The organism is Sphingobium limneticum, from assembly GCF_008710165.1.
Lineage (GTDB): Bacteria > Pseudomonadota > Alphaproteobacteria > Sphingomonadales > Sphingomonadaceae > Sphingobium > Sphingobium limneticum.
This window is the reverse complement of the sequence record NZ_VYQA01000003.1, coordinates 1-115,343: the sequence shown is the minus strand read 5'-3', so window position 1 is coordinate 115,343 and position 115,343 is coordinate 1. Positions and strand designations below refer to the sequence as shown.

Genomic DNA, 115,343 nt, shown 5'->3' with positions numbered 1-115,343 from the left:
CATTTCGGCAGCCATGGACCGGGCCATGGCTCGGGCGGCGGGATCGGTCGGCCAGAACAGGTCGCCATCCGTCTTTTCATTCAGATATTCGACGATGGCCAGGCTGTCCCATACCACCACATCGTCGCCATCCCACAGGATCGGCACCTTGCCGGAGGAGGGGGCGAACTCGTCGCCCTCCCGCCGTTTCTCCCACGCCTCATCATAGAGGGGGACGACCACTTCCTCGAAAGGGAGGGCGGAGAGTTTGCAGGCCAGCCAACCGCGCAGGGACCAGCTCGAATAGGCCTTGTTGCCAATGAACAGCTTCATCATGCGTCCTTCTTAGACGGGGGACCGGCGACAAGTCGAGAAGGAAGGCTGTCGCGGGATGGTCATTGGCGGCGGGGGGCACTATCCTGCGGGTGACAGTCACTCGCTTGGAATCGGATCGATTAATTTCATGGGCATGCATGTTCTTCTGGCCGAGGATGACAGGCAGTTGCAGCGGCAGCTGGCCGAGCAATTGACGCAGTTCGGGCATCAGGTGGAAACCGCCGACGACGGGCTGGGTGCATTGGCGATCATCGGCCAGAAGGCGTTCGATATCGTCATCCTGGACTGGATGATGCCGGGCGTGGACGGGATCACCGTGCTGCGCCAGTTGCGCGAAGGGGGCATGAACGTGCCCGTATTGATGCTGACCGCGCTGGGGCAGGTGTTCGACAAGGTCGAAGGGTTCGATGCGGGGGCGGACGATTATGTCGTGAAGCCCGTCGATCCGCTGGAATTGAACGCGCGGGTCAATGCGCTGGTCCGCGCCCGCCGCACGACCGACCAGCCATCCGACACGGTGAGCGCCGGGGATATCACCATCAGCCCGTCGCGCCTGCGCGCTTGGCGGAACGGACGGCCGCTCAACCTGTCGCAGACCGAATTCAAGCTGTTGCTGGAGCTGGCGCGCAATGCGGGGACGATCGTCACCCGGCCGATGCTGATCGAGCGGATCTGGGGGCTGGACTTCATGCCGACGACCAATCTGGTCGATGCCCATATCCGCCATCTGCGCGTGAAGCTGACCGAGCATGGCGACGATCCGATCAGTACGCAGCGCGGCATGGGCTATCTGCTGCGCGCATGAGGTGGCGGCCGCAATCGTTGCGCGGGCTGACCATCGCTTTTCTGGCGCTGTTCCTGACCGTGACGATGGCGGCGGGACTGGGTACCTTCTTTGCGACGCTGTCCATGGTCACGGCGCTGGTGGACGAGCGGGTCGAGGCGGAAAGCCATGCCATCGCCCCGGTGGGCGCGGCGTTCGACCAGGCGGAATGGCAGGCGCGGATCGCCGATATGGCGCGCGAGCGCGACACGGCCGACCTTGGCATGTTGCTGACCGACGCGCAGGGGCGGAGGATTGCGGGAAATGTGCGCTTCACCCGGCCGTTGCCGCTGGGCTTTTCCGCGCTGGACCGGCGCGACCGGATCGAGGGGCTGAGCGCCGGCCGGGTGCTGGTGCGCGACCTGGGGCAGGGGGTGCGGCTGGCGGTGTTCGCCGAGACCGAACCGATCGATGATTATTTCGCGATGCGGCGGCGCATTTATATTGCGGGTTTCGGGGCGATCGTGGTGGTCGTGCTGGCCGGGCTGCTGCTGTTCCGGCGGTTGATCGGCGAACGGATCGAGCAGATGCGCCTGACTGCCGAATCGATCATCGACGGCGATATCGCCGCCGCGTGCCGCTGGTCGGGGATGGCGGTGAGTTCGATCGGCAGGCCGGCGCGCTCAATCGCATGCTGGATCGCATGGGCCAGCTGATGGCCGAAGTGCGCAACGTGTCGAACGATATCTCGCATGAGATGCGCACGCCGCTGGCGCGGTTGCGCGGCGAACTGGCGTTGCTGGAGCAGCGGGAGGTGGCGCAGCCGGTGCGCGATGCGCTGCAATTGGCGATCGGGCAGGCGGACGAGCTGCTGGCGATGTTCGGGGCGATGCTGCGCATTGCCGAAATCGAAAGCGGTGCGCGCCGGGCCGGGTTCCGGCCGATCGCGCTTGACCAGCTGGTCGAGGAGATGGTCGAGATGGTCCGGCCGGCGGCAGCGGAGAGGGACCAGCGCATCGCCATCATTCTGAACGAGCCGGCGCGGTTGGAAGGCGATCGGCAATTGCTGTCGCAGATGCTGGTCAACCTGCTGGAAAATGCGGTGCGCCATACGCCCATGGGGGCGGATGTGCGGGTGTCGCTGGAGCAGGCGAGTTCGGGGATCAGGCTGGCGATCGCGGATAATGGTCCGGGCATAGCGCCGGATCAGCGGGCGCTGGTGATGCGGCGGTTCGGCCGGACCGACGCCAGCCGGCATAGCAAGGGCCATGGGCTGGGCCTGCCGCTGGCCGATGCGATCGTGCGGCTGCATCGCGGCGCCCTGACGTTGGAAGATGCAGGACCGGGCCTGCGTATCGTCATGACCTTTTCCACATAAAAAACCGGCGTGGCGGTTGGCCGCCACGCCGGTTCAGAGCACATTATACCAACAAGCAATGATGGAAACCTATGGCTCAGCGTTCCCCGGCGCAGGCCGGGGTCCAGTTCAGAGCGTGGACTGGACCCCGGCCTACGCCGGGGAACGCTCCACATGAGTCAGTCTCATGGCTTCTTGATATTACTGGTCCCGAAGGATTAGAATTTGAAGCTGGCTTCCACGCCGTAGGTGCGCGGCGCGTTGAAGTTGCCATAGTCGCCCAGCACATTGGCGATGCTGCCGCTGGTCACGCTGCTGGTCGGTGCGGCCGGCAGGCTGTTCGACGGGTCGCGGCGGAACACATATTGTTCGTTGAACAGGTTGCGGCCCCACAGGCTGAGCGTCAGGTTACGACCGTTGCCCGTGCCGATATCGGCCAGCGAAACGCGACCGTTGAAGATCAGCGAGCTGTCATTCTTCGTGACGAACTGGTCGAAGGCCTGGGTGGCCTGCGAATAATTGCCGTCGAAGTGGAATTTCAGCTTCGTGTCGCCGCCGCCGACCGGCACGGCATAGTCGATCGACCCGCTCGCGGCGTTGCGCGGCGTGAACACGATGTAGAAATTCTGATAGACGCTGGTCGAACCACCGGCTGCGGCGGTCGCAGTGATCAGCACCGGCGGGATCTTCGTATAGGTGTAGGCGTAGGAGGCGTTCAGCGTCAGACCTTCGATCGGGTTCACCGTCAGGTCCGCCTCGATCCCGCGGATCTTGGTGGTGCCGGGCGCGTTGATCGTGACCAGGTTGTTGAAGCTGCTGGCGCCGACGAACTGGATGGAGCTGATGTCCACCTGGCTGTCCTTGCGGTCCATGATGTAGCCGGCTAGGTTGAAGCGGGCGCGGTTGTTCCAGAAGTCCGACTTCAGGCCGACTTCGTAGGACTTCACGTCTTCAGGATCGAAGGCCTGATAGTTGGACGTGCGCGAGCTGGCGCCACCGGCGCGATAGCCGGTCGCATATTTCGCATAGACGTGCAGGTCGTTGCTGACGTCATAGGCGACGGTCGCCATCGGGTTGAAGCGGTTCCAGCTGGCATCGAGCGGCTGGTAGCCGACGCTGGCGGCAGGCGGGTTGGTGTCGTAATTCACATTGCGCGAATAATGCAGCACGCCCTTCTTCTTGTCGTGCGTGTAGCGGCCGCCGACGGTGATGTGCAGCGCGTCGGTGGCGTTCCAGGTCAGCTGACCATAGCCGGCATAGCTTTTCGACCAGACTTCCGAAGCGCGATCGATCGAGCAGCCATTGACCGCCGAGCCGACGAAGGCCGGGGTGGAGGCGGTGCAGAAGGGGATGGTGACATAATTATAGCCGGTGATGGCGCCCGCTGCGTTGCGGATGGCGACCGCGCCCATCGAGCTGGGGGTGGCGGCGTCATCGCTGACATGTTCGTTGAAGTAGAACAGGCCCGCGACATAATCGATATTGCCGAAGGTGCCGACGGCCTGAAGTTCCTGGCTGAACTGGCGCTGGCGCAGGTCGGCCAGGCTGTAGCGGCTGAAGGCGCAGGGTGCGGCAGCGGTGCAGCCGGCAGCGGTGCTGCCAAGGGCCGGGCTGACCAGCGGCGGACGATGGGCGCCACCGCTATTGTCCCACTGGGTGGCGTCCACGCCGCGCCATGCGGTGATGGAGCGCAGTTCGATCTGCGGCGACACTTCCCACTTCAGCATGTTGGTGAAGCCGTGGGTCTTGTCGACGCTGACCTGCTGCGGCACGCCGATGTCGGCGGTCTTCATGCGGGTGTCGCCGTTTACGACCACGCCGGGCATCAGCGGCTTGACCGGGCCGCCGGTCAGGTTGGTGTAGGCGGTGCCGGGCAGGGTGCAGGCGGCATGCGATGCCTGGGTGCCGTTGGCGCAGCCATTGGGGTTGTAGTTCAGCAGCTGGCTGTAGAAGGGCGTATTTTCGTCCTTCGCGACATCATAGGAGAAGTCGTTGGTGATGCTGCTGGTCGGCTGCCAGCGAACCGCGGCGCGCAGGCCCTTTCGGTTATAATAGTTGAAGCCGGCCTGACCCGCCATCGGGTTCTTGGTGGTGGCGTCCTGATGCTGGATCACGCCGTCCAGCTTGACCGAGAAGCCGGCGATCGAAGGCAGGTTGATATGGGCATTGGCGTTGCGGCCGCCATAATTGCCCGCGCCCGCTTCCACGCGGCCGCCCCATTCGCCGGTTGGCGCCTTGCTGACGATGCTGAGCGCGCCGCCTTCGGTATTGCGGCCGAACAGGGTGCCCTGCGGACCCTTGAGCACTTCGACGCGCTCGACGTCGAATAGCGCGGCGTTGAGGCCATGCTGGCGGCCCATGTAAACGCCGTCGACATAGATGCCGACGCCCTGTTCGCGGGCGGGCTGGTTGGCGTCGAGCGGGACGATGCCACGAATACCGATGGTCAGCGCGGACTGGCGCGCTTCGAAGGTCGCGATGCGCAGCGAGGGTACGGCGCCATCGGCCAGATCGTAAAGGCTGGAGACGTGGCGATCCTTGAGCGCCTCCGTGCTCATCACCGCCATGGAGATCGGCGTTTCCTGAAGATTGGTTTCACGCTTGGTCGCGGTGACGACGATTTCGCCAAGGCCGGCGTCGCCCGGCGTGTCGGCAGCGGCGGTCGCATCGGGCGTGGCGGTCTGGGCGAAGAGGGTCGGCGCGCTCAGGCAAGCAAGTGCGGCCCCGGCGAGCAGTGTCGCCCGAGTGAATCGGTTTAACATGATGAAAACAAACCCCTTTTCAACGTTTATTCGTTCGTCGAAAGGGCTGATATGGCGCTATCAAGACAGTTGGATGCAAGATTGAAGACAAGCACGGCGCCGGATCTTCATCTTCGCATCATTTAAGGCGCATGTGCCTGATTTTCAGGATGTTTATAGGCGCCCAACGAGCCAAAAATAATTTTGTCGTGGCAGCATGCCGGAAGCCGATGGGGCAAGGCAAGGGATAAATCCCGTCAGGCCGACAATCGCCCGCGCGAGTCCATCGGCCGGCATGCCCGGCTGCCATGGTCGATGATGCAAATGAGAGTCGCAGCCACGCGAACAGATTGTCGGAATGTCGTTAAAAGTGGCTCAGCTAACAACATTGAAAAGTCAAGATATTTCCGTTTGAGCCATTTTCGCTCTTTCCAGCATAAGTGGCTCAACTGTGATTTTCTGGACAGGTAAAGTGGCTCAGCTGGAGGCGAACAGCGTTTGCCGGAGCGCCCCGCTTTGCCTTTGGCATCGCTATTAATCTCAGGACTTCTTGGCGTCTTGGGTTTCGCCCAGGAGCTGCCCGATAACATCCAGAACTTCCCTGTTCCAGAGGCCCGGCATGGTCTCGGTCAAATGCTGATCCTCCAGCCAGTAATACGCGTCGGCGGGCATCATGCCTAAAACGAGAGCGAGCTCCGGCAGCGTGACGAACTTCCGGGCGCGCTCTTCGACGTCGGCGACGCGGTAGAACTTCGGGTTCACGCCCCTGCTTGGCAGACCATTCAGGACCCGGCCGGCACCGGCCGCGACATTGAGCAGACTCATCGCATCATTCTGAATGATTTCGGGGGAGAAGGCGATTTTGAATCGGTCGCGATCGAAATGGAGGCGCTTCACCACCTTGATATCCCATGCGGAGATCAGGATGCTATCGGCGACGCGCCGGTTCTTGCTGACCTCGAAACCCATCTCACCGCCGAGCAGCATCTTTATGACGGGCCCCCACGGCTTAGGGCGGCCACTCACATGCTTCATGGCATGTATCAAGGTGACGGGGTCTTCGATTGTCTCTGCGGTAGCGACACGCTCTGCCACCAGCTCTTCGAACTTCGTGTAAAAGTCCTCGACGTCCTCTGGATAGAAATGAGGGCCGCTGTTCGGGATGGCAGGAGCGTTTGCGGGGATGATGCCGAGCGCTGCGAACTGCTCTACACCATGGAGTGATATGCCGAGTTCGTGTGCCAGCGACGATGGCGAAACCCGCTTGGACCACATATCGCTGAAGTGGACGAGCTCGACACGATCGAAAGCCGGAAGCTCGCGTGGACCGTGAGCCCGTCGGTGCTGCGTGAAGTGACCCTCATCCCACGCCCACATCAGAACCTCGGTCGATAGGCGTGCGATCTCTGTAGCAGGCCGGATGCCGACGGGCTTCAGAGAATTCGCGAGCTTGAGCGCCTCCCGCCGGGAAAGCGCTCCCTTGGCTGCCTTTTTCCGACGAAGCCCTGCCTGACGCTCAGCATTCATCCTGTCTGCGGAGGCTGTGGCATCGCTGATTTCCAGCCATGCCTTCCGGATCCTGTTCCGTTGGCCTTCAGACACGGCGAGGTCGGTGATCTCGCCGAACCCTTCAGGCCAATTGATCAAGGCCGTGCACGCTCGCCACAGTCCGTGCAGCCTCTCCCGTGGAGCATCGATCGGGCGCGTCTTCGCTTCGGGGTCTATCGTATCCGCGAGGCGCCTGACAGCGTAGAAGATCTTGCTGCGGTCGGCATCGCGGATCGCTTCTGGGAGGGCTTTCGCTGCCGCTTCCCTATTTGAGGCAATGGGATCGACGAGGGCCGTCAGCACGCCCAATGCTGGACGCATGTCATCCGGGACGGGGTATGACTCGAGACTCGCGAGCGGATCGCCGCACTTGTCGCACTCGTGGAGGTGGGACGCGGTGCGGGTCCAGCGCTGGATGACGCCTTCTCCCTCACACCAGCATTTATCCTGGAGCATGTCCCAATGTTCGAGGCAAAACGGAATGGCGCGCAGTTCCCAGGTCGCGCGGTGGAAGGCATAGGCTCGATCGTCGTGGCCAGACCGCTTGGCTGCGTCAGCGCGGAACGCGGCTGGCGAGAAACTGCGGATCCGGTTCTCGAGGCCCTGCTGATGGACATCGAGACCGAAGAAAGAACGGTGGTCGCGCCCGAGGTCGTCATATCGGCGGAAGAGCACATCGTGATCCGCAATCCGCATTGCATGCGCAAGCTGGGCGGTTTCGACGTCGTCGCCCTCCGCGACCAGAACCTGGTTGCGATGATGCAGCCCCAAATGCTGGAGGAGGCCCCAGCTGTTGGGCAGGTCATTGATCGCGCAGGAGCGGTAGGTAAGGCTGCGCAGCGACTCGGTGGGGTTCACACGAATGCCGGTGCGCAGCCGACGCCAGTCTTTGCGTGTGCGTGGCGGGGACGGGACGCGCGAGCGAGTTGCAGCTAGTTCGCCGGCGACTTCCCTGAGCAAGGTGCCGAACGACGTCGTCAGCGGCGCCGCGATGGTCTCGTCCCCGCTCATATTACAGATCCTTCAGCGCGTTCGTCTTGGCGAACTTGAGCTCGAGCGACCAAGAGTCGACGGCCTGGACGACGTCGTCGACCGTCATGACATCGCGCTCGTCACGCGCGATGTTGCGCACGGCCGTCAGCATGACGCGCATGAGCTGGCCGATGATGCCCTCCGTCGCCTCGCCGAGGGCGTCCGCGATATCCTCGTTGTCGAGGCCCACGGGCTGCGCGAGGATGCCGTCTGACACGAGGCGGGCATCGAGTCCCTTCAGCAGACCGGTCCAGATTTCGAAGTCGTCGTCGCTGTCCATGTCCAACGGGGACAGACGGCACGGGGCGAACATCCGGCCGGAGAGTTCGCGGTCGGCGGCGATCATCGGGACGGCCTTCTCGGTGCCGAGCAGCACGATTGGCACCCGGCCAGTATCGAGCATGATCTTCAGCTCGGCTGTGACCTCCTTGCTGAAGCCCGTCTTCTGACCGCTGTGCTGCGTCTCGTCGATGATGAGCAGCTGGACACCTGCCTCGTCCAGAGCCCGCATGGCGCGGCGGCGGAGCGAGTGCTCGTTACCCGCGGTGGCGAAGCCGTCCTGGACCTCGCCCATGATGGCGACCATCAGATCGCGCGCCGTGCCGCTGGTCCCCATGCGGGCGTGGCAAACCGGCATGGTGCCTGCTGGTGCATCGAGGTTGGACATGAGCTTGAATTGCTCGGCGAGCGTCGACTTGCCGGTTCCGGTGCGCTCGAAGATGTTGATGGCGAGCTGCTGCTCGCCGCGCATCTCCATCCCCAGGAGCCGCAACTCCTCCAGTTCGTTCATCCCCTGGATCTGGCGGGGATAGGGAAGCCGGATCCGCATGAGCTTCGTCATGGCGCGGGCGACGAACGGCGAGCGGCGCCCGGCCTTGCTGTTGCGGAAGCGAAGGAACGCGTCCTTCATCTGCGGCGACAGCTTCATTTCCTCTGCGGGCTGCTCCTCGGCGATCACCAAGTCCGAGCCGTTGAAGCCATCTTCCTCACCGAGCGCAGTCACGATGCCGTCGGCAGTCATGTCGTCATCGGGCGTTTCGATGCTCGAGGTATCGACGGTATCTTCCTGAACGGAGGATGCCGGCGAGGCATCCGCCAGCGAGACAGGCGAGATTTCCTGACTGTCGGAGGCGGCGTCGATCGCCGGGTCCGGCATGGCCTCGACCGGCACGGACGCGCCGGTGCGCGGCTGGCCGGCATCACGGCGGTCAGCGGTGCGCTTCGGCCGTTCGCGACGTGGCAGGCGGGGCGTGGGCAGACCGGGCTCGACCTTGGCGGTGTCGTCAGTCTGGATGGCGGCGGTGTTTGCATTGGTATTACGGGTCAAATGTCATCTCCCCATTTCATGGAACGGGGGCCGGACGACCCCCGTTGGTCGGGCCGTTCGGCCGACTGGTGGTGCGTCCCGGCATCGCGCGGGGCGGCATTTGTTCTGCCGAGGCGTTTGTCGCGACGGCTGATATAGGTGGGCAACTGTGGCAGTTCGGGCGCCTGGCCGTCCCCGCCATCGGGGGCAGCCTGATCCTGAGAAGCCTGCTGTGACTTGACCTTCGGCGGGCGCCCACGCCGGCCGACTGTCTCTACGGCAGGCATTTCGGGCGGAACCGCGACAGGAGGCTCCTCGGTCTGGGTTAGTTTCGCCACCTTCTTCGTCGGCTTGGGCTTCTGGCGCGGCGTCGGAATGTGGGCGTCCAACCGCTTGCCCACGGCAGAGCCGTGCTCGACAAAAGTGCTCGGCTCAGGGCCGACTTCGACCGGCTCAGGCGGATCCTCGTCCCTGACCACGACATACTTGGCGAAGTGCTTCTTAACCGCCGGGTCATTAACGGCCTTGCCTATGGCCTGCCGCTCGCGCGCCGCCGACTTTTCGTTGACGTCGGCCCACTGCTCGAAGAGCCGGGCGCGAACGTAGGACTGCTGCTCCGGCGTGCAATATTCCAGCGCCTCCTGCTTGGCGAGTTCCAGACAGCGCTCGTGCAGCCACAGCGGCATGCCATGGACGGAGGGATCCGTGCAGTGGAAATGTTCCCACTGCGGAGGCTCGTGGTAGGGATTCCAGACCTTTACGAGACCGATGTCTTCGCGACTGTATTTGCCCTTCACGCGATGGCTGTGCTTCTTCCGGTCGTCCGTGTTGGGCCTACGGTCGAAGCCGATGTCGTCCTTTGCGCGCCGAACGCCGTCGTTGAACTCCCTGATGATGCGGGTCATGTCGACGGCACCCGGCGTGTAGTGACGGCTGAACCTGTCGATGCCGGAGCTGGTCATCTCCATTTCGAAATCGACGTCGCCGATGGAGTCGGCGAACCGTTCTTCATCCACCAGCTTGTCGAGATCGCGGCCCTGCAGTTTCTGAGCCCAAACAAGCCCGGGCGGGCGACTATCGTGCGCCTTGTGTCGCGTGACATTGCAGGTCATGACGGCCTGATCGATCATCCGCATGCCGCGTTGGAACGACATGGGGATCAACTCGCGTTCATCCGTGTCGACACCGCCGGTCATGGCGTTGAACTTGTAGCGGCGCATGCGCGCAATGTCGTAATTGGCGTCCGGATCCTGCTTGACAGCCATATCGAGGACGGTGCCGATGACCCTCTCCATGGGGGATTTGTCACGTGGCATGTCGCTACCTGCGAAGAAGGTGCCCATGTAGGCATCCGACAGCACGTCCTCGACAGAGCGGCCGTGATTCGCCGTGGAGTTGTCGAAACCAATGACGCCAGGCTTGAGGCGAAACCACACGCAGTCAGGGTCGATTTCGAGGATATCCTCTGTCACGATTGCATGCTTGGGGCGGTTGGCATGCAGGACTGTGTTGAGCACCGACGAGGACGATGCGGCGCCGATATTTAGGTGCCAGCCGACGATGACGCGTGACAGCGCTTCGATCATCAGGGTGAGCGTGCACTGCCCGATGTTGATGCCGGTCTCTTCATCGAAGAAGTAGATGCGGGGGATGGGTGTATCGTCCATCCAGCAGAAGGCGCCGAGGTGGGTTGCGAGTTCACTCTCGCCGCCACCGCCGAACAGCTGATAGGCAGCATGCGGGCTGGTCTTGGCCTTGTAGCCGGTGGACTTGAGCGCGCGGCACATGCGCCAGAAGCGCTTGTAGCTGATCGCCTTGTAGGGTTTGGCCGGCACCGGATATTCGGCTGGACGCTCGCAGGGGTCATCCTCGCCACTCGGATCGACGCAGAAGTTGCGGTTGAGCGGCTTGCCGTTGTTGATCTTGTAGATGTCCGCAACGTAGCGGTCATAGTTCTTCTGGATGTCACCGCGGACGTGCGTCGCACGGATCGCCCAGTACATCACGATCTCGATTGGATGCGGGATCGTCCATGTGCGCGGCATCCGGCCGGTCATGTCGACGCAGTCCCAGACCTTGCGGGCACCCTTCGTGCCCCGTTCGCGCAGCCAGCGGCGGAACGTGGTTGGGGCGACCTCGCGAGCGCCCTCCATCGCGGCGATCTCAGGGATCGCCAAGGCGGCCTTCATGAAAAGGTTGATGCTGTTATCGGACTTCGTGAAGCTGCTGTTGTCGAACAGGCGCAGCAATGCGACCTTGAAAGGGGCCTCCTCATCCTCCGCCTTCGCCTGCGATATGTCCTTCTTCTGTTGGCGGGCGAACCGCCGGGCGGCTGTGCCGAGAGCGGCCTCGACGAATTGCAGATTGCCTTCGGCCCAGATCAGCCCGACCTCGCTGGTGGTCGGCTTCCGCATCTGGCCGTCCGCTGTCTCGATCATAAAGTCGCCGCCCTTGCGGTCCGATGGCGGACGAAAGGTGACGACATCGTCGGGATCGACGCGTTCGAATATGTATGGGACGCGGAACAGCTTCACCTCGTCGCCTGGCTCGATATCGAGATTCCAAGACATGACGGGCTTGGGCTTCTCCTCGCCCCCGCTCAAACGCGGATCTCCGACTGGCCGGTGAAGGGCTTGAGCGGTGTCAGCACTGTGCCGGACTTGAACTTGACGTCCAGATCGGTCGACAGCGTGCCGCGAGCGAGCATGCGTTCGATGGCGGCGTCGCCGCGCAGCGGGTCGGTGGGAGCGAGGCGGTCGCGCAGATCGCCCCATTCGACGGCGGCGCCATTGCCGACCAAGCGCTTCGCGATGCGCTCCTCACCCGGGGTGAGCAACATCGAGCGGCGGCAGTAGAGACCCCACACGTTCATCTGACGGGCGCGGGGACCCTTGATGTCACGCAGATAGAGGACGCGGAACTTCCATCCCACGCTGCGGCAGATCTCGGCGATCACCGCGAGGAGTTCGCGATACTCCACGTCGCTGAGATCCTTTGAAGTCCGCTTGCACTCGATGACTTCGACGGTCCCGTCGCGGAACATGCGGATGGCATCGAGGCGATAGCGCTTCCGCTTCCCCCCGACCATGACCTCGAACTCGCCCGGATGGCATTCATAGTCGGCGACTTCGCTCCACACTTCGTTGTGAAGGGCAAGGAAGGCCTCGCCCTTGCCTTCCCCTAACTGGGTCGTGTTGGTCTTCGTCGAAGGGAAGCGGAAGCGCAGGTGCTTGCCGCCTCGGCCGATGATCGGGCGCTGATGGCCGCCGTGACGGAACACGGTGTAGCGGGCGACCACGTCGCCTTCCCCGATCGGCAGCCACTGCTCGGTGATGCGACGGAGGCGCCGACGGTTCGGACGGACGGACGGGTCGGTGAGGTTCGGCAGCGTATTGACCGCGGGCAGGATGCTGCAGCGCGACCATGGGTCAGCGCTGCCGCGATATCGGTGGTTGGGGTGTAGCACCATTTAGCGTGCCTCCCTGACCGATTGCGGGAAGGCACGGTGAATGTTCGCCAGGCGGGACGCCTGGATCTCGCATTCCATGCTGCGAACCAGGCGGAGGAATGTGCTGTAGCACGGAGTCCGAAGGATCGTCCCCATGGTCGGCATAGGGCCGTTGTTCGCGCAGGGTGCCGTATTGATGTTATGCAGCTCGCGGAGCACGAGGTCGTGTCCACGGCGCACGGAGCGGAGCGTGCCCTGAGTATAGAGCAGCGCGTAGTGATGCATGACCGAGTGGACGATCGCGTTGTTCTGGTTGAGTGCGAAAGGGATGCTTTGCTTGGAGGAGGTGTGACGGCGAACGGGGTTCTTGCGGCGATAGGTCATGTTCCCGGCCTCCCTCAGTTCGAACCGCGGCGCTGACGGCGCACGCTCATGAGGTTGGCGAGATTGTTGGCACCCGGTCCGGCGAGCTTCCGCCAACGGACGATTGTGGACGGATGAGGAGGAGCGCCGAGGTCGCTGTATACGCGAGGCGTCCAGAGGCGCTCGATCGCAGCGGCGATAGCGCTCGCCGTGTTGGGGATGCTGTAGTAATCCATCAGCTTGCAGATGGCGCGGCGGCGCAAAGCCTCCCGCTGCTTGGCCTTGTCCTTGAGGACGACGGTCAGCTCGACGGTGTCGAGGTGGCGATCACCGATGCGATGCATGCGCACGCGCTGCCACGTCGAACGGCGCATTTCAGCTTCGGGGCTTTCGGACAGGTTCTTGAGTTCGCTCATACATACTCCCATATCACCGATTACGAGATTGTTCGGTAGTAATTACGGATATATGCTGTATGAGTTACGATACAATGACCAGTATGGATTTATGTTGTATTAATTATGGGCGCCTAATATGCCCTCGATATGACCAGTCCCGAAGATGATTCCGGCGATCGCGCCGCCGCCGCGCAGGCGATGGAAGCCGATGAAGCCAAGCTCGATCCAGATGGGGAACTGCGGCCTGCGCTTGGTCGCGCGCCGAATGCGGACGAACTCACCCTATGGGCCGGCATGGCGTCCGATCGTCGGGAGGCGGCGTTACAGCGGATTGCGGTTCTAAGGCGCTGGACTGAAGAGCCGGGCGAACTCACAGCTGCTGAAGCCGCTGAGCAAGCCGACGTCGCCGTCAGTCGATTCTATGAAATCGCGTCCGCGTGGCGGGCGGATCCGACGCTCGCGTCGCTCGGCACTTATGTGAAGAAGCCGGGGCGCAAAGGGCCGCGCTTGAGCGGGGAGGCGGTCAATCGCATCCAGGCGCTGCTGCCACGCATCGTCGGTGCCAATTCTAAAATGAAGGTGGGAGCCATCGCCGGGCTGATTCAGGTCGATCCGTCACTTGAGGGAATGAAGCTCCCCCACCTCAACACGCTCCGCACGATGATCGAGCGTGAGAAGCGTCGCCTCCGTGCCGAGGAGCTGGTCGGGTTGCGGCCAGGTCTCGACGCCGTGGCATGCAACCTTGTCCGGCCTGACGGCCGGCACCACGTCGTCTTCGCGGTCGTGGACAGGACGGCACGGTTCATCCTCGGTTTCAGCGTGGGCGATGTGCGCGACAGCAGGGGTGCATATCGCCGGGCCGCGGCCGACGCTCTTGACCGGATCAACCGGAACGAGATTCCTGGAATGCCATGGGCCGACAAGTCCGAGCGCGTCGACGTCATCATCGGTGACGACGAACCGGCGTGGCAGGAAGCGCGATCGGACTTCCGTTCCGCTGAGAAGGGCATTCCCTTCGAACTGATCATCGGTCCACGGCGCTACGGTCGTTACCTACGCATCGTCGCCGGGACGACGATCGGCGATCTCAGGATCTGGCCAGCCCGGACGGACACGGATGAGATCGCGGATGGCAGCCTGACCCACACGGATGCGGAGGCCACTACGGCGATCGAGGTCGAGGTCGCGAAGCACAATGCCGAGGTGATGGCGCAGAGCGTGGCGGACGGTGCCGATAGACCAGCCCCGATCACAATGCGAATCCTGAAGTTCATCGCCCGGCAGGAGTGAATCCGCTGTCGGCACCGACCGATGCGAACCCCGGAAGCGCTGGACGCGCGGCATTGTGGGCTTCGATGGCCGACCAGATCGCGCGGTGCACATCGTCCTTGCTGAGGGTCGAGCTGTTCCTCGACCGCACGAGCGCGGTTGTGGGACGCGCCTTCGACTCCTGGTAGACCAGTCCCAGACCGTCCAGCTGGGCGCCGAGCACCCGGCGGAGCGTCGGATTGGCTGCGTCGGTGGCGCCGATCACCGCCCGCTCCATCGAATCGAGGTGGGGCGCACGAATGGGCAGACCAACCCCGGTCCCTGGAAAGGCTGCCTCCAGACGTTCGGCGAGGCGCGCGACCGAAGGCGGATCGTCCGGCCCGTCGCCGATATCGGCGGCGACAATCGTCCCCTGTGGCAGAGCCACCGCGACGAGTACATGCGGCATGTATATGTCGCCGCCGTGGACGGCGGGCAGCTTCACAGCGCACTCGTCGATGAGGATCTCGGGGGCGAATTCGGTCGTCGCGTTCGCCGCCGCCCGCATCTTGTCCAGCAGGTTGGTGATCGTCGAATTCGAAGGCTTGGTGACGCCGGCGGCGATGCAGCGACGTTCCACCTCCTTCAGCACGTCCACGCGGCGCGACGACGGCCCGATGTCAGCGATCGCCTGCTGCATGATCTCCACTGACATGGGGTCGATCCGGCGGGCGGTGGGTAGGCTGTTGCTCGCGCGCGCGCCCGGTAAGGCGGATGCCGACCGGTTCTCGCGCCAGATGCGCGCGATGGCCATGAAGGTCGACAGCGCCACACCCATGCGCTTGGCGTATTCCTTGCGGACTGCTTCCGCGGGGCGCCACAGCTTCACATACTCGTCAAGGATGGCGACGCGGCGTCGGATCTCAGGCCAGCGGGCCGGATCGACGCCGGTCAGGTCAATCTCATTTTCCATAGGTCACTCCATTTCGAAGTCCATTCCGGTGGAGAGGCAGTTGGGCGGCGCGAGCGTGCGCGGACGCCACGGGCGCGATCGCGTGTGTATCTGTGCGGATTCCCGAGGCTGCTTGTTGCTGTCGATCCGCTGGCGAATTGCCTTACGAGCGGTCGTGACTCGCGCGCGTGCGCGAGCACGCGATCATGCGCGCGCTTCTAAGAAGTATCATGCAAGCTCCTTGCGCGAGCTGGTCGCATCTGGCGACTCCGCGCTGAAAGCGGCACGTGTAAGGGTGCAGGCGGCCAAGGCTGCGCTAGCAAGCAGCGCCAAGGTGGTCGACGAATGGCGCGCCGAAGGAGATTTGGAGCTATCCCGAAACTTGTCGAGGCGGCAACCGCGACCCTTATAACCAGTCAGATTTCGCTCTCGTCAAACGTGCCGTGCGAAGTCATAGAAGAATGAATTGAGCAGGAGTTGAAATTCCCATGGATGCCGACGACCACAAGGTGGAATCCGTCCTCAAGGAGGACCGTCGGTTCATCGTTCCTTTGTATCAGCGGAAGTATCAATGGGCGGAACACCGTCTTCTACCGTTCTGGGAGGACGTGCAGGCCAAGGCAGCGGAGGTTCTTGCCGGTGAGAGCCGGTTCGAGCACTACATGGGCGCCCTTATCATCGCGCCCGTCGACATCGGTTCGCAGATCAGCAAGACGCCGGTGGTGCAGGTGGTCGACGGGCAGCAGCGCCTGACCACGTTTCAGCTTTTCCTTGTAGCCCTTCGAGAAGTCGCCCGGCGGCACGAGTTTGCCGACTTCATCGACCATGTGAATGGGTATCTCTTCAATAACACGAAGAGCAAGGACACCGATCCGCTTACTCGCTTCAAGCTGACCCCGACTCCTTCAGATCGGGCGCTCTTTCATGACCTGATGGACCTGGACTACGGGGCCGTCGTCTCGAAATATAGGATGCTGTTCTGGGGGACGACCGTTCCGAAGAATACCCAGTTTCCAGCGTTCCGTGCATACTTCCTCTTCACGAAATGGATTGAGGAGTTCCTGCTGAATGGTCCGAGCGACGCCGCTCCGCCCGAAGAGGATGAGAACGCCGAAGTGCAAGTCGGAGACGATCAGGATGATGCTGAACTCGCGTCGGACCGCCTCGAGGCTTTGCTGAACGCCGTTCTGGACCGGCTGAAGCTCGTCGTCATCAGTTTGGGCGAGAACGACGATGCGCAAGTGATCTTCGAGACGCTCAACTCGAAGGGCGAGCCGCTGCTGGCGATGGATCTGGTGCGCAACAACATTTTTCACCGTGCGGAGAAGCAGGGTGCGCAAGTTGAGGACCTTTACCGGAAGCTGTGGGATCCGCTCGATGACGCGTGGTGGCGTGAGCCGGCTCCCAACGCTAGGCCCACTAGGCCTCGGATCGACCACTTCCTCGCCCACACGCTTGCGGCGGAGACGGGCGGCAAGATCTCGATGCGCGAGCTCTACGCGGAATATCGTACCTTCGCGGTCCCCAAGGGGCGGCCGCGTTTCGACGACGTCGAAGACGAACTGAGACTTCTGGAACACTACGCACCGCTCTACGAGACGCTTGAGGGGCGTAGGTCGGAGGATACTGATCTCCTCTGGTTCGGACGCAAGATGGCCGCTTGGCAGACGACGACGGTCTATCCTGTCGCCATGCAGTTGGGTGCTGACGGGGTGACGAAGCAGACCCGCGAAGTGGTTACCCGGCTGCTCTATTCGTATATCGTAAGACGCGCTCTCTGCGATCTCACGACGAAGAATCTCAACAACGTCTTCCAGGGGCTGGCGACCCGCTTCCATGAGGAGGGTGCCACGCTTGAGACCTTCAGGCGTTTTTTCGAGGGGCGCGATGGTGCAAGCATCCGGTTTCCCGGGGATCGCGAGCTTCGGTCGGGAATCGTGTCGAAGAATGCCTATTCGATCTCGCCGCAGCCCAGGCTTGTCGATATTTTATGGGAACTAGAGAAAGCATCTCGATCAAACTTTGCGGAGAAGCCCGAACGACCGGCGGGGCTGTGGGTCGAGCATGTTCTCCCGCAGACGTGGACCGAGGAATGGCCTTTCCCGGAAGATGGATATTTTGCTCCCTATAGCGGCTTCCCCGAAGCGATCGCCCGGGAAGCTGCGGCCAACTCGCTGGGGAACCTCACGCTGATCACCGGCGGCTTGAACATATCCGCCGGCAATCGCAGCTTCACCGAAAAGCGCGCGAAATTCGCCGAGCACACAGGTCTGTTCCTGAACAAGTGGTTCGTTGGCCGCACAGATTGGGCGGAGGCACAGATCGAGGAGCGTAGCGAGCACCTTGCATCGCTTGCCGTTGAGATCTGGCCAGCCCTCGACGCAGTCTGACGAGTCAAGGTAATCAGCCTTCTTTTGTGCGGAATTCGGGGACTGGCTAAGGCTGTCGAATTGTAAGCATCCGGTGAGAACCGCGGATCAGGCGGCTTTGCGTTGATCGTCTTTTGCGCGCCAGTTCCAGGGCAGCAGTTCGTGGAGACGGTTCTGTGGGATGTCTGCGATCTGCGTGAGAACATCGGCGAGCCAGGCCTGGGGATCGATGTCGTTGAGCTTCGCCGTGCCAATGAGGCTCAGCATGAAGGCGGTGCGCTGGCCACCACGATCTGAACCAGCGAAGAGCCACGATTTTCTTCCAAGGGCTATGCCTCTGAGCGCGCGTTCCGCCGCGTTGTTCGAGAGGCAGATGCGGCCGTCATCGAGGAACGCGGTGAAGGCGGGCCATGCCTTGAGCATGTAATCCATGGCCTCGGCCACATCGCTGTTCTTCGATAGCTTTGACCGGTTGTCGCGCATCCATTCTTCCAGATCGGCAACCAGCGGTGCGCTGAGTTCCTGCCGAAGGGCGAGGCGCTCCTGTGCCGGCTTGCCGTTGATAGCGCGCTCAATGTCGAAGATCACATCGATGCGGCGGACCGCCTCCACTGCCAACGGCGAGATGACGGCCTTTTTGCGGCGCTTCTTGAGTTGCGCAGCGACATCGGCCAGCTCGAAGAAATAGCGGCGCGCGTGACTCCAGCAAAGGGCGCGGGTCAGCGGCGCCGGCAGGCGGTCGCCATGGAACAGGGCATTATAGCCGGCATAGGCATCAGCCTGAAGAATGCCTCTCCAACCGCGCAGATGGCCCACAGGATGCTCGCCCCGCCGGTCGCGGGAATAATGGAAGATCGCTGCGAGCGGTGCCGGTCCGCCAAAAGGTCGATCATCCCGAACATAGGTCCAGATCCGGCCCGTATCGGTCTTGGTCTTGGCCAGCACTGGCACTGTCGTATCATCGCCATGCAGCCGCTCTGCGGCCAGGACATGCGCCTCGATCAACAAATAGAGCGGCATCAGCGCAGCGGTGCAGGTGCCGACCTGATCGGCCAGGGTCGAAAGGCTCAGTTCCACGCCCTCACGGGCATAGCGATCGCGCTGGCGGTTGAGCGGTTGATGCGCGCCGAACTTCTCGAACAACAGCATCGCCAGGAAGCTGGGGCCAAATAGCCCGCGGGGCGTCACATGGAACGGCGCTGGCGGTTGGGTGATCTTCTCACAATCCCGGCAGGAGAACTTCTCCCGCACAGTCTGGATCACCTTCCACTGGCGCGGCACGACCTCAAGTGTCTCGGTGATATCCTCACCCAGCTTGCACAGCCGATCCGAGCCGCAGCAGGGGCAGGCCTCGGGCGCAGCGATGACAACGCGCTCGCGTGGCAGATGTTCGGGCAAGGGCTTGCGCGCGGGCCGCTTGCGCTCGAACGGCGCGACATTGGTCTTCGCTGCCGCCAACGCGGCCAACGCCTCGTCTTCGCTGGCAGCGGTCTCGCACTCCTCGAACGTCAGCTCCATCTGGTCGAGCAGATGGCGCGTGCGTTCGGATCGCTGACCAAAAAGGGTGCGGCGCATCTTCTCGTTTTGCAGTTGGAGAAGGGCGTTGCGGGCTTCCAGGTCCGCGTTGATCGCCTTTATGCGGGCGACTTCAGCGGCGACAGCCTGGGCTGCGGCAAGCTGCGCGCGAAGGCTCTGGATCTCTGCTTGCGCCGCGTCACCCATGCCCAAAGGCATAGCAGAAAAGCACCGGAATCTCTAGCTTTTTAGCCTCCCGACATCGATTATCCGGCTAGTGTCGGCCGCCAGGTTGCTTGCGGATTACGCCAGTCGATCGCCTCCAGCATGCAAGCCAACTGGGAGGCAGAGATGGCAATTACCCCGTTTACAGCCGATGGCCAGATATACTTCCCGCGCTCCAGGCGCTTGGCATAGAGCGACATGCCAATGCCATCATGCCACAGGATCTTGCACAGGTCGCCACGGCGCCCTCGGAAGACATAAAGATCACCGGCATGGGGATCCCGCCTGAAGCTCTGCTGTATCTGCAGGGCCAGGGATCGCATGCCCTTCCTCATATCGGTATGCCCGGTCGCGATCCATATCCGGACGCCGGAGGGAACTGGGATCACGGCTTGACCGACCGCAGCACTGCCGACACCAACCCAGGTGATGCGCCAGCGGGGATGCGTACGATCGCCCGCTCGAACTCCACGATGATCGCCGATCCGATCACCGGCACTGGATCGGGCTGCACCTGCACCTCGGCAAAGCCCTGCGCTGCCTGACCCATCTGTCGCCGCCATCTGTAGATCTGGTTCGGTCGTAGATCAGCACGGCGGGCAATCTCCGCCACGTTCGCCCCGGGCGCCGAAACAGCCGCGACCAACTCACGCTTCTGCTGGTCGGTCCATACCCGCCGCCGCTCCGGGCCTGAAATTACCGTGATCTGACTCATCGCACCGTCCCTAGTACCGGTGCAAACACCAGCGCTTGCACCGGTGCCATCTCGAAATATCAGCCGATCACCGCAAGGCGGCCCTCACCGGAGCGATACGTCGAATTTCTGTCGGATCGATCTTCAAGCGGTTGTGGTTCGCGCGCACACGCGATCACACGTGCGTTTCCAAGAAGTGTGCTGACGTCTCATCGACCGCGTCATTGGGCGCCGTGGCCGCGGAGCGGGTAGGCGGTGAAGTGACGCTACGCTGGCTTACAAGGTCGGCCGCGCGGAGTGGCCCATGACGCCGTGAGCGCGCGTTCGACGTCGCTACGAGCGAAGACAGCGCTCACTTCTTCCCACCGCTGCTCATCGCGACCCAACAAATCAGCGCTATATCGCTGCTCAAATGGATCGAAGCGCTTCCTGGGCACGGTGTATTCGCGCAACCGACGTTCGAGGTTCTCCAGGTCGTCGATCCAATCGGCATCGATCGTCTCCGGCATCGTTCCAAAGATGTCGCTCGACACCCGCAGGCGGTCTGACAAGACCTTGTAGACCTGTTCGTCGATCGTGCCAGCGTAAGTCAGGTTCGCCATGTCGACCCGTTCCCTCGTCTGACCGAACCTTTTGATACGGCCGATGCGCTGTTCGAGCCGGGATGGATTCCAAGGCAGATCGACGTTGATCAGCGTTCCCAAAGTCTGCAAATTCAGCCCTTCGCATGCTGCGTCAGTCGCAACGACCAGCTTCACCTCTCGGTGAGCAACTAGCTTCTTTATCTGCGCACGTTCCACGGATGTAGCCACACCGCCCACAAGCAAGCGTGACTTTCCAGACCCGGCGTAGAGCGCGATTACCTGTTCAGGATATGTGGAGCTCAGTGCGCCTGCTATCCATGCTGCGGTATCGTAATACTGGCTGAAAATGATCGATCCCATTTCGCGCCATGAACTTTTGGCAGAGCGATGATCGTCGAGGTAATACCGGACTGCCTTCAGCTTCGGATCGTCTCCACCGTCAAGAGCGTCGATGATCGTTCGGAGGTGGGTGCGTTCATCCTGTCTGGCGTCGAAAACATTCTGGTCGAGTTCTTCCTGAACCTCGTCGTCCAACTCCCCGTCGCCCAGCAGAGCGCGGGCGGTGGCAATCGCTGACGCTTGGCTCGAGCAGAGTCGCTGGAGGAGCAGCGTGCGCATGAACCCTGCGGGCTTATCTCGTTTGGCATATGCCTTCGTGAAAGCACCGACCGCCTTATATGCCGTATCAAATGCGTCTGAAGTATAAAGGCTCAACCCATCGAACAGATGGGTGGGCGGAGGTGAATCCGGATTGGGATGAACGTCGACCGGCAGGACGGGTATGAGGTTCAGTCGTTCCAGATCCCGTCGTTTCCTCAGGACGACGTGCCGAAGGAGTGGATTGTCGCGTTGAAAGTATCCGATACCGCCAGGGGTGGCCGTCAGTTCGATCTCGGCCTTAGCTTCAATGACGGGATTGCCCATATCGGAGGCGAACTTCATCGTCGTCCACTCATTGGGCTTCAGGTTCAATGTGTCCCTAATATCAGCCAGAAGATCATCATCGCCGACCGGAGGCAACGGGTTGGTCAATAACTGCCAACCTTCCCGGAGATCTGCGACCTTCTTCTCGCCCTTGAGGTAGGGCAGCACATTGCTCGGATTGTTCCATGGGGAGAATGCTGTTCCCAGCACAAAGCCGGCGTCTTGATTGAGCGCCTGCAGAAGGTCCCAGAGATCGTCTTCGCTCGTCTGGATAGGGGTCGCCGTCGACAGAAGAAGGTGACGCGAGCGGGTTGCTACCTTGCCGATGAACTTCAGAAGATTGTTCGGGATGCGAGATGATGACCCGATTGGCTCAGATCCGCGAGCCTTATGCGCCTCGTCTAGGATGACCATACCAAATTTCTGACGGAGCAGGTGCTCTGCTTCGCTGCCAGATCGAGGCTCCCCATGTCGGTCCATTCCATGAACGATAAGGCCAGTGGAGACGATCCCGATTGCATATGGGCACCGGCAGACGTCTTGGGCGCCAGCCCCTTTGATGGAACGGCCGGCGGGATCAATCCAACATTTTCGTGTGCTGTGCCAACGCGCGACGGGTATGGCGAGACGGTCAAGAAGCTCAATCTGCCACTGCTCGGTCAGCGTCGACGGCACAAGTATTAGAACCGGCCCGTCGTTGAGAAGCACAGACAAGAGTGCCGAAGCCGCAAGTGACAATGTCTTGCCTACGCCTACTTCGTCCGCCAGCAACACTCTGGCTTTGCCGTAGGTCGCGCGGTGTGAGAGAAACTGCGTGACGAACGCACGCTGCCAGGGTTGAAGGGATTCTCCATCCCGATATATCGGGGTCTCGATCAAGGCTGCGGGAGCGACCGCAGCCGGTGTATCGGCGAACTCGATCAGTTCGACTTCGCGGCGACCGGCCAGCCTACCAACTTCACGGATGATAGCCTCCGGTAAGGGCTTCCCGACCTGCCAGAGTTCATCAAATTCTGCTTGGACCCAGGCAACACCTTCTGGAGAGCTGTCCTCCCACACCAATTCATAGTTATGGGCCCAGGCTGCCTTGGTTTCGTTGATTGATCCCATGAACGCGACGGAACCGGCGGACCCCGTAACGACGCCAGCCTTGCCATGGAGGAACGGGGCGATGGTGCGTGGCACGACACGGACTTCAACTTTCCCGGAGCTGAGCAGTTGGTGCAGCTTGGCATAGCGCCCCCGGTGCAGTGCCGCGTCAACGATTATGTCGTCCTCCACGAACCTTTGAAACAGCTTCGCGTCCCGCACTTTCTGCGCTGCCTCGACATCTTCAAGGTCGAGGTCGGCATTCGCGACGATGCGAATTTTTCCGATGCTTTCGATTTCCTCGCCCACGAGTTCGAAGATCGACGACCTGAAATAGCCTGCGATCCGGTCATAGGTTGCGGCGCCTCTAAGGCGATCCGCCAGATAGGCGTGGGACAGCCGACCATGTCGCGACGAAAAGCGGGACAGCCCGCCACTTTCGGCGAATTTCGTTACGCTGGAAGTGGTGGGCTTCTGATCCATGATTACAGTCGTTCGTTTCGCAGGAGGTTAGACAAGACTGCGGCATTGCGCCCTTCTTCCTGATCGCGACCGCGTTGTCTGGACACATATTCCGCGATCTCGACGATGTCCTGCCGTCGCTTGAAATATTCGGGGACGATATCTCGAAGCTGGAGCAGCACCACCTCGGGTTCAAGTTCGCGCTGCAACGCTTCGATCGCGAATAGAACAGCGCGAACGAGACCGGTTCCGAATTCCGGAATGTCGAAACCAGTCCGTGATCCGAAGTCTATGGCGTTTTTCAGTCGCGCCTCATTCGGCCGACTGCTTGCCATGAACGCCCCGTGATCGCCAACGCGAAATGCGCGAGCGAAATTCTGGTAGTTGTCCAGTTTCGTAAGTCCGTTGGATTCGAGGCTCAACATCTTGAGGTAGAACCGTTCAGGACCGGAAAGCTGCTGCCACAGCCGGGCAGTAAGTCCATCCGGAACCATGTGTTCATTTGCCACGGACACGGCATAATCGATCATGCGATCGACGAAGCCAACCTCATTCTTGCGGCGTGGACGCAGGGCTTCGGCTGTCATGTCCTTACCGTCGATGCTTGTGTAGCCGGTCAGGACGCGAAGTGCCGCAGCGTAGCCAGCCATCTGAAGATCGGCGTCCTCGAACAGGTTTTCGATGCGTCCAGCCCCCTTGAGAGACTGGTTCAAGCCGAACAGCGTGTCGATCTGATGTGCGACTTCCGCGCGGACGTCCTGAACGATCTCGTCTTCGTAACCGGATACGTTGCCGTTCCGCTTGCGGAGCACCAGAATCACCGTTCCCTGCACGAGGCCGACGCCGCGCTTACCAGGAGCGTTGCTTCCGGTCTCCGTGGCGATATACCACGCGGCGCTCACCTGAAGGCCGGCGCCCCAGAAGATGAGGGCGAGGTCAGCCCACACCGATCCGGACTGGTGTGTGAACATGACGATCTGCATGCCATTGTCGGGCATCAGTTTTGTCAGATTGCCATAGGTCTCCACCATCTTCCGACGGAAATCCTCACCTTCGCCTTGGATCGCGAGTGGGCGACGGGAATCCCACGTCCACGTATCAAACGGCGCCGGGGGATTTTTGCGAAGCCAGGAAATGAAGAACTCGGTAAGTTCATGGTAGACGACCGCGTCGCCGTATGGCGGATCCGTGACCCAGATGTCCCGCGGTTCACTGACCCGATTGCCAGGAACGGTTTCGACACGACGCGGCCCGTTGAGTTGCTGGGACCGCGCAGGGCCGGCGACAAGCGAACGAAAGCCGATGCTCCCACGGACCGCGAAATTGAAGAGCGTGTTCAACGCCTGATTGTCGAACGTTCCAACCACGCCGCCCAAACCGCCGCCTTGGCTAGGCTTCCACCTGTTCAGTCGGGAATTATTGTCGAGGGCTCGCGGCATGAAGAAATAGAGCCGAGCTGCATCATCGCTTGCTCTGATCGCGGCATGGAGCTTCGATAGAACGAGAATTTGGCGAGGGTTGAACAAGTGAAGCCAATCAGACCATCCTCGCGTGCGGATCGGATCATCGGTTTTGAGCCCAGGCTCGATCGGCATGTCAGGAACCAGTCCGTCAGCACGCCAACCTGCCAAGTTGGCTTCCACCGTGGACTGCACGAGGTCTTCGCGTTCCATATCCTCGGCGCACGGGGCGGCATAATAGACCGTCTGCCGCGCAGCTTCCAAGGTATCTCGCGTCGCCCACTGGATGCAGTAAAGGCGTTCCCCAAAAATGTCGTCGGCGCGTGGGACAATTTCGTCAGAGTTCCATCGCCTGAGCAGATTGCCCTTGATGTCGCCATCACGCCGGTCACCGCGGCTGCGGGAGATTGAGAACCGATGAGTCTCGCCATCTAGCTGGTAGGTGACATAGTCACCGTCGACCGTTCCCGTCTCTGCCGCCTTCATTTCCGCATCAGTGGCGTTCGTGACGATTTCGATGTCCATTCGGCGATCGCTGTGGTTCGCAACAAGGCGTCCCACGGTTCGCATCTTCGGGCTGATGGTCCAATTCGGCGCCAGAGGAATGAGATAGCCTGTTTCCGGACAGCGAATCTCGACGCAATAGAGGAGCGCCTTAATGCGATCGCCTCTGCTATTGGTCTCGTAACGAACCATCTCCGTCTCGACCTGGCGTGCGATACCCGCCAGCCGTTGAACGACCTTTTCCAGTTCATCAGGAGCCGAACCGGCCAGCTCAAATGAAGACCATGTCAGCAACGCGGCGATCGGATTCTGATCCGAAGCAAAGCTGTCACACCCTGTCCGAAGTGCTTCGTAGGGAATCTGGCCAGACCCAGAGAAGGCGTCGCCAATCTTCGGGAGTCGACCGAAGCGCATGACACCCAGTTGCTCGACGAGCTGAGGAATCGATTGTGCAGACGTGCCAAGGTGGCTGTTCACCATCTGCCACGTCACCTCGTCACCGGCGTAGCCTGCGGCTTCAAGATACTCCGGGCGGTCGGTATCGTCGACCTTCTGTTCATAGGGAACGTGCGCAAGAATGGTTTCCGCGACATCGCGCCAGCCGTCTTCCCGCAGCGACGTTGCCCACACTAGGTTGCGCCCGATTTCGTCGATCGCCTCCATGTCCAACGAGGAGATAGGTTCGACGATCATGGGCCTGCCCACGCGACGCTCGAAATATTGCGCCAGCACGTCGGGCGTGAACACGCCATGCGTGATTGCGAGACGAGCGTATTCACTTGCTGACCGTCCGCCGCCCCGAAGAACGAAGCCGTGGTCATCCATCATCATGAGGCGTTCGAAGACGGCGAGATCAGCCTGCGCGTCTTCGGTCGCCGGCAGAAGGGCGCCCAGGATGCATGCACGATTGAGGATTAGGGGTTTCCGGCCCTTCCAGTATCCGCCAAGGCCGGTCAACGTCTGGCTGGATACCGACTTTCGTTCCGCCTCCGACTCTTTCGAGATCTTCTGGGCAGGCCATACGCGCTCGATGAAGGATGGCGTGGCCACCATCGAGAACGGCACGATAGTGCTTTCGGTGGGATTCGTGAGCGTGGTCATAATATTCATAGCCTGTCCAGCAGCGTCGACCGGCTCGAGTCCGGCAACGTGGATCCTTCAGTAAGTCCGTATTGGATGGCCTTTCGCCATCCGCGGTCGTAGTCGGCAGCCTTCCCGGAATTGTGCGCGGCCATCGCATACAGCCACCACCGTTCTTCGGGGCGGAGACCGGTCCAAGCGTTGATCGCTGCGGGGATTTTGTCCTCGTCGCACCGCTCGATCGCCCATAGGAGGACGCACATTTCACGGCCCAGAAGACGATGGACGCGATTCCTTCCGGCTTCCCATCGGCCCGGCTTGAACTTACGGCTCTTCAGCCGTTCGTTGAAAGCATTGCGTAAAGGCGTTGCCACTTGCCGCCAGCGACGAGCGTCGATGCGACAACGAATGACCTGATCGACATGAACATTCTCATCGCTGTCGAACTTAGGCCCTGAGATGCCATAGTCTTCTGTGACCGTGATCAGTTCACGCGCCGAAGCGCTGATGTCCACGATGAAGTGCTGCGGATCGATCTCATTTTCCGGGATGCCGAATCCAGCCTTGGGTCTGCTTGCCATAAACTTTTCCTTTGAAGCTCATCCCACAAGGGATCGCCGCCTCAACCCTGTTCTATTTCCGTGGTCGCGAGCGTCTCGCCGACCGCTGCCATCAGATCGTCCAGATCTGCGGCACGATCGACATCGGCGCTTTTCCACGAGACGGTGACGTCGGCGTTCTCGTCGCCAAGTTCCGTGCGCGCATATTTTGCCAGACGCTCGATCGCTTCGGCGGTGACCTCGACCTCGGCGCCGAAATTCGTGGTGACATTGCGGCCACCGGAACCGACAGTGACTAGGACGCCGCGGAAACGAGCCCTCGCTTCCTTGGCTTTCGAGATCGCGGCATAGACGAGATCTGTAGTCGAGACCTGGACTAGCTTCTTGGCACGGGCCGGACGGTCGCGGTCGATCTTGGCACCGTCGCCTTCGCGACGAGGAATCTTGAATTCCTTCGTCGTGCTGATGCCGGCGTTCTCGGCATAGGCGTAGATGACGACATCCTTGTCACCGTCCAGGCGGATCGGACCGCCATAGACCTTGCCTTCCCGTGCAAGGGTCGCATCAGTGTTCCAACGGATCTGGCCATCTGGAACTACTGACAGCGCCACCTCATACCCTGTTCCCATCGGTCGGGGATCGTGGGTGAGGTTCAACTTGTTCGTCCATGCGAAGACGTCACCAGTTTCATGGTCTCCTTGCGGATCAACGGCGAGGAAATACAGGCGCATTTCGCTGGTTTCGAGTTTGAAGCCTTCAAGCCGTTCGGACTGGGTGGAAACGTCCGGAGAGGTCGACCAATAGATCCGACCCTTACCGGCGTTCTTCGCGACGAGGTTCAGTGTCGCCGTACCAGTCAACTCGTCATAGGCGCCTTCGGTGAGGCCGACGCTTGTCTTCTCCTTCGGAAACGGGCCTTTCTCAAGGCCGCCGGCGCCGTTGTCCTTCCACCGGTGGTAGGAGATCGCGAGGCGCTTGAGCTCCTCCAATCCAGTGCGTGGCAGCCAGATCCACCGAACGTTGCTGATCGCGCGGTCCTGGATATCACCCCAAGTGGTGGTGCGGCTATTCGCGGGCCAGAGCATGTCTTCAGCCCGAGCGGCGAGGGAGTCGAAATTTTCTTCGACATTGAGGATGAGCTTCTTGCTGCCTGTGGCAGTGAGGGCGGCTTCGACGGCGGCTTCACCGTCGTATCCAGCAGCACCGTCGCGGCGGAAGTTATCCAGTTTCAGGGTTGCGCCCAGCAACCGCTCGCCGGTCGAGTCCCGTCCAGGATACCAGATCTTGTTGAGGGTGGACGCGATCGTCTGATAAACATCCAGCTCCGCATCGCTGGCGCGATTCTCAAGGTCGGGTCGATTTGGGCTGCCGGCGCCTTCCTGATCCAACACCTTCGCGATCGCATATGAGATGCGGAGCTTCTCCTCGACCGATGCAAGATCGAGACCTTCGCCACTCACGATGGCAAAGTTGTTCTTGTCGTTAGTTGATTCGAACAGCTTGGCAGCCTTTTCAGGCGGAATTTTCGCGTCGGGTGACAGGACGATAAGGGCACGGTCGCCCCGTGTATTCACTTCCTCTACCATCGGCAGCGCAAGCACGCGCGTGTATGCCGTGCGCTTGCGTGTCGAGAAGATTTCCTCAAGACGGCTCGCTAGGTTTTGCTCGATTTTATGCGGCGGGGCGTTCCTGGCGAGATTTTCAATCTTCTTCGTCAGGTTTTCATTCTTGGAAAAATACCAGGCGCCGTTGTCCCGCTTGTGGAGATACCAACATTTCGAAGTGAGAGCTTCGACTGCCGCAACGAAATCATTCTCTTCGCGCAGAGGGGCAACGAGGAAGGAAAGCAGATCCGCAGGCTGCAGACCTTTCACGGCGTCGGAGGATTCCGCCAATGAGGACATCAGCAGCAATCGCGCCGTCTGACTGGCCGCGTCGTTGCCAGCATCGGCGTCGATCAGCTGCGCATGGGCGTCGCTTGATCCAGAATCGACGATATCTACGGTGATGGCGGCGTCGAGATCATAGATATTGTTGATCATGTCGCGGATGCCGCGATCACCGAGATCGATGTGCTGTGGACCGATCAGGTAGACGTCGTTCGTTTTTCTCTTCTGAACGGACTGGATCATCAGCGCGGCGATCATCATCAAGCCGCGCGTCTGCCGGAATCCCTCATTTTCCTTGAACGTCGCAACGACGGTTTTGAGGCTGGGGTGGAACGGGTATGTCGCTGCGACTTCGTCGGCGATCTTCTCGGCGGCACGCTCCACGGTTTTAGATTTCACCGCATCGGCGAGCACGCGTCCATACGCCTCGGCTACGCTCTCGACGACCACAGGCGCCGGCTCACGCGCCATCAGACGCTTCCGCAGGATGTGATAAATCTCATCGCTGCCGAGTTCGACCGGAGTGATCGGCTTCGCCTGTCGGCGCGCTTCGTTCGTGATCTGGGAGACGATGCGCGAAAGATCACCGCTCGACTTATACTGACCCACCAGCGTCGAAAGAACTATGCACAGTTTCGGCAGCTTGATAGCTGCCGACAACAGGTTGGAAAGCGCGGCGGAGGTGACGTCGCCAAGATTGCCCGACCCGACGGTGATTGTAACTGCCTTGTCCAGGTAAGGGGGAAGTTCGTCGATCAGGATCAGAACCGAGGCGTCACCGATTAGATTGATCCAATCGCTTTCATTCGGTGCGCGCGCACCATTGCTCCAGAAGCGAGAGAATTCGTCCCCCTTGCCGAGTTGCTGAGCGATCGTTCCCCAGAGGAAATGATCGTGATCGATGTTGCGGCCGGAGACCACCACCACTTTCGACTTTTCCGGCGTGAAGCCGTCAGTGATCCTGACGCCAGCTGCACCCGCTGCCTTGGGGTTCGCGGCCATATACCCAAGAGCCAGCATGGAGTGCGTCTTGCCGCCACCCATTGCCTGACGTAGTTCGAAGGCGGCTTGGTCGTTTCCACCCGAAAGGCGTTGCAGACCCTGACGGAGAAGCTGGGCCATGCCGTCGGTAATGTAAGTCTTGTCGAAGAAAGCCTCGGCTTCAGATTCGCTGTGGTTCACCAGGTCGCTGATGTCTTCGACGTGCTTGGAGAGAGCGTAGTTGACTGCGTCCTGCTTGAATTCGCAGGCGTCGTTGATGGTCTGCAGCATCAGGAGTTCCTGTCCGACTTGTTTTCTAAGGTGGAGATCAGGTGGGCGACGCTCTGTCCGCGCTTGCGCAGGATAGGGAGCAGCCTTGCTTCAAGGTCTTGAGGGCATCCGTGTCCGGTTGCCCAGTTTCTTATCGTGCGATCTGATACGTTCAGATCACGCGAAAGTGGAGTTTGCCACTGACGCCCGTAGAGCGCTTCACCAGCTATCCTGAGAATGTCAGCATTTTCCCCCATTTTCCGGGTTGTAGGAAGACACCCTCATTTCGGCAAGTGAACTATAAAAAGATTGAAATTACATACGTTCGTGTTGCGCTACGGCCATTTTTCACTCCGCGGGCGCGCGTCATCGAAAATCCCGCGTCCTAACCTTGATGCCCGCAGCCGGCTGGCCGGGTATGATCCCTGATCCCAGCCGCAGGTCCGGATCGAACATGTCGCGGGGCCTGTGGCCCATCGCCCGGTTGGCGGGATCACGAGGATCCGGCGCCATGGGGCTGCGCACGATGTCTGCGCGCGCCACCTGATATACGTCGGCGACCTCGCCGCGCCGGCCGACGTTGTCGAGCAGCGGCGACAGGTCTTCCAGGCGCTGGGCGATGACATGGATAACGTCGCCTTCCTTCTGAACCTGGCCGCGCAGACCCATCATGCGCGCGCCGAGCACGATACGGCGGCTCGCCTCGAACAGCTTCGGCCAGACGATGAGGTTGGCGACGTCCGTCTCGTCCTCCAACGTGATGAACATGGTGCCCTTGGCCGATCCGGGCTTCTGTCGGAGCAGGACGAGACCGGCGAGATTGATCCATCGGCCGTCCCGGATGTCCTTCAAGGCAGCGCAGGTCACCATCTTGCGGGCGGTCAGCTCTTCCCGCAGGAAGGAAAGCGGATGGGCGCGCAGCGACAGGCCGACCGACCGATAATCCTCGACCACTTCTTCACCGTCGGCCATCTGGGCCAGCACCACCTCCGGCTCGATCGCCTCCGGCCGCAGCTTGCCCGCGCGCTCGTCGGCGGCGGCGAACAGCGGCAGAGCCTCGGTTCCCAGACCCTTCACCTCCCAAAGGCCGGCGCGTCGCGACAGCTTGAGCGAGCCGAACCCGCGCGCGTGGCCGATCCTGTCGAGCGCACGCCCGCTGACGCCGGCACGGCGCTGGATTTCCTCGACGCTGGTGTAGGGTTCGTCACCGCGGGCGAGCACGATGGCCGCACCATCCTGGTTGCTGAGTTCCCGGGCGTATCGCAACCCGATGCGCAGGGCCATCCATCGCCCATCGGTTGGCTCGAGCGTGCAGTCCCAACGGCTGTGGTTCACGTCGATGGGCCGGACCTCGATGCCGTGGTCTCGGGCGTCTCGCACGATCTGGGCGGGAGCGTAGAAGCCCATCGGCTGAGCGTTGAGGAGGGCGCACGCGAAGACATCGGGGTGATGGCACTTCATCCAAGACGAGGCGTAGGCGATCAGGGCGAACGACGCGGCATGGGATTCCGGGAAGCCGTACGAGCCGAATCCCTCAATTTGCTTGAAGGTCTGCTCAGCGAAATCGCGTTCGTATCCGCGCCCGATCATGCCGTCGATCAGCTTGTCCCGGAAATGAGAGACGCCACCGGTGAGTTTGAAGGTGGCCATGGCGCGGCGGAGCAGGTCGGCTTCGCTCGCGGTGAAGCCGGCACATTCAATCGCGACGCGCATCGCTTGTTCCTGAAATAACGGCACGCCCAGCGTCTTCTCCAGAACGCGCCGCAGTTCCTCAGTCGGATAGGTGACGGGTTCGATCCCCGCGCGCCGCCGCCTATACGGATGGACCATGTCCCCTTGGATCGGGCCGGGCCGCACGATCGCCACCTGGATCACCAGATCGTAGAACCGGGTCGGCTTGTGCAGAGGCAGCGACGCCATCTGCGCCCGGCTTTCGATCTGGAAGACGCCGAGCGTGTCCGCCTTCTGAATCATCCGGAAGGTGGCGGGATCGTCGTGCGGGATGGACGCCAGGTCCATGGCGATGCCCTTGTCATCTTCCAGCAGCGCGAAGGCACGGCGCATACAGCCGAGCATGCCGAGACCGAGGACGTCGACCTTCATAAAGCCCAAGGCGTCGATATCGTCCTTATCCCATTCGATGATCTGCCGGTTGGCCATGGCCGCCGGCTCGATAGGCACCAGTTCGTCCAGCCGGCCCAGGGTCAGCACGAACCCTCCGGGGTGCTGCGATGTGTGGCGCGGCGTGTTGATCAACTGCTTCGCCAGTTCAAGCGTCAGCGCGAGGCGGCGGTCGGCGGTGTCGAGGTTCAGTTCCTCGGCGTGCCTGGCCTCCACGCCCTCACGGCTCCAGCCCCAGACCTGACCGGCGAGCCCGGCCACCACATCCTCGGTCAGGCCGAGCGCCTTGCCGACCTCGCGCACGGCACCGCGCGCCCGAAAGCGGGTGATGACGGCCGTCAGTGCGGAACGCTCACGCCCATAGGTCTCATAGATCCACTGGATCACCTCTTCCCGGCGCTCGTGTTCAAAATCCACGTCGATATCGGGTGGCTCACGCCGCTCGGCCGACACGAAGCGCTCGAACAGCAATTCGGATTTCACCGGGTCGATGGAGGTGATGCCCAGCACGAAGCACACCGCGCTGTTCGCGGCGCTCCCACGCCCTTGGCAGAGGATGTCCTTCGACCGGGCGAAGGCGACGATGGAGTGGACAGTCAGGAAATAGGGCGCGTAGGCGAGGTCGCCGATGAGCTTGAGTTCATGCTCCAGCTGCTGATGGACATTGTTGGGCACACCATTGGGATATCGGCTGGGTGCCTTTTCCCAAGTTAGCCGTTCCAGCTCCTGCTGCGGAGTCAGTCCACTTTCGCCAATCTCGTCGGGATATGTGTAGGTGAGCTGGCCGAGATCAAAGGTGCAGCGCTGGGCGATATCCACGCTCCGTCGCAGCGGCGAGACGTCGCCTAGATAACGGCGGAAGAGCCGCTCCATCTCCTCTCCGCTCTTCATATGCCGGTCGGCAAACCTCTCACGCCGCCGTCCCAGCGTGTCGACCGTGCATTTTTCCCTGATGCAGCTCACCACGTCCTGAAGCATCCGCCGATCGGGAGAATGATATAGCACATCGCCCGTTGCGACAGTGGGCACCTTGGCCTGCGCCGCCATCGCAGCGAGGTCGCGAAGCCGGATGGCGTCCTTGGGGCGTCGCCGGATGGTCAGCGCCATGTAGGCCCGGTCGCCGAAGATTGCGTTCATCCGATCGAGCGCCTCCTCGGTCGCGGCGTCGGCACGATCGGGGACGAGGATGCCGATGATGCCATCGGCCCAGTCCGCCACGTCGGACCAGTGGAGATGGCAGGCGCCTTTGCCGGCGTTGCCCTTGCCGATGCTGAGCAGGCGGCAGAGCCGCGAATAGGCCTCGCGGTCCGTCGGATAGACGAGCAGCGACGTGCCGCAGACCAGATCGAGCCGGCAGCCGATGATGGCGCGAACGCCCGTGACCTTCTGCGCGTCCCAGGCTCGCACCGCGCCGCCGAAGCTGTTGCGATCGGTCACGCCCAGCGCCGGCAGGCCGAGCACGGCTGCCGCGGAAAACAGCTCCTCCGGACTGGATGCGCCGCGTAGAAAGGAGAAATGCGTGGTCGTCTGCAGCTCGACGTATCGCGCCCCATGGAGGGGATCGTCTTCGATCATGGGGTGACGCAACAGTGAAACATAGGCTCAGGAACTCGGAAAAATGTTCCCTCTATGTTCCCACATGGCCGGCTTGGGAGTCAATCAGTCGAACAGCGAGCGAACCATTCCGCATAGGGTGTGTTGCGCGCCATATGGCGGTTGTAGTCGGGGGCACCGTCGTGCCACCAGACCGGGCCGCGCTCGCCAAGCTCGCGCTTCACGCGATCGACGATAGCCCGCGATGCCAGCACGGCGACACCGTCGCCATCCCGTTTGGCTGATCCGATCGCCCTGCGTGCGTCCATCAATTCCTTCACCAGGTCTTCGCGCTTGCCATGGGGGAGTGTGGGATCGGACTTTCGCCATAGGCGGCCCCGCACGACGAAGTAGCGGCCGTCTGGCGTAGCAGGATGGTGATCGTCGGCCATGCGGATCAGCGCAGCTGGCTGTCCTTGCTGCCGCGACGGTTGAAGAGGGAGACGGATGCCTTGGTGTCGCGGCCGGATTGGCAGGGGACGCAGGTTCGAGCGCCGGGCAACGCCTTGCGCCTTGCTGCTGGAATCTCCTCGCCGCATTCCTCGCAGTGGGTGAGCCCTTCCCCGGCGCTCATTCTGACTCGAGCGATTTCCACGGCGTCGTTCACCGTGTCGTCGATCTGATCCTGCACCGCGCCGTCGCGCGTCCATCCTCCGGCCATGGTCCTAACTCTGCTCTGCCTTTTGAGGATGAACACCTGGTCGCGCCATCGTTTCCACGATCAACGGTTCGCCCACTTCTCCAGCCGGCCCTGATAATCCTTGCGTGCCCGGTCACGGGCAGCCTCCAGCTTCGACACGTGCTTGGCGTTATCGGCCCGCAGAGTGCGGCGTTCAGCATCGAGTGCACGCTTCCGCGCGTCGATGTCGGCGAGCTTCTCCTTCAGATCGGCGGTCGCCTGATCTACTGCCTGCTCGGCGGCTTCGAGCTTGGCACGGCTAGGTCGTGGGATTTTCTTCTTTGGCTTCGGCGGTGCGGGGGCAGGTTTTGAATCCGCCTTTTCCGCCTCCCGCACCGTCTTGCGCTTCTTGCTGGTCCGGTCTGCCGGGCGCGTCGGCTCCTTGGTCTCGAAATGATCGGCCGCGGTGCCCCGGCTGACCTTGATGACGACGCCCGGCTTCTCGAGCGGTGCCTCCATCAGCTTCGGATCTGTGACCTTCTCGGCGATGCCACGTGCGAACAGGTCGGCGTCGGAAACCCACGCTTGCAGCGCAGCCTTTTGGCTTGGCGCCGCGACATAGGCGTCATGAAACCCGATGGGGGTGCAGAAGACCTTCAATTTCGCCATGCGCGAATAACCGGCGTCTGGTCACACTCGTTCCTGACCCGCCGATTGATGCAGATTGTCTGGCATGCTCCGTCTGTCTCATCCACCAACTATCCACCGCCACCGGTGGAACCGCCATCGGCGTCCGGACTTGGACGAAAAGGCGCCGGATCGGCGCAATCGCTCCATGGAAGGACACGACATGACGCTCGACGGCAAGAACATCGCCATCCTCATCGCGCCGCGCGGGACCGAGGAGCCCGAATTCGTCCAGCCAAAAGAGGCGGTTGAACAGGCTGGCGGGAAGGTCACCGTCATCGGCCTCGAGGCGGGCGAGGCAAAGACCAACAACGGCGATCTCGATCCCGGAGGCAGCTACAAGGTCGACAAGACGGTGGCGGACGTCAGCGCAGACGACTTTGACGGTCTGATAATTCCCGGTGGCACGGTCGGAGCCGACAAGCTCCGCGCCGATGATGACGTCGTGGAATTCGTCAGCGCCTTCTTCCAGCAGAAGAAGCCGGTCGGTGCGATCTGCCATGGTCCGTGGCTGCTGGTGGAAGCGGACGTGGTCGGCGATCGCGAGCTGACTTCGTATCCGACGCTGCAGACTGACATCGAGAACGCCGGCGGCAACTGGACGGATCAGGAGGTGGTGGTTGACGAGGGTCTCGTCACCAGCCGCAATCCGGACGATCTGCCGGCCTTTTGTTCCAAGCTCGTCGAGGAATTCGCAGAGGGCCGGCACGCCGACGCGTAGGCCCAAGCCTTATGCGAACGCGCCGTGGATGAACCAACGCATGGATCCGGTGGCGGGGTTCTCGCCATCGCCGAGCCGGAACAGCCAGTAGCGGCCGCCGCGTTCGGTCTCGACCTGGAAATAGTCGCGAACGGTGAGCGGGGTGTCGGCTTCATTGCCACCCTCGCGCCACCACTCGCCAAGCAAGCGTTCCGGGCCATCGGCCTGAGTGATACGATAGCGACGCCCGCGCCAGACGAACATCGCCGGTGGGCTGTCGGGCAGCGCCGCCATCACGTCGACCGGCTCTGGTGGCTCGATCGTCCGCGCCGGCCGGGGCAGATCGTCTGCCCAGGCGATGGCGGCCGACGCCGACATGGCGGAGGTCAAGCCGACCTCCCGTTCGGGCATAGCGCTCTCGCGCGGAACGGCTCGGTATAGGGCGCGAGTACCGAAGCGATTGGCCAGCGTATCGACGATGGATGGCAGGTCGGGGCCGCGTCGGTCGCTGTCCAGTGTCGTGCCGATCTGCGCTGCCCCCATCGGTTGGATAAGGCTGGCCACCAATGACATGGCCTCAATGCCGAGGCCGGGGTCCACAGTGTCGATCTTCTGCGAAAGCAGCTTCGCCATGTGCCGGACATCACGCGTGGGCTTGGCCATCCCGACGCGCACGGCCGGGCGGTGACCATCAACCCGCTCGAAATGGAGGTCCAGCCGTCGCGCTCCGATGCTGCTCTTCGTCATGGCGGCGGCGATGTCGGCGGACAGGTCGCCTATCACTTGGGCGATGGCCTCCGCCGTGCCAATCGGCTCGAGCAGCCCGCGACGGACGCGGGGCATGTCTACGGAGAAGATGGGATCGATGGGCTCGGGGATCTGACCCATCGCCTGGTCCAACCGTTTGTAGAGCTGGCGGCCGAAGCGCTTGGCCAGTGGAGCGCGCGGCGCGGCGATCAACTGCTCTATCCGCTCGAACCCCATGCGGCGGAGCTCGTCGGCAACGCCCGGTTCGATCCGGAGCGCAGAGATCGGCAGGATCGACATCGCCCTGCGGACGTTTCCGCGTTCGACAATCCCAGGGCGACCGGACGGCACGAAACGGGCTACCGCGTGGGCGCATCCCGCAGTGTCCGCGACCGCGGCCTGGCAGGCCATGCCGGAACCGGCGACTCGGCGCATGATGTCCTTGAGCAGCGGAACCTCGCCGTCGAAGAGATGGGCGCAGCCGGTGATGTCCAGCCAGAGGCCGTCGGGCGGATCGGGCGCGACGACGGGCGAATATCGCTTGCCCGCCCACAAGGCGAGGCGGCGTAGACCCTCCAGATCGCCATCAGGATCCGCATCCACCACATCTATGTCGGGGGCCAGCGACCGGGCGCGTGTCACTGTCATGCCGGGCAGGATGCCGAGTCGGCGCGCTTCGACGCACACGGCTGCAATGACGCGGCGACCATGGTCGGGAAGTGCTGTGACTAGAGGGAGCGGCGCGCCGTCAGGCGGCCTGCCGGCCTTCCGCCTGACGCGATCCGTGGGCCACGTCGAGAGGAAGACCGATACGACCCGTCTCATCGCAGGCCTCCACCGTCCAGAGTTGGGGATCGCCGCCACGGGCGCGTTCGAGTTCGAGCCGCCAGCGAGGGCGGCCGAGGCTGGGGATACTCAACTTCTCGCTGGGCGCCGCCGTCACGCGCCACCGCGTCAGCGCGGCCGTGCCATCGCCTACCTGCTCGATCGGCGAAGCCCGCCGGAAGACGAAGGCCGGCACGCCGGATTGCTCGGCAGCCAGCTGCAGGCGGCGGGACGCAGTGAGCGTTGTCTTCTTGAGTTCACCGACCACGCCGCCGAGGCCTGCATGGCGCAGGCACTCTTCCATGGCGATGAGTACGTTCGTGTCGCTGCCCGCCTCGACATAGATGACGCGATCAGGGTTGAGTCCGGCGAGGTGGAGTGCTGGAGCGAAGAGGTCGCGCCAGCGAAGGCACCAGAAGACCGGCCCCTCGCTTCGCGCGAGAATGCCGGCGAGGAACACAGTCGCGGCCGCGTCGTCGGCCAGCTCCGGACTGCCCGCGACCTCGTGCAGCGCACCGGTCGATATTCCCCCCGCCGGCAGGTGGCGATCGATGGCGTCGATGCCGAACGGCAGGGCTGCGTGCCGCGCGCACGCGCCCTCGATCAGCGCGATGCGCTGACGGAGATCTGCAAGGACGGTGGGCTGGTGCATGGGATTCGGGAAACACAGTTGGTTGGATTCGTTCCCTGTTTGTTCATGCTGAAGTGGGCTTGGAGTCAACGCAATTTTGTTCTTGCATTGTTCCATGGTAGGACGAGAGCGATTCGGAGACTTAGGAGCCTTGGATGTCTCGCTTGCACACGGTCATGGCCAGTCCGGCTGAGATCGCGGCTCATTTCGGCATCGATCCGGTGCGCGATGTCCACATTCCGGACGAGACGGTCGAGGGACTGCCCGGTCTCATTATTTTTGAGAAGGGCAGCCGCCGCATCCTGAAGTCTGTCACCTGGGGGTTCCCACGCGTGACAAGGGAGATGCGCGAGCGTGGCGAGGATCCGGGGCGAGTCGGAATGGTGGCGGACCTGACGAATCCGATGTGGGAGAGGATCGTCGTCGAGCCGCGCTACCGCTGCCTGATCGTCCTGACGCACTTCGCCAACCCTGATGGCAACGAGGGCGGCAAGACCCGGACGTGATTCTCACTTAGGAACGAGCCGATCATGGCCTGGGCAGGCTTCTGTCGGAACCTGCCGGATGAGGGCCCCGTCTATGCAGGGATGACGATGGAGGCGAACGAGGTGATCCCGCCGACCAACGACCGCATGCCCGTCCTGCTGGACCGTCACGAATATGATGACTGGCTGCAAGGCGGGATACAGGACGTCATCCGGTTCCAGTTCCGTCCGCCGATCCCGGGCAGTCGCATGGTGGTGCAGCGCACGAAGGATCTGTGGCGGAGCGGATCGCCGCCGCCGGACGGAGGGCGGCAGATGGCCATTATATGATTAAGCGCTTGGCACCGACAACGGTTACCGCAATCAACGTGCCGAGCTACTTGAGGCTATGTTTCTTTCGAGATTTATCGATTCACCGATCGCTATGTTGATCGACGTTCTGACATCGATTTCTCGTTCAAGATTCTCAAGATGTAGATGATTAGCCCGGCTTATTCATCGGGCTCAGTCAGCAGGGTTGGCGGGAGTGGTGTAAGCGATTGCTTTGATGTAGGAAAATGGGTGTCTAGACCAGTCCTGCAGCGAGGCAATTTATGCCACGGGCCACACCCGCCGGGAGCGATGATAGCGCGCCGGGATTTTCGTTTCCAGCGATCGGGCGCAAGAAGATCACAGCCGCGTTCGACGGAGGTCGGCTCACCTCGGATGGCGGTGTTCTGCTGCTGGCACAGGCCGAGCGCGCGATGGGGCTTTGCCGGCGGCTTGCGGCTTGCATTGCCGATCCGCGGGACCCTGTGCGGGTGATCCATCGCCTTGATGACATCCTGCGTGCCCGGGTGTTCGCGATCGCCTGCGGCTATGAAGACGCCGATGATCTCGACGCTCTGCGCGACGATCCGGGCTTCCGTCTGGCGCTGGGCAAGCTGCCGGGATCGGGCGCGGGGCTGGCCAGCCAACCGACGATGAGCCGGTGGGAAAATGCGCCGACCACACGCGAACTGGCCAGGATGATGGCCGCGATGATCGACATCTACTGCACCAGCTACCCCGCCGCGCCGGCGGCGGTGACGCTGGATATCGATGACACCTGTGACGTTGTTCATGGCTATCAGCAGCTCTCCTTCTGGAACGGGCATCATGGCGAGCGCTGCTTCCTGCCGATCCATGTCTACGACACTGCCACCGGCCGACCGGTGGCGATGCTGCTGCGCACCGGCAAGACACCGTCGGGCGCCGAAGCTGCCGGCCACATCCGGCGCCTGGTGCGCCATCTGCGCCGGCACTGGCCCGAAACGCACATCACCATCCGCGGCGACGGGCACTATGGCCGGCCCGAGGTCATGGCCTTCTGCGAGGCGGCCGGCGTCGACTACGTGTTCGGCCTGCCGACCAACGCCGCGCTGCGTGCTGATCCCGAAATCGTCGCTGCCGCCGATGCCTGCGCGGTTAAGCGGGCTCAGCGCCAATATCCGGTCCTGCGCAACTATGCCGAGACCCACTACGGCGCGAAGAGCTGGAAGTGCCAGCGCCGCGTCGTCGCCCGGATCGAGGCCAGCACGCTGGGCATGGACATCCGCTATGTCGTCACCTCGCTGGCCGAAGGTTCGGCTGAGCATATCTACGACACCCTCTACTGCGCGCGCGGCAACGCCGAGAACCTGATCAAGCGCCACAAGACCCAGCTTGCCAGCGATCGTACCTCGTGCCGCTCAGCCAATGCCAACCAGATGCGCCTCATCCTGCACACCGCCGCCTACTGGCTCGTGTGGCGCATCCAGCAGGAAATCCCGAAGGCTGCCGCGCTCGCCACCGCCGAGTTCGCAACGCTGCGCCTGCGGTTGCTCAAGGTCGCCGCCCGCGTCATCGAAACCGCTACGCGCATCCGCGTCGCCTTCGCGTCAGCCTGTCCCGATGCCAGCCTGTTCAGAACCATTGCCACCGGCCTCCGGCCGGCACCCACATAACCAGCGCGGCAGTGCCGCCCAAAGCCCGAGCCCTCGTCCTTCAACCTCGAAAAGCCCATCGATCCTGACGCGGTGAAAAAAAACCGCCGGAGGAGCTTGCTCTGATCACCCGACGACCGACAAACCATGCTCGCACGAACCCGGAGCGGAGGCCTCATGAATAGTGCGGGTTAGCCGACGCGCTCCAGCAGGTAAGTGCCAGCATCCTCGTCGAGTTCTACAACACGCATTTTAAGGTTCGGCGCCGGTGAACTGCGCTCGATGGATCGGGGAGAGACGTCCTTATCCTTCGCAATCAGTAGGATGACGCTAACGATGCCGTCGAGGTTTTCGCGGGCGTGGACCAGATTTTCGATTAACTCGGTGAAGCCGGGGCGCGACTTCCAAGCGCCAGGCTCGTCATCTGACCAGCTCCGGTAAATTCGGCCTTTCTCCTCGAACTTATCTTGCCACAGTCGTACAGCGACCGACGATCCGTCTGGGCTGCGACCTGACCAACTCCACCGGATGTTCTTCGGAACAACCCCAAAGTATTCGAATGCTTTACTGTGGCCGCCGGACACATGATGCTCCTTTTGTACCAAAAATAAATCTGATACCCATTTAATAAATAATTGAATAAATCTAAGAATAAATTGATAGAACAGCTAAGTTGTTTTTAAGGGAAATTGGCAGGACGATACTTACTAACAGAATTTTCAAAGTATCTGACGCAATTTTCTTGCATTATCCCGCAATTCAATGTCGCGCGGAAAATTTTCGATAGACTTATCGATCTGGCTGCGGATTATCTGCCGCTGTTCTGGGGAGAGCACTCCGCCAATCTCAAGGGCGCGAGACACGCCATTGAAAAGCGTCATGAAAGGATGAACTGTCGATCGTCGACGATCGCGCTCAATCGCGATGGCGTCGCCAAGTGCAACGATGGCCTCAGCCAAATCTGCAACATTTGCCGCTCCGAGTACTTCCATTCGACCAAAAAGCATCCGGCCGAGCGTTGTCTTCGTAAATTGGTGGCGAGGTTCGATGGTCCCGGCGAAGCGAGCGTGTTGTACGGCGATGTCAGCGTGTTCCCGCCTGCGAACGGGATCGTTCTCCGCCTCAGCCAGGTCCATTCGGTGCTGCGCCCGCTGATGCCAATAGCGCGAATTCCAAGCCCACGCTTTTTTCGTGGCCTCGTAGAAGTCTCCTGAGACATCCCGGCCTAAAAGGGGTTTCACCACCTCGTCGTAGTCAAAAAGCCTAGACGCGATGCGGGCGCTTGGCTCACCTGTTGCCATAGTTCGAAGATTGACCCTGGGCGCTATGGCCGCCGCCAAATCGACGAACAAGCTGAGCATGCGCGCAGGTTCTTGATGCGCGAACCTGACGACGACCGAGGTTGCGACTGCCTCGTTCGCCGGTGTCACCAATTCGACATCGAACACGGTTTCGAGCTTGAGCGGAAGCGGGCCGTCTCCTTCGATCTGCACATCTACTTTATAATCGGGGAATCGCCCGGCGATCACGTCAAGCTCGATACCTTTTCTGTAGCAAAAGGCGGCCAGTGCGGCGAAAACATAGCAGTCTACATCCGCTGGGCGGTGCTTGAAGGACTTGTCCACTATCGACGCGAGCGGCTCATAGTCATTCAGAATGCGGCAGCATGCGATGGCTACGAGTTCGTTTGCCAGCGGCAAGCGAATACGGTCGACCTCTGGTGGAGCGGCAAGGCCAAGATTGCGGTAAGCCTCTACTAGGCTGTTCGCCATACCTCCGCCGATCAGTCCGAGCGGTGATGGCGTGATGATACCCCTCCCGAGAACCCGCTCAACGTGTCCGAGTCTATAATCACGCTCGGCACCTACGACGACTACGTCCTTATCTTTCAATTGCTCTCGTATGGACGCAATTTCATTAATATTATCAGCCAGATTATCGACGAAAACGTATCGCAGACCCTCCATCCGCTCTAATACGGCGACTGCACTTGCAACACGGATGCGTCCCACCGAACGCGCCCAAAGGCATGGCACGCCCGCCTGAGCGACACTCCAGGCAATCCTGCGAAGCGTCGTTGATTTGCCTGCGCCAGGCCCGCCTGCGACTACAAGAAGCCGACCTTTTCCAGCAGTCACGATACTACGCTGAATGTCATTCGTTTCGGCGCGCTCAACATCTCTTCCGTTACGGATGTCCGCCCAGGTCGCTTGGTGGCCGTAGGCAAAATTAGGGCCACCGTCGCGATCCACCCCCATGTCCAGCGGGACGCGTTCAAAGTCAGCGTTGAACTCAGCAATTCTGACCGGCTCGACTGCCAGCCGCGAGATGTCGCCAAGGTTGTCCTCAACTGCATCGGCCACGGAGGGCCTAACCGGGAAGCGCCGGGCTATATCGTTCAGGAAATCGAGCGCTGGCCCGTTGTAAAGCTCCAATCCATAATTTTCGCAATCAACATCAGTCGCTGGATCGGCGCCAGGCTCAACGAGGATTGACGGCGGGATGTCTGCGCGCGGCTGAATCTCTTCACGTTGTGCAAGGAAGAAGGCGAGGTCTGGCTCGTCTAGTAGAGTTCCCATAATGATGAACGGTTCAGATCGGATCAGGTCGGAGAGTATGTGGCCCCAGACATTGTTCCGTGCCATGTTGCGCGCATATTCCGCCAAACCGAACACATAGTCCTTCTCCGGCTCCCTCGCCCAGCCGTGTAGGTGTATGACAGGCAGTACGCCCAAGTTGTGATCACTCTCGAACAGTGCGTCGTGATTGAATGGCTTTATTGCCTGAACCGGCAGTGCCCGCGTCTCATAGGCAGTTTCGAGGGCGTCATCGACGTTTAACGTAAATACCCGCTTCCACCGGAAGCCAGTCAACGCTTGCACTGTCGCGCCAGGAGTCGAAGGCGTAAAACGCTCAGTAATCAAAGGTTTGACCTGCTCAGGCTTCATCGCCTTACGTAGGCGGCTCAAACTGGCGTCGGGCCGCATGCCTGGGATTGCGGCTGCGAATTCGGCCGCAAGGCCAGTCCCGGTCGGATAAGCGACGCCAGTGAGCGCGTTGCAACTGTCCCTGCTCACGCCGGCGCCGAGCAGCAGGTTGTATCGCCCAGCCTTGATGCCGTCGCCAACCCTGATCCATTGTTCATCTGTTAACATTCGCCCCCCGTTCCGGAGCCGCAGACCCCGCCAACACTAATCAAGCCGAAGCGTTATTCTGATGCAAGGCTCCGACGAATAATTAGATCGAAATCAACGCCTAATAAGGTGGGGGCTCTTTTCCATGCGCCCGTGACACAGAATGGACGGTTAGTCCGCAAGACGGGATCTGGAACCCTGCACATAGGTCGGCGCTATCTCCAGCGTAGACGGGAACCGGTAAGGATCACGACCTAAATGTGAATGGGATTAATGGGCGATTGCCGGTCATGCTGCATTGGCTTGCGATGGCGGAACCAGACATTGTCTGCCTGAAAGAACTGAAGGCGCTTAACGAGAAGTTCCCGGAGGAGGCGATCAGCGCGACTGCCCGGCGATGCCGCTGAGAGAAGGCAGTTGACCACGCGCCGGTGGTGGTTGAGCTTTTCGACAAGTCGCGGAAGAGGGGAGCCGAGCGTCGCGCAAAGCGTCCTGCGGAATGAGACGCGCCATGTTGGCCCTCGTTTGTGGCGTCTCGAAGCCCCCGTCCAACCATAGCTGGACGGGGGCTTATTCATGCCGATAGATTGCAGGCATGTGCAACCTCTACACCCAGCGCCTGAGCGCCGCCGAGGTCGCCGCCCACTTCGGCGTCGACAATACCGTCGCGTCCAACGCGGGTGAAGAAGTCTATCCGGGTGCACCCGGCGTCGTCGTTCGGGAGGAAGCAGGCGCACGCGTCATGCAGTCGATGGCCTGGGGCTTCCCGATACGGCTGAAGACGATGGCGCCGACGTCTAAGCCGAAGGCCGTGAACAATGTGGCGGATCTCATGAAGCCGATGTGGAAGGGGATCGCCGGCAAGCCGCAGTGGCGCTGCCTCATCCCTCTCACCGCCTTCGCCGAGGCTGAGGGTTCCAAGGGCGCGAAGACGCGCACGTGGTTCAACCTGAAGGATCGACCAATCTTCGCATGGGCGGGCTTCTGGCGGGAAAGCGCTGAATGGGGTCCGGTCTACACCGGGATGATGACGGACTGCAACGAGGCGATCCGCCCGGTGCATGACCGAATGCCGGTCCTGCTGCACGCAGACGAGTACGACCATTGGCTTCACGGCACTTTCGACGACGTCCAGTCGTTCCAGGCGCGCTGCTTTCCCGACGAGCTGATCGAGATGACCCGCACGGCTGAGCTGTGGATCAAGCGCAGGCCGGCTGCCGATGAGGGGACACTGCTGTGACTTCGCTTTGACGCAATTGATCTTGTTGAGGAAAAGTTGAGATTCATGCCGCTAGATGCGCCGAAGCGGAGGTGCGCATGAAGGCTTACAGAATCGACCATGCGGGAGTGAGCGAGGTCGACGTCGATCCCGATGCTCTCCTAGCCGGCGAGACCAAATGGGATTGCGTCTCGCTCGATGCCAACCGAGACCATGACATCTGGGTCGACGATTTCGGCCTGTCCAATCCCGATGCCTATTACGCCGACATAGGCCACCACTGGAACATCCCGCTGCCGGCTTACGTATTCGGCGGCGAGGGCGAGAACACCGTCGCGGCGACGCTTGATCTGGAAGCCGTACGGTCGATGACCAGGCTGCATGAGGCGGTCTATAACCCGGCCGACGGCTTTCCCATGCTCGCCATGGACGTGAAGATGGACTCGCAAGGCCGACTCCAGCCGTGGCGGGCGGTGCTCGCGTTCCAGATGTCGCTGGGACGTAGCCATGAATATCTCATGCGCCTGCCCGACGACCGTTACTTCACACCGCCAGGCGACGATGTGCGCGGTTCGTATCTGCATCTTCCGATCGACGTCGCGACGCAGGCCCGGGCGATCCTGGCCGTCCTGCGCGGCGTTGACTGCGGCACCGTGCGCATCCCGTCATGGCTGACCAGCACGAGCCTGGCGCGGGCGTTGGCAGAGGAAGGCATCTCGTTCGAGCAGGTCGACATGCACGTACCGCTCGACGCTGAGATGGATGACGTCCAAGGCATCGGCGGCGGCCCTGGACACCAGATCGCGCACATGGCCGATCCCGCCCTGCGGGCGCGCCGCTTTGCTGAGAACGCGTCGGTCGATGACATGGCTGAAGTCGTGGGCGCTACCATCCACTGACCCTGAACACCTTCAATCTCGATACGACGGATGACGGCTGCGATCGGACCTTTATGGGGGCAGTCGGGCCAGTCGCAACTAAAACCGGAGTTTCAAAGCCAGATGTGCATCAGCTTCCTGACCACCGCCAAGGGCATCGAATTACCTGAAGGCATGCCTGCGCGCCCAGAACATCCTGATTTCGTGAACATGGGGAACGAGGTTGCATTCGCGAGGGTGTGGGGCGGTGAGATGGAGTGGAAGCCACTGCGTTTCGGCCTCACGCCAGAGCAGAGCAATGGAAAGTCACTGGTAACGACAGCCACGGAGGAAGCCTTGGAGACCAAGGAGCAGTGGACGCGGATGATCAGGCAGCGATGCGTCATTCCGGTGAAAGGGCACCGATGGTCGCCTAAGCAGGACTGGGTCCGCCGGCCGTCAGGATGGGCGCTTGGCTTCTGGGACACGGACGAGGGCGGCGGCGCGGCGCTGATCAGCGAGCTGAAGGGCGAGCAGCGGTCGCTGGTTCTTGTCGACGCGGTTACTGCTGGCGCGTGGTTGGTGGCAAAGCAATGGGACGCGCTCAAGGTACTTCGTGGTGCAGAGCGGTTGCCGGTCGCGATGGCAGCCTGATCACCGTCATCGTGACGACCATGGCATATTAATAGTTCAACGTATATTGAACTATTAAACCGTCACCCCATCTGTGCCTCCCCACGACATCAGGAGGCGCACCCATGCAGTCGATCCCGTTAGCGCTGGATGGCTTCAAGCCGATCATCTGCGTTTCAATGTCAGACCTGCCTATCGAGGCCGACGGCCAACCGTCGCATCTTCCACCGACTGGGAGCGCCGGTGCCAACAGGCTATATACCGCCACGCTGCATCTGCTTTTCGAGGGATACAGCATCACCATGTTCCATGCATGCCGCGCCTCGTCGCGTGTCGAAGCACGGGAGCGAGTCAGCTCCCGAGTAGCGTCGCATCTTATGGCAGACGTCGAGATCCATCATGGTATCGACCTCGGCCATCCGGTGGTGCGGCGCTTGGTGCCGAGCGAAATCGCGCATAGGTTGTTCGTGCATGGGGACTGCAGTCTACAATGGCGACCGCTCCAGCATGGTGGTGAGCTGCATATCCAAGAGCGGGCGGGTGCGTGAGAAGCACGGCGTACAACCAGCGTGCCCATGCAGGATGGGTCAGGCCTTTTCGCCGGGCCCGTCGATCGCCTTGAGCAGGGCGGCCGCCGTCTTGCGCGCTACGTCCGGCGTCACGCGGTAGGTGACTTCGCGGCCGTTCTTCTCGGACGCGACCAGCCCGGCGTCCCGCAGCACCTTGAGGTGCGTCGACATGAGGTTCTTATCTACGTCGAGCGACCTTGCGATCTCGCCCTGCAGCATGCCCTTCTCGCCAACGTGAAGCAGGAGTTCGAACGTCCGCCAGCGCGTCGGCTGGCCTAGGGCGGCAAAGATAGGAAGGTTCTTCAATTGCATAGTTCATAGATAATAGAACATTTAACGATTGGCTAGCCTCTTTCGAACCAAATCGGATGAAACGCCAAAAATTAAACTTTCTGATCCAGATTAATACAATAGTTCTTGAATCATTGAACCAATGTCACTATATGAGGCTGAGCGCTAGGAACGGCTAGCAGCGGAGAGGGGCGGCGACCAACGATGGTGGAGACCATGCAATGGAAAATTCCTTCAATTCGAACGATCCGATCTACGAAGCGTGGGAGGTCGAGGATCCGCTCGGCCGTGACCGCGAAACCGATCTGGTGGTGACCACCACCCGCCGCGCGCTGTGCCGCATGGCATTCGTGGCGGCGGAGACGGCAGCCCGCTTCGAACGCGAGGGGATAGACCACGATCCCGTGGCGTGGATGATGACGCCGCGCCGGCTGTTCGACGGTGAGAGCGCGCTTGATGCCTGCCTAGATCGGACAGGCTTCAAGCGCGCGGTCATCCTGCATGGCCTGTCCGTCGGCCTGGACGCGTTGCCCGCGCAGATCGATGCGCTTATGGACGATGACGACGACTTCGAGTTCGATGACGTCGAGGAGGCGTTCGAGCAGTCGCAGTCGCCTGGGCACAGGGGGCGCATGCAGGTGATCGGAGGCGAGCAGGGGAGTCTCGGGGTGCCGCGTTTCCCCACGCCGGTGCGTCATCCAAGCAGGCCTCGCGACTCCGCCCAACATTGTGCGCAGCGCGCAAAGATAGCGGGTCGTGCCCATGCGCTTTCAGCCATGAAGGCGCACCCTTGAATGAACTGCCCGCCGCTCCGGCGGCGGTCCGACCCCGGTTCGCGGGCACCGAGAGCCGGCAGCTGTACCGGCTCGACCTCAAGGAGGGGCCGACCGGCCTCGGCGATCCCGACGCACCTAACATCGCGGTGGTCGTCGACGTCGAAACGACAGGCCTCGACCGGAAGCGCGACGTCATCATCGAGCTCGCCATGCGGCAGTTCCGATATGACGACGCGGCGCGGGTCACCAACATCGGCCAGTCCTTCACGTGGCTGCAGGACCCTGGTCGTCCTCTGACGGAGGAGATCATGAAGCTCACCGGTCTCGACGACGACATGCTCAGGGGGCGGTCGATCGACAAGGAGATGGCGGCGCGCATCCTGCGTCGGGCCGATCTGATTGTGGCGCACAATGCCAGCTTCGACCGGCCACGCGTTGAAGACGAGATCCCGGATGCGGCTGGCGGCGCTTGGGGCTGCAGCTGCGTCGAGATCCCTTGGCGTCACTTCGGCTTCGACGGCCGCAGTCTCGGCTATCTGCTTTCGCAGGCTGGCTATTACAACGGCGCCCACCGGGCGGCGGCAGACGTCGACAGCACGATCGCCCTCCTTGCCCATGAGGTCGGTCCGGGTCGGACGGCGATGGCGGAGATGGTGGCGCGATCGTCGCAGGAGAGCTGGATGTGCCGCGCAGTCGGCACCGCCTATGAACGGAAGGACGATCTGAAAGCGCGCGGATACCGCTGGGATGCAGAAGATCGGATCTGGTGCCGCGAGGTTGCCGATCGGGACGAGGAGCAGGCCTGGCTCATGATGAATGTCTATTCGCCTTGGGCCAGGCCGACCTCGGCCGCACCGGAGTGGCGCAAGCTGACCGCGCGCGAACGCTGGGCCTGATACATTCAGGACGATTAGCGGCCGGTCGGCAAGCATCGTCCACCCTCTATCCCCGTGGGGATGGTCCGCGGAAATGAAACACTGACCCTTTTCCTGTCCGTCGGGTGCGTCATCCGCTGCCCGTCACGCTGATGGAGACCATTCATGGCTGAACAACTGACCGGCGACCCGTTCGTCGGACCGAGCAACTATGTGCCTCGTCTTGGCTTAGGCATTGGGAATATCCCCAGGGTGGAAATCCTCCGTCGTCGCTTCGATGGGGAGGTGGTTCCTGTCTGGTCGGTCTTGCTCGGCACGCCGAAAGCCGCCCGTACCCTGCACAAATGGATGATGGAGAACCCCGAGAGCTGGAGCGTCTGGGGCAGGCTTGCACTGCGGCTTGGGACGGAGGCGGCGGGTCGCATGATCATGGCCGCCGCCACGAGGCACGAGCAGGCACGGATCGAAAGTGAGCGCGAGCGCCGCGACGCCGAGAAGGAGCAGCGCCGCCTCTCCCGCGAGATCACGCTTTACTATTACGATCCGAAGAAGAAGGCGCCGTCGCTCGGCCTTGAGCGCGGAAACGAGAGCCGCCCCTTCTTTCGCATGACGTTCACGGAGAAGTGGGAGCGCGATCGCGTCCTCGATTGGATCAAGCACCAGCGCGCCCACTTTGCCGACATGGAGGAGATGTGGGCCGAACATGGCGCGCTCGCCCTCGAACGCCACATCCTCGCCGGCATGCGGGAGACCGAACGCGACGTGAAGGCCCGCGGCATGGGTGCCGGCGGTCGCCGTCCTCTCCGCTTCTGGAGGGGCGAATGATGGCGGGGGAAATCGTACCTGTCGGCGGGCGGATAGACCGGCCCGCAGACCTTCAGATCAACAGTGGCGATCCGCGAATGAACAGGACGTCCAGCGCGCCCACCATGATGTTCGCCAGCAGCCTCTCGGGCCGCCCGCTGCCGTTCGGCTCCAGTCTGGAGCTGGAACTGCGCGGTGGCGACCGCCTCGGTCCGGGCGGCATCGTCTGTGATCTGGAACTCGAATGGGAACCTGAACTGATGCATGCTGTGGGCGAAGCCTGCGCGAACCAGCGCATCCGTGGTCGCGATTGGTTCACCATGCCGCCTATGGCGCTGGGTGGACCCGCAGGTGCTGGTCGGACGCACATGGCGCGCCGGCTGGCGCGAGCGGCGGGTGTGCCGCACATCATGTTCGACGCGACGACTTGGATGTTCACCTGGCGCTGCAGCGGACCCGACGTGCGCCTTCCGCTTCCTATCGCGACGGCTATGGCCGTCAGCGGCTGCGCAAACCCGGTCGTCAGTGTGACGGGCGTCCAGCAGGCGTCACCCGCCATGATCGATCTGCTTGTTCGGCTGATTGACCCGACCCGGAATGGCAGCTTCATCGACGAGGCTCTTGGTGCCGTGGTGGACTACAGCGCGGTGAACTGGGTCGTCCAGGTGCCGCAGCCGGTCAAGGCCGCCGCACATCGCCCGACGAACTTCTTCCGGGAAAAGGACGCCACACCGGCAGAAATCCCGGATCGTTTGAAGCCGCATCTGCTCCACGTCGGACTGCAGGATGCCGAACCGGCACATTTCGACCTGCTCGTCATCGACGTCCTGGCCGAGGTGCTTGGTGACCTGGGCCAGGCTCTGCCGCCCTCGATCGATCTTGAGGACCTCTTCGCCCAGCTTGGCCAGCTGCGCGATCCCAGCATGCTCGAACTCTACGACCGGCTTGAGCAGACGGTCCGCCGCCACAGCGACGAGCATCCTCTCTGAACATTACCCGAAGGAGAAGAACATGGAAGACGCCAATGTGAATCTGCGTATCACGGTCGACGGCCAGGTGCTCGAACTCTCCCAGGCTGGCCCGATCGGCCGGGACGTCCTAGCCGCCGTCGGAGCCGATCCCGACGAGCGGGACGTGCTCATCCGCATCGATGGCGGCTGGGCCCGTCTCGTCGCCCCCTCCGATCCGGTCGTGGGTCTGGATGGCGAGGCGCATTTCCGCGTGCATCGCAACGGGACCCTGCGCCACGTCCGCGTTGACGACAGCGTATGGGAATGGGGTGCGCCCGGAATTCAGGAGCACGACATCCGTGCGATCGCCGGCATTCCCGAGGAGCGGCAGCTGTTCCAGGCGGGCGGCAGTGCCCTTCGCCCGGGCGAGGTCGTCGACCTCACCGTCGACTGGGTGCCGAAGATCGAATCGCGTCCCGATATGGCCGGTAGCTTGACGGTCCCTGTGGTCGTCAACGGTCGCCGGCAGTCCTTGGCCACCGCCGATGTGAGCTTCGAGGATCTGATCGGGCTCGCCTATCCCAACGTCCCCGCGGTCGGACAGTCGATGTTCACCGTCACCTACCGTCACGGTCCGCTCGACCGTCCGGAAGGTAGCCTCGCACCCAGCCAGCGCCTGCGCGCCGTCAACGGAGTGGTATTCAATGTCACGGCAACTAATAAGTCATAATCCGGACCTGCAGCGTCTGGTCAACGAGGGCTACGACGTGTCGATCGAGGGGGGGTATCTCGTTCTACGGGATATCCCCTATCTCGACGCCCACCGGCGCGTCCGTCGCGGTGCGATCGCATGCCGGCTCGAGCTGGCCGGTGATCGCACCGTTACGCCGACGAGCCACATGGCGTTATTCGTCGGGTTAATGCCACACACGGCCGACGGACGTCCTCTGACGGAGATGGCGCACAGCCGCAATCGGGTCGATCTGGGGCATGGCCTCGTCGCCGACCACCTGCTGTGCAGTGCGCCCTTCGATGGAGAGTTCTCCGACCATCACGCCAAGATGGTCACGTTCGTCGAGCAGGTGTCTGCCCATGCCAAGATGGTCCAGCCGGAAGCCACTGCGCGAACCGGCCAGATCATGCTGCCCGAACGCGGCCGGTCATGCTTCGCCTATCTCGACACGGGAAGCTCACGCCATGGGATCGGCGCGTTCACGTCTCGGCTCGAAGGGCTGAGCGTCGCCATCGTCGGCCTTGGCGGCACTGGATCCTACATCTTGGACCAGCTCGCCAAGTGTCCGCTGGCGCGCATTCACCTGTTCGACGACGACCGCTTCGAGCAACACTCCGCGTTCCGGGCGCCCGGCGCGCCGTCGGTCGAGGATCTGCGCCGCCGACCCACCAAGGTCGGCCATCTTTCCGGCATCTATTCGCGGATGCACACCGGCATCATCGCGCACGAAGCAAAGTTGGGACCCGTCAACGCGCACCTGCTTGATCACGTCGACTTCGTGTTCATCGCGATCGACGTCGGAGTCTCCCGTCGGATCATTGTCGAGCAGCTGGAGAGGCGGGGCCTTCCCTTCATCGACACCGGCATCGGTCTGGAGGCGACCGACGACGGCCTGACCGGAGCTGTCCGCGTCACCACAAGCACGAACGACAGGCGCGATCACGTCCGTGCATCCGCGCGGATTCCCATGGCTGCCGCTGGCGAGGATCTATACGGCTCCAACGCGCAGGTGAGCGACATGAACATGCTGGCGGCCGCGCTGGCCGTCATCCGCTTCAAGAAGCACTTCGGCTTCTACCTCGATTTGGAACACGAGCATCACTCGGTCTTCCAGATGGACGGTGCGCATCTGATCAACGATGACCGTCTGGGAACTGCGCATTGACCGGCGATGTCGGGCGCCGTCCGTTTATGCACGAATCGACGCGGCGCGAGCTGGCGGCGCTGAACATCGAATTCCGCGCTCGCCAGCTCCAGGTATTCCGCAGCCATTTGGCCCGGTCGATCCGTCTAGCTTCGCCGCTGCTGGTCGATGCATGCACGCCGCAGGAACTCGACGAGGCGATTTGGCGGGTGAAGCCGTACGAGCATTGGCCGCACGGGCCGGACGCGCGCGTCACGCTGCGCGGCTGGTCGGCCAAGAGCCGGCGCTACGATCGCGAGCGAGTCGCTGCCGTCAACCGCGTCACCGGTGAGCGCTTCGAAGTCATGGATCAGCTGGTCGTGCGCATCGGGCGGAATGCGGCGCACATGATGTTCCGCATTGGGGAGCTGTCGATCATCACTCGAGAGGGAGGCGGAGTTCTGTCGTTGCCTCGCGGGCTTCAGCCGGCTGAGCGGGAAGGACTCGTCGGAGCCACTCTCGATATGACGGTTGAGCATCCGATACTTATGGGTCGGCCGTATTCGATCATCGAGGCGACTCGGCCCCCTAGCTCTGACATGACGCTGCTCAAGTTCGTTGCACCACCGGTGGAGTGGCGGGTGCCATGGGCGCGGCCATGGGAGGTGCCGTTCTGAACGGAAAGTGAGGCCGTCGGATTACCGGCGGCCTTTTTCGATCTGAGCGCAACTCGCGCATCGGGGAAGTGGCGGAAATGTCCGTGGCTCAATCGGAAACTTGAGCCACTTTTAACGACATTCCGACACAGATTTGGAGGCCCGAGCCGGAATCGAACCGGCGTGCAAGGATTTGCAATCCTCTGCGTCACCACTCCGCCATCGGGCCTCGGCGTGGGACGCCGCAGATGTGCGGCTTTGGACGCAAAGTCAAGCCGCCACTGTCGTCATAGCGTCAAGAATCTTGGGTCATGCCGCGCAAAGCCGCTTGGCGCGGGGCGCATGCTGATTTAGAGGTCCGATGACATGCTTAGTGTATTGCATTGCCAATACAGTTGTGCCAAGCCCACTGGATCAAGCGAGAACTATCGTGACCGAGCAGAATTATTCTTCGATGCGAACCGCCATGGTCGAGAGCCAGTTGCGCACCAGCGACGTTGATGATCAGCGCGTGATCGCCGCGATGGCCAAGGTGCCGCGCGAAGCCTATGTGCCCGCAGAACGCCGGTCCATGGCCTATGTCGATCGGCCGATCCCGCTGGCGGGCGGCCGTGCGCTCAACCCGCCGCTGGTCACCGGCCGCCTGCTGACCGAGGCGCAGATCGCGCCGGGCGACAAGGTGCTGCTGATCGGCGCCGCCACCGGCTATGCCGCCGCTTTGCTGGTGGACATGGGCGCGGTGGTGACGGCGGTCGAGGAAGAGGGCGTTCTGGAGATCGCGGTGCCCGGCATCACCGTCGTACGCGGCGCGTTGAATGCAGGCGCGGCCGATGGCGCGCCCTATGACGTGCTTTTCATCGACGGCGCGGTGGAGGAAGTCCCCGCAACGCTCGTTCAGCAGCTTGCCGAGGACGCCCGCGTGGTGACGGGCGTCGCGGATCGCGGCGTCACGCGCCTGAGCAGCGGCCGGGTGGTTGCTGGGGCGCTGGGCCTCAACAGCCTGGTCGATATCGAAATGGTGGTGTTGCCGGGGTTCGGCGCACCGAAGGCTTTTGTGTTCTGAAATATGATGGGCGGGGATAGATGACGGCGAAGCGCATATTGTATCGGCATCATGCCGCAGCCGCTTTGCTGTTGCTGTCCTCCGCCCTTTCCGGCCCCTTGGCGGGTGCGGCGCAGGCCGAGACGCTTCAGGGCGCGCTGGCCAAGGCCTATACGTCCAACCCGACGCTGACCGGCGCGCGTGCCGGCCAGCGGGCGACGGACGAGAATGTGCCGATCCAGAAGGCGGCCGGCCGCCCCAATGCGGACGTGACCGGCAGCTTTTCCGAAAGCGTATTGAAGCCGACGATCAGCTTCACATCGCCGCAGCGTACGGTGAATGCGCAGGCCAGCCTGAACGTGCCCATCTATTCCGGCGGCGCGGTGCGCAACGGCGTGAAGGCGGCCAAGGTCCGGGTCGAAGCAGGCCAAGCCAATCTGCGCGGGACCGAGGCCAGCATCTTTTCGCAGGTGGTCGCGGCCTATATGGATGTGCTGCGCGACAATGCGGTGCTGTCGCTCAACCAGTCCAATGTGAAGGCGCTGGAGGTCAATCTTCAGGCGACCAACGACCGGTTCGAGGTCGGCGACGTGACGCGCACCGACGTGGCGCAGTCGCAGTCGCGCCTGGCGATCGCCCGGTCGGACCTTCAGACGGCCGAAGCCAATCTGGTGTCGAGTCGCGAAAATTATCTGGCGCTGGTGGGTGAGGCGGCCGGCACGCTGGATGCGCCGCCCGCACTGCCGGGTCTGCCTGCCACGCCTCAGATCGCGGTGCAGGTCGCGCTCAACGACAATCCCGACATATTGGCGGCCAAGCAGAGCCGGATCGCGGCGGGCTATGATGTGAAGGTGGCGCGGGCAGGCCGCCTGCCGACCGTCACCGGCTTCACCCAGGCGGGCTATACCAATTATCTCCATACGCTGGGTGGCACCGCGCAGGATGCGCAGGGCAATGCGGTCGAAGGGCCGCAGATCAACAAGCAGGCCGTCGCCGGCGTGCAGCTCAGCATCCCGCTCTATCAGGGCGGTCGGCCCGCCGCGCAGGTGCGCCAGAATCAGGCGCTCGAATCGCAGGCGATCGAGCGTGAGATCGAGGTGGAGCGCAGCGTCATTTCCCAGACGCGTGCCGCCTATGCCAGCTGGCAGGCGTCGTTGGAGAGCATCGTATCGAATCAGAAGGCGGTGGAAGCCGCGGATCTGTCCTTGGAAGGGGTGCGCGCGGAAAATAGCGTGGGCAGCCGCACCATCCTCGATATCCTGAATGCCGAGCAGGAAGCGCTCAATGCCAAGGTGTTGCTGGTGACGGCGCAGCGCAACGCCTATGTCGCGGGTTTCAGCGTTTTGGCAGCCATGGGCCATGCCGAAGCAGGCGATCTGGGCCTGGACAGCGGCACGCTCTACGACCCGATGGTCAATTATGAGCGGGTGAAGGGCAAGTGGCTGGACTGGGGTTTTGACGGCAAGCCCGCGCCGGTCGCCACGCGGACCGTTGACACGCCTGCGCAAAACGCCAATGTCGCACCGGGTACAAAGCAGCCTTAACCGCTTGTTAACCCGGCTGGGTAATTTTAACGGTTAAGGATGCGCAATGCGGGTTGGACGGGGACTATCCATGGGTGACATGACCAAGGAACCCTCGATGGAAGAGATACTCTCCTCCATCAAGCGGATCATCGCCGAAGAGGGCGAGGAAGCGGTTCAGGCCGCGCCCCGCCGTATGCGGGCCGAAGCGAAGGCCGCGCCCGCGCCGGTGGAGCCGATCCATATCGAACCCGTCGTCGAAGAAGTGTTGGAACTGACCGACGAAATTGCGGAGGAGGAAGCCGTGCCCGCCCCCAAAGTCACGCCCAAGACCGCACCCGTCGCCGAGGCGGATGCCGACGATTCGATCCTGTCGGTGGAAAGCGAAGTCGCCGCGCGCCATTCGCTGTCGGCCCTGTCCTCCATGCTGGTCACGCCCAAGGACGGCGGCGACAATACGCTGGAAGGGCTGGTGCGCGCGATGCTCAAGCCCATGTTGAAGGAATGGCTCGATACGCGCCTGCCTTCGATGGTCGAAGAGATGGTGGCGAAGGAAATCGCGCGCATTACCGGGCGCTGATTCGCGTTCTTGCGGTCGCTTTCGCGGCGGCCTAGACCCTTGGCATCCTGACGGCGCCGATCGCGCGCCGCCTGCACGATGTTGGACTGTTCGATCCAGGGGTGATTTTCATGAAGACATTATTGCTCGCAGCCGTTGGCGCGATGGCTCTGGCCGCCGCGCCCGCACTGGCGCGTCCGTTCACGCCCGCCGACATGGTGGGGCTGGACCGTATCGGCGCGCCGGCGGTGTCGCCGGACGGCAAATGGCTGGCCTATCAGTTGCGCAGCACCGATCTTGCGGCGAACAAGGGGCGGACGGACCTCTATCTGTTGGACATCGGCAAGGCGGGGCAGGCACCCAGGCTGATCGCGTCGAAGCCCGACAAGAATGAGGCGTCGCCGGTTTTTTCGTCCGATGGATCGGCGCTCTATTTTCAGTCCAATGCCAGCGGCGACGACCAGCTGTGGCGCGTGGCGCTGAGTGGTGGCGAGCCGGTGCAGATCAGCAAGGCGCCGGGCGGTATCAGCGGTTTCCTGCTCAGCCCCGATGGCAGCAAGGTCGCGTTGTGGGCCGATCGGCCGGTGGGCGCGAAGACGATCGACGATGTGAAGGCGGACGCGCCCAAGGATGCGGGGTCGGGCCGTGTCTACGACCAGCTGTTCGTGCGCCATTGGGATACATGGGCGGACGGCCAGCGATCGCAGATCTTCGTCATGCCGGTCGCCGGCGGCCCCGCCGTGTCGGTCATGGGCGCACTGGTCGGCGATAGTCCGTCAAAGCCCTTCGGCGGCGCGGAGGAAGTCAGCTGGAGCAAGGATGGCAAGATGCTGTTCTTTGCGTTGCGGGAGGCGGGGCGAATCGAACCGCTGTCGACCAATCTCGACATCTTCTCCGTGGTTGCCGATGGCAGCGCGGCGCCGGTCAACCTGACGCAAGCCAATGATGCGACCGATACGCTGCCGACCGTGTCGCCGGACGGCAAATGGCTGGCCTATGTCGCGATGAAGCGGCCCGGCTATGAAGCGGACCGGCAGGTGCTGATGCTGCGCAACATCGCGACTGGCGCGACGAAGGCGCTGACGGACGGATGGGACCGGTCGGTGGCGTCGATCGCCTGGGAAGCGAACGGCAAGGGGCTGCTGGTCACGGCCAATGACGTGCTCGACAATCCGGTGTTCCGGGTCGATGCCGCGTCGGGCAAGCTGGTGCGCCTGACGCAGAAGGGGCACGCGGGGAGTGTCGTACCGTTGCCGCAGGGCGGCTTCGTCTATGCGATGGACAGCATCCAGTCGCCCGCCGATTTCTGGAAGATGCCGGCTAAAGGAAAGCCGGTGCGCCTGACCGATGTGAACGCCGCCAAGCTGGCTGGGGTGGATGACGTGTCGGTCGAACGGTTCAGCTTCAAGGGCGCCAATGGCGATACGGTGTGGGGGCAGATCGTGAAACCGCTCAACCCGTCCGCCAGCGGCACGGTGAACAAGCGGCCGGTCGCCTTCCTGGTGCATGGCGGACCGCAGGGCAGCTTCAACGATTCATGGTCGTATCGCTGGAATCCCAAGGCGTTCGCGGCGCACGGCTATGCGGCGGTGATCGTCGATTTTCATGGCAGCACGGGATATGGTCAGGCCTTCACCGACGCCATCAACAAGGATTGGGGCGGCAAGCCGCTCGAAGACCTGAAGCTGGGGCTGGCGGCGGCTGCGGCGAAGGATGCCGAGGTCGATGCGGGCAATGCCTGCGCGCTGGGCGCCAGCTATGGCGGCTACATGATGAACTGGATCGAGGGGCTATGGGCCGACGGGTTCAAGTGCATCGTCCAGCATGACGGCGTGTTCGACGCGCGCGCCATGGCGTATGAAACCGAAGAATTGTGGTTCGACGAATGGGAGCATGGCGGCCCCTATTATGAGAAACCGGAAGAGTTCGAGAAATGGAACCCGGTCAATCATGTCACGGCATGGAAGACGCCGATGCTTGTGGTGACGAGCGAGAAGGATTTCCGCATTCCCTATACGCAGGGGCTGGCCGCCTTCACCGCGCTCCAGCGACGCGACATAGCATCGAAACTGCTGGTGCTTCCGGACGAGAATCATTGGGTGCTGAAGCCGAAAAACTCGCTGCAATGGTATGGCGAGGCGCTGGGCTGGTTGGACAAGTGGACGGGGAAATGAGCCTTTGAGCGGATCGCCCGGCCTGCTATATTGACCCCCATGGCAAAGATGAAGGTCGATATCGTCGATGGTCCCATCGACCTCGGCAAGCCGGGCAAGCCGAAATACCGGACCGTCCACAAGGACGGGAAGGTCGTGAAGCTGCGCGTGGTCGATGCCGACAGTCCCAATTTCGGCGCGGAGTTTCTCGCCTCGTTCAAGGCGAGTGTGCGCAAGGCGCGAGAAGAGAATCGCGCGATCAAGGCGAAGGATTGAGCGGCAAAGGCCATGCCCGCCCGCGCCTGTGGATCGTGGCGGGGCCGAACGGTTGCGGCAAAAGTTCCGCTTATGGGCGTAGCGATGTGGCCGAATTCGATGGGTCCGTGTGGATCATCAATCCCGATCTGCTGACGGTACGCCTGCGCGATGGCGAAAATCTGGTTCAGGAAGCGGCCAATCTGGCGGCGGTGCAGCGGATCGAGGCATGGCTCGATGCCTCTATCGATGTGCATCAGACGATCGGCGTCGAAACCGTGCTGTCCAGTCCCAAATATCGCCGGCTGGTGGAGAAGGCCCAGGGCAAGGGCTTCGAGATTCTGCTGATCTATGTGTATCTGGATTCGGTCGAGCGGCAGTTGGAACGGATCGCCTATCGCGTGGCCAAGGGTGGCCATGATGTGCCGCCGGACAAGGTGGTGGCGCGCCGGGCGCGGTCTTTCGCGCAACTGCGCTGGTTCTTCGACCGGGCGGACAGGGCCTGGATCTTCGACAATAGTCTGTCCGAACCGCAACTGGTGGCGCGAAAGGGGGATGGCGGCATCACGATTCGGTCCGGCCTGCCATCAGAGATCATGGATAGCCTGCTCTGACGCTTGCCCTCTCTTGCGTGTCGCGCCCCAGCCGTTAAAGCGCAACCATGACCGAACTGCCCAAAACCTTCGACCCCGCCGATATCGAATCCCGCTGGTACGCCCATTGGGAGGCGAACGGCCTGTTCCGTCCCGAACGACCAGACGCGGTGCCCTTCACCATCGTGAACCCGCCGCCGAATGTGACGGGCAGCCTGCATATCGGCCATGCGCTCGACAATACCTTGCAGGATATCGTGATCCGCTATGAGCGGCTGCGCGGCAAGGATGCGCTGTGGGTGGTCGGCACCGACCATGCGGGCATCGCGACGCAGATGGTGGTCGAGCGGCAGCTGAACGCCAAACAGCAGAAGCGCACCGATTTCACCCGCGAACAGTTCGTCGAGAAGGTCTGGGAATGGAAGGCCGAGAGCGGCGGCACCATTACCGGCCAGCTGCGGCGGCTGGGCTGTTCCATGGACTGGGCGAACGAGCGCTTCACCATGGACGAGGGCTTTTCGAAGGCGGTCGTGAAGACCTTCGTGGAACTGCACAAGCGCGGCCTGCTCTATCGCGACAAGCGGCTGGTGAACTGGGATCCGCATTTCCGGTCGGCCATTTCCGACCTTGAGGTCGAGACGGTCGAGACGAAGGGCGGATTCTGGCGCTTCCGCTATCCGCTGGCCGATGGCGTCACTCTGGCGGACGGCAGCGACCATATCGTCGTCGCCACCACGCGGCCGGAAACCATGCTGGCGGACATGGCGATCGCCGTGCATCCCGACGACGAACGCTACAAGGCGGTTATCGGCAAGGAGATTCTCCAGCCGATCACGGGTCGCCGGTTCAGGATCGTGGCCGACGAACATGCCGATCCGGCGCTGGGCACCGGCGCGGTCAAGATTACGCCGGGGCATGATTTCAACGATTTCGACGTGGGCAAGCGGGCAGGCTTCAAGGCTGGCGAGATGCTCAACATGTTCGATGCCGACGCCAATGTCGTGCAGACCGCCGATGGCCTGATCCCGGACCGCTTCCTGGGGCTGCACCGCTTTAAGAAGGATGGCGTGGACGGCGCGCGCGAAGCCGTGGTCGCGGCAATGAAGGAACTTGGCTTCCTCGTCCCACACGTCACCAAGGACAAGGAAGGCGAGGAGGTTTCGGCCGATTTCGAGCCGCGCACGATCCAGACGCCGTTCGGCGACCGGTCCAACGTGGTCATCGAACCCTGGCTGACCGACCAATGGTATGTCGACGCGGAAAAGCTGGCGGTAGCGCCGATGCAGGCCGTGCGCGACGGCGCGATCGAAATCGTGCCCAAGACGTGGGAAAAGACCTTCTTCAACTGGATGGAAAATATCCAGCCCTGGTGCGTGTCGCGCCAGCTCTGGTGGGGGCATCAGATCCCGGCTTGGTTCGATGAAGACGGCAACAGCTATGTCGCCGAAAGCGAGGCCGAAGCGCAGGCGCTTGCGGGTAACAAGACGCTGACCCGCGATCCCGACGTCCTCGACACATGGTTCTCGTCGGCTTTGTGGCCGTTCGGAACGCTGGGCTGGCCGGAGCAGAGCGAGAAGCTGTCGCGCCATTATCCCAATGATCTGCTGATTTCCGGCTTCGACATCCTGTTCTTCTGGGACGCGCGCATGGCGATGCAGGGAATGGAATTCATGGGTGAGGCCCCATGGAAGAAGCTGTATCTGCATGGTCTGGTCCGCGCGGCCGACGGGCAGAAAATGTCCAAGTCCAAGGGCAATGTGGTCGATCCGCTGGGCCTGATCGACAGGTTCGGCGCGGATGCGCTGCGCTTCTTCATGGCGGCGATGGAAAGCCAGGGCCGCGACGTGAAGATGGATGAGAAGCGGGTCGAGGGGTACCGCAACTTCGCGACGAAGCTGTGGAACGCGGCGCGCTTCCTCCAGTCGAACGGCGTCACGGCCTCGACCAGTCATGAAGCGCCCCATGCCGCATTGCCGGTCAACCGCTGGATCATCGCGGAGACGGTTGCGACTGTGCAGGCGATCGACACGGCGATGGTCGAACTGCGTTTCGATGCGGCGGCCAACGCCATCTATCATTTCGTGTGGGACCAGTTTTGCGACTGGTATATCGAACTGACCAAGGGCGCGATGGACGAAGAGACGCGCGCCGTCGCGGGATGGGCGTTCGACCAGATTCTGGTGATGCTGCACCCCTTCATGCCGTTCATCACCGAAGAGCTGTGGCACCTGACCGGTGCGCGGTCCAACGCACTGATCGTGGCGCAGTGGCCGCAGGCGCTGGCCGCCGTGGATAGCGACGCGCAGGCGGAGATCGACTGGCTGATCCGGCTGGTGAGCGCGATCCGCACCGCGCGGACCGAACTCAACGTGCCGCCGGGCGCGAAGCTGCCCATGGTGGTGCGCGACGGGTCGGAAGAGACGCATCGCCGGCTCGATCGTCAGGGCGTGGCGCTGGCGCGGCTGGGCCGGGTCGAAAGCCTGACCTTTGGCGAACCGCCGGCGGGCGGCGCAGCGCAGATCGTGGTGGATGAGGCGACCTTCATCCTGCCGCTGGAAGGCGTGATCGACATCGCGGCGGAAAAGACCCGCCTTGCCAAGGCGCTGGCCGCGGCGGAGAAGGAGCGGGATGGTCTGGGCGGTCGCCTGTCCAACCCCAGCTTCGTCGAAAAGGCCAAGCCCGAAGCCGTCGCCAAGGCGCGCGAGGATCATGCCGAGAAGACCGCCGAAGCCGAGCGGCTGAAGGCGGCGCTGGAGCGGCTGGGATAAAGTAAGCCCCTAACAGCCGGGCATAAAAGCTACTATCGTTCGTGCTGTGCTTGTCGAAGGTTGATCCACTCTTAGAAGAGAAAGGACGGCCCTTCGACAGGCTCAGGGCGAACGGAGGGAGAGAATGTCTCTCCCTTGGATCGGCCTGCGTGGAGGGAAACAGAACATGGCAGCGAGCAGACCGGGCAGCAAAGACCTGACGCAGGGGCCGATCGGCGCCACGCTGCTGATGTTCGCCATTCCCACGCTGGCGTCAAACATCCTCCAGTCGCTCAACGGATCGATCAACGCGATCTGGGTCGGGCGCTTTCTGGGCGCGCAGGCGCTGGCGGCGACGGCCAACGCCAATATCATCATGTTCCTGATGTTTTCGGTCGTGTTCGGTTTCGGCATGGCGTCGACCGTGGTGATCGCCCAGTCGGTCGGCGCGCGGGATATCGACGCGGCGCGGCGGGCGTTCGGATCGGCGGTCGGCTTCTGTTCGATCCTTGGGCTGGGCGTCGCGACTGCGGGCTGGATCGGGGCGCCGGCGTTGCTGCACATGCTGGCGACGCCAGCAGAAGCCTATGATCTGGCGCTGGTCTATCTGCGCGTCATCTTCTTCGCGATGCCCGCGACCCTGCTGGTCGTGATGATCATGATGGGGCTGCGCGGCGCGGGCGATGCGCGCACGCCGCTGATCTTCATGATCGTCAGCGTGGCGATCGATCTGGTGCTGAACCCGGTACTGATCCTGGGGCTGGGGCCGATCCCGGCCTATGGTATTGCCGGATCGGCCGCAGCGACCGCGGCGGCGGGGATCATCAGCCTGATCGGGGTCGTGGCCTTCATCTATGCCAGGGATATGCCGCTGCGGCTGCGCGGCGCGGAATTGCGCTATCTGTGGCCGGCCGCCGACCAGCTGCGCATCCTGGTGGCCAAGGGGTTGCCGATGGGATTGCAGATGATCGTCATGTCCGCGTCAGGGCTGGTGATGATCGGCCTGGTCAATCGGGAGGGGCTGCTGGTGACGGCGGCCTATGGCGCGGCGCAGCAGATATGGACCTATCTGCAGATGCCGGCGATGGCGATGGGCGCGGCGGTCAGCGCGATGGCGGCGCAAAATGTCGGCGCCGGGCGATGGGACCGGATCGGCAAGATCGCCGGCTATGGCATTTCCTATCTGCTGGCGATCACCGGCACGATGATCGTCATCATCCTGCTGTTCCATGCGTCCTTGCTGTCGCTGTTCCTGGGGAGCAATCAGGCGGCGATCGACGCGGCCTGGAACATGCAGTTGCTCGCCAGCTGGAGCTTCATGATCTTTGGCGTCACCATGATATTGTTCGGGGTGATGCGCGCCAATGGCGTGGTGGTGGCGCCGCTGATCATCCTGACCTTCACCCTTTTCGGGGTGCGGCTGGGCTTTTACGAGCTGGGCTATCCGGTGCTGGGCGCCGACGCACTATGGCTCAGCTTTCCGGTGGGGTCGGGAGTGGCGCTGCTGCTGGCATGGACGGTCTATGCGCGCGGCGGATGGCGCAAGGCGCGCCTGATGGTGCCGGTGCATGAAGAGGAATGCCGCGAGGCGGTGAACAGCGAATCGGAACCGGCCGGGCGGATCGCGCCGGTCGGTTGACGTCCCTGCTTAACGCCCTTGGTTGCGCCAGCGGGTGATGGTGCGTTCCAATATGTCGGCTTCGCTGCCGGACTGACGCCACAATTCGGTGAAGCTCGGGTCGCCCGACGCGGGCCGGCGATGTTCTTCCAGATTGTCGAGCGCGACGCGGATCGGCACGGCGACGCCTTCGCCGCAGATGATCGCTTCACGGTTGCGCAAGGCAGGGATGGAATCGAGGAAGCCGCGCGCGCCTTCGGGCATGGCGGCCTTCACGAAGGCCTGATCGCGGTCGTTGTTCAGGCGCATGGAAATGATGGTGCCGCACTGCGACAGCACGCCTTCGGCAAGGTCCGACGGACGCTGGGTGATGAGGCCCAGCGAAATGCCGTATTTGCGGCCTTCCTTGGCGATCCGCTCCAATATCTTGCGCACGGCCTGACCGTTGCCGGTGGTCGTGTTGGGGATGTAGCGATGCGCCTCTTCGCAAACGAGGAGGATGGGCCGCTGCGGTTCGTCGCGCGCCCAGATGGCATAGTCGAAAACCAGCCGCGACAGCACCGACACGACGGTCGATGTGATGTCGGACGGCATGGCCGACACGTCGATGATGGAAATGGGCTTGCCGTCGGAGGGCAGGCGGAAAATCTTCGCGAGGAAGGCCTGCATCGTGTCGGCGACCAGCATGCCCGAGAACATGAAGCTGTAGCGCGGGTCGGCCTTGATCTCGTCGATCTTGGTCTTCAGCCGCATATAGGGCAGCGAATTGGTGCCCTTGTCCAGCTTGCCCATTTCATTCTGCAAGATGGTGGTCAGGTCCGACAGCAGATAGGGGATGGGCGAATCGACCGTCAGGCGCCCGATGCTTTCGGCCAGGCGGTTCTTCATCCGCGCGGCGAGCAGGCATTTGGCCAGAATGTCGCTGTCCACCGTGCGTTCGGAGCCGGAGGAGGTGACGAACACTTCGCAATGTTCCTCGAAATTCATCAGCCAATAGGGCAGGGCCAGATTGCTGACGTCATAGACCGCGCCGTTGGTGGCGAAGGCTGCGCCATATTCGCCATGGGGGTCGATCATGACGATATGCCCCTGCGGCGACAGGTCGCAGATGCGGTGCAGGATGAGCGCGGCGCTGGTCGATTTACCCGTGCCGGTGGAGCCGAGCAGCGCGAAATGCTTGCCCAGCATGGAGTCGACATAGAGGGCCGCGCGCGTATCCGTGGTCGGATAGACGGTGCCGATTTCCACATTGGCGCGGTCGTCGGCGGCGTAGATCTGCTGCATGTCATGGCCGGACACCGGAAAAATGTCAGTGCCGGGCGTGGGATAGCGGGTGACGCCGCGTCGGAAGCGATAGATGCGACCGGTCAGCTTCTCCTCATCGCCTTCGCCCAGAAAGTCGATGTCGGCGACGATGCCCTTGCTCGCCTGATCCAGCGTCATGGCGCGGACGCTGGCGACCAGCCAGCTATTGCCGACGCGCATTTTCACCTGGCTGCCGACCTGACCGGCCATGGCGATGCAGGGATCGGGATCCTGGCCCAGGATCGCCAGCGTCTGCGCGTCGATCAGCACCTTGGAACTGGAGCCGGCGATCTGGAACACCATGCCCATCGATTGGACCGAGCCGGGATTTCCGTGCGTTGCGGCGGCGGGCGTGAAATGTTGTGCACCCGGCATATGGGTCATGAGCCTTCGTCGTCCCTTCGACCGGAAAGGCTTCCGGTTAACAGGCCGCTTCTAGGGAGAAGAGGTAAATATTGGCTTAGCTGCCTTGCCCGCCACGCTATCGGGCGGCCCGCCAGCATCAAGCGAGACGGTTAAGAGACGCCGAGCCGGGGTCCGATGTGGACCAAATGCATGTTCGGTCAGGAACATGGTGGGAGGTTCGGGCATTGAGAAGGCGTAACAATCTGGATGGCCGCTTGCCCGATATCCCCAATCCTGATGGAGCGCGCCGCTCCGACGCGATCGCGATAGCCAGGGTCATCTGCATCCTGGGCGTCGTTTACGTGCATGCCTGGACGGGTATGAATGGAGAGGCGCTGCATGCGCTGCGGGGGACGGGCCAGGAAAATCTGCGCTGGCTGTTGATGGAATTGTTCGGGCGCAGCGCGGTGCCGCTGCTGGGCCTGATCTCCGGCTGGCTGGTGGCCAATAGCCGGCGCACCCGCGACTGGGGCGAGCATGTCCAGCGCAAGGCGCGCACCATCCTGCTGCCCATGGCGCTGTGGAACATCATCGGTATCGTGCTGGTGTCCGGCGCCGCCTGGCAATTGGGGCTGGCCGCACCGGTGCCGCAGTCGGTGTGGTGGACGATCGACGAAATTTTCATCATCACCCGCAATCCCGACATCAATGTGCAGATGCCGTTTCTGCGCGACCTGTTCCTGTGCATGATGGCCGCGCCGCTGCTAGTGCGCCTGCCCAACTGGTCGCTGCTGCTGATCGCGCTTGTTGCCGCCGGATGCCAGATTGCCGGTTTTGGCCCGCCTGTGCTGATGCGGGCATCGATCCTGGTCTTCTTCGCGCTCGGCATATTAGCGCAGCGTGGCGGCTGGGCGGAACGCGTGGCGGCGCGGCCGATGCTGTTGCTGGCCCTGCCATTTGCGTTGCTGATGGCGGGGCAGCTTTATGTGGCGGTTTCCACCACCGACGATGCCTGGCCCGCGGCGCAGCGGGCGCTGGATCTGACGTTGCGGATCGCGGCGGCTGTCGCCTTCTGGCGCCTTGCCTGGGGGCTGGCGGCCAGTCCTGCGCGCGCGGTGCTGCTGCGGATCGAGCCCTATGCCTTCTTCCTGTTCAGCGCGCACCTGATTCTGATCTGGCTGGGTGGGCCGGTGCTGGGCGGCGTGTTCGGGCGGATGGGCTCGCCCTTCTACCCCTTCTATTTGGTCGCGCAGCCGTTCATCATATTGGGCGTCGTGATGCTGATCGGCGGCGGGTTGCGCAGGGTTGCGCCGACCGCCGCCGGCATATTGAGCGGCGGCCGGCTAAAAAAGCCTGAACCTCAGACGGTTTCGCGGCTCGCCACCTGCTGAGCCGCCGCCATGGCGATGGCGAAGCTGTGCTTGCGGGCAGCCGGATCGAAAATCTGGCCGGTCAGGATCAGCTCGTCCGCCTGCGTACGACGGAGGAAGGCGGCGATGTCGCGTTCCACATCCGCCTGCGTCCCGATGCTGGAGACGCTGAGCACGTCGGAGAGCATCGCCTGCGCCTGCATCGGCAGGCCTTCATAATAGCCCGGCACAGGCGGTTGCAGCTTGCCCGGCTGACCGGTGCGCAATCGCACGAAAGCCTGCTGCATCGAACTGGCGAGCAGATGCGCTTGCGCCTGCGTATCGGCAGCGAACACATTATAGCCGGCCATCACATAGGGATATTTGAGCTGGGCCGAGGGCCGGAAGTCGCGGCGGTAGATTTCGATCGCCTCGTCCAGCGCGGCCGGTGCGAAATGCGATGCGAAGGCGTAGGGCAGGCCGAGCGCGGCGGCGAGTTGCGCGCCATAGAGGCTGGAGCCGAGTATCCAGAGCGGTACGTCCGCGCCGGCACCGGGCGTCGCCTGAATGGACAGGCGTTCGTCATTGGCGAAATAAGCCTGCAGTTCCATCACGTCGCGCGGGAACTGGTCGGGGCCGCCAGACAGGTTGCGGCGGATCGCCTGCGACACGCGCTGGTCGGACCCCGGCGCGCGGCCGAGGCCCAGGTCGATCCGGCCGGGGAAGAGCGCGTCGAGCGTGCCGAATTGCTCCGCGATCAGCAGGGGGGCATGATTGGGCAGCATGATGCCACCCGCGCCGATGCGGATGGTCGATGTCGCCTGGCCGATATGGGCCAGCACGACCGCCGTGGCGGCGGAGGCGATGCCCGCCATGCCATGATGTTCGGCCACCCAGAGGCGATGATAGCCCAGCGCTTCGGCATGGACGGCAAGGTCCGCCGCATTGGCAAGCGCCGTGGCGACGCTATCGCCTTCGCGGACGGGGACGAGGTCGAGCAGGGAAAAACGGGTCATGCCCCCCATATGGGAGCATGAAGGGTTTTACTTCAAGACCTGATCAAACGGCCCGGCCGAATGTCGGCGTGGGGGCTTCGGTGCGGCGACCAAAGCCGGTGGGGCGGCGGGCGACCAGCGGATTGGCGTCGCGGTCCAGCAACGCCATGGTTTCGGAAAAACAGGGGCGCAGCGCGACGACGACTTCGATCAGTTCATCCGGGCTTTCGTGCATTTCGACACAGCGGCGGGCCACCATCTCGATCTCTTCGGCCATGCTGCTCAGGCGATAGGCGCCGAACTGGGCCGACTCGCCCTTCAGCGTATGGGCAGGACGAATCAGCTCTACGGCGCTGCGGGCGCGAAACGCATCTTCGACAGCGCTGATGGATTTGACGCCATCTTCGCGGAAATAGCCAAGGATGCGCAGAAAGGCGGTCCCCAACTCACCGCGGGTCCGCGAAAATTCGCTCCAGTTGACCAGTTCGGTATCTTGGGACACCCGTGCCGCTCCTTCATTCTAGCGAAGCAAACATAGACGCTGCCGGTAAATAGCAGGTTAAAACGGGCGGCGATGCCGTCGGTCGTGCGGGATGTTCAGCCGGCCCGTTCTAGGGCGAAACGATGATCGCCAAGCGCGGAAAATTGCCATCCCTGCGCCTGTGCCAGGGCTTCCAGTTCGCGCGGGGCGATCGGATCGTCCGCCTCTATCACGATGACGCGCGCATCACGCAGGGCACGGGCGGCGCGCAGGGCGGGCCAGGGACATTTCATGCCCCTGGCGTTCACGATCGTCGGATCGGCGGCCATGGCCCTATTTGGTCGCGTAGGGGTTTTTCTGGCTGCGCAGCGTCAGGCGCACGGGCACCGCACCGAAGCCCAGTTCCCGGCGGATGCCGTTCACCAGATAGCGGCGATAGCTTTCCGGCAAATCGTCGAGGCGCGTGCCGAACAGCACGAACGTCGGCGGGCGGGTCTTGTTCTGGGTGATGTAGCGCAGCTTGATCCGCTTGCCGCCCGGCGCCGGCGGCGGATTGGCCTCCAGCGCGGTTTCGAACCAGCGGTTGAGGATGCCGGTCGATACGCGCTGCGACCAGGCGGTCCGCGTTTCGAAGGCGACGTGGATCAGGTCGTCCAGACCCTTTCCGGTGGACCCGGAAATGGTCATGATCGGCACGCCGCGCACCTGCGCCAATCCTTCGTCCAGCGCCTTCTTGATCCCCTGGTAGAGCGCCGAACCATGTTCGACCGTATCCCATTTGTTGAGCGCGACGACCAGGGCGCGGCCTTCCTCCAGCACGCGGTCGGCGATGCGCAGATCCTGCGCCTCCAGCCCGCGGGTGGAATCGATCATCAGCACCACGACTTCGGCGAAGTTCACCGCGTTGATGCCGTCCGATACCGCCAGCTTTTCCAGCTTTTCCTGTACCTTGGCACGCTTGCGCATGCCCGCCGTGTCGATCAGGCGGACGGGGCGTTCCTGCCCTTCGCGGCTGGTCCACATCCAGTCGACGGCGATGCTGTCGCGGGTGATGCCGGCTTCCGGCCCGGTCAGCAGCCGGTTTTCGCCCAGCAGCCGGTTGATGAGCGTGGACTTGCCTGCATTAGGGCGGCCGACGATGGCGAGCTTGAGCGGCGCGCCTTCCTCATCCTCATAAAAATCCTTCTCTTCCGCCTGAAATTCTTCGCGGTCGAGATGGGGCAGAAGCGCCTGGAACAGGTCGGCAAGACCCTGGCCATGTTCGGCGGAGAAGGGAATGGGTTCGCCCAGCCCCAGGCTGAAGGATTCCATGACGCCGTCGTCGGCGGCTTTGCCCTCGGCCTTGTTCGCCAACAGGATGACGGGCGCGTCATTGGCGCGCAGCCAGCGGGCGATTTCCTCGTCCAGCGGGGTAATGCCCGCGCGGGCGTCGATCACGAACAGCGCGACGTCGCAATCCTCGACGGCGGCTTCGGTCTGCATCCGCATCCGGCCGGGCAGGGAGTTGGCGTCCTCATCCTCATAGCCGGCGGTGTCGACGATGGTGAAGTCGAGGCCGAGCAGGCTTGCCTCCCCCTCACGCCGGTCGCGGGTCACGCCGGGCTGGTCGTCGACCAGCGCCAGCTTCTTGCCGACCAGGCGGTTAAAGAGGGTGGACTTGCCCACATTGGGACGTCCGACGATAGCTACCGTGGGCAGCATGCCCGTATTCCTTCCGATTCAAAACATCGTGCACCCGCCTGGGCAGGCATCACTTCAAAAACGCAATGCTCCTGCGAAGGCAGGAGCCCAGTCCAAAGGCAGGATCTGGACACCTGCCTTCGCAGGAGCACGCTGTAGCATGAATGGCGGCGTTAACGGAACGCCGTCAATTTTCCGTCATCGGCCAGCACATATAGCATGTTGTTGGCCACGATGGGGGACAGCGACATGGACTTGCCCATATCGACGGTAGACTGGACGGAGCCGGTCGTCGGATCGACATAGACCATTTCGCCGCGCGTCGACACGACGATCAGGCGGCCGCCGGCCAGGATCGGGCCGGTCCAGCGGATCGCCTTGTCCTTCTTCTTTTCCTTTTGCCAGCGGCGCAGCTGGCTGACCCAGCGGATCTTGCCGGTGGCGCGCGCGACGCACAGCAGACGCGCGTCGCTCGTCACGGCAAACACCCATTCGCCGACCACGGCTGGCGTCGAAATGCCGGCGATGTTGATTTCCCACAGGCGCTGGCCGCTGGTCAGTTCGTAGCTGGCCATGCGACCGCCCTGACCGATGGCGAACACCCGGCCACGGTCGATCACGGGATCGGCGTCGATATCCGTCAGAGAGGCGACGGCGGTGGAGATGCTGGTGCGCGACAGCGCATCGCCCCACAATGTACGGCCATTTTCATAGCGATAGGCGTTGATTTCACCCGAGCTGTAGCCTGCGATCACCGTGCCCTGCGCCGCGGCCGGCGCTGCGACGCCGAAGATGCCGGTCACCTGCAACGTGCCGCTGTCGGTCCATTGGGTTTCGCCATCGCTCTGGTTCAGGGCGAAAATCTGGTTGTCCTGCCCCATCACATAGACATGGCCGTTTTCCAGCGTCGGTGCGCCGCGCAGCGGGCCGCCCGGATGCTTCTTCCAGACGATCGCGCCATCGGCGACGTTGAGCGAGAATACGTCGCCCAGGCCCGTGCTGGCGAACACCTTGTCGCCCAATATGCTGACGCCGCCGCCGAACAGCGCGCGGCCATTGCCCTTGCCCTCCGACGGCAGGTTGGTCTGCCACAGCTTCGAGCCGCTGGCCGCGTCGAACGCGATGACATGGGCGCCGGCGTCGGTGACGAACAGCTTGCCGCCGGACACGACCGGCGACGCGGCGAGACGCGCCTGGGGCGAACTGCCCTCGATCTTGCTGCTCCACACCTGGCTGGGCGAACCGCCCAGCGAGACATGGCCCATCGCCTTGGACGGGTCGCCGCCCGGCTGCGCCCAGGCATCGTTGACATAGGGCGCGGGCAGGGTGACCTGCACATCGGCCAGGCTCGGCTCCACCTCGACGCCCTGTTCATTGCTCAGGATCGAGACGCGGTTGCCGATCACGGGGGTTTTGGGTCCACCCTTCTTGCCGCCGACGACGCCGCAGCCCGCCAGCAGCGCGACCATGGCGGCCATCGTTACCAGCCGGCCCATCTTCATGCTTGCCATCCGCTCGATCATCCTTCGGTGGTTTCAGTCGGAACTTCGACCGCGTCGATCCCCATGACACCCGCCATCTGACGGGCGCGTGAACGGATCGATTCGGGCACATTAGCGTCCTTCGCCAGGCCCGCGAACATCGGGCCGGCCAGGTCGGCCTTGCCCATTTTCATATAGGCTATGGCCACCAGTTCGCCGGCGCTGCCGAACCAGGGCGCGCCTTCGACGGCCAGCGGCTTCAGCCGATCCAAGACCTGCTGGGGCTTGAGGCTTTCAAACTCCAGTGCGGTCTGGCGGATCAGCGCCAGGTCGCGATAGGGCTGGTCCAGCTTCGTGTCGGCGGCGATGGCGGTGTAGAGCGCGATCGCGCCCTTGCTGTCGCCCTTGCGCGATGCGACGCCCGCCTGCGTGAGCAAGGCAGCGGCGCGATAGCCCGGCTGGCTGGCCTTGGTCAGCGTTTCCAGCTGCTTGGCGTCGGGCGTGCCGCCGCCCGCAGCCGTCGTCAGTACCGTATCCATCTGTTCGGACACGGCCTCGGACTGGGTCTTGCTATAATGCTGCCAGTAGAGCCAGCCGCCGAACGCGGCGAGGCCAAGGACGACGAGCGCCAAAGTCAGGCGGCCATAGCGCTCCCAGAAGGTCAGAAGCTGGTCCTGGCGGACGGCTTCGTCGACCTCGCGCATGAAGGCTTCGCTGTTTTGCGGCGTGAGGGCCACGTCATTCTCCGAGAAATAGAACAGAAACTCTGCCGGAAGGCGCGATCAATAGCGGTGCTTATGCCACAGGCAAATCAAATTTTGGGTCGATACACCTGATCGTCGCCCGGAAAGCTGCGGTCGCGTACATCGGCGGCGTAGCGTTGCGCCGCATGGCTGATCGTTTCGGCGATATTGTCATAGCGTTTCACGAAGCGGGCGGTGCGTTCGAACATGCCCAGCATATCTTCCGTCACCAGCACCTGCCCATCGCAGCGGGCCGACGCGCCGATGCCGATGACGGGCACATCGACGCTGTCGGTCACGGCGTTGGCGATATCCTCCAGCACGCCTTCGATCACCATCGAGAAAGCGCCGGCCTGCGCCACGGCGCGGGCGTCGGACAGGATCTTGGCATGTTCTTCCTGCGTTTTGCCCCGCGCGCCATATCCGCCCAGCGCGTTGACCGCCTGCGGCGTCAGGCCGATATGCGCCATGACCGGGATGCCGCGCTGGGTCAGGAAGCCGATCGTTTCCGCCATGGCGACGCCGCCCTCCAGCTTCACGCCGGCCGCGCCGGTTTCCGCCATGATGCGGCTGGCGCTGGCGAAGGCCTGTTGCGGGGAGGCTTCGTAGCTGCCGAAGGGCATGTCGACCAGCACCACGCTATGATAGCTGCCACGCACCACGGCGGCGCCATGGGCGATCATCATGTCGAGCGTGACGGGCAGGGTGGAGGGCAGGCCGTAAATCACCTGCCCCAGCGAATCGCCGACCAGCAGCATGTCGCAATGCGGATCGAGCAACTGGGCCTGACGCGCGGTATAGGCGGTCAGCATGACCAGCGGTTCCTGCGTCTTGCCTTCGAACTTGCGCCGCTGAATGGCCGGTACGGTCAGGCGTTTCATCGGCGAAGGCGTGGGATTGGCGCGGCTGGTCGCGGTGTCGAGCGTGAAGGTCGTGGACATGAGCGCGGTCTAGCCGAGCGCAGGGCGCGGCGCAAATGGTGGGGTGGCGCCTTTTATTTTGGACCGCTGGCCAGCAGCCTGTGTGTCAATAAAGTTTGCATGTCACGGCGACCGTCGGCGATCATGAGGATGTCGACCACCTTATCGTCGAAATGATAGATGATGCGATATGGCCGTGACAGCAGCTGCCGATAATCGCGGACGCCCAGCGCATCCAGCTCGTTTGGAACGCCCCCGCGCAAGGGGAAGGTTCGCAACATTGCCATACGATCCAGCAAATGATCGACCAGCCTGTCTGCCTCTTCGGGCGAACGCTGTTCTGCAATATGCGAACGGATGGCGGCAAGATCGTCCAAGGCAGTATCGGCCAATTGGACGGGGTAGACCGGTTCAGTCATCGGTTTCGCGCCGTCGTGCTTTCAACCGTTCCTTCACATCAGCTAGTGGGGTGACGCGCCCTGCGCGGACATCTTCCATACCCAACGCCAGAACCTTGAGCATCGCCAGGGTTTCCTGCGTCTGCTCGTAGGAGCGGATATCCTGAATGACTGCCTTCGCTTCGCCATTCTGGGTCAGGATCATCGGCTCGGCGCCATCGTTCAGGTCGGCAAGCACTTCGGCTGCGTTCGCCTTGAAATAGCTGATCGGCTTGATCCGTGTGGAATAGCGCATGATGATACCTCGGGCTGAATATGGACCATATATAGTCCATTTGCCGTGGCGATGCAAAAAAAGGGCGGCATCGCTGCCGCCCTTCTTACTTCACGTCGATCAGAAGCTGAACTTGATCGTGCCGCCCCAGGTCTGGGGATCGCCGACCTGGCCGGCGATCAGGCCGGTATTGCCCGGTGCGACCTGAAGATTTTCGATATAATTGACGTCGAAGGCGTTGCGGACCCAGCCGAAGACGTCGAACCCTTCGCCCCGGAAGCCGGCGCGGAAGTTGGTCAGCGCATAGCCCTTCACTTCGGTATAGATGGACGGCGAAGCGTTGCTGTTCCAGTGCGAGCGGTAATTGCCGTCGACGCCCAGATAGACCTGACCGTCCTTCGCCAGCAGCGTGACCGGAACATTATATTCCGCGCCGTAGGAGAAGGCCCATTTCGACACGCCGGGCAGATCCTGGCCGGAAATGTCGCATTGCGGGCGGCTGTAGGACGGCGTGGTGGCGGTGCCGGCCTGGCCGGCCGGGCTCCACAGCGCCGGGTTGGTGGTGATGGTGCCGCCGGACAATTCGGGCGGGCAGGGTGCGTTGGTGAACTTCTTATATTTGGCGTCGGTATAGGCGCCGTTGGCATAGGCGGTGAAGCGGTCGCTGACGACGACCTTGAAGTCCGCCTCGATACCCTGCGACCGGACCTTTTCCGCATTGGCGAGGTAGCCGCGCACGGTGCCGAACTGGCCGCCATTCACGGTCGCCTGGAAATCCTTGATCTCTGTACGGAAGGCGGAGAGGTTGAAAGTCGCACGACGATCCCAGAACTGGGTTTTCAGACCCAGCTCGAAATGATTGACCGATTCGGGCTTCACCGTGCTGGCGTCGTAATTGACGGTGTTGTCGGCGTTGAGCGGCAGGCCGTTCTGATTGATGCCCAGCGTCTTGAAGCTCTTGGCATAGGTCGCATAAGCGAGAATGTTGCGCGTGACCTTGTAATTGACGTTGAAGTCATAGGTGAAGTTCCAGGCGCTGTCCGACGGTGCGCTGACCTGCGGCTGATAGACCCCGCATTGCGACGTCGTGCCTGCGATGGTGCCGGGGGCCGGGGTCGCGGTGCAGCTGATCGCCTGACCCTGCGCGTTGGTCACGACCCGCTCATAATAGCCCGACTTCTTGTCGTAGTTCAGGCGCACACCCGGCTGAATGGTCAACGCGTCCGTCACCTTCCAGCTCAGCTGGCCGAACAAAGCGGCACTGTCGGCCTTGAGATATTGGGTGTTGCTGGCGGTCAGGCCCTGAAGCGTGGCGGGGTTGGCGGCGTTCGCACCGGTCAGGCTCCAGCGGGCGGCATCCGCGCCCTGCTGTTCGGTGCCCTGCGTGTCGATCCGCTGCTTGAAGCCGAACAGGCCGACGACGAAGTCGACGTCCTTGCTTTCATAATTATAGCGGAATTCCTGGCTATACTGGTCCTGCTGCGAGGGGTTTTGCGAGCGCGACACGACCGACAGGCCGGTGAAGTCGCGGTCGTTTTCCGGCTTCCAGTCCCAGAAGCGCCAGGCGGTGACGGAGGTCAGCGTACCGGGGCCGACATCCCATTTGATCTTGGCCGATACGCCACCGATCTTGTTGCCGGCGTTCAGGTTGGAATCGAGGTCGCTCAACCGGTCATAGGGGTTGCGGCTGGGGACGGCGTAGTTGCGGCCCGGATTGGCGGCATTGATCGCGGCGACCAGTGCATCATATTGACGGCCGATCGGGCGTTGGGTCGTACCGACCCGCACGAAGGTGGTGCCGCAGCATTCGGGATCCTGCTTGCTATAGTCGCCCGACAGGGTGATGCTGAAATCTTCGCTGGGCTTGAACAGCAACTGGCCGCGGATGCCCAGATTGTCCTGCTCGTTGATCCAGCGCTTGCTGGTCACATTATAGAGCGTGCCCCGGCGGGTGGTCGATGCGATCGCGATGCGGGCGGCAACCGTTTCGGACAAGGGGCCGGAAATGGCGGCCTTGGCCTGCTTGTAATTGAGGTTGCCCACACTCAGTTCGGCGCGGCCTTCGAAATCGAAGGTCGGCTGGTTGGTGGTGATGTTGATCGCGCCGGCCGTGGTGTTCTTGCCGTAGAGCGTGCCCTGCGGGCCGCGCAGCACTTCGACCTGGCTGACGTCGAGGAAGTCGAAGGTCGCAGCGGCAACGCGGCTGTTGTAGACGTCGTCGACATAGATGCCCACGCCCTGTTCGAACCCGTCGCTGGTCAGGCCGAACGGCACGCCCAGGCCACGGATGTTGACCGACGTGTTGCGCGGATTGGTGGTGTAGACCTGAAGCGTGGGGGCGAGCTGCTGCAGCTTCACGATGTTGAAATTGCCGGTCGCCTCGATGCTGTCGCCCTTCACGACGGAGATGGCGAGCGGCACTTCCTGCGCGGTTTCCTGACGGCGGCGGGCGGTGACGACGATCACGTCGCCGCGGACATTGGGCTGCTGGACTTCATCCGCCGCCGGCTGCGCGGCATCCTGCGCAAAGGCGCTGGGCGTGATGATGGAAGCGCCAGCCGCACTGGCGAGCAACAGGAAACGCGCAATCATGATATTCCCCTTATATCCGGATGTCCGGTCGTTGTGATTGCGGCCATGCCGATGATCCGGTCAGGCCGACAGTGTCGGGGATGAAGCTGTGTGCGGCTCACCCCCCGCCGCATGGGCCGTCCAGCGGCCCGAAGATTAAGCGCCCCCTTGTTGACCCCTTAGTTGGTCAGGCGCGTCTTTTCCGTCACGTCGATCTGAACCACGCGCGCGTCATGAACGGTCAGCGTGATCGATCCGAAGCGCAACGCCTCCAGCACGCCGCGCACCTTGTCGATGCTGGCGGTGATGTCGGCCCGCTGCCCGTCGATGCGGGCGTGACGGAGTTCGATGGTTTTATGTTCGCTCATGGACACCTCTAATTCCGTCTAATATCTCAACTTTAGAGATAGACAAAAAAGCAAATATAAGGGGCGCGCAAGTTTGCCTTGTCGCGCCCCTCGGGGGTGAGCTTCTAGGGGTGGAGGGTAGGGCGCGGGGCTTTGCTGCTGCGATCCTGCTGGGCCATGGGCAAAGCGGGGCGCATCTGCCGCATGGCGGACGCCTGCTCTTGCGCATTGTCGATCAGCCGTTCGAGCAGTGTCTGTCCGAATTGCCAGTCGCCCAGACCCGATTGCGCGTTGATATGGCCGGCATAGCCTGCATCGACGAACTGGCTGCCCCAATTTTTGCCGATGCTGTGAGCGCGCTCGAAAAAGATATAGGGGTCGTCGCGGCTACCCACCAAAATGGACGGGAAGGGCAGTTGCGCGCGCGGGGTCGGGCCGAAGCCGCCGATCGTCTCGGGCGTTTCCATCCGGTCGCAATCGGGCGGCGCCACTAGCAGAGCGCCCGTCACCGGCCAGCCATAGGCCTGGCTTTGCAAGGCGCCCCACCAGGCGACGGCCATGCAGCCCAGGCTGTGCGCGGCCAATATCACCGGCCCGTTCGCCTCACGAATGGCGGCATCCAGCCGCGTGACCCAGGCGTTGCGGTTGGGACTGGCCCAGCTGCCCAGATCGACGCGCTCGCAATCGCCGCGCTTTTCCTCCCACAAACTCTGCCAATGATCCGGCCCGCTATTGTTCAGGCCGGGGATGGTCAACACGACCGGCTGGCGCGCGTCACCCGAAAAACCGAATCGCTCCATGCTCTGATCCTCATCCTTCAAGTCGAGCCTTCTACAGTAATTCTATTTATCCGGTAGACAATGGCCAAGCGGTGAATTGTGGTGAAATCTAGGCAGCCGGAATGTCGTTACGCAGACATGTGAACGGCCGGGACGACACCGTGCCGTCCCGGCCGCCATGCGGGCATTAGCCGCGCATCACCAGGGATAGATAAGCCCATAATATTGGTACACATTCCGGCCATAGCCCTCATCATAGTCTGGCCGCTGGTCGGTGCCATATCGAGGGGCGTTGTCGAGCAGTTGCTTGTCCAGATCGACGACATAGCCGCCCTGGTCGGTGTCATAGGTCAGCATCGACCAGGGCAGGGGATAATGGTCATGGCCCATGCCCAGAAAGCCGCCGAATGACAGTACGGCATAGCGGACCTGCCCGGACCGCTTGTCCACCATGAAGTTGGAAATCTTGCCCAGCCGTTCGCCTTGCCGGTTGTAGACGGCGGTGCCCTCGACCCGGTCGGAGGCGATCAGGTCGCCGCGATTTTCAAGCGGTAGGTCAGTCATTGTCACTCTCCTGCACGATTGTCTCTGTTACGATGCAACCATGGGGGACCGCCGGGGTTCCTCCGGCTCACAACAAGGAAGATTGCCCATGAAGATCAATCGCAGCGGTTCGGCCGTATGGAGTGGCGGCCTGAAGGACGGGAAGGGCACGATCTCGACCCAGAGTGGTGCGCTGGACGCCTATCCCTACGGCTTTGCGACTCGCTTTGAAGGCGTGCCGGGCAGCAATCCGGAAGAACTGATCGCCGCCGCGCATGCCTCCTGCTTCACCATGGCGCTTTCGCTGATCCTGGGCGAAGCGGGCCTGACGGCCGAGAAGATGGAAACCAGTGCGGTCGTGACGCTGGAAAAACAGGACGACGGTTTCGCCGTCACTGCCAGCCACCTGACGCTCAAGGCCACCATCCCCGGCACCGACGACGCGACCTTTCAGGAACTGGCGGCCAAGGCGAAGGCCGGTTGCCCCATTTCCAAGCTGCTGAAGGCGGACATCAGTCTTGAGGCGGAGTTGCTAGGCTGACGAGCGGTTTCCTGGCGCGGCGATGCTCGCGCCAGGCGATATAGAGGCCGCTGGCGATGATGAGGGTCGCACCGATCCAGGTCGTCGCCATCGGCCAATCCTCGCCGATCGCCACACCCAGCAGGGTGGTCCAGATGATCGCGCTATAATCCATCGGCAGCACGACCGACACCGGTCCCCAGCGCAGCGCGGCGGTCAGGCAAAGCTGCGCGATGCCGCCGAACAGGCCGATGGTCAGCAACAGGCCCCAGGTAACGGGATCATGCGCCTGCGCGACGAAGGGCATGGCGATGCCCAGCGGGATCATCGATAGGGCCGTGAACCAGAACACGACGACGCCGGCCGCCTCCGTCCGGCCCAGTTCGCGCAGGACCAGGCTGACGCTGGCGGTCATCAGCGCGGCGGCGATGGCGACGGCGACGCCCTGCATCGGGAAATGGCCGGCGTCCGGGCGGATCATCACCAGCACGCCGACAAAGCCGATCAGCACCGCCCCCCAGCGATGGATGCCCGTCACTTCCCGCAGGATCAGGGCGGACAGGATCGTGCCGAAAATCGGCATGGTGAAACCGATCGTCGCCGCCTCCGCCGGGGGCAGCAGGATATAAGACAGGAAATTCAGGAGCATGCCGGTCAGGCCCAGCATCATGCGGCTGGCATGGACGCGGATGCGCCGCGTGCGAATGGTCTGCAAGCCGCCGGCCATCGCGACCCAGGCCAGCACCACCGGCAGCGCTAGCGCCTGACGGTAGAAGAGCGATTCCACCACATGCACGCCGCGCTCGCTGGCCAGCCGCACGGTGATGAACATGACCGACAGGCAAATGACGGCGATCAGACGCAGCGCAATGGCGAAGAGCGGGCGATGGGGGCGGTCGGCGGCGGTCACGCTTCCGCCTTAGCCACGACGCAAAGTAGCGCAAGTCTAGCGATCATCATCTTCGTCGCCCCGGACCCGATCCGGGGTCCCGCTGCCTTGTCGGGGGGATATGACTAACAGCTGGACCCCGGGGCAAGCCCGGGGTGACGGAAGTTGGCGATGTTTGTCTTGGTTTACTTGGCCGGCTTGCGGAATTTCAGCGTCATGCGGTCGCTTTCGCCGATCGCCAGATATTTGTCCTTGTCGACATCCTTCTGGCTGAGCGTTGGGGGCAGGGTCCAGACGCCCTTGGGCCAATCGGCCGTATCCTTGGGATTGGCATTCACGTCCGACGCGCCGACATATTCGAAGCCGGCGGCCTGCGCGATGCGGCGGATGGTCGACACCTTCAGATAGCCACTGCTCTTTTCCAGCGCCGTGTCGCGATCCTCGGGCAGGCGATGATCGACCACGCCCAGCGTACCGCCGGGCTTGAGCATGTCGAAGAAGGCCTTGAACGTCGCGGCCTCATTGCCGGCCATGACCATGTTGTGCACGTTGCGGAAGGTCAGGACGGTGTCGACGCTGTTAGCCGGGATGGCGCTGTTTTCCTCGGGATAGGCGACGACCTTCACCTTGCCATAAGCCTCCGGCTTGGCGGCGAGGAACTGCTTGTAGCCGTCCAGATAGCGGCCGGTCGGTTGCAGCGCGTAGAAGCTGCCATGGTCGCGCAGCAACGGCGCCAGGATTTCGGTGTACCAGCCACCGCTCGGCGCATATTCGACGACCGTCTGCTTGGGCGTCACACCGAAGAAGGCGAGGGTTTCGGCCGGGTGGCGATATTTGTCGCGAACGGTGTTTGCCGGGGTACGGCTGGGCGCGGCGATCGCGGTGGCGATCGGATCGGCCGCCTGGTGATGGCCGGCATGTTGGGCGATGACGGCGCCGACCGGCAGGATGAGGGCGGCGGCGGCAAGCAGTGCGGGAAGGCGCATCGGGCAATCCTCTTATCGTGATGATTGCATCCGATGTGCCTGCCCTTCACTGGCATGACAAGCGTTTAGAATTCCCGGATCAGCCTTATCCCGGCCTTGGGTCGAAAGACGCCGCCATACGGCCTTTCCGCGCCGATGCCGGCCTGCACATTGACCTTGTCCGCCAGCCGCTGGTGGATTTGGGGCATCGCCAGCATATAGCCGTCCGCGCCGCCGCGATAGTTGAGTTCCAGCCCCAATATCTGTCCGTCGGCGCTGTCGTAAAATAGCGAATGGTTGACGATGGCCGCATTGCGCCCGCGTCCGCCGGAAAGGGAGACGTCGCCAAGCCCCGCCATCGACACGCTGCTCCAGCGGTCATTGTAGCGATGCGCCACCATATAGGCGAAGCTGCTGCGATAATGGCGGGCATCGCGGTCGTAAATGCCCAGATATTGTACGCCATGGGCGCTACGCCCGCCGTTGAACGTGCCGAAGGCCGCCTGCAACCCCAGCTTCAGTTCCACCAGCCGACCATCCTTGAACGGCAATTCGCCCTCGATCGCGAAACCGTCGGCCAGCGCATATTCGACTTCGGGCGCCCATTGCACGCTGCGATCGGCGCCGGACAGCGATGTGGTCGCCAGCGTATTGGCCTCCATCTCGCCCCGTTTCGCGCCCAGCGGCCGCATCATGTCGAAGACCATCGGCTCGGGCACGTCGGGATAGTGTGTTTGGGCCTTCGCCGGTGCGCATAGGCCGATAAAAAGAAACGCCACCCCGTGGCTGACGGGATGGCGTATGGTTCGTCGAAACACTGGATACTCCCTGCATCGTTGCAACTGAGGCACTTACGCAGGGGGAGAGGCTCTTATTCCATCAGAGACAGGCTTCCAGGAAAGGCTGGTCGAAACCGAACATCCGCGCCTTGTCCAGCGTGTAGGGGCGCAGGCCCATCGAGCGATATTCGCCGATGATCTTCCCGCTGTCATCCTCGTCATGATATTCGAATTTGAACAATTCCTGGGTGACGATGACGTCGCCTTCCATGCCGATCACCTCGGTCACGTTGGTGATGCGGCGCGAACCGTCGCGCAGGCGCTTCACCTGAATGATCAGGTCGACCGAATCGGCGATCTGCTTGGAAATCGCTTCCTTGGGTATCTTGATGTCGCCCATCAGAATCATGTTTTCCATACGGCCCAGGCACTCGCGCGGGCTGTTGGCGTGGAGCGTACACATGGACCCATCATGGCCCGTATTCATCGCTGCCAGTAGATCGAAACATTCGGCGCCACGAATTTCGCCCAGGATGATGCGATCAGGCCGCATACGAAGGGCGTTCTTGACCAGATCGCCGATGGTGATCGCGCCTTGACCCTCCAGATTGGGAGGGCGGGTTTCGAGCGGTAGCCAGTGGGGCTGCTGAAGCCGCAATTCGGCCGCGTCCTCGATGGTCAGCACGCGCTCGCCCGGATCGATCATCTTCGACAGGGCGTTGAGCATCGTCGTCTTGCCCGAGCCGGTACCGCCGGAAATGACGATGTTGAAGCGGCAGGCACCGGCGATCTTCAGCGCCGTCGCCATCTTCGGCGACATCGCGCCCCATTGGGCCAGCATGTCGATGGTGATCGGCTTGGCCGAAAATTTACGGATGGAAATCGCCGTGCCCTTCAGGCTCAGCGGCGGCACGATCACGTTGACGCGGGAACCGTCGGGCAGGCGGGCGTCGGCCAGCGGCGTGGTCTGGTCGACGCGGCGGCCGACCTTGTTCACGATACGCTGGGCGATCTGGAACAGATGCTCCTCGTCGCGGAACTTGATCGGGGCAATGATCAGCTTGCCCTTCTTTTCGATATAGGTCTGTTCCGGGCCGTTCACCATGATGTCGGTGACGTCCGGGTCGGACAGCAATTCTTCGAGCGGACCAAGGCCGAGCAGTTCGTCGACCAGTACCTTTTCCAGCGCGAACTGTTCGCGCCGGTTCAGCGTCAGCTTCAGTTCCGCCAGCACTTCCATGATGATCGGGCGGAATTCCTCCGCCAGTTCATCCTTGGTCAGGGTCGCGGCCGCTTCGGGATCGACACGTTCCAGCAGGCGGGGGAGCACCTGCTCCTTGATCTTGTGGACGCTGGCTTCGAAACCCTGTGGTCCGGCATCGGGCAGATGTTCGGCATTGGCACGGTCGGACAGGCGCGCCATGGCATCGGCATTGCGCTGCATCTGGCTGGTCGGCGCCGCCAGCGGATCGAAGGCCGCTTCGCCCGGCAGGGATGCGATGTCCAGCGGCGGGAACTGATCGCCACCGCGCGGCGCCTCTTCACGCGTCGCCACGCCGCCTTGCATCGGCCGGGCCACCCCGAAGCCGGGCTTGATCCCGGCAGGTCCATTTTTCCGTCCAAAGGCGCTCATGCTTCTCCGCCACTTTGTCGCGACCGGCCCCGCCACCCCGGAAGGGTCCGATCATCTATGGGTGATAAAGGTGAATAGGCTGGAAACTTTGATAAAAGGCTAATGGCCTGGAAACGTAGATAGAGCCCGGCCAGCAGCAGCGCTGCGATGAGGCTGATGATGCGCCCGACGCTTTCCTGCCAAAGGGTGACGCGAACCAGCCGGTAGGTGCCCGGACGTGGCGCGTCGAAATGGATGATCGGACCTGCGGACGGGATGACCGCCCCGTCATGTTCCACCTGCCAGATCGGGAAAGCGGCGCGACCCACCATCACAGGCCCCGCGCGATCGACGGTGATGATATCGCCGCGCGGCAGATGCTGCCATTGGCGTAGATCCATTATGCGGCCAGCCTTCTCGGTCGGTCGGCCGTCGAACCCCGCAGGCAGATATTCGGGCGCATCGGGCAGGTCGCGCGACAGCATGACGAGATCGATCGGCCGGGAAAAGCGCCTTACGGTCATCTGCGTCCAGTGCCCGTAAGCGAATAGGATCAGTCCTGCGCTCAGGCCCGTGGTCAAGATGGAAGGCCTTGAGGTCAGCAGCGCGGTGATCGCAGCAAATTCGACGATGGCCAGCAGCCGCCAGGGAAACTGGACCTGACTCAGGAGCGGCATGTCCCACATCAAGGGGATCAGCCCCACAGACGACAGGCCGGTGATCAATATGATGATGCGCCAGATTGGCGGCGCGCGCAGCGCAACCAGCATGGCGGCAACGGCGACGGCCGGAAATCCGAGATTGAGGAGGATAAGCGGCTGCGGCGCCAGTAACGACCAGGAGGTTGGGCGGTGCCACGAACTCCACAACCATTGCGTCGAAATCAGATGCTGCAACGTCAGGGCCGGCAACAGATAGAAGGCGGCCAGCCCGATCGCCAAGACGCCTGCCAGCGTTGCGGGCAGCAGAACGTTGCGGTCGGTTCTCAGCCGGTCGATCAGCAAAGGTGCGATCAGGAACAATGCCGTCAGCATCGCCATTGGCAGATGTGTGATCAACAATCCGGCGAAGGACAAACAGAGCAAAAGCGTGCCGTTACGCTGCGGAAGCCGTGCGATACTCAGTGCCATCAGCGGCAGAAAGACGAACGTCGCGGATTCCGCCATCGCCCCCCGCACATAAATGTCCATCAGATGATAAGGCGCCGCCATGTAGATCAGCGCGCCGAGTAATGGTTTGGTATGACGTTCGGTCAGCCAAGCGTGCATCGCCATACCTGACAGCGCCAGCAAAATGGCGGCGGTAGCCGTGACCGCAAAGGGGGTCGGCAGGCCTGTCGCCCTGATCCCGCCCGCCAGCCAATAGGGTGCGGGGGGATAGAAATAAAAGGCGGGGCTGCCCAATCCTTGAAAGCTGTCCGGCAGCCAGCGGGGATAAAGATTGCCTGCGGCCATCGCCCTGCCGAACTGCTCCGTCCATATAAGGCTGTAATGGATATCGTCGGTGTCGCCCGGTCCCCACAGAAGGTTCGGGAGCATGATCGCCAGTGCCGCCAGTGCGATGATGGCATAGCGACCGTATGTCAGCTTCACGAAACGCGTCCTTTCAGCCGTGCGTTTGCGTGGTCATGCGAGATAATGGTTAACAGATCGCCCATCGATCGATCCGGCGGTCCTTCTCACAGAGGGTAGGGCAATATTAACCATTATTCGCCGATACAGGCCGGACGGCGGGACCATTCCGCACAGGCAACTGGATGCGGCCCCATGCTATCGTCGATCTCGATCGTCATTCCGGTATATAATGAACAGGAAAGCATATCTGCCTTCCTGGACGCCGCCCGTCCGGCCGTGGGCCGCGCGCTGGCCCTGATCGGGCCGCACGCCCGCGCCGAATATCTGTTCGTCAACGACGGCAGCAGCGATCGCACCGCCGATATCCTGACCATATTGGCGCGATTCAATCCCGAAGTCCGCGCCATTTCGTTGTCCCGCAATTTCGGCAAGGAAGCAGCGCTGGCCGCCGGCATAGATCATGCGCAAGGCGATGCGGTGATCCCGATCGATGTGGATATGCAGGATCCGCCCGAACTGATCGTGGACATGGTCCGCGAATGGCTGGCGGGCGCGCAGGTGGTCAACGCCCGTCGTGTCGATCGCTCCAGCGACGGCTGGTTCAAGCGGTGGAGCGCGCAGCGATTCTATCGTCTGCTCAACCGCATGTCCGATTATCCCATCCCCGAAAATGTTGGCGATTTCCGACTGCTCGATCGACAGGCCGTCGATGTCATCAAACAATTGGGCGAACAGGCGCGATTCAACAAGGGACTGTTTTCCTGGATCGGTTTTCGCGTCGCGACGGTGGATTATGCCCGCGCGCCGCGGGAAGCAGGCACGACAAAATGGCGCTGGGGCAAGCTATGGGGTTTGGCGGTCGACGGTATTACGGCATCCACGACCATGCCTTTGCGCATCTGGTCCTATATTGGCGGCGGCATCGCCCTGCTGGCCTTTGTCTATGCCGCATTTCTGATCGCCCATACGGTCGTGACCGGTATTGACGTGCCCGGCTATGCGTCGATCATGGTCGCAGTGTTGATGCTGGGGGGACTCAATCTGTTGAGTCTGGGCATTATCGGTGAATATCTGGGGCGGGTGGCGCGTGAAGTGCGCAGGCGCCCGCTCTATGTGGTAGACGAACAGGGCGCGTCCGCATCGGCCCTCTCATCGGAACCAAAATCAGGGGAAGAGGAACAATGGACCGGTCAGTCTATGCGAGCATGAGCGCGCAGGAGGGCACCCATTGGTGGTTCGTTGCCCGTCGCGCCATAGTGGATCGCCTGATTCGAACCCAGGTTGCACCCCGTCCCGACGCCCGCATATTGGAAGCGGGATGCGGCACGGGCGGCAACCTGACCATGCTCGCCCGTCATGGCACAGTGGAAGCGCTGGAATATGATGGCGAGGCGCGGGCCTTTGCCAGCGAGCGGGGCGTCGCACGGATAGAAGCGGGCATGTTGCCTGGGACAATCGGGTTCGGCGACCAGCGTTATGATCTTATCGCGCTGCTCGACGTGCTGGAGCATGTGGAAGAGGATCGCGCATCGCTGGCCGCATTGCGCGCGCGTTTGGCGGATGGCGGGCGTATCCTGTTGACCGTGCCGGCCGTGCCTTGGCTTTGGTCCGATCATGACGTGCTGCACCATCATAAGCGTCGCTACACATTGGCGGGATTGCAGGCCGTGGCGGAGGCCGCAGGATTGACGGTGCAATCCGTCGGCTATTTTAACAGCCTGTTATTCCCGGTCGCCGTCGCGACCCGGACGGTACATCGGCTGTTGCGGCGAAAGGGTGGGCTGGACAGTGAACCATCACCCATCATCAACGGCGCCTTGCGCATGATCTTCGGGTGGGAGCGCTATCTGCTTGGCCGCATCCGCTTTCCGATCGGCCTGTCGCTCTACGCCGTGCTATCAGATTAGAATTTCATTCGGGTGATACCAATGGCCATCCCAGCATGTCGCCGGTTCGGCCGGGCTGATGCGCGCAGGGTTGGTGGGGCGGACCAGCGCAGGCATGTCCGCCAGCGGGGCGAGGTACGAGCCTTTGGGCTGGAAGCCGAAACTCTGGTCCCATGCCTTGAAGAAACTGCATCGGACCTGCGGCGCGGGCGGGTGGGCGAAGGCGCGGCGAACTTCATATAGACCGGTGATGCTGCCGATCAGTAATGGCACGACGAGCCACAGCCGGCTGCGCGGTTCGCGGGTCAGTGCGTCGGCGACCATGACGGCGAGGATGGCGAGCGCGCTGACCGACGCGCGCATCATAAAGTCGATCGACCAGCCGACCTGAAGAAAGGGAATGGCGAGCAGCCATATCGTCAGCAGCGCCAGCGTATCGCGTCCAAATCGCGGGCGCCGGACGATCAGGGCCAGCGGCGCGACATAGACCAGCACCTCCAGCAGTTCGAACAGCCCCCATTGCAGCGGCGCGACTGTCATCAGCCGTGCGCCCACGCCGTCATTGGCGGCGCCCAGATAAAGGAGGCCCGGCCCGCAAAGCAGGGTCGCGAGCGCAGGGATGGCGATGTCCGTGATCTTCAATTGGCGGCGGAGCAGCGTCTGCACCCCCGCCAGCGCGGCAAAGGGCATCGCCCCCATCAATCCCAGGGGCGAAAGCAGGGCGGTCAGCGGTAGCAGCGCCAGCGCGGCGCCCAAAGGCGCCTTGCCCCCGCGGCAGAGCAGATAGGCCAACGCCCCGATCCAGCCCGACAGTGCATGTTGCGGCACCCAGAAGGCCAGGGTGATGGTCGAGCTATATTGGAGATAGGCCCAATTTTCGAGATGGTCGGACAATCCGCCGCGAAACAGGATACGGCCGAGCGCATCCAGGCCGGAAAAGCCGATCACCACGGCCAGCGCCACCAGCCTGTGCTGGCGCGTGGCAAACAAGGTCGAGCCCAGCGCCAGCACGCTGCCCAGCAACAGGCCGTTCTGGATCAGCAGCGCAATGTCGCCGGCTCGTCCACCCAGAGTCTTGGCGACGAGGGCAGGGGCCAGGAACATGCCGATCGGTGCGCGCAGCACATCCGGCGTGGCGCGGGCGGTGTAGACGAACGGCCATGGATTGACGACCATATCCCGCATCGCCGCCAGCCGGACCTGCCAGTCTATATTGGCGTAGAAGAAGCGCCCCTCACCCCCCAGGAGCAGCAGGATCAGCGCGACGCCGATACAGGTGAACCAGGTGACGGCACTGGGTCCGTCAAAGTTGCGGGTCGCCCTGACGACGAGGACGCATAGCCCGGCCAGCATCGCGGCGCCCAGCCCATAGGCCCAGAGCGGCATGACGTCGAGGAAGCGCCACAGCAGCAATTGGTCCGCGCCCAGCCATGCGGCGAGAAAGGCCAGTAATGCGCCGCCAGGCAGCGGACGGCAGAGCGGGTTGGGGCTGGAGAAGGGCGACTGCATGACGCCAGCGTCATGGCAAAGAAAAAGGGGCGCGGAAAGCGCCCCTTCAACCGATCATCGTTCGATCCGACGATCTCCGGCTGATCAGCCAGCCTTTTCGGCGAGAACCGTCAGGCCCTTTTCATTCACCTCGGCAAAGCCGCCTTCGACCGGAATGATTTCCGGTGCGGCGCCGGCCGTTGCGAAAAGCTGGATATTGCCGTCGCGCACGGTCGACATGAAGGGCGCATGACCCTCCAGCACGCCGAAGTCGCCGTCGGTGCCGGGAACGACCACCTGATAGACCTCTTCCGAGCGGACGAGCTTTTCCGGGGTCACGAGTTCGAAATGCAGTGCCATTTTTTCGATCCTAAGCCCCTCCCTTTCAAGGGAGGGGTTGGGGGTGGGTGCCATCGCAAGGCGATGGCCTGCAACCTCTAAGGATAGGTCAAAAGCTCGCTGCGCTCGCGACCCACCCCAACCCCTCCCTTGAAAGGGAGGGGCTTTTTATAGGCTTAAGCCGCTTCGGCGGCCAGCTTCTTAGCCTTTTCGACGGCTTCGTCGATGCCGCCGACCATGTAGAAGGCGTTTTCGGGCAGATGGTCATATTCGCCTTCGACCACGGCCTTGAACGACTTCACCGTGTCTTCGATCTGGACGAACTTGCCCGAGATGCCGGTGAAGACTTCGGCGACGTGGAAAGGCTGCGACAGAAACTTCTGGATCTTGCGCGCGCGGGCGACGGTCAGCTTATCTTCTTCCGACAGTTCGTCCATGCCCAGGATCGCGATGATGTCCTGCAGCGACTTGTACTTCTGAAGGATCGACTGCACGGCGCGGGCGGTGTCATAATGTTCCTGACCCACGGTGCGCGGCTCCAGAACGCGGCTGGTCGAATCCAGCGGATCGACCGCCGGATAGATGCCCAGTTCCGAAATGGCGCGGTTGAGAACGGTCGTCGCATCAAGATGCGCGAACGAGGTCGCAGGCGCCGGATCGGTCAGATCGTCCGCGGGAACATACACGGCCTGAACCGAGGTGATCGAACCCTTGTTGGTCGAGGTGATGCGCTCCTGCAGCGCCCCCATGTCGGTCGACAGGGTCGGCTGATAGCCCACGGCCGAAGGAATACGGCCCAGCAGAGCCGACACTTCCGCGCCCGCCTGCGTGAAGCGGAAGATGTTGTCGACGAAGAACAGAACGTCCTGATTTTCGACGTCGCGGAAATATTCGGCGATGGTCAGACCCGACAGGGCGACGCGTGCGCGCGCGCCCGGGGGCTCGTTCATCTGGCCGTACACCAGCGCAACCTTCGACCCTTCGCTGATCGCGTTGCCGTCGGCGTCCTTGGCGATGACGCCCGCGTCGAGGAATTCGTGATAGAGGTCGTTGCCTTCACGGGTGCGTTCACCCACGCCTGCGAAGACCGATGTGCCGCCATGGCCCTTGGCGATGTTGTTGATCAGTTCCTGGATGAGAACCGTCTTGCCCACGCCGGCGCCGCCAAACAGGCCGATCTTGCCGCCCTTGGCATAGGGGGCCAGAAGGTCGATGACCTTGATGCCGGTGACAAGGATCGCGCTTTCGGTCGACTGATCGACGAACTCGGGCGCCTTGGCATGGATGGGCGAGCGCAGTTCGGTCTGGACCGGGCCACGTTCGTCGATCGGTTCGCCCACGACGTTCAGGATGCGGCCGAGCGTGGCCGGGCCGACGGGCACCTTGATCTGCGCACCGGTGTCGGTGACGTCCTGACCGCGGGTCAGGCCGTCGGTCGAGTCCATCGCGATGGTGCGAACGGTGTTTTCACCCAGATGCTGGGCGACTTCCAGCACCAGGCGCTGGCCGTTGTTGCTGGTTTCCAGCGCCGAGAGAATGGCCGGGAGTGCATCCGGGAAGGTCACGTCGACGACGGCGCCGATGACCTGCGAAATGCGGCCTACATTGTTGGTGGTTGCCATGACTTATGTCCTTGCCTGCACTTAAAGGGCTTCGGCGCCCGAGATGATTTCGACGAGTTCGGTGGTGATCGCGGCCTGACGGCTGCGGTTATACTGGATGTTCAGCTTGTTGATGAGGTCGCCGGCATTGCGGGTCGCATTGTCCATCGCGGTCATCGACGCGCCCTGTTCCGACGCGTTGTTTTCCAGCAACGCCTTGAACAGCTGGATCGAGATGTTGCGCGGCAACAGATCGTCCAGGATCGCTTCCTCGCTCGGCTCATATTCCACCGTGGCGGGGATGGCGTTGCGGTCGGCATCGGCCGGGATCTTGACCGGGATGATCTGCTGCTCGGTCGGGATCTGCGCCAGGGCCGACTTGAAGCGCGAATAGAAGAGGTGCGCGACGTCGAACTTGCCGTCCAGGAACATCTTGCTCAGTTCCTGTGCGATGGCCTGCGCCTGGGCGAAGCCCGGCTCCTTCGTGCCGGTCGTGTCATATTGCGCGACGATCTTGCCGGGATAGGTGCGGCTGATGACCGGGCGACCCTTGCGACCGATCAGGTAGAATTGCACGGTCTTGCCGTCCAGTTCCAGTTCGCGCGCCTTGGCGAGAGCGGCCTTGACGATATTGGCGTTGAATGCGCCGGCGAGGCCGCGGTCGCTGTTGGCGACGACCAGCAGATGCACCTGATCCTTGCCAGTGCCGGCGAGCAGCGGCGATGCGCCTTCGCCCGAACCGCCAGCGATCTTCGACGCGAGCGAGGCCACGACGGCTTCGAGGCGGCTGGAATAGGGGCGGGCGGCTTCGGCAGCGGCCTGCGCCTTACGCAGCTTGGCAGCGGCGACCATCTGCTTGGCCTTGGTGATCTTCTGCGTCGACTTCACCGAGTCACGGCGAAGCTTCAGTTCCTTGAGGCTAGGCATAGTTCAAACATTCCGAGCAAGGGCCAGACGGCCCGCGAGACCAAAGAAACCGACGCCCATGGCGCCTTCGAACCAGCGCATCGCGCTGCTTTGACCGACCTTGCGGCCCGCCTTGGTAGCCAGCAGCGCGAGCAGGGCGCACCAGACGAAACCCAGTGCATAGACGATCGCGATCAGCAACATGCCCTGCCACGGCGCATCCGGGCCGGTACCGACGAATTGCGGCAATGCGGCCAGGAAGAAGATCGCGACCTTCGGGTTCAGCACGGTGCTGACGAAACCCTGCATGAAGGGCGATCCGCCGATCCGCAGCTTTTCCGTCGTCGCCGGCGCCGGTTTGATCGCGCCGCGCAACAGTCCGATGCCCATCCAGGCCAGATAGAGCGCGCCGGCGATCTTCACCGCCATGAACAACCCCGGCACCGCGTTCAGCACGCTGAGAAAACCGAAGCCGCACAGCAGCATGTAGAACAAACCGCCCAGCTGGATGCCGCCGATCGTCGCCATCCCCGCCTTCAGCCCACGGCGCGCTGCGTGACCGGCCACCAACATGGTGTCCGGTCCCGGCAGCAGCACCAGACCGATCGACATCACGGTCCAGGCAAGAAGGGAGTGGGCGGTCAGCACTGACTTAGGCGAAGGTCTTGCCGAACGAGTCCAGCGCAGCCTTCAGCTTGCTCTTCGCGTCGTCGCCCAGATCCTTGCTGTCGCGGATCGCGGTCAGCACTTCGGGGTGGTCGTGACGCAGATAGGCGAGCATCAGCTCTTCGTAACGGGTCACGTCCTTGACGGCGACGCTGTCGAGATAGCCGTTGGTGCCCGCGAAGATCGACGCGGTCTGCTCTTCGAACGGCAGGGGCGAGAACTGACCCTGCTTGAGCAGCTCGGTCAGGCGCGCGCCGCGGTTCAGCAGCTTTTGCGTCGATGCGTCGAGGTCAGACCCGAACTGGGCGAAGGCCGCCATTTCGCGATACTGGGCCAGCTCCAGCTTGATCGAGCCGGACACCTTCTTCATCGCCTTGGTCTGCGCGGCGGAACCGACGCGCGACACCGACAGGCCCACGTTGATGGCCGGACGGATGCCCTGGTAGAAGAGGTTGGTTTCCAGGAAGATCTGGCCGTCGGTGATCGAAATCACGTTGGTCGGGATGTAGGCGGAAACGTCGCCCGCCTGCGTTTCGATGATCGGCAGCGCGGTCAGCGAGCCCGAGCCATTTTCCTTGTTCATCTTGGCAGCGCGCTCCAGCAGGCGGCTGTGCAGATAGAAAACGTCGCCCGGATAGGCTTCGCGGCCCGGAGGGCGACGCAGCAGCAGCGACATCTGGCGATAGGCCACGGCCTGCTTCGACAGATCGTCATAGACGATGACGGCGTGCATGCCGTTGTCGCGGAAATATTCGCCCATCGTCACGCCCGTATAGGGGGCGAGATACTGGAGCGGTGCGGGTTCCGAAGCGGTCGCGGCGACGACGATGGAATATTCCATCGCGCCATTTTCTTCGAGCTGCTTGACGATCTGCGCGACGGTCGAGCGCTTCTGGCCGATCGCGACGTAGATGCAGTAGAGCTTCTTGCTCTCGTCATCGCCGGCGTTGGCGGCCTTCTGGTTGATGAAGGTGTCGATCGCGACGGCGGTCTTGCCGGTCTGGCGATCGCCGATGATCAGTTCGCGCTGGCCGCGGCCGACGGGGACGAGCGTGTCGATGGCCTTGAGGCCGGTCTGAACGGGCTCATGGACCGAGGTGCGCGGGATGATGCCGGGCGCCTTGCGCTCGACGCGCATGCGCTGGTCGGACACGATCGGGCCTTTGCCGTCGATCGGGTTGCCCAGACCGTCGACCACGCGGCCCAGCAGGCCCTTGCCGACGGGGACGTCCACGATGGTGCCGGTGCGCTTGACGGTGTCGCCTTCCTTGATCTCGGCGTCCGAGCCGAAGATCACGACGCCGACATTGTCGGCTTCCAGGTTCAGCGCCATGCCCTGCACGCCATTGGCGAACTCGACCATTTCGCCCGCCTGGACGTTGTCGAGGCCATGGACGCGGGCGATGCCGTCACCCACGGTCAGCACGGAACCGACTTCGCTAACCTGCGCTTCGGTGCCGAAATTGGCGATCTGGTCCTTGATGACCTTCGAAATTTCTGCGGCGTTGATATCCATGACTTAGCCTTTCATGGCCTGTGCGAGCGTATTCAAACGGGTACGGATGGAGCTGTCGATCATCTGGCTGCCGATCTTGACGACCAGCCCGCCCAGGATCGCGGGGTCGACCTTCGCGTCGAGCGTGACGTTGCGGCCGACGCGCGCCTTGAGGCTGTTGGCCAGAGCAGCGATCTGGTCGGCGTCGAGCGGGTGGGCGCTCGTCACTTCGGCGCGGGCCTCACCCTTGTGATTCGACAACAGCGTTTCATAGGCGCGGATCACGGCGGGCAATTGGCCCAGGCGACGGTTCTGGGCGAGCACGCCCAGAAATTTCGTCGTCAATGCGTCGGTCCCCATGGAGGATGCGACGGCGGCGATCGTCTTGCCTGCTGCGTCACGGCTGAGAACCGGGCTGTTGATCAGCCCCTTGAAATCGGGCGACTGCGCAATAGCTTGTTTCAACCCGGCAAGGCTGTCCGCCACCGTGTCGAGCGATTGTGCGTCGCGAGCCAAGTCGAACAGCGCCACCGCGTAGCGGCCGCTGAGACTGGCCTGAATGCCGCTATTAATCTCCACGCGCCTGCCGTCCTCCGTGATTTGCGGGTCATGCAAAAAGAGGGCGCGGTCTGATCCCGTCCCGAGCCCCTGTTGCCGGGCCGGTTAGCAGTGCGATTATGACTATGCAAGTCATGTGACGCGATTCCAGCGATAGTGCGAAAAACGCCCTATTTGACTGAGTATTTCCGCTGCGACGAATCGGTCATCCGGCAGGATCGGCCGGTGCAAGCCGTCCCTTTTGGCAATGATAGACGATCCGCTCGTTGGGTTGAGCCGGAAGCAACGTTGTCACGTCGCTCTGGAGCGTCGCGATCCGCGACAGGAGTCCGGAGTCGCTGCCGCAGCCCTTGATCGGCCCTTTGCCCGGTCCTTCCTTCAAAAGGGCGCGGGCCTTGTCCATCGTGTCGATGTCGGGCAGCCAGCGTTGCACGCGCAACGTGCCGGTGGCCGGATCGAACTGGCTGCTGGTCACGAAATTGCCGTCGTCGGGGACGGAGGTGCGCTGCCACGCCGTGCCCGACGCGACATATTGGGTGTCGCCGTTGACGCAGCCGCCATCGGCCCAGTTCAGCCCGATATCATTGGGTTGCGATACGGTCAGGCGGCTGCGGGCCAGATCGACCTTGCAGATATTCTCGCCGGTCCAGGCGAAGGCGCCGTTGCCGACCACGCTCTTGTCCGCGGGCAGCTTCATCCGCTCGTCCACGCTGGCGAAGCTGGGGCGCAGGAAGAACAGGCCCAGCGCCGCCAGCAGCAGCACACCGCCACCGGCCAGGAACCAGGTGGCCTGTTTTTCCTTGCCCTGATTGTAGAAAAGGCCACCCGCGCCCAGGCCCAGTACGGCGAGTGCCAGCAGCACGGCGGCGCCGGCCATCGCATTCTCGCGCGCGGTGATGACGTCGCGTTCGGCCGCATCGCGGGCGCGGGTCATTTCCTGCTCGCGCGCGTCGGCGCTGGCGCGGCTCTTCTGTTCGGTCGCCTGCGATTCGCGCTGGGTGATGCTCGCTTCGGCAGCGTCGGCCTCCGCCATCGACCGGCAGGGGACGATGCTATGGAGCGACGATACGCCCGCCTGCCGCAGGAAGGAGGCGACCTCGCGCCAGGAGACGGCAAAGCCGAATTCCGCATCATTGCCGTCCGACACGGATCCGAAGCTGTTGACGCCCAGCACCCGGCCGCAATCGTCGGCCAGCGGCCCGCCGCTGTTGCCGGCCGCCAGCGGGGCGGTGTGCAGGATGGTGTCGAAACTCTGGCTGGCTCGGCCCGATGAAATGTTGCCGCTGGTCTTCACCGTGGCGAGCGGCTCCACCAACTGCTTGAGACCCAGGCCCTGCGCCCGGTCGACCGTGCCGGGATAGCCGATGGCGGTGACATGCTGCCCATCCGTCACCGCGCCGGCATAGAAGGTCGATACCGGCAGATGGCCTTGCTCCAGCTGGATCAGAGCCAGGTCGTTGCCCGGCGAATAGGCGATGATTCGCCCGCCATAGGTTTTCGTGCCTTCCGACGGGATCACGCCGATGACCAGATTCTTCTCCTCCCGCGCCAGTTCGACGACATGGGCGTTGGTCAGAACCTTGTCCGGGGCGACCGCAAAGCCGCTGCCATGGCCCACGAAATAGGCGTCCGATCCATCGGTCGCGACCAGCGCGACGCGGACCACGCCGCGCGCAGCGGCGGCGATATCCTGCTGTTCGGCATGGAGGGACGCAGGCGCCAACAGCGCGAACGTGAGGCCAAGGATCGGGGCGAAGCGGCGGAGGAGGGCGGTCATAGCTGTGCGCATCAATATTGCATGGCGCGCGCCGCGCAATGTGGAAAAGACGAAATGCTTTGATCGCAAGGCGCGGGAAGAAGGGCGACGGGCGATCGCCTATCCCCTATCGTCATGAACCAGATGACTCGCCTTGTCCCCGCCCCCTTGCCCGACCTGCCCGATCCGGACGTCTGCTGGGCCGCTTTTTTGCGTCGCGACCGGGCGATGGACGGGCTGTTCGTCGGCTGCGTCGCCACCACCGGCATCTATTGCAAGCCAAGCTGTGCGGCGCGCCACCCGAGACGGGAGAATATGTCCTTCCAGCCCGATCCTGCAGCGGCGCGGGCGGCGGGTTTTCGCGCCTGCCTGCGCTGCCACCCGGATGCGGTCGGGCGGGATCGGCTGGCGGTGGAGAAGGCGATCGCCTTTATCGAGGCGGCGGAGGAGGTGCCCCTGTTGGAGACGATCGCCGCCCATGCCGGCTATGCCCCGCATCATTTCCATCGCCTCTTCAAGCGGGAGACGGGCCTGACCCCGGCCGCCTATGCGCGGGGACTGCGCGCCGCGCGGCTGAAGGACGCATTGGGGCGGGAGGGCCGCGTGACCGACGCGATCTATGAGGCGGGCTATAATGCGCCCAGCCGCGCCTATGTCGATGCGAGCCAGCATCTGGGCATGACGCCGAGCGCGTGGAAGGATGGCGGGCGCGGCGTTTCCATCCGCTGGCGCACGGTGGACAGCAGCCTGGGGGCGATGCTGGTGGCGGCGACGGACAAGGGGCTGTGCCGTATCAGCTTCGGGGAAGGGCAGGCGGAATTGCACGCCCGCTTTCCGCAGGCCGATCTGCAACCGGCCGATGCAGAATTGGACGCCATTGCGGCGCGGGTCGCCATGTTGGTGGATGATCCGGCTGCGGGTGCGGATTTGCCGACCGATGTGCGCGGCACCGCCTTCCAGCAGGCGGTCTGGGCCGCCCTGCGCGCCATCCCGCCTGGCGAGACGCGCAGCTATGGCGAGATCGCCGCGGCGATCGGTCGCCCCGGTGCCGTCCGGGCGGCGGGCACGGCGTGCGGCGACAATAATCTCGCCATCCTCATCCCCTGTCACCGTGTCGTGCGCCGCGATGGCAGCATGGGCGGCTATGCCTGGGGCCTGGACAAGAAACAGGCGCTGCTCGCCAAAGAAAAAGGCAAGTAACGGGGAAATTTCATCTTTTCATTCAGCCAGCGCTCCGCCACCTTGCCCTCAAGGTCTTTGGGGAAAGAGTGGATCGATGCGATTCTGGGTGAAGGCGCTGGCTGGTTTTGGCCTGGCGATGGCGAGCATGGGGACGGCGAAGGCGGCCTGGTGGCAGGCGCAGACGCAGCATTTCACCGTCTATAGCGAGGGCCGGGACGAAACGCTGCGCGGCTTTGCCGAGCGGCTGGAGAAGTTCGACTTTCTATTGCGGCGCCTGACGGGCGTGGACAGTCCGGAGAAGGGCAGCCCGGTGAAGGTCTACCTTCTGTCCAGCGAGGCGAAGGTCCAGAAACTGGCGCGCAATTCCCGTATCGCAGGATTTTACACGACGTCGGATCGCAATGCCTTTGCCGTGCTGTCGCGGGAGAAGAAGGTCAGCAAGTTCGATTTTGGCGCTGAAGAAGTGCTGTTCCACGAATATGCCCATCATTTCATGCTCCATCATTTCCCCGCCGCCTATCCGGCCTGGTATGTGGAAGGCTTTGCGGAATTTTTCTCGGTCGTGAAATTCCCGCAGGATGGGGCGATCGAATATGGCCATATCCCCTTGGCACGCTTGCCGGGTTTGAAGCTCGGGACGCCCTATCCGGTGCAGAATCTTTTCGCCCGCGATGCAAATGGCCTCAGCATTCGGGATGGCGACCGCTATTATGGCACCGCCTGGCTGCTCACCCATCTCTATCAATATGATAAAACCGGTCGGCGTGAGGAGATTAAGCGCTATCTCAATGATCTCGCCACCGGCGTTCCGAACGTGCAGCCCGACACCTATTTTGCGGGTGGATTGGCGGGGCTCGAAAAGGCGTTGAATGCCTATATCAGGCGATCGTCATTGCCGTACAACAAGCTTACGGTGAAGGAGATGAATATCGGCACCGTTAGTGTCACGCCTATCGATGGCGCGCAGGCGTTGCTGGTCGAGGACGAATTGTCGTTGATCAACCATCCCCCGACTGACGCTATACCGGGCATAGTGATGGCCATCCGCACCACCGCCGCCAAATATCCCGACAGCGCCTATGCACTGGCCTTGCTGGCGGAGGCTGAATGGGATGCCGATCAGGCGGACGCGGCGCTGGCCGACGCCGATCGGGCGATCGCGATCGACCCCAAATCCTCCCGCGCCTATGCGATCCGCGCAGAAGCCTTGCTGGCCCGCGCGCAGGACAGCGACAAGGATGAGGATTGGAAGGCGGCGCTGACCTCCATCGTTCGCGCCAACCGCGCCGATACGGAAGACCCGGTGCCGCTTGCGCTCTTCTACCGCTATCACGCCATGCGCGGCGGCAAGATGCCCGATATCGGCTATGACGGGCTGTACAAGGCGTTCAGCCTGCTGCCGCAAAATCCCAATTACCGATTCCAGATCGCCCAGGCGATGGCCTATCGTGGCAACTATGCGGCGGCGTCGACCATGCTCGACCCGATCGCCTTTTCCCCGCACGGATCGGACATGCGGCAGGCGGCGGTCAAGATGAAGGCGGACTATGACGCGCAGGCGGCGGAGAAGAAGGCCGGCGCACAGGCTGGAAATCCCGCACCCGCTTCATGACCGCCGCGCGTTGCGTGCCGCCCAGGTTGCGCCAATGGACGATCTCCTCGATCGTCCGGCCGCAGCCGGTGCAGAAACGCCGGTCGCGATCGAGTGAACAGAGGTTGCGGCAGGGGCTGTCCATCCCGCGACTATAGGCTGTGATGAATGGGCTTTCTACTAATTCGCCATGTGGTGGGCTTCTATAATCGTTCCCCCGGCGCAGGCCGCGGTCCAGTCCCACGACCTGAACTGGCCTCGGGCCTGCGCCGGGGAACATCGTGTCGTAAGTTTGTTGGCACGCACAGAAAATCCCGCCTGTCCGACGGCCTTTCGCCAGCGATGCGCCGCCTGCCACCATGCCATGTCGGCATCGCAATGATTTTTGCTGTATTTTACGCCTGATTAACTATAGTCGAGCCGACCTTGATGAGTCTGGGGGCTGAGGTCGGGCTTGCGCAGTTTATTCTTCACTTTGTTGTTGTTGCTGCCGACCGTCGCGCTTGCGGTGCCCACAGTCCAGCCTGCCATGTTGCCGATCGGCACTGGCGCGGATGCGCGCGCGGCCGGCACGGCGCGCATGGTCGGCGCGATGCTGGAATATACACGCTGGCCCACGCCCCGACCGGTGCTTCGCCTCTGCCTTGCGGGTACGGCCCGCTATGCCGGGCGGCTGGCCGACATCAGCCTGTCCAACGGTGCGCAGCTGCAATTGTCCAGCCTGACCGGTGCGGGTGCGACCCGGTCCGAAGGCTGCGACGCCCTCTATATCGGCCAGATCGACGCAGCACCGATGCAGGGTCTGGTCACCGGAACACGCGGCCAGCCGGTCCTCACCATAGCGGAGGATGATCCCGATTGCGGCAGCGGGGCGATCTTCTGCCTGCTCTACGCGCCGCAGACCCTGTCCTTTCAGCTCAATATCGACGCGGTATCGCGATCGGCCGTCCGGATCGATCCCCGCGTGCTGCGCCTGTCGAAAGGAGGCTATTGATCCATGTCAGCCCCCGTCGATAAGCCCCTGCCAACCCCCTGTCTGCCGACATTGGGTCAGGTGCTGGCCCGCGCGCATATGCGCCTCATCCTCTTTGCCGTGCTGATGGCGGGCGTGACCCTGACCGTCACCGGGGTGCTCGTCATTCGCGGCTATGCCGATCGCAATCTCGCGCTGATCGCACAGACCGTCGCCTATACGGTCGAGCCGGCGCTGATCTTCGACGATATGGAGGCGGCACGTAGCGGGATCGCCGCCGTCGCCGCCTCCGAAAGCGTCCATCGCGTCGATGTGCGCACCCCCGATGGCCGCGAACTGGTCAGCTGGCGGCGGCCCGGCGACGATATCATGACCATGATAGAGGGCGGCATCGCCAATCTGGTCGCCTCCGCTCCTGCTACCGTCGATGTGCGGCGGGGCGACCGGCTGATCGCGCGCGTCAGCGTCCATGGCGGGGCGGAGGGGCTGGGCCGCTTCATCCTGTCGGGCCTGGCGACCGCGATCGCCTGCCTCCTCCTCACCCTGATCGCGACCTGGACGCTGGCGCGGCGCCTGCAACGCGACGTCACCGACCCACTCAGCCGAATCGCCGATGTCGCCCATGAGGTGCGCGCCAATCGCCAGTTCGACCGGCGTGCCCCCCACGCCCATATCCGTGAGGTCGATCAGCTCGGCCGCGATTTCAACGCCTTGCTGGAGGAGTTGAACGATTGGCATAGCGGCGTCCTGTCGCATAATCGCATGCTGGAACGGCAGGCGACCCGCGACGCGCTGACCGGCCTTGGCAATCGCGCGATGTTCGAACGCGCCTTGCCCGCCACCATCGCGCAGGCCGATGCGCTCAACCTGCCCTTCGCCATCCTCTATCTGGACGTGAACCGGTTCAAGCCGGTCAACGACACCTATGGCCATGATGCGGGCGACGCGATGCTGATCGTCATCGCCGCCCGGCTGCGCGCCGGGTTGCGCAGCGGGGATCAGGCCTTTCGCCTGGGCGGTGACGAATTTGCGCTGATCCTGGCGCCGGGCGTGGGCCAGGAGGAAATGGAGGCGGTGCAGGCGCGCATTTCAGATGGCATGCGCCAGCCGATCATGCTGCCCGGTGGCGAGAGCGTCGACGGATCGCTCAGCATCGGCAGCGCCCGCTATCCGCAGGACAGCGCCGACGCGCGCGATCTGCTGCGCCATGCCGACGCGGCCATGTATGCGGCCAAGGGGCGGCGCGCAGGCGGCAAGGAATAAGGACTGGAATGATGCACAGGATTTTGCCGATCGGCTTGCTGGGTCTGCTGGCCGCCTGCCAGACGGTACAGCCACAGCGGCCGGCCGGCTTCACGCCGCAACAGGTCGGCGCGCTGCAACGACAGGGATTCGAGCAGGCGGGCGACGACTGGCAATTCGGCATGGCCGATCGGCTGCTCTTCGCCAGCGATGAAAGCACATTGATCCCGGATCAGAAGCTCGCGATCGGCCGGATCAGCGGCGCGCTCGTCGGGGTCGGCATCCATGGCGCGCGGGTCGAGGGGCATACCGATTCGACCGGGGCGGCCAGCTATAATGAAGCGCTGTCGCTTCGCCGCGCGCAGGCGGTGGCCGACGCGCTGGTCGGCGGTGGCATGACGCAGCCGGCGATGCGGGTCGTGGGCATGGGTGCGCGGGTGCCGGTGGAAAGCAACAGGTCGGCGACCGGCCGGCGGGAAAATCGCCGGGTGGTCATCATCGTCTCACCCGCCGACGCCGGCTAATTTGCGTTGCCATTCAGATGATGACGAGTCGAAAATGGTGGATTTTCGTGACCCGGAGCGCAGCGTACTAAAAGTACGTGAGCACCGGAAGCGCGGAAAGACGCCATTTGAAGGCCGTCAGGGCTGAATGGCGTCACATGAAGCTGTAGGGATCGACATCCACCGCAACCCGCGTGCCTGATTTCCAGGCGAGGTTGCCCAGCCATTCGCGGATCGCCGCCTGAACATCCACCTGCCGCGTGGCGTGGATCAGCAGTCGGTGGCGATGCCGCCCACGCAGCACCGACAGCGGGGCAGGGGCGGGGCCATAGACGCGCATCCCCTCTATCACCGGCGCCGACTTGCCGATCAGCCGCGCGGTCTGCGCCGCTTCATCGGCATCCTCGCTGGACACGATGATCGCGGCGAAGCGTCCGAAAGGTGGGGCATTGGCGCGCCGTCTATTCTCCGTCTCCACCGCATAGAAACGCTCGGTATCGCCTTCGATCAGCGACTGGATCACCTCGCTGCCCGGCATGCGGGTCTGGATATAGACTTTGCCCGGCTTCTCGCCGCGTCCCGCACGCCCGGCCACTTGTACGATTTGCTGGAAGGTCCGCTCGGCCGCGCGCAGATCGCCGCCCTCCAGCCCCAGATCGGCGTCGATCACGCCCACCAGCGTCAGATTGGGGAAATGATAGCCCTTGGTGACGAGCTGCGTGCCCACGATGATATCGACGTCGCCCGCCTCCACCGACTTCACGAAATCGGCGGCGCGGGCGGGCGACCAGAGCGTGTCGGACGTCGCCAGCGCGATGCGCGCCTGCGGCCACAGCGCCTTCACCTCGTCCGCGATCCGCTCCACGCCGGGGCCGCAGGCGACCAGGCTATCCTCTTCCTTGCAGTCCGGGCAGCGGCGCGGCGCAGGGATCACATGGCCGCAATGATGGCAGGCCAGCCTGTGCGTCAGCCGATGCTCGACCATCCATGCGGTGCAATTGGGGCACTGGAATCGATAGCCGCAATGGCGGCACAAGGTCAGCGGCGCATAGCCGCGCCGGTTGAGGAAGAGCAGGCTCTGCTCCCCCTTCGCCATCACCTCGTCGATCGCCTTGACCAACGGAGGCGCGATCCAGCGGCCCCGCTCGGGCGGATCGGTCAGCAGGTTGACGCCCTCGATCCCCGGCATCTGCGCCCCGCCGAAGCGCGACGGCAGCTTGATCTCCGCATAGCGGCCCAGTTCCACCTGATGCCGCGTTTCGATCGCCGGGGTGGCCGACGCCAGGATGACCGGGAATTTCTCGATCAGGCCGCGCATCACGGCCACATCGCGGGCATGATAATGGACGCCGTCTTCCTGCTTGAAGCTGGCCTCATGCGCTTCGTCCACGACGATCAGGCCAAGATTCGGATAGGGCAGGAACAGGGCCGACCGCGCGCCGACCACCACCTGCGCCTGTCCCGACGCGATGGCGCGCCAGGCCCGCCGCCGCTCGGTCTGGCGCAGGCCGCTATGCCAGTTTACCGGGATGGTGCCGAAGCGCTTTTCGAACCGCTCCAGAAAAGGTTCGGTCAGCGCGATTTCAGGCAGCAGCACCAGCACCTGCCGGTCCGCACGAATCGCCGCCGCGATCGCCTCGAAATACACCTCCGTCTTGCCCGACCCGGTGACGCCATCCAGCAGGAAGGGTGCGAAATCATGCGCGCGCACCGCGTCCGCCATCTGCTCGGCCGCGCTGGTCTGCGCCTCCGACAGGATGGGTTGGGCATGGGCCGGATCGGGCATGGGGAAGGGCGTATCGACGCTGACTTCGACAGGCTCGAAAATATCCTGCTTGATGAGGCCGCGGATCACCGCATCGCTCACCCCGCCGATCATCGCCAGTTCGCGGATCAGCCCTTGCCGTTCGCCGATCCGCTCCAATGCCTGCGTGCGCTGCTCCGTCATCCGGTCCGGCACCGCCCCGGTGGCCTTATATTCGATCACCGTCCGCGCCCCCTCCAGCGCCGCCATGGACGACAGCGCCATGCGCAGCACGGCGGCCGGTGGCGCCAGATAATAGTCCGCCGTCCATTCGATCAATCGGCGCAGCGTTTCCGGCAAAGGCGGGGCGTCCACCACCTCCAGCAGGTTGCGCAGCCGATTGTCGCCGACCGTCTCGATATCGGGGAAACTGTCCTCCTCCCACACCACGCCGATCAGCTGGCGCGGGCCGAGCGGGGCGACGACGATGCTGCCGGGCTTGACGGTCATGCCATGGGGCACGCGATAGTCGAGCGGACCAAGGGCGGCGTTGAGGATGAGGACGCGAGCGCGGGACATTGCGCCCATGTAGGACAGGCGCCCCCCAAGACGCTATAGGCGCGGGCAACGAATCACTTTTTAAAGGGCAAAGGGTCATCCCATGAAATTCTTCGTCGATACCGCCGACACTGCCGACATCCGCGATCTGGCCGCCACCGGCCTGCTGGACGGCGTCACCACCAACCCGTCGCTGATCGCCAAGTCGGGCCGCAAATTCCTGGAAGTCGTCGAGGAAATCTGCGGCATCGTGGATGGCCCCGTCTCTGCCGAAGTCGTCGCGCTCGACCATGAGACGATGATGAAGGAAGCCGAAATTCTGCGGAAGATCGCGGACAATGTCTGCATCAAGGTGCCGTTGACCATCGACGGCCTCAAGACGTGCAAGGCGCTGACCGACGAGGGTACGCTCGTTAACGTCACGCTCTGCTTCTCGGCCAATCAGGCGCTGCTCGCGGCCAAGGCCGGCGCCAGCTTCATCTCGCCCTTCGTGGGCCGTCATGACGATAACGGCTTCGATGGCATGGCGCTGATCGGCGACATCCGCCTGATCTACGACAATTATGGCTTCGACACCGAAATCCTGGTCGCGTCGGTCCGTCACCCCATCCATGTGCTGGAAAGCGCCCGCATCGGCGCCGACGTGATGACTGCCCCGCCCGCCGTCATCCGCATGCTGTCCAAGCATGTGCTTACCGACAAGGGCCTGGAAGGCTTCGCCGCCGACTGGGCGAAGACCGGCCAGACGATCCTGTAAATATCGTCGCAGCGGATCGGGCGCTGACATCGGCGCCCGATCCCGCCACCAAATCCATCCGGCCTATGTGCCGGTCGTCAGGGCGTTTGCGCCTGACGCCTCAGGAGGCGATGGGCTGGCGGTGACGCCCGAACATGCGCGCGTCACCGATCTGGTCAGGAACCATCGTCGCCTGTCGCTGCGGTCGCCGTCAAACAGGCATGGCGCGCCGTGCGCCATGTCCGTCCAGGCGATGCATTATTTGCGCGTGCCGCCTGCGATCAGGTCGGCGACGTCGTGGGTGACGCCGTTCACCATCACCTTTTTCACCTTGAACGTATTGGCGATATTTTCGCGCGGATCGCCGTCCACCAGCACGATATCGGCGAGCTTGCCCGGTTCGATCGTGCCTGCGTCGAGGTTGAGATCCTTCGCCGAATTGACGGTCGCGGTCTGGAGCGCCTGGAAAGGCGTCAGGCCCGCATCGACATAGGAGGAAATTTCCGCGTGCAGATTGTTGGCGATCATCGTGTCGGTGCCCGCCGTGACCAGCGTGCCCGCATCATACATTTTCTTGAGCGCTTTATACTGTCCTTCCAGCAGGGGTTTCAGCATCGCGGCCATGGGATCGTTGCCGCTGATCGTTTCGCGCGCCCAGACGGGGTAGAGGTTCATGCGGGGATCGTCGCGATAGGTCGGGTTCTTCGCCAGATAGGGGTTCATCGCGCCGAAATGGGTGGGGGTGAGCGTGCGGCCGCTGCGACCGAATAGCTGGATGACATCTTCATAGGCCATGCCCTGCGGCCCTTGTTTGGGGGAATAGCCGCGACGGCTGGTCGCGCCCATATGTTCGGTGGCGTCCACGCCGGTGAAGGCGGCCGGGAAGATTTCATGGCCGCTGACCGGGATGCCCATGTCATGGGCGGCACGGACGATCTGCCGCTGATAGAGGTCGGGCATGCGGACATAGCTTTTGATCATGTCATATTTGAGCGCGCGCATCCGGGCGAATTCCCGTTCCAGATGGGCGGGGCTGGAGACGGCGACGCCCATCTTGTAATAGACGCGCTGCCATTCGAGCAGCGGCCCCGCGACATAGAGGCGCGGTGAGAGGCGCACGCCCGATTCCGCCGCTTCGCGATCCTCCACCGCGTCATAGACCTGCGTGCCGGGATCGCGCACCGTGGTGATGCCATAGGCGAGCCAGGCGCGTTCGAGGTTGGACCCGAAATCCTTCTGCGCATGGCTGTGATGTTCGATCAGGCCGGGAATGGCGGTAAGGCCGGTGCCGTCCACGAAGCGATCCGCCTTGTGCAGGGCGGGGTCGTGATCGCGGATTTCGGCGATGCGATGGCCGTCGACGATGATGTCCTTGTCATGCTGCGTCACATCGCGGACCGAGTCCACGAGGTTGCTGACATGGATGACGGTGCGACCCGTCGGATTGGCGATGCGGTAGGTCAGGTCGAGCGGGATATCCGTGATCGCGCCGGTTTCGATGTCGATGGATTTGAGCGCATCGGCCGACTGGAACAGGATCGTCTTGTTGTCGGCCGCCCAGGTCGGGAAATAGCTGATGTCCGAGGTGTAGGCGCGTGGCGGGCCGAGCGGCTTACCATCTGCGGCGACCGGCCAGATTTTGAGCAGCCCTTCGTAGATGGCGGCCATCTTCGTGCCGTCGGGCGACCATACCGGGCCGCCGCCCGCGCGGGTGTCCATCGACATATTGTCTTCCGGTATCTGCCAGAAGGGTTTTCCCACGCCATCCGATGGGATCATGTAGATCTGGTTCGTCCCTTCGCGGAAGCTGTTGGAAAATTTGTGGGACAGAGCGATGGCGACATATTTGCCGTCGGGCGACCAGCTGGGGCTGCCGGGCTGACCCAATGATCCCTGAAGCCGGGTGATCTTGCCGGTGGCGACATCCACGACGCAGACGCCCGCCACGCCCCAGCGGCCGTCGACGTCGATATAGGCGATGCGCGTGCCGTCATGCGACCAGGCCGCACCCAGCGGCTGGGTGTCGATATCAGTCAGGCGACGATCCTTGCCTGTCGCAAGATTGCGTATCCACAGTTGCGGCAGGCCGCCGCCCTTGTCGGAGGTGTAGACCAGGCTCTTGCCATCGGGCGACCATGCGGGATCGGTGTCGAGCGCGCCGTCCTTCGTCAGATTTTCCGGCGCGCCGCCCTTGGCCGGCATGACATAGAGATCGCCTAGCGCGGCGAAGGCGATGCGGCTGCCGTCGGGCGAAAGGGTGGGGTGGACGATGCCCAGCGCCTTGCGCGGGGCCGTGCTGTCCCAGTCGCGTTTGGCGCGGGCATAGACGGGCTTTACGACTTCGAGCGTGGCGGCGAAGTCCACGGTGGACAGCGCCGTGCCCTTGCGGCTGCGGATCTTGCCGTCCGAGACATAATAATAGCCGCCATTCTTCCCCCAGCTGACGCGGAAGGGGAAGACATTTTCGGTGCCGCTGACCGTCTTGCCGTCGATGTCGAGATGGCTGCCCGTCGCGTCCTGCACCACATAGGCGAGCTGGCCGTTCGGGCCGAAGGAGGGGGCGTCGATCTTGCCCTCCACCTGCTTGAGCAGGCTTTCCTTTCCGTCCGCGAGAGTGGTGACGTAGAGGGCGGTCTTCGCCCCATCGATGCCGGCATAGGCGATGCGCGCGCCGTCGGTCGACCAGCTGGGCAGGCGATCCTCGCGACCGTTGCTGCTGATCTGCTTCATCGCCCCGCTGGCGATGTCGAGCGTCCAGATGTCGTAATTGCCGCTGCGGTCGGACGAGAAGGCCATGGCCTTCCCGTCGGGCGACCATGCGGGTTCGCGGTCGTCATAGGCGCCGTCGGTCAGCTTCTTCATGTCGCTGCCGTCCGGCTTGATCGTCCACAGATCATAGCCGCCGTCGCGATAGGAGAAATAGGCAAGGCGGGTGCCGTCAGGCGACCAGACCGGCTGGCGCGCGTCGTTGAAATAGTCGGTGATCCGGGTCGCCTTGCCGCCCTTGACCGGCACGATCCACAGGCTGCCCTGCAAATCCATCGCGACCCATTTGCCGTCGGGCGATACCGATACGGCCATGGAGGTGCCTTCATGCACGTCGAAGGCGACGGGCTTTTCGCCACCGGGGGGCGGCAGGTTGGCGGGTTGGGCAAAGACCGGCGCGGCGCTGGCGCACAGCAGGGCGAGCGAGAGGCGTTTGATGGCGGATTTCATGGTCGCTGTATTTCCCTTACCAGCCGAAGACATAGCGTTCGCGGCGGACATCCGCCCCGCCGCGCAAGGTGCCGCTGCCCGGCACGACGCCGGTCGCGACGATGCCGGTGGACACGGCGAACGGCCCCAGCACATCGAGTTTGTGGCCGCGCGCAGTGAGGTCGTCGCGCACCGCCTGCGGCACGCGATCCTCTATCTCCAGCACGCCCGGTTCGTCCTTCTTGATGCCGAAGGAGCCATGGAAATGGTTGGAATTGATGCGGGGCGCCTCGATCGCGGCCTGAAGCGGCTGACCGAAGGCCAGGACGCGCAGCAGGACGTTCATGATCTGCTGATCCTGATTGTCGCCGCCCGGCGTGCCGATGGCCAGATAGGGCGCGCCGTCCTTCAATACCATGGAGGGCGACAGGGTCGTGCGGGGGCGCTTGCCGGGTGCCAGAACATTGGGGCTGGCGGGGTCGAGGTCAAAGACGGTGAGGCGATTGCTCATCGGCACGCCGGTGTCGCCCGCGACATAGGCGCCACCGAGCATCCAGCCGCTGCTGGGCGTGCAGGAGAAGAGGTTGCCATCTTTATCGACCACTTCGATCGCGGTCGTGTCCGCCGTGGGCTTGGGCGAAGCCTTGAGCGTGTGCGGCGTGAAGACTGGCGTGGTGCGCGTCTTGCCCTCATACGCCCATGGATCGCCGAAACGATGGTTGAGCGATGCCTTCGGCCCGATCTGTTTCGCGCGGGCGGCGGCATAGTCCTTCGACATCAGCCCCTTCATGGGCACGGTCGCGAAATCGGGATCGCCGAAATACATGTTGCGGTCGTCGAAGGCGAGTTTGATCGATTCCGCCACCGTATGGAGATAGGGGGCGGACCCCGGTTCCATCGCCGCGATGCCGGCCGCTTCGGCGATGTTGAGGGCCATCAGCATGGCCGGACCCTGGCTCCAGAAGCCGGCCTTGTACACCTGATAGCCGAACACATTGGTCATTATGGGGGTTTCGATTTTCCCCTTATAGGTTGAGAGATCCTCATAGCGCATCAGGCCGCCGTCGCGCTCCATGGCGGCGCCGATGCGGCGGGCGATGTCGCCCTTGTAGAAGGCGTCGCGTCCGGCCTGGATGGCGGCCTTGCGATCCTTGGTCTTCGTAAATGCCGCCCGGTCCGCCTCCGCGATGGTGCGCATGGTGCGGGCAAGGTTGCGCTGGCGGAAGATCTCTCCGGTCTTGGGCAGTTTGCCGCCCGGATAATAGGCGTCGTAGGCGTCCTTATATTTGGACGTCGCCTTTTGCTGGCTGACGAAGACTTCGGCCAGGAAATTATACATGACGAAACCATCGGCCAGTTCAATGGCGGGCTGCATCACCTGATCCAGCGTCATCGTGCCATTGAGTTGCAGCGCCAGCGCCATGGCGTCGACCATCGCGGGGACGGTGCCGCCATTGGGGCCGTTGCCGGGGATGACGCCGGCGGCGGCGAACTTGTCCGGCGTGGCGAGGCCGGGGGCGACGCCCTGACCGCTGACGAGGGAGATTTTCTTCGCCTTCGCGTCGAAGATGATGGTCGGCGCTTCGCCACCGAAGCCGAAATGGGAGATTTCGGTGACGGCCGCCGCGAACACCGCCGCGACCCCCGCGTCGGTGGCGTTGCCGCCCGCCATCAATATGCGCGTGCCCGCCGCCACCGCATAATGGCGACCGGCCGCCACGATGCCGAAATTGCCGACGATTTCGGGACGAAGCGTCTCGCCGGCACTGACCAGCCTGGTCGGCTCGATCGCCGCCTTCGGCTTCATTTCTGTCGTCTGTGCCTGGGCGGATGTTGCCGTGCCCAGCGCCGCCAAACCACCTGCTGCCATCGTCGCGAAGTCGCGCCGGCTCAATCCCTGCTTTTCGGTATCGCTCATCAGTGAAAATCCCCTGTGGTCGGCATTGGAGGTGCAGCCCGAGGGAAGACGCGTGCCTGCCGACGTCATTCATAACGCGCAAGTCGCCCAGATCCTCCACCTGCCGAAGAAAATTGAAATATTACAAAATATTTCAAAATTCATGGCGGAAATTTCGCGTTCATTTGTTTTACATGAAGGATCGTACGTAATTGCGGATGTTGCGTCCGACTGACTTTGCCGCTGTGAGGGTAGTGGCAATCAAGCCAATCCGTGCCGGGAGAGAATGCCGGAACTCCAGTTTTCGGGAGGGTCCGCCAATGCAAGCTCTGAACCAACGTCAATTGTGGCGGCCGTCTTTCAATTTTCGGCGCCCTTATTTCGCGCCATCCCGATCGCTGAACTGAAAAGGTCTCGCGTCGGGAGGGTCGGCGCATGTGCTTCATAACAGGGGAAGAACGAACCATGAGCAGTAGCAGGAAGACAATAGTCGCGCTCGCAGGTGTCAGTCTTTGGGCATTGACGGCCGGCACGGTACAGGCACAAGGCGCCAACGACGTCGCGCCACAGGCCGACGAACCGCCCAGTGCGGAAATCGTCGTGATCGGTTCTCAGATCAGGGGCGCAAACACGGCCGGAGCATTGCCGGTCAGCATTGTAGGCGAAGACCAGATCGAAGCGGTCGCGGCCGTATCCGGCGCAGATCTTTATCGATCCATTCCACAACTTGGCGGCGTCACTTTCAACGAACAGGTGCTGGGCGGCGGCAATGCGAATGCCGCGCGCGGCGACGTTTCGACCGTGTCCTTGCGCGGCCTTGGCCAGGGCAATACGCTGCTCCTGATCAATGGCCGCCGTACCGTATTGCACCCGACGTCGCAGGCGATCACGGGTGTCGTCGATTCCGGCGTGCCGACATTCGGCTATAATGCCAACACCATTCCGGTCGGCAATATCTCTCGTGTCGAAGTGCTTCGCGACGGGGCCGCTGCGCTATATGGATCGGATGCAGTCGCGGGCGTCGTCAACAACGTCCTCAACTCCGATTATAAAGGCGCTAAGTTCGACGTTCAATATGGGGGCGCCGAAGGGACCAATCTTCGCGAATTTCAGGCCAATGGTCTTGTCGGTTTCGATTTCAACGAAGGACGCGGCAATATCTCGATATTCGGCGGCTATGCGCAGAAATCGAAACTATATCTGAGCGATCAGGATTATACCGCCAGCGTCGACCGTCGTGGCTATGTGGCCGGCACTCCTTTCGCCAATGTCGCGGCATGGAACGGCACTGCTACGGCCACGCCATGGGGCACGTTCCGGGTCGTTCGCCCCGGCGGCGGCGCGGTGTTCCTGAACCGGACGCTGACCAGCAGCGGCACAGCCTTCACGAACAGTTCCGGCCAGTTTCATATCCAGCCCAGCGCCAATGCAGGATGTCGCATCGCGTCGGGTACGCCCAACACCTGTTATGACGACGGCAATGGCGTAACGGAAATGTCGGGCGCGGATTCCAATCTTCGTTTCAATTCGCCCGCGACCTTCGACGACCTGACCGTGCAGCCATCGGTCAAGCGTATCAACATCTTCTCCTATCTGAACTATGAACTGTCTGACTCGCTGTCTTTCTTCGGCGAAGTCGGCTTCTATCGTGGCAAGACCAGCTCGACCATCGGAGCGCCCGGATCGCTGGCCAATATTCCGATCACCGTGGCGGCCAATGCCTATTGGAACCCGCTTGGGCCTGTTGGATCGCCCAATCGCCTGCCGGGGCTGGATCCCGCGGTCGTCCCGGTAACCGGCCTGCCGATCCAGATCACGTCGCTGACTTACGCCGATGTGGGGTCACGCAAGGTGGACGTCACCAATTACCAATATCGGTTCCTGGGCGGTCTGCGCGGCAATGTCGGCAATTTCGAATGGGAATCGGCGGGCCTTTATACTTGGGCGACCGCTGCGGACACGCAGGAAAATTTCTCCAACACTTTGCTCCAGGCGGCCATCAATCGTACGACGTCTGACGCCTACAATCCCTTCAACGGCGGTTGCGTCAACACGCCATCGGTCGGCGATTGCACGCCCAACAACCAGGCGACGATCGACAGCTTCATGATAGAGGCCACCCGCAAGACCCGCACGTCGCTGGCTTTGTGGGATTTCAAGGTGTCGAACGCAAATCTGCTGGGCTTGTGGGCGGACAATAGCATCGGTGTCGCGGCCGGTATCGAATGGCGTCGCGAAACCTATCACGACAATCGCTCGACCTATCAGGGCGGCATTGCCGGCGTTGATACCACCTATACCGATGCCGTCACCGGCGTCTTCTACGGTTCGGACCTTGGCGGTGCCAGCCCCAGCCCGGACGTGCGCGGCAAGCGCAACGTGAAGTCGGCCTATGCCGAACTGGCCATCCCGATCTTCAGCCCGGAAATGAACATCCCGATGTTCCGGCGCCTGAATTTCCAGCTGGCCGGTCGGTACGAGGATTATAGCGACGTCGGATCGGTCGCCAAGCCCAAGGTCGCGGCATCGTGGGAGTTGCTGGAAGGCATGATGTTGCGCGGTTCGTGGAGCCAGGGCTTCCGCGCGCCGAATCTGGAAGTCATCAACACGTCTACGCTGGATCGCGTGAATGGCGGTTTCGACTATGTGCTGTGCGACGCCGACGTCCGCGCCCGCCGCGCGGCCAATTTCTCCAGTGCGGTCTGCAACGTGTCGGTGCTGCGCCGCAGCGGCGGCAACCCCAATCTGAAGCCTGAGGAATCCACCAGCTGGAGCTTTGGCGCGGTCTTTTCGCCGCAACTGGGCGATGGCCTTGGCAAGGTCACCTTCACGGTCGATCGGTGGAAGATCCAGCAAAAGAATGTCGTGGGTTTGCTGGACTATCAGAATGCGCTCAATCTCGATTATCTCATGCGCGTTCAGGGGAGCAGCAATCCCAATGTCATTCGCCGTGATCCGACGGCGGACGATATCGCGCGGACGAACGGCACCGGCCTCGCGCCCGTTGGCGAACTTCTTTATGTCATCGCCAACTTCCAGAACCTGCTGCCGGTCACCGTCCAGGGTATCGATTTCAATCTGGACTATGTGCTGCCTAATACCGGGATTGGCAGCTTCTCGCTGAACGTCAACGCATCGCGCCTGATCAGCTATTTCGTCGATGCGCCTGCCGGTGTGCAGCAGGTGATTGCCGGACAGGCGGCCGGTCAGATCAATGCCGGTGTGCCGATCCAGGGCGGTGGCGACGTCATCGGTCGCGACGGCCAGCCACGCTGGCGCATTTCGGCGACCTTCGACTGGTCGCTGGGTCCGTGGAAGCTGGGCGCCTTCACCCAATATATCGACAGCGTCTATGAAAATGGCGTGCGCGATGCGGCGGCCAATCCCTGGACCGTGAAGGGACAGACTACCGTCAACCTCTATGGTCAGTACACGATCAAGAATGACGGGCCGTTGAACGGCACGACCATCCAGATCGGTGCGCGCAACATCTTCGACAAGGATCCGCCGCTGTCGTCGGGCGGCTATCTGTCGAACCTCTACCAGCCGCAGGCGCGCTACTGGTATACCAGCCTGAAGAAGGTCTTCTGAAGACTATGGTAAAAGGGTGCGGCATCCTCCGGGATGCCGCGCCCTTTCTCTCCTGCGATCAAGAAAAGAGACTGATATGCCCTTGGACCGTCGGGAACTCATCGCCGCCGGCTTGACCGGCGCCTTTGTCGCTGCCCTGCCGGCACGCGCGCTGGCCCAGTCGGGGGGCCGGGCGCCCGATGCCCCCCGGACCGGCAGCGCCACCGTTGCGGCCCATCGTGTCGAGGTGCCCATGCCCAATGGCGGGGTCACGGCCGGGCACCCGCTGGCGGCCATGGCGGGCACACGCATGTTGATGCGGGGCGGGACGGCGGCTGATGCCGTGGTCGCGGCCATGGCGGTGATGAATGTCGTGGAACCATGGGCATCCAGCGCGGGGGGCAATGGTTTTGCCGCCTGTCTGGATCGCAAGGCGGGCAAGGTACATTCGCTGGCCTTCACGGGCGCTGCGCCGCGCCTGCTGGACCCCCAAGGCGATCCCAAGGCGCTGGACCATGGGCCCAAGGCGCTGGCCGTGCCGGGCGCGTTCGGTGGCTGGATCGCGCTGGCGCGAAGATTTGGCAAACTGCCTTTGTCCACCTTGCTGGAGCCGGCGATCGGCTATGCACGCGACGGTCATCCGCTGGATGCATCGATCGCCAATTTCATCACCCGTGCGCGCAAGACGCTGGCACTGTATCCCACCAGCGCGGCCATCTTTCTGCCCGGCGGGGAGCCGCCTGCGCCGCGGTCGCTGTTCCGCAATCCCGATCTGGCCAAGACATTCCAGGCGTTGGCTGATGCCGAGACGGCTGCGCTGAAAGGCGGCTTGGACCGGGACCGGGCCTTGCAGGCGGCCTACGACTATTTCTACACCGGGCCGATCGCGCAGGAATTTGCGCGTTTCTCGACCAAGACGGGCGGCTGGCTGCGGCTGGACGACCTCAAGGCCTATCAGCCGCGATGGAGCGATCCGGTTACCACCAATTATCGCGGACTGGATGTTCATGCCAGTCCGCTGACATCGCGCACCGGGCTGGAGCTATGCGAGCAGCTGAATCTGGTGGAGGGGTTCGATCTGGCCACTTTGCCCACCGACGGGCCGCAGCTGACGCATCTGTTGATCGAGGCGATCAAGGTCGCGAAAGCGGATGTCTATCGCTATGCGGCCGATCCTGCCTTTGCAAAGGTGCCGGTCGACATGCTGCTGTCCAAGGCGTTCGCGGCGCAGCGGCGCAAACTGATCGATCCGGCAAAGGCGGGCGTCTATCCCGAAGGTGCGCGGATTGCGGGCTTTGACCAGGCGACATGGCGTTCACGGGATGAAGATCGGACGCGGGGCGGAGACACGACGAGCCTGTCGGCGGTCGATGCGGACGGCAACGCCATCGCGGTCACGACGACGGTGGGCGGCGGCTTCGGCACGTTCCTGGTGATGGGCGACACCGGCATCCTGTTCAACAACGGGCTGCGGGTGGGATCTTCCGCGCCCTATGCGGGGCATCCCAACGCCGTCGCGCCGGGCAAGATCGCATTGCTGGGCAATGGCCCGACCATCGTGCTGGACAAGGGGCGGCTGAAGCTGGTGTTCGGATCGCCAGGCGGCGAGACGATCGGCCAGACGCAGTTCCAGTTTCTGGTCAATGTCGTCGACCGCGGCATGTCGATACAGGCAGCGATTGAGGCGCCGCGCTTCGCGCTGGATGCGGACCCCAATTTCTACAAGGCGGGTGCGGCGATCACCGTGCAGGCGGAAGGACGTTTCGCCGACCCGGTGCTGCAAGGGCTGGGCGCGATGGGGCACCGGGTCGAGCAGGTCGGTCCCTATGCCATCGGCAGCGTGCAGGGGATATTGGTCGATGCGTCGGGCGCCCGCATGGGCGGGGCTGATCCACGCCGCATGGGCTATGCCGTGGGCTTCTGAAGCGGCACGGCGTGGCCCTGTATGTACGGAAAGGCGAAGATGGGCGCGCGCTCGAAATCGGCCATTCTTGCATCCCAGAGGATCACGAAAATGAACTGAAGGAGCAGTCTTACTGACAACCGACAAGTTGTGTCGGTTGTCAGGAAGTCTTCTCCTGGCACCCACGCATTTCGGCACTTTTGTCACCAGAGGATCACGGCTGATTTTCAACCTCTGCTCCTCTGAAGCGGGTTTTGTGTCAACCTCTGCTCCGACCGCAATGGGGTAGATGCAGTTTGGTGTCGATGGGCGTATCGTTAGTAGTGGCAGCTCATTGTTTAACGGCTATTTTTGCTATTTGTGCGTGGGAGTCGAGCTGAGGTAAATTCCTGATTGTTTGATTTTTGCGGCCCTTTGGTAACCACCTGTACTGCAGTGGTAGCTGATGCGATTGCCGCGATCTCACGATTAACCTGAAGGCCTGCGTGATGGCGTTCTAAGAGAAGGGCAATAGCTGGACGCACAACATGCAGAGGGAGAGACTCATCAACTGCGTATGGGTTTGAAGGATCGCTGCGTGGATTGACCGCGACACGACCGAGCTTAGTTCCAAACAGAGCAGTGAGAGGCAATCCTGGGCGGCGAGCATCTACCTGTATGTCTGGCTCAGAAATGCCGAGTAAGCGCATCTGAGCCTTCAGCCGCGGATCATTGATGGGAGCGCCCCGGTAAATTACCAACGACGCGGGCGAAGGCGTTTTAGGCTTTGTCTTTTCCACGGCCTCGGTAAACAAGTGGAGGAGGTCGTCAGCCATTGGCCGGCCGACGGTCACAGTATGAGCGATAACATTGCCGTGACGGGCATCTATGAAAGCAGTGAGGACAGCGCGATAGGGCGTGTTGTTAGGTCCATCGACCGCGACGTCGAGCGGCGACATATCGAGCGCGTAATCGGTGTTTTTGCCGGTGTAAGCCACGACATCCGTTATTTCCGCAGGAAGGTTGAGCCGAGTTCGGACCGCTCGTCCGCTCGGAGGATTTATATTGCGCTCTTTGCATAATGCTTCGGCAGCAGAATGGATCGCCCCCGGTCGAGCGCCTGGTCCGGCATTCGCGATAGCTTCCTCGAGAGCCGCTCTCGTTTCGTTAGGAAGTTGGCGAGGGTATTTTGATAAGACTTGATCGGTCTGTTTTAGCGATTCTTTGTAGGCGCGAATGATCTTAAAGAAGTTGCGCTGCTTATAGCCTAAGCGCGCTGCAGCAGCGGTGACAGCTGCTGCCATTCGTTGGCTCCCCTTCTTTGGGAGCTCTTCAACCTCTAACAGGCTGCGGAAAAAGGGTTGGCAGAGCCGGCCATTGGCCTCGCTTTCGCCGTTTTCTAGCCCAAGGCGTCAGTCATTCTGGGAGGTAACCTTCCAGAATCCGGTCGTTTTTGACCGGCCTCGGGCGCTATGAGGCGCAGGCCT

Annotated in this window: 97 protein-coding genes, 1 tRNA gene and 1 pseudogene (1 of these 99 running past the window's edge); 41 read left to right on the top strand and 58 right to left on the bottom strand. The window is 62.8% G+C overall.

Going from position 1 to position 115,343, the window contains the following annotated elements:
- Nucleotides 1–315: the beginning of a glutathione S-transferase family protein gene (locus tag F4U95_RS05190; RefSeq protein WP_172598740.1), read on the bottom strand. 360 nt of this gene lie to the left of the window's left edge; the window shows 315 of its 675 coding nt (coding positions 1–315); its start codon is at nucleotides 313–315; its stop codon lies off the left edge, out of view.
- Between the two features lie 127 nt (nucleotides 316–442).
- Between F4U95_RS05190 and F4U95_RS05185 the strand changes: the two genes are divergently transcribed.
- Genes F4U95_RS05185 through F4U95_RS25065 form a run of 3 tightly spaced genes read left to right on the top strand, consistent with a single transcriptional unit; the run spans nucleotide 443 to nucleotide 2,456 of the window.
- Nucleotides 443–1,120, top strand: a complete 678-nt coding sequence (locus F4U95_RS05185) for a response regulator transcription factor (RefSeq protein ID WP_172598741.1) — start codon at nucleotides 443–445, stop codon at nucleotides 1,118–1,120.
- The gene (locus tag F4U95_RS25070; RefSeq protein ID WP_246171501.1) at nucleotides 1,117–1,794 is read left to right on the top strand and encodes a hypothetical protein; all 678 of its coding nucleotides are present in this window, start codon (nucleotides 1,117–1,119) and stop codon (nucleotides 1,792–1,794) included. Before F4U95_RS05185 ends, F4U95_RS25070 begins: the two co-directional genes overlap by 4 nt.
- A complete protein-coding gene (locus F4U95_RS25065; protein WP_246171500.1) occupies nucleotides 1,770–2,456 on the top strand; it encodes a sensor histidine kinase in 687 nt (228 codons plus the stop codon). Before F4U95_RS25070 ends, F4U95_RS25065 begins: the two co-directional genes overlap by 25 nt.
- A gap of 197 nt (nucleotides 2,457–2,653) precedes the next feature.
- Here the strand turns inward: F4U95_RS25065 and F4U95_RS05175 are convergent, their stop codons facing one another.
- From F4U95_RS05175 to F4U95_RS05145, 7 genes are all read right to left on the bottom strand, one after another.
- On the bottom strand, nucleotides 2,654–5,197 hold the full coding sequence (locus tag F4U95_RS05175) for a TonB-dependent receptor (RefSeq protein WP_150424851.1): 2,544 nt from the start codon (nucleotides 5,195–5,197) through the stop codon (nucleotides 2,654–2,656).
- A gap of 519 nt (nucleotides 5,198–5,716) precedes the next feature.
- Complete coding sequence (locus F4U95_RS05170) at nucleotides 5,717–7,735, bottom strand: TniQ family protein (protein ID WP_150424850.1); 2,019 nt, start codon at nucleotides 7,733–7,735, stop codon at nucleotides 5,717–5,719.
- A 1-nt stretch (nucleotide 7,736) separates the two neighbouring features.
- On the bottom strand, nucleotides 7,737–9,083 hold the full coding sequence (locus F4U95_RS05165; protein ID WP_150424849.1) for a TniB family NTP-binding protein: 1,347 nt from the start codon (nucleotides 9,081–9,083) through the stop codon (nucleotides 7,737–7,739).
- Nucleotides 9,080–11,665, bottom strand: a complete 2,586-nt coding sequence (locus F4U95_RS05160) for a hypothetical protein (RefSeq protein ID WP_150443117.1) — start codon at nucleotides 11,663–11,665, stop codon at nucleotides 9,080–9,082. The genes F4U95_RS05165 and F4U95_RS05160 overlap by 4 nt, the downstream gene beginning before the upstream one ends.
- Entirely contained in the window at nucleotides 11,662–12,531 is an 870-nt protein-coding gene (locus tag F4U95_RS05155) for a hypothetical protein (protein WP_150424847.1), read from the bottom strand. Before F4U95_RS05155 ends, F4U95_RS05160 begins: the two co-directional genes overlap by 4 nt.
- Nucleotides 12,532–12,894, bottom strand: a complete 363-nt coding sequence (locus tag F4U95_RS05150; protein WP_150424846.1) for a hypothetical protein — start codon at nucleotides 12,892–12,894, stop codon at nucleotides 12,532–12,534.
- Between the two features lie 14 nt (nucleotides 12,895–12,908).
- Entirely contained in the window at nucleotides 12,909–13,289 is a 381-nt protein-coding gene (locus tag F4U95_RS05145) for a hypothetical protein (RefSeq protein ID WP_150424845.1), read from the bottom strand.
- A 129-nt stretch (nucleotides 13,290–13,418) separates the two neighbouring features.
- On the opposite strand from F4U95_RS05145, the gene F4U95_RS05140 reads away from it, so the two are divergent.
- A complete protein-coding gene (locus F4U95_RS05140) occupies nucleotides 13,419–14,561 on the top strand; it encodes a hypothetical protein (protein ID WP_150424844.1) in 1,143 nt (380 codons plus the stop codon).
- On the opposite strand, the gene F4U95_RS05135 is transcribed toward F4U95_RS05140, so the two are convergent.
- Nucleotides 14,542–15,492 (bottom strand): hypothetical protein, encoded by a 951-nt coding sequence (locus F4U95_RS05135; protein ID WP_150424843.1) that lies wholly within the window; start codon nucleotides 15,490–15,492, stop codon nucleotides 14,542–14,544. The two genes, F4U95_RS05140 and F4U95_RS05135, sit on opposite strands and share 20 nt — an antisense overlap.
- 467 nt (nucleotides 15,493–15,959) lie before the next feature.
- On the opposite strand from F4U95_RS05135, the gene F4U95_RS05130 reads away from it, so the two are divergent.
- The gene (locus F4U95_RS05130; protein WP_150424842.1) at nucleotides 15,960–17,861 is read left to right on the top strand and encodes a DUF262 domain-containing protein; all 1,902 of its coding nucleotides are present in this window, start codon (nucleotides 15,960–15,962) and stop codon (nucleotides 17,859–17,861) included.
- An 87-nt stretch (nucleotides 17,862–17,948) separates the two neighbouring features.
- Here F4U95_RS05130 and tnpC read toward each other — a convergent pair whose 3' ends face one another.
- From tnpC to F4U95_RS05070, 11 genes are all read right to left on the bottom strand, one after another.
- Nucleotides 17,949–19,562 carry an IS66 family transposase gene (tnpC, locus tag F4U95_RS05125; RefSeq protein ID WP_150424841.1) on the bottom strand — a complete coding sequence of 538 codons (1,614 nt, stop codon included), beginning with the start codon at nucleotides 19,560–19,562 and terminating at the stop codon, nucleotides 17,949–17,951.
- A gap of 59 nt (nucleotides 19,563–19,621) precedes the next feature.
- Nucleotides 19,622–19,969, bottom strand: coding sequence for an IS66 family insertion sequence element accessory protein TnpB (gene tnpB, locus F4U95_RS05120; RefSeq protein ID WP_150424840.1), 348 nt, complete (start codon nucleotides 19,967–19,969; stop codon nucleotides 19,622–19,624).
- Entirely contained in the window at nucleotides 19,966–20,295 is a 330-nt protein-coding gene (locus F4U95_RS05115; RefSeq protein WP_120250715.1) for a transposase, read from the bottom strand. Before F4U95_RS05115 ends, tnpB begins: the two co-directional genes overlap by 4 nt.
- Before the next feature lie 245 nt (nucleotides 20,296–20,540).
- Nucleotides 20,541–23,354, bottom strand: coding sequence for a phospholipase D-like domain-containing anti-phage protein (locus F4U95_RS05110; protein WP_150424839.1), 2,814 nt, complete (start codon nucleotides 23,352–23,354; stop codon nucleotides 20,541–20,543).
- Between the two features lie 2 nt (nucleotides 23,355–23,356).
- Nucleotides 23,357–26,398 carry an anti-phage-associated DUF1156 domain-containing protein gene (locus F4U95_RS05105; RefSeq protein WP_211363945.1) on the bottom strand — a complete coding sequence of 1,014 codons (3,042 nt, stop codon included), beginning with the start codon at nucleotides 26,396–26,398 and terminating at the stop codon, nucleotides 23,357–23,359.
- Between the two features lie 5 nt (nucleotides 26,399–26,403).
- Nucleotides 26,404–26,958 (bottom strand): DUF3780 domain-containing protein, encoded by a 555-nt coding sequence (locus F4U95_RS05100; protein WP_150424837.1) that lies wholly within the window; start codon nucleotides 26,956–26,958, stop codon nucleotides 26,404–26,406.
- A gap of 41 nt (nucleotides 26,959–26,999) precedes the next feature.
- A complete protein-coding gene (locus F4U95_RS05095; protein ID WP_150424836.1) occupies nucleotides 27,000–30,098 on the bottom strand; it encodes an anti-phage-associated DUF499 domain-containing protein in 3,099 nt (1,032 codons plus the stop codon).
- 345 nt (nucleotides 30,099–30,443) lie between these two features.
- Complete coding sequence (locus tag F4U95_RS05085; protein WP_150424834.1) at nucleotides 30,444–33,773, bottom strand: error-prone DNA polymerase; 3,330 nt, start codon at nucleotides 33,771–33,773, stop codon at nucleotides 30,444–30,446.
- Between the two features lie 80 nt (nucleotides 33,774–33,853).
- The gene (locus F4U95_RS05080) at nucleotides 33,854–34,183 is read right to left on the bottom strand and encodes a hypothetical protein (RefSeq protein WP_150424833.1); all 330 of its coding nucleotides are present in this window, start codon (nucleotides 34,181–34,183) and stop codon (nucleotides 33,854–33,856) included.
- Between the two features lie 5 nt (nucleotides 34,184–34,188).
- Nucleotides 34,189–34,452: a DksA/TraR family C4-type zinc finger protein gene (locus F4U95_RS05075; protein WP_150424832.1), complete on the bottom strand. Its 264-nt coding sequence runs from the start codon at nucleotides 34,450–34,452 to the stop codon at nucleotides 34,189–34,191.
- Between the two features lie 60 nt (nucleotides 34,453–34,512).
- Nucleotides 34,513–35,079: a hypothetical protein gene (locus tag F4U95_RS05070; RefSeq protein WP_150424831.1), complete on the bottom strand. Its 567-nt coding sequence runs from the start codon at nucleotides 35,077–35,079 to the stop codon at nucleotides 34,513–34,515.
- 181 nt (nucleotides 35,080–35,260) lie between these two features.
- On the opposite strand from F4U95_RS05070, the gene F4U95_RS05065 reads away from it, so the two are divergent.
- The gene (locus F4U95_RS05065) at nucleotides 35,261–35,818 is read left to right on the top strand and encodes a type 1 glutamine amidotransferase domain-containing protein (protein ID WP_150424830.1); all 558 of its coding nucleotides are present in this window, start codon (nucleotides 35,261–35,263) and stop codon (nucleotides 35,816–35,818) included.
- A 9-nt stretch (nucleotides 35,819–35,827) separates the two neighbouring features.
- Here F4U95_RS05065 and F4U95_RS05060 read toward each other — a convergent pair whose 3' ends face one another.
- Together F4U95_RS05060 and F4U95_RS05055 are read right to left on the bottom strand one after the other, a co-directional pair.
- The gene (locus F4U95_RS05060) at nucleotides 35,828–37,369 is read right to left on the bottom strand and encodes a DUF6504 family protein (RefSeq protein WP_150424829.1); all 1,542 of its coding nucleotides are present in this window, start codon (nucleotides 37,367–37,369) and stop codon (nucleotides 35,828–35,830) included.
- Entirely contained in the window at nucleotides 37,293–38,021 is a 729-nt protein-coding gene (locus tag F4U95_RS05055; RefSeq protein WP_150424828.1) for an ImuA family protein, read from the bottom strand. Before F4U95_RS05055 ends, F4U95_RS05060 begins: the two co-directional genes overlap by 77 nt.
- 155 nt (nucleotides 38,022–38,176) lie before the next feature.
- Here F4U95_RS05055 and F4U95_RS25060 point away from each other — a divergent pair, with 155 nt between their 5' ends.
- From F4U95_RS25060 to F4U95_RS05045, 3 genes and pseudogenes are all read left to right on the top strand, one after another.
- The gene (locus F4U95_RS25060) at nucleotides 38,177–38,506 is read left to right on the top strand and encodes a hypothetical protein (RefSeq protein ID WP_246171498.1); all 330 of its coding nucleotides are present in this window, start codon (nucleotides 38,177–38,179) and stop codon (nucleotides 38,504–38,506) included.
- 18 nt (nucleotides 38,507–38,524) lie between these two features.
- Nucleotides 38,525–38,815 (top strand): annotated as a pseudogene (locus F4U95_RS25055) (SOS response-associated peptidase family protein); the annotation flags it as partial.
- A gap of 263 nt (nucleotides 38,816–39,078) precedes the next feature.
- Nucleotides 39,079–40,449, top strand: a complete 1,371-nt coding sequence (locus F4U95_RS05045; protein ID WP_150424827.1) for an IS1380 family transposase — start codon at nucleotides 39,079–39,081, stop codon at nucleotides 40,447–40,449.
- Nucleotides 40,450–40,619: 170 nt separating this feature from the next.
- Here the strand turns inward: F4U95_RS05045 and F4U95_RS05040 are convergent, their stop codons facing one another.
- Both F4U95_RS05040 and F4U95_RS05035 read right to left on the bottom strand, forming a co-directional pair.
- Entirely contained in the window at nucleotides 40,620–41,012 is a 393-nt protein-coding gene (locus tag F4U95_RS05040; protein WP_150424826.1) for a hypothetical protein, read from the bottom strand.
- Nucleotides 41,013–41,147: 135 nt separating this feature from the next.
- The gene (locus F4U95_RS05035; protein WP_150424825.1) at nucleotides 41,148–43,583 is read right to left on the bottom strand and encodes a P-loop NTPase; all 2,436 of its coding nucleotides are present in this window, start codon (nucleotides 43,581–43,583) and stop codon (nucleotides 41,148–41,150) included.
- A gap of 574 nt (nucleotides 43,584–44,157) precedes the next feature.
- On the opposite strand from F4U95_RS05035, the gene F4U95_RS05025 reads away from it, so the two are divergent.
- The 4 genes from F4U95_RS05025 (at nucleotide 44,158) to F4U95_RS05010 (ending at nucleotide 46,819) form a co-directional block, all read left to right on the top strand.
- The gene (locus F4U95_RS05025) at nucleotides 44,158–44,802 is read left to right on the top strand and encodes an SOS response-associated peptidase (RefSeq protein WP_150424824.1); all 645 of its coding nucleotides are present in this window, start codon (nucleotides 44,158–44,160) and stop codon (nucleotides 44,800–44,802) included.
- Between the two features lie 77 nt (nucleotides 44,803–44,879).
- On the top strand, nucleotides 44,880–45,680 hold the full coding sequence (locus tag F4U95_RS05020; protein ID WP_150424823.1) for a hypothetical protein: 801 nt from the start codon (nucleotides 44,880–44,882) through the stop codon (nucleotides 45,678–45,680).
- A 30-nt stretch (nucleotides 45,681–45,710) separates the two neighbouring features.
- A complete protein-coding gene (locus tag F4U95_RS05015) occupies nucleotides 45,711–46,292 on the top strand; it encodes a hypothetical protein (protein ID WP_150424822.1) in 582 nt (193 codons plus the stop codon).
- A gap of 104 nt (nucleotides 46,293–46,396) precedes the next feature.
- Nucleotides 46,397–46,819 carry a hypothetical protein gene (locus F4U95_RS05010; RefSeq protein WP_150424821.1) on the top strand — a complete coding sequence of 141 codons (423 nt, stop codon included), beginning with the start codon at nucleotides 46,397–46,399 and terminating at the stop codon, nucleotides 46,817–46,819.
- Nucleotides 46,820–46,858: 39 nt separating this feature from the next.
- On the opposite strand, the gene F4U95_RS05005 is transcribed toward F4U95_RS05010, so the two are convergent.
- Nucleotides 46,859–47,152 (bottom strand): ArsR/SmtB family transcription factor, encoded by a 294-nt coding sequence (locus F4U95_RS05005; protein ID WP_150424820.1) that lies wholly within the window; start codon nucleotides 47,150–47,152, stop codon nucleotides 46,859–46,861.
- 200 nt (nucleotides 47,153–47,352) lie between these two features.
- Between F4U95_RS05005 and F4U95_RS05000 the strand changes: the two genes are divergently transcribed.
- The 7 genes from F4U95_RS05000 (at nucleotide 47,353) to F4U95_RS04975 (ending at nucleotide 53,069) form a co-directional block, all read left to right on the top strand.
- Nucleotides 47,353–47,925: a hypothetical protein gene (locus tag F4U95_RS05000; RefSeq protein ID WP_150424819.1), complete on the top strand. Its 573-nt coding sequence runs from the start codon at nucleotides 47,353–47,355 to the stop codon at nucleotides 47,923–47,925.
- Nucleotides 47,922–48,803 (top strand): 3'-5' exonuclease, encoded by an 882-nt coding sequence (locus F4U95_RS04995; RefSeq protein WP_246171496.1) that lies wholly within the window; start codon nucleotides 47,922–47,924, stop codon nucleotides 48,801–48,803. The genes F4U95_RS05000 and F4U95_RS04995 overlap by 4 nt, the downstream gene beginning before the upstream one ends.
- Before the next feature lie 144 nt (nucleotides 48,804–48,947).
- Nucleotides 48,948–49,607 (top strand): hypothetical protein, encoded by a 660-nt coding sequence (locus tag F4U95_RS04990; RefSeq protein WP_150424818.1) that lies wholly within the window; start codon nucleotides 48,948–48,950, stop codon nucleotides 49,605–49,607.
- The gene (locus F4U95_RS24550; protein ID WP_161600370.1) at nucleotides 49,604–50,575 is read left to right on the top strand and encodes a hypothetical protein; all 972 of its coding nucleotides are present in this window, start codon (nucleotides 49,604–49,606) and stop codon (nucleotides 50,573–50,575) included. Before F4U95_RS04990 ends, F4U95_RS24550 begins: the two co-directional genes overlap by 4 nt.
- Nucleotides 50,576–50,597: 22 nt before the next feature.
- Nucleotides 50,598–51,266 (top strand): multiubiquitin domain-containing protein, encoded by a 669-nt coding sequence (locus tag F4U95_RS04985; protein WP_161600369.1) that lies wholly within the window; start codon nucleotides 50,598–50,600, stop codon nucleotides 51,264–51,266.
- Nucleotides 51,241–52,434: a ThiF family adenylyltransferase gene (locus tag F4U95_RS04980; protein WP_150424816.1), complete on the top strand. Its 1,194-nt coding sequence runs from the start codon at nucleotides 51,241–51,243 to the stop codon at nucleotides 52,432–52,434. The genes F4U95_RS04985 and F4U95_RS04980 overlap by 26 nt, the downstream gene beginning before the upstream one ends.
- Nucleotides 52,431–53,069, top strand: a complete 639-nt coding sequence (locus tag F4U95_RS04975) for a hypothetical protein (RefSeq protein ID WP_150424815.1) — start codon at nucleotides 52,431–52,433, stop codon at nucleotides 53,067–53,069. Before F4U95_RS04980 ends, F4U95_RS04975 begins: the two co-directional genes overlap by 4 nt.
- Before the next feature lie 134 nt (nucleotides 53,070–53,203).
- Here F4U95_RS04975 and F4U95_RS04970 read toward each other — a convergent pair.
- Nucleotides 53,204–53,277: transfer RNA gene (locus tag F4U95_RS04970), tRNA-Cys, on the bottom strand.
- Between the two features lie 201 nt (nucleotides 53,278–53,478).
- On the opposite strand from F4U95_RS04970, the gene F4U95_RS04965 reads away from it, so the two are divergent.
- From F4U95_RS04965 to F4U95_RS04930, 8 genes are all read left to right on the top strand, one after another.
- Complete coding sequence (locus tag F4U95_RS04965; protein WP_120249297.1) at nucleotides 53,479–54,111, top strand: protein-L-isoaspartate O-methyltransferase family protein; 633 nt, start codon at nucleotides 53,479–53,481, stop codon at nucleotides 54,109–54,111.
- 20 nt (nucleotides 54,112–54,131) lie between these two features.
- The gene (locus F4U95_RS04960; RefSeq protein ID WP_150424814.1) at nucleotides 54,132–55,634 is read left to right on the top strand and encodes a TolC family outer membrane protein; all 1,503 of its coding nucleotides are present in this window, start codon (nucleotides 54,132–54,134) and stop codon (nucleotides 55,632–55,634) included.
- A 70-nt stretch (nucleotides 55,635–55,704) separates the two neighbouring features.
- Complete coding sequence (locus F4U95_RS04955; RefSeq protein WP_150424813.1) at nucleotides 55,705–56,193, top strand: DUF2497 domain-containing protein; 489 nt, start codon at nucleotides 55,705–55,707, stop codon at nucleotides 56,191–56,193.
- Between the two features lie 110 nt (nucleotides 56,194–56,303).
- On the top strand, nucleotides 56,304–58,346 hold the full coding sequence (locus F4U95_RS04950) for an alpha/beta hydrolase family protein (protein ID WP_150424812.1): 2,043 nt from the start codon (nucleotides 56,304–56,306) through the stop codon (nucleotides 58,344–58,346).
- A 39-nt stretch (nucleotides 58,347–58,385) separates the two neighbouring features.
- Entirely contained in the window at nucleotides 58,386–58,601 is a 216-nt protein-coding gene (locus F4U95_RS04945; protein WP_120249301.1) for a hypothetical protein, read from the top strand.
- Nucleotides 58,598–59,194, top strand: coding sequence for an ATPase (locus tag F4U95_RS04940; protein WP_150424811.1), 597 nt, complete (start codon nucleotides 58,598–58,600; stop codon nucleotides 59,192–59,194). Before F4U95_RS04945 ends, F4U95_RS04940 begins: the two co-directional genes overlap by 4 nt.
- 47 nt (nucleotides 59,195–59,241) lie before the next feature.
- Nucleotides 59,242–61,941, top strand: a complete 2,700-nt coding sequence (locus F4U95_RS04935) for a valine--tRNA ligase (protein ID WP_150424810.1) — start codon at nucleotides 59,242–59,244, stop codon at nucleotides 61,939–61,941.
- A gap of 166 nt (nucleotides 61,942–62,107) precedes the next feature.
- Nucleotides 62,108–63,559: an MATE family efflux transporter gene (locus F4U95_RS04930; RefSeq protein WP_150424809.1), complete on the top strand. Its 1,452-nt coding sequence runs from the start codon at nucleotides 62,108–62,110 to the stop codon at nucleotides 63,557–63,559.
- Nucleotides 63,560–63,568: 9 nt separating this feature from the next.
- Here the strand turns inward: F4U95_RS04930 and F4U95_RS04925 are convergent, their stop codons facing one another.
- Nucleotides 63,569–65,227, bottom strand: coding sequence for an ATP-binding protein (locus F4U95_RS04925; RefSeq protein WP_425505033.1), 1,659 nt, complete (start codon nucleotides 65,225–65,227; stop codon nucleotides 63,569–63,571).
- A 236-nt stretch (nucleotides 65,228–65,463) separates the two neighbouring features.
- Between F4U95_RS04925 and F4U95_RS04920 the strand changes: the two genes are divergently transcribed.
- Nucleotides 65,464–66,579, top strand: coding sequence for an acyltransferase family protein (locus tag F4U95_RS04920; RefSeq protein ID WP_246171495.1), 1,116 nt, complete (start codon nucleotides 65,464–65,466; stop codon nucleotides 66,577–66,579).
- Here the strand turns inward: F4U95_RS04920 and F4U95_RS04915 are convergent.
- From F4U95_RS04915 to F4U95_RS04855, 13 genes are all read right to left on the bottom strand, one after another.
- A complete protein-coding gene (locus F4U95_RS04915; protein WP_150424808.1) occupies nucleotides 66,549–67,553 on the bottom strand; it encodes an LLM class flavin-dependent oxidoreductase in 1,005 nt (334 codons plus the stop codon). The genes F4U95_RS04920 and F4U95_RS04915 overlap by 31 nt on opposite strands.
- A gap of 43 nt (nucleotides 67,554–67,596) precedes the next feature.
- Complete coding sequence (locus F4U95_RS04910; RefSeq protein ID WP_120249308.1) at nucleotides 67,597–68,034, bottom strand: Hpt domain-containing protein; 438 nt, start codon at nucleotides 68,032–68,034, stop codon at nucleotides 67,597–67,599.
- A gap of 95 nt (nucleotides 68,035–68,129) precedes the next feature.
- On the bottom strand, nucleotides 68,130–68,342 hold the full coding sequence (locus F4U95_RS04905; protein WP_150424807.1) for a sulfurtransferase TusA family protein: 213 nt from the start codon (nucleotides 68,340–68,342) through the stop codon (nucleotides 68,130–68,132).
- 4 nt (nucleotides 68,343–68,346) lie between these two features.
- Nucleotides 68,347–69,714, bottom strand: a complete 1,368-nt coding sequence (der, locus tag F4U95_RS04900) for a ribosome biogenesis GTPase Der (protein ID WP_120249310.1) — start codon at nucleotides 69,712–69,714, stop codon at nucleotides 68,347–68,349.
- A 152-nt stretch (nucleotides 69,715–69,866) separates the two neighbouring features.
- Nucleotides 69,867–71,204, bottom strand: a complete 1,338-nt coding sequence (locus F4U95_RS04895) for an outer membrane protein assembly factor BamB family protein (protein ID WP_246171493.1) — start codon at nucleotides 71,202–71,204, stop codon at nucleotides 69,867–69,869.
- A gap of 8 nt (nucleotides 71,205–71,212) precedes the next feature.
- Entirely contained in the window at nucleotides 71,213–71,911 is a 699-nt protein-coding gene (locus F4U95_RS04890; RefSeq protein ID WP_150424806.1) for a tetratricopeptide repeat protein, read from the bottom strand.
- A 74-nt stretch (nucleotides 71,912–71,985) separates the two neighbouring features.
- The gene (panB, locus tag F4U95_RS04885; protein ID WP_120249312.1) at nucleotides 71,986–72,858 is read right to left on the bottom strand and encodes a 3-methyl-2-oxobutanoate hydroxymethyltransferase; all 873 of its coding nucleotides are present in this window, start codon (nucleotides 72,856–72,858) and stop codon (nucleotides 71,986–71,988) included.
- 53 nt (nucleotides 72,859–72,911) lie between these two features.
- Entirely contained in the window at nucleotides 72,912–73,256 is a 345-nt protein-coding gene (locus F4U95_RS04880; protein ID WP_150424805.1) for a type II toxin-antitoxin system RelE/ParE family toxin, read from the bottom strand.
- The gene (locus F4U95_RS04875; protein WP_150424804.1) at nucleotides 73,249–73,530 is read right to left on the bottom strand and encodes a type II toxin-antitoxin system Phd/YefM family antitoxin; all 282 of its coding nucleotides are present in this window, start codon (nucleotides 73,528–73,530) and stop codon (nucleotides 73,249–73,251) included. Before F4U95_RS04875 ends, F4U95_RS04880 begins: the two co-directional genes overlap by 8 nt.
- 99 nt (nucleotides 73,531–73,629) lie before the next feature.
- On the bottom strand, nucleotides 73,630–76,101 hold the full coding sequence (locus F4U95_RS04870; protein ID WP_150424803.1) for a TonB-dependent receptor: 2,472 nt from the start codon (nucleotides 76,099–76,101) through the stop codon (nucleotides 73,630–73,632).
- 158 nt (nucleotides 76,102–76,259) lie between these two features.
- Nucleotides 76,260–76,448: a YezD family protein gene (locus F4U95_RS04865; RefSeq protein WP_120249316.1), complete on the bottom strand. Its 189-nt coding sequence runs from the start codon at nucleotides 76,446–76,448 to the stop codon at nucleotides 76,260–76,262.
- Nucleotides 76,449–76,552: 104 nt separating this feature from the next.
- Nucleotides 76,553–77,227 (bottom strand): RBBP9/YdeN family alpha/beta hydrolase, encoded by a 675-nt coding sequence (locus F4U95_RS04860; RefSeq protein ID WP_120251928.1) that lies wholly within the window; start codon nucleotides 77,225–77,227, stop codon nucleotides 76,553–76,555.
- A gap of 177 nt (nucleotides 77,228–77,404) precedes the next feature.
- A complete protein-coding gene (locus tag F4U95_RS04855) occupies nucleotides 77,405–77,770 on the bottom strand; it encodes a PRC-barrel domain-containing protein (protein WP_150424802.1) in 366 nt (121 codons plus the stop codon).
- Between the two features lie 88 nt (nucleotides 77,771–77,858).
- On the opposite strand from F4U95_RS04855, the gene F4U95_RS04850 reads away from it, so the two are divergent.
- Nucleotides 77,859–78,290, top strand: coding sequence for an OsmC family protein (locus F4U95_RS04850; RefSeq protein ID WP_056687533.1), 432 nt, complete (start codon nucleotides 77,859–77,861; stop codon nucleotides 78,288–78,290).
- On the opposite strand, the gene F4U95_RS04845 is transcribed toward F4U95_RS04850, so the two are convergent.
- The 5 genes from F4U95_RS04845 to F4U95_RS04825 form a co-directional block, all read right to left on the bottom strand.
- Entirely contained in the window at nucleotides 78,262–79,140 is an 879-nt protein-coding gene (locus F4U95_RS04845; RefSeq protein WP_281347228.1) for a DMT family transporter, read from the bottom strand. The two genes, F4U95_RS04850 and F4U95_RS04845, sit on opposite strands and share 29 nt — an antisense overlap.
- 203 nt (nucleotides 79,141–79,343) lie before the next feature.
- Nucleotides 79,344–80,144 (bottom strand): class I SAM-dependent methyltransferase, encoded by an 801-nt coding sequence (locus F4U95_RS04840; protein WP_150424800.1) that lies wholly within the window; start codon nucleotides 80,142–80,144, stop codon nucleotides 79,344–79,346.
- A gap of 65 nt (nucleotides 80,145–80,209) precedes the next feature.
- Nucleotides 80,210–80,902, bottom strand: coding sequence for a hypothetical protein (locus tag F4U95_RS04835; protein ID WP_246171492.1), 693 nt, complete (start codon nucleotides 80,900–80,902; stop codon nucleotides 80,210–80,212).
- Between the two features lie 100 nt (nucleotides 80,903–81,002).
- Nucleotides 81,003–82,535, bottom strand: a complete 1,533-nt coding sequence (locus F4U95_RS04830) for a TadA family conjugal transfer-associated ATPase (protein WP_120251930.1) — start codon at nucleotides 82,533–82,535, stop codon at nucleotides 81,003–81,005.
- Nucleotides 82,532–84,106, bottom strand: a complete 1,575-nt coding sequence (locus F4U95_RS04825) for an integral membrane-like protein (protein WP_150424799.1) — start codon at nucleotides 84,104–84,106, stop codon at nucleotides 82,532–82,534. Before F4U95_RS04825 ends, F4U95_RS04830 begins: the two co-directional genes overlap by 4 nt.
- Nucleotides 84,107–84,280: 174 nt before the next feature.
- On the opposite strand from F4U95_RS04825, the gene F4U95_RS04820 reads away from it, so the two are divergent.
- Nucleotides 84,281–85,297 carry a glycosyltransferase family 2 protein gene (locus F4U95_RS04820; RefSeq protein WP_150424798.1) on the top strand — a complete coding sequence of 339 codons (1,017 nt, stop codon included), beginning with the start codon at nucleotides 84,281–84,283 and terminating at the stop codon, nucleotides 85,295–85,297.
- Nucleotides 85,270–85,995: a class I SAM-dependent methyltransferase gene (locus F4U95_RS04815; protein WP_150424797.1), complete on the top strand. Its 726-nt coding sequence runs from the start codon at nucleotides 85,270–85,272 to the stop codon at nucleotides 85,993–85,995. Before F4U95_RS04820 ends, F4U95_RS04815 begins: the two co-directional genes overlap by 28 nt.
- Here the strand turns inward: F4U95_RS04815 and F4U95_RS04810 are convergent.
- From F4U95_RS04810 to F4U95_RS04775, 8 genes are all read right to left on the bottom strand, one after another.
- The gene (locus F4U95_RS04810) at nucleotides 85,987–87,483 is read right to left on the bottom strand and encodes a hypothetical protein (protein WP_150424796.1); all 1,497 of its coding nucleotides are present in this window, start codon (nucleotides 87,481–87,483) and stop codon (nucleotides 85,987–85,989) included. The genes F4U95_RS04815 and F4U95_RS04810 overlap by 9 nt on opposite strands.
- A gap of 84 nt (nucleotides 87,484–87,567) precedes the next feature.
- On the bottom strand, nucleotides 87,568–87,822 hold the full coding sequence (locus F4U95_RS04805; protein ID WP_120249323.1) for an ATP synthase F1 subunit epsilon: 255 nt from the start codon (nucleotides 87,820–87,822) through the stop codon (nucleotides 87,568–87,570).
- A gap of 155 nt (nucleotides 87,823–87,977) precedes the next feature.
- On the bottom strand, nucleotides 87,978–89,423 hold the full coding sequence (gene atpD, locus F4U95_RS04800) for a F0F1 ATP synthase subunit beta (protein ID WP_120249324.1): 1,446 nt from the start codon (nucleotides 89,421–89,423) through the stop codon (nucleotides 87,978–87,980).
- A gap of 21 nt (nucleotides 89,424–89,444) precedes the next feature.
- On the bottom strand, nucleotides 89,445–90,329 hold the full coding sequence (locus F4U95_RS04795; RefSeq protein WP_150424795.1) for a F0F1 ATP synthase subunit gamma: 885 nt from the start codon (nucleotides 90,327–90,329) through the stop codon (nucleotides 89,445–89,447).
- Between the two features lie 3 nt (nucleotides 90,330–90,332).
- Entirely contained in the window at nucleotides 90,333–90,920 is a 588-nt protein-coding gene (locus F4U95_RS04790) for a LysE family translocator (RefSeq protein WP_120249326.1), read from the bottom strand.
- Between the two features lie 40 nt (nucleotides 90,921–90,960).
- Complete coding sequence (gene atpA / locus F4U95_RS04785; protein ID WP_120249327.1) at nucleotides 90,961–92,490, bottom strand: F0F1 ATP synthase subunit alpha; 1,530 nt, start codon at nucleotides 92,488–92,490, stop codon at nucleotides 90,961–90,963.
- Nucleotides 92,491–92,493: 3 nt separating this feature from the next.
- Complete coding sequence (locus tag F4U95_RS04780) at nucleotides 92,494–93,048, bottom strand: F0F1 ATP synthase subunit delta (protein ID WP_120251931.1); 555 nt, start codon at nucleotides 93,046–93,048, stop codon at nucleotides 92,494–92,496.
- A 184-nt stretch (nucleotides 93,049–93,232) separates the two neighbouring features.
- On the bottom strand, nucleotides 93,233–94,804 hold the full coding sequence (locus F4U95_RS04775) for a S1C family serine protease (RefSeq protein WP_150424794.1): 1,572 nt from the start codon (nucleotides 94,802–94,804) through the stop codon (nucleotides 93,233–93,235).
- Nucleotides 94,805–94,918: 114 nt separating this feature from the next.
- On the opposite strand from F4U95_RS04775, the gene ada reads away from it, so the two are divergent.
- Entirely contained in the window at nucleotides 94,919–95,983 is a 1,065-nt protein-coding gene (gene ada / locus F4U95_RS04770; protein WP_150424793.1) for a bifunctional DNA-binding transcriptional regulator/O6-methylguanine-DNA methyltransferase Ada, read from the top strand.
- 76 nt (nucleotides 95,984–96,059) lie between these two features.
- Nucleotides 96,060–97,577 carry a hypothetical protein gene (locus F4U95_RS04765; protein ID WP_150424792.1) on the top strand — a complete coding sequence of 506 codons (1,518 nt, stop codon included), beginning with the start codon at nucleotides 96,060–96,062 and terminating at the stop codon, nucleotides 97,575–97,577.
- Here the strand turns inward: F4U95_RS04765 and F4U95_RS04760 are convergent.
- Entirely contained in the window at nucleotides 97,495–97,701 is a 207-nt protein-coding gene (locus F4U95_RS04760) for a DUF1289 domain-containing protein (RefSeq protein WP_150424791.1), read from the bottom strand. The genes F4U95_RS04765 and F4U95_RS04760 overlap by 83 nt on opposite strands.
- Nucleotides 97,702–98,010: 309 nt before the next feature.
- Between F4U95_RS04760 and yfiR the strand changes: the two genes are divergently transcribed.
- Genes yfiR through yfiB form a run of 3 tightly spaced genes read left to right on the top strand, consistent with a single transcriptional unit; the run spans nucleotide 98,011 to nucleotide 100,295 of the window.
- Nucleotides 98,011–98,550 (top strand): regulatory sequestration protein YfiR, encoded by a 540-nt coding sequence (yfiR, locus tag F4U95_RS04755; protein WP_211363944.1) that lies wholly within the window; start codon nucleotides 98,011–98,013, stop codon nucleotides 98,548–98,550.
- 3 nt (nucleotides 98,551–98,553) lie between these two features.
- Complete coding sequence (gene dgcN, locus F4U95_RS04750; RefSeq protein WP_150424790.1) at nucleotides 98,554–99,792, top strand: diguanylate cyclase DgcN/YfiN; 1,239 nt, start codon at nucleotides 98,554–98,556, stop codon at nucleotides 99,790–99,792.
- A gap of 8 nt (nucleotides 99,793–99,800) precedes the next feature.
- Nucleotides 99,801–100,295 carry an outer membrane lipoprotein YfiB gene (yfiB, locus tag F4U95_RS04745; RefSeq protein ID WP_246171491.1) on the top strand — a complete coding sequence of 165 codons (495 nt, stop codon included), beginning with the start codon at nucleotides 99,801–99,803 and terminating at the stop codon, nucleotides 100,293–100,295.
- A 133-nt stretch (nucleotides 100,296–100,428) separates the two neighbouring features.
- Here the strand turns inward: yfiB and F4U95_RS04740 are convergent, their stop codons facing one another.
- Nucleotides 100,429–102,597 (bottom strand): primosomal protein N', encoded by a 2,169-nt coding sequence (locus F4U95_RS04740; RefSeq protein WP_120251933.1) that lies wholly within the window; start codon nucleotides 102,595–102,597, stop codon nucleotides 100,429–100,431.
- A gap of 82 nt (nucleotides 102,598–102,679) precedes the next feature.
- Between F4U95_RS04740 and fsa the strand changes: the two genes are divergently transcribed.
- Nucleotides 102,680–103,333, top strand: a complete 654-nt coding sequence (gene fsa, locus F4U95_RS04735; protein ID WP_120249334.1) for a fructose-6-phosphate aldolase — start codon at nucleotides 102,680–102,682, stop codon at nucleotides 103,331–103,333.
- Nucleotides 103,334–103,570: 237 nt separating this feature from the next.
- Here the strand turns inward: fsa and F4U95_RS04730 are convergent, their stop codons facing one another.
- Together F4U95_RS04730 and F4U95_RS04725 are read right to left on the bottom strand one after the other, a co-directional pair.
- Nucleotides 103,571–106,528 (bottom strand): amidohydrolase family protein, encoded by a 2,958-nt coding sequence (locus F4U95_RS04730; RefSeq protein ID WP_150424789.1) that lies wholly within the window; start codon nucleotides 106,526–106,528, stop codon nucleotides 103,571–103,573.
- A 16-nt stretch (nucleotides 106,529–106,544) separates the two neighbouring features.
- The gene (locus tag F4U95_RS04725) at nucleotides 106,545–108,425 is read right to left on the bottom strand and encodes a gamma-glutamyltransferase (protein ID WP_150424788.1); all 1,881 of its coding nucleotides are present in this window, start codon (nucleotides 108,423–108,425) and stop codon (nucleotides 106,545–106,547) included.
- Nucleotides 108,426–108,477: 52 nt separating this feature from the next.
- Here F4U95_RS04725 and F4U95_RS24545 point away from each other — a divergent pair, with 52 nt between their 5' ends.
- The 3 genes from F4U95_RS24545 (at nucleotide 108,478) to F4U95_RS04715 (ending at nucleotide 113,898) form a co-directional block, all read left to right on the top strand.
- Nucleotides 108,478–108,639: a hypothetical protein gene (locus tag F4U95_RS24545; RefSeq protein WP_161600368.1), complete on the top strand. Its 162-nt coding sequence runs from the start codon at nucleotides 108,478–108,480 to the stop codon at nucleotides 108,637–108,639.
- A gap of 230 nt (nucleotides 108,640–108,869) precedes the next feature.
- A complete protein-coding gene (locus F4U95_RS04720) occupies nucleotides 108,870–111,995 on the top strand; it encodes a TonB-dependent receptor domain-containing protein (RefSeq protein ID WP_211363943.1) in 3,126 nt (1,041 codons plus the stop codon).
- 76 nt (nucleotides 111,996–112,071) lie between these two features.
- Nucleotides 112,072–113,898 (top strand): gamma-glutamyltransferase family protein, encoded by a 1,827-nt coding sequence (locus F4U95_RS04715; RefSeq protein WP_150424787.1) that lies wholly within the window; start codon nucleotides 112,072–112,074, stop codon nucleotides 113,896–113,898.
- 317 nt (nucleotides 113,899–114,215) lie between these two features.
- On the opposite strand, the gene F4U95_RS04710 is transcribed toward F4U95_RS04715, so the two are convergent.
- Entirely contained in the window at nucleotides 114,216–115,160 is a 945-nt protein-coding gene (locus F4U95_RS04710; protein ID WP_246171490.1) for a hypothetical protein, read from the bottom strand.
- Nucleotides 115,161–115,343 lie beyond the last annotated feature (183 nt).

Coding starts and splice junctions, on each gene's coding strand:
- F4U95_RS05185 (WP_172598741.1), top strand. CDS start 443: ATGGGCATGCATGTTCTTCTGGCCGAGGATGACAGGCAGTTGCAGCGG.
- F4U95_RS25070 (WP_246171501.1), top strand. CDS start 1,117: ATGAGGTGGCGGCCGCAATCGTTGCGCGGGCTGACCATCGCTTTTCTG.
- F4U95_RS25065 (WP_246171500.1), top strand. CDS start 1,770: ATGCTGGATCGCATGGGCCAGCTGATGGCCGAAGTGCGCAACGTGTCG.
- F4U95_RS05175 (WP_150424851.1), bottom strand. CDS start 5,197: ATGTTAAACCGATTCACTCGGGCGACACTGCTCGCCGGGGCCGCACTT.
- F4U95_RS05170 (WP_150424850.1), bottom strand. CDS start 7,735: ATGAGCGGGGACGAGACCATCGCGGCGCCGCTGACGACGTCGTTCGGC.
- F4U95_RS05155 (WP_150424847.1), bottom strand. CDS start 12,531: ATGGTGCTACACCCCAACCACCGATATCGCGGCAGCGCTGACCCATGG.
- F4U95_RS05150 (WP_150424846.1), bottom strand. CDS start 12,894: ATGACCTATCGCCGCAAGAACCCCGTTCGCCGTCACACCTCCTCCAAG.
- F4U95_RS05145 (WP_150424845.1), bottom strand. CDS start 13,289: ATGAGCGAACTCAAGAACCTGTCCGAAAGCCCCGAAGCTGAAATGCGC.
- F4U95_RS05140 (WP_150424844.1), top strand. CDS start 13,419: ATGACCAGTCCCGAAGATGATTCCGGCGATCGCGCCGCCGCCGCGCAG.
- F4U95_RS05135 (WP_150424843.1), bottom strand. CDS start 15,492: ATGGAAAATGAGATTGACCTGACCGGCGTCGATCCGGCCCGCTGGCCT.
- F4U95_RS05130 (WP_150424842.1), top strand. CDS start 15,960: ATGGATGCCGACGACCACAAGGTGGAATCCGTCCTCAAGGAGGACCGT.
- tnpC (WP_150424841.1), bottom strand. CDS start 19,562: ATGGGTGACGCGGCGCAAGCAGAGATCCAGAGCCTTCGCGCGCAGCTT.
- F4U95_RS05115 (WP_120250715.1), bottom strand. CDS start 20,295: ATGAGTCAGATCACGGTAATTTCAGGCCCGGAGCGGCGGCGGGTATGG.
- F4U95_RS05110 (WP_150424839.1), bottom strand. CDS start 23,354: ATGGATCAGAAGCCCACCACTTCCAGCGTAACGAAATTCGCCGAAAGT.
- F4U95_RS05105 (WP_211363945.1), bottom strand. CDS start 26,398: ATGACCACGCTCACGAATCCCACCGAAAGCACTATCGTGCCGTTCTCG.
- F4U95_RS05100 (WP_150424837.1), bottom strand. CDS start 26,958: ATGGCAAGCAGACCCAAGGCTGGATTCGGCATCCCGGAAAATGAGATC.
- F4U95_RS05095 (WP_150424836.1), bottom strand. CDS start 30,098: ATGCTGCAGACCATCAACGACGCCTGCGAATTCAAGCAGGACGCAGTC.
- F4U95_RS05085 (WP_150424834.1), bottom strand. CDS start 33,773: ATGATCGAAGACGATCCCCTCCATGGGGCGCGATACGTCGAGCTGCAG.
- F4U95_RS05080 (WP_150424833.1), bottom strand. CDS start 34,183: ATGGCCGACGATCACCATCCTGCTACGCCAGACGGCCGCTACTTCGTC.
- F4U95_RS05075 (WP_150424832.1), bottom strand. CDS start 34,452: ATGGCCGGAGGATGGACGCGCGACGGCGCGGTGCAGGATCAGATCGAC.
- F4U95_RS05070 (WP_150424831.1), bottom strand. CDS start 35,079: ATGGCGAAATTGAAGGTCTTCTGCACCCCCATCGGGTTTCATGACGCC.
- F4U95_RS05065 (WP_150424830.1), top strand. CDS start 35,261: ATGACGCTCGACGGCAAGAACATCGCCATCCTCATCGCGCCGCGCGGG.
- F4U95_RS05060 (WP_150424829.1), bottom strand. CDS start 37,369: ATGAGACGGGTCGTATCGGTCTTCCTCTCGACGTGGCCCACGGATCGC.
- F4U95_RS05055 (WP_150424828.1), bottom strand. CDS start 38,021: ATGCACCAGCCCACCGTCCTTGCAGATCTCCGTCAGCGCATCGCGCTG.
- F4U95_RS25060 (WP_246171498.1), top strand. CDS start 38,177: ATGGCCAGTCCGGCTGAGATCGCGGCTCATTTCGGCATCGATCCGGTG.
- F4U95_RS05045 (WP_150424827.1), top strand. CDS start 39,079: ATGCCACGGGCCACACCCGCCGGGAGCGATGATAGCGCGCCGGGATTT.
- F4U95_RS05035 (WP_150424825.1), bottom strand. CDS start 43,583: ATGTTAACAGATGAACAATGGATCAGGGTTGGCGACGGCATCAAGGCT.
- F4U95_RS05025 (WP_150424824.1), top strand. CDS start 44,158: ATGTGCAACCTCTACACCCAGCGCCTGAGCGCCGCCGAGGTCGCCGCC.
- F4U95_RS05020 (WP_150424823.1), top strand. CDS start 44,880: ATGAAGGCTTACAGAATCGACCATGCGGGAGTGAGCGAGGTCGACGTC.
- F4U95_RS05015 (WP_150424822.1), top strand. CDS start 45,711: ATGACGGCTGCGATCGGACCTTTATGGGGGCAGTCGGGCCAGTCGCAA.
- F4U95_RS05010 (WP_150424821.1), top strand. CDS start 46,397: ATGCAGTCGATCCCGTTAGCGCTGGATGGCTTCAAGCCGATCATCTGC.
- F4U95_RS05005 (WP_150424820.1), bottom strand. CDS start 47,152: ATGCAATTGAAGAACCTTCCTATCTTTGCCGCCCTAGGCCAGCCGACG.
- F4U95_RS05000 (WP_150424819.1), top strand. CDS start 47,353: ATGGAAAATTCCTTCAATTCGAACGATCCGATCTACGAAGCGTGGGAG.
- F4U95_RS04990 (WP_150424818.1), top strand. CDS start 48,948: ATGGCTGAACAACTGACCGGCGACCCGTTCGTCGGACCGAGCAACTAT.
- F4U95_RS24550 (WP_161600370.1), top strand. CDS start 49,604: ATGATGGCGGGGGAAATCGTACCTGTCGGCGGGCGGATAGACCGGCCC.
- F4U95_RS04985 (WP_161600369.1), top strand. CDS start 50,598: ATGGAAGACGCCAATGTGAATCTGCGTATCACGGTCGACGGCCAGGTG.
- F4U95_RS04980 (WP_150424816.1), top strand. CDS start 51,241: ATGTCACGGCAACTAATAAGTCATAATCCGGACCTGCAGCGTCTGGTC.
- F4U95_RS04960 (WP_150424814.1), top strand. CDS start 54,132: ATGACGGCGAAGCGCATATTGTATCGGCATCATGCCGCAGCCGCTTTG.
- F4U95_RS04955 (WP_150424813.1), top strand. CDS start 55,705: ATGGGTGACATGACCAAGGAACCCTCGATGGAAGAGATACTCTCCTCC.
- F4U95_RS04950 (WP_150424812.1), top strand. CDS start 56,304: ATGAAGACATTATTGCTCGCAGCCGTTGGCGCGATGGCTCTGGCCGCC.
- F4U95_RS04945 (WP_120249301.1), top strand. CDS start 58,386: ATGGCAAAGATGAAGGTCGATATCGTCGATGGTCCCATCGACCTCGGC.
- F4U95_RS04935 (WP_150424810.1), top strand. CDS start 59,242: ATGACCGAACTGCCCAAAACCTTCGACCCCGCCGATATCGAATCCCGC.
- F4U95_RS04930 (WP_150424809.1), top strand. CDS start 62,108: ATGGCAGCGAGCAGACCGGGCAGCAAAGACCTGACGCAGGGGCCGATC.
- F4U95_RS04925 (WP_425505033.1), bottom strand. CDS start 65,227: ATGACCCATATGCCGGGTGCACAACATTTCACGCCCGCCGCCGCAACG.
- F4U95_RS04915 (WP_150424808.1), bottom strand. CDS start 67,553: ATGACCCGTTTTTCCCTGCTCGACCTCGTCCCCGTCCGCGAAGGCGAT.
- F4U95_RS04905 (WP_150424807.1), bottom strand. CDS start 68,342: ATGGCCGCCGATCCGACGATCGTGAACGCCAGGGGCATGAAATGTCCC.
- der (WP_120249310.1), bottom strand. CDS start 69,714: ATGCTGCCCACGGTAGCTATCGTCGGACGTCCCAATGTGGGCAAGTCC.
- F4U95_RS04895 (WP_246171493.1), bottom strand. CDS start 71,204: ATGGCAAGCATGAAGATGGGCCGGCTGGTAACGATGGCCGCCATGGTC.
- panB (WP_120249312.1), bottom strand. CDS start 72,858: ATGTCCACGACCTTCACGCTCGACACCGCGACCAGCCGCGCCAATCCC.
- F4U95_RS04880 (WP_150424805.1), bottom strand. CDS start 73,256: ATGACTGAACCGGTCTACCCCGTCCAATTGGCCGATACTGCCTTGGAC.
- F4U95_RS04875 (WP_150424804.1), bottom strand. CDS start 73,530: ATGCGCTATTCCACACGGATCAAGCCGATCAGCTATTTCAAGGCGAAC.
- F4U95_RS04870 (WP_150424803.1), bottom strand. CDS start 76,101: ATGATTGCGCGTTTCCTGTTGCTCGCCAGTGCGGCTGGCGCTTCCATC.
- F4U95_RS04865 (WP_120249316.1), bottom strand. CDS start 76,448: ATGAGCGAACATAAAACCATCGAACTCCGTCACGCCCGCATCGACGGG.
- F4U95_RS04860 (WP_120251928.1), bottom strand. CDS start 77,227: ATGGAGCGATTCGGTTTTTCGGGTGACGCGCGCCAGCCGGTCGTGTTG.
- F4U95_RS04855 (WP_150424802.1), bottom strand. CDS start 77,770: ATGACTGACCTACCGCTTGAAAATCGCGGCGACCTGATCGCCTCCGAC.
- F4U95_RS04850 (WP_056687533.1), top strand. CDS start 77,859: ATGAAGATCAATCGCAGCGGTTCGGCCGTATGGAGTGGCGGCCTGAAG.
- F4U95_RS04840 (WP_150424800.1), bottom strand. CDS start 80,144: ATGCGCCTTCCCGCACTGCTTGCCGCCGCCGCCCTCATCCTGCCGGTC.
- F4U95_RS04830 (WP_120251930.1), bottom strand. CDS start 82,535: ATGAGCGCCTTTGGACGGAAAAATGGACCTGCCGGGATCAAGCCCGGC.
- F4U95_RS04820 (WP_150424798.1), top strand. CDS start 84,281: ATGCTATCGTCGATCTCGATCGTCATTCCGGTATATAATGAACAGGAA.
- F4U95_RS04815 (WP_150424797.1), top strand. CDS start 85,270: ATGGACCGGTCAGTCTATGCGAGCATGAGCGCGCAGGAGGGCACCCAT.
- F4U95_RS04810 (WP_150424796.1), bottom strand. CDS start 87,483: ATGCAGTCGCCCTTCTCCAGCCCCAACCCGCTCTGCCGTCCGCTGCCT.
- F4U95_RS04805 (WP_120249323.1), bottom strand. CDS start 87,822: ATGGCACTGCATTTCGAACTCGTGACCCCGGAAAAGCTCGTCCGCTCG.
- atpD (WP_120249324.1), bottom strand. CDS start 89,423: ATGGCAACCACCAACAATGTAGGCCGCATTTCGCAGGTCATCGGCGCC.
- F4U95_RS04795 (WP_150424795.1), bottom strand. CDS start 90,329: ATGCCTAGCCTCAAGGAACTGAAGCTTCGCCGTGACTCGGTGAAGTCG.
- F4U95_RS04790 (WP_120249326.1), bottom strand. CDS start 90,920: ATGTCGATCGGTCTGGTGCTGCTGCCGGGACCGGACACCATGTTGGTG.
- atpA (WP_120249327.1), bottom strand. CDS start 92,490: ATGGATATCAACGCCGCAGAAATTTCGAAGGTCATCAAGGACCAGATC.
- F4U95_RS04775 (WP_150424794.1), bottom strand. CDS start 94,804: ATGACCGCCCTCCTCCGCCGCTTCGCCCCGATCCTTGGCCTCACGTTC.
- ada (WP_150424793.1), top strand. CDS start 94,919: ATGAACCAGATGACTCGCCTTGTCCCCGCCCCCTTGCCCGACCTGCCC.
- F4U95_RS04765 (WP_150424792.1), top strand. CDS start 96,060: ATGCGATTCTGGGTGAAGGCGCTGGCTGGTTTTGGCCTGGCGATGGCG.
- F4U95_RS04760 (WP_150424791.1), bottom strand. CDS start 97,701: ATGGACAGCCCCTGCCGCAACCTCTGTTCACTCGATCGCGACCGGCGT.
- dgcN (WP_150424790.1), top strand. CDS start 98,554: ATGTCAGCCCCCGTCGATAAGCCCCTGCCAACCCCCTGTCTGCCGACA.
- yfiB (WP_246171491.1), top strand. CDS start 99,801: ATGATGCACAGGATTTTGCCGATCGGCTTGCTGGGTCTGCTGGCCGCC.
- F4U95_RS04740 (WP_120251933.1), bottom strand. CDS start 102,597: ATGTCCCGCGCTCGCGTCCTCATCCTCAACGCCGCCCTTGGTCCGCTC.
- fsa (WP_120249334.1), top strand. CDS start 102,680: ATGAAATTCTTCGTCGATACCGCCGACACTGCCGACATCCGCGATCTG.
- F4U95_RS04730 (WP_150424789.1), bottom strand. CDS start 106,528: ATGAAATCCGCCATCAAACGCCTCTCGCTCGCCCTGCTGTGCGCCAGC.
- F4U95_RS04725 (WP_150424788.1), bottom strand. CDS start 108,425: ATGAGCGATACCGAAAAGCAGGGATTGAGCCGGCGCGACTTCGCGACG.
- F4U95_RS04720 (WP_211363943.1), top strand. CDS start 108,870: ATGAGCAGTAGCAGGAAGACAATAGTCGCGCTCGCAGGTGTCAGTCTT.
- F4U95_RS04715 (WP_150424787.1), top strand. CDS start 112,072: ATGCCCTTGGACCGTCGGGAACTCATCGCCGCCGGCTTGACCGGCGCC.
- F4U95_RS04710 (WP_246171490.1), bottom strand. CDS start 115,160: ATGGCAGCAGCTGTCACCGCTGCTGCAGCGCGCTTAGGCTATAAGCAG.